The sequence below is a fragment of the Paenibacillus sp. SAF-068 genome (genome assembly GCF_051967555.1).
Taxonomy (GTDB): domain Bacteria; phylum Bacillota; class Bacilli; order Paenibacillales; family Paenibacillaceae; genus Paenibacillus.
Genome location: NZ_JBQCJX010000008.1, coordinates 1 through 115,343 on the forward strand (window position 1 = coordinate 1; position 115,343 = coordinate 115,343).

The 115,343-nt window shown below is 48.3% G+C and carries 92 protein-coding genes, 1 other RNA gene and 1 riboswitch (1 of these 94 running past the window's edge); of the genes, 21 read left to right on the forward strand and 72 right to left on the reverse strand.

What is annotated here, in order from left to right:
• Positions 1-523 precede the first annotated feature (523 nt).
• The 7 genes from ACTHPG_RS25775 to ACTHPG_RS25805 form a co-directional block, all read right to left on the reverse strand.
• Positions 524-1,072 (reverse strand): N-acetyltransferase family protein, encoded by a 549-nt coding sequence (locus tag ACTHPG_RS25775; RefSeq protein WP_440392230.1) that lies wholly within the window; start codon positions 1,070-1,072, stop codon positions 524-526.
• Between the two features lie 52 nt (positions 1,073-1,124).
• Positions 1,125-2,729 carry a response regulator gene (locus tag ACTHPG_RS25780; RefSeq protein ID WP_440392231.1) on the reverse strand — a complete coding sequence of 535 codons (1,605 nt, stop codon included), beginning with the start codon at positions 2,727-2,729 and terminating at the stop codon, positions 1,125-1,127.
• Positions 2,726-4,636: a histidine kinase gene (locus ACTHPG_RS25785; RefSeq protein ID WP_440392232.1), complete on the reverse strand. Its 1,911-nt coding sequence runs from the start codon at positions 4,634-4,636 to the stop codon at positions 2,726-2,728. Before ACTHPG_RS25785 ends, ACTHPG_RS25780 begins: the two co-directional genes overlap by 4 nt.
• 28 nt (positions 4,637-4,664) lie before the next feature.
• Complete coding sequence (locus ACTHPG_RS25790; RefSeq protein WP_036616400.1) at positions 4,665-5,513, reverse strand: carbohydrate ABC transporter permease; 849 nt, start codon at positions 5,511-5,513, stop codon at positions 4,665-4,667.
• A complete protein-coding gene (locus ACTHPG_RS25795; RefSeq protein WP_440392233.1) occupies positions 5,510-6,460 on the reverse strand; it encodes a carbohydrate ABC transporter permease in 951 nt (316 codons plus the stop codon). The genes ACTHPG_RS25790 and ACTHPG_RS25795 overlap by 4 nt, the downstream gene beginning before the upstream one ends.
• 48 nt (positions 6,461-6,508) lie before the next feature.
• A complete protein-coding gene (locus ACTHPG_RS25800; protein ID WP_440392234.1) occupies positions 6,509-7,849 on the reverse strand; it encodes an ABC transporter substrate-binding protein in 1,341 nt (446 codons plus the stop codon).
• Positions 7,850-8,134: 285 nt separating this feature from the next.
• Positions 8,135-10,378 carry a glycoside hydrolase family 88/105 protein gene (locus tag ACTHPG_RS25805; protein WP_440392235.1) on the reverse strand — a complete coding sequence of 748 codons (2,244 nt, stop codon included), beginning with the start codon at positions 10,376-10,378 and terminating at the stop codon, positions 8,135-8,137.
• Positions 10,379-10,749: 371 nt separating this feature from the next.
• On the opposite strand from ACTHPG_RS25805, the gene ACTHPG_RS25810 reads away from it, so the two are divergent.
• Positions 10,750-11,577 (forward strand): methyl-accepting chemotaxis protein, encoded by an 828-nt coding sequence (locus ACTHPG_RS25810; protein WP_440392236.1) that lies wholly within the window; start codon positions 10,750-10,752, stop codon positions 11,575-11,577.
• Positions 11,578-11,732: 155 nt separating this feature from the next.
• Here the strand turns inward: ACTHPG_RS25810 and ACTHPG_RS25815 are convergent, their stop codons facing one another.
• Positions 11,733-12,551, reverse strand: a complete 819-nt coding sequence (locus tag ACTHPG_RS25815) for an endonuclease/exonuclease/phosphatase family protein (RefSeq protein ID WP_440392237.1) — start codon at positions 12,549-12,551, stop codon at positions 11,733-11,735.
• 269 nt (positions 12,552-12,820) lie between these two features.
• On the opposite strand from ACTHPG_RS25815, the gene ACTHPG_RS25820 reads away from it, so the two are divergent.
• Positions 12,821-14,602: an SWIM zinc finger family protein gene (locus tag ACTHPG_RS25820; protein ID WP_440392238.1), complete on the forward strand. Its 1,782-nt coding sequence runs from the start codon at positions 12,821-12,823 to the stop codon at positions 14,600-14,602.
• Between the two features lie 5 nt (positions 14,603-14,607).
• Complete coding sequence (locus tag ACTHPG_RS25825) at positions 14,608-17,628, forward strand: DEAD/DEAH box helicase (RefSeq protein WP_440392346.1); 3,021 nt, start codon at positions 14,608-14,610, stop codon at positions 17,626-17,628.
• A gap of 141 nt (positions 17,629-17,769) precedes the next feature.
• Here ACTHPG_RS25825 and ACTHPG_RS25830 read toward each other — a convergent pair whose 3' ends face one another.
• A complete protein-coding gene (locus ACTHPG_RS25830) occupies positions 17,770-18,228 on the reverse strand; it encodes a hypothetical protein (RefSeq protein WP_440392239.1) in 459 nt (152 codons plus the stop codon).
• Positions 18,229-18,537: 309 nt separating this feature from the next.
• On the opposite strand from ACTHPG_RS25830, the gene ACTHPG_RS25835 reads away from it, so the two are divergent.
• Positions 18,538-19,221, forward strand: coding sequence for a type 1 glutamine amidotransferase domain-containing protein (locus tag ACTHPG_RS25835; protein ID WP_440392240.1), 684 nt, complete (start codon positions 18,538-18,540; stop codon positions 19,219-19,221).
• A gap of 67 nt (positions 19,222-19,288) precedes the next feature.
• Here the strand turns inward: ACTHPG_RS25835 and ACTHPG_RS25840 are convergent, their stop codons facing one another.
• From ACTHPG_RS25840 to ACTHPG_RS25855, 4 genes are all read right to left on the reverse strand, one after another.
• Complete coding sequence (locus tag ACTHPG_RS25840; RefSeq protein WP_440392241.1) at positions 19,289-20,248, reverse strand: 2-keto-3-deoxygluconate permease; 960 nt, start codon at positions 20,246-20,248, stop codon at positions 19,289-19,291.
• Positions 20,249-20,254: 6 nt separating this feature from the next.
• Entirely contained in the window at positions 20,255-21,712 is a 1,458-nt protein-coding gene (locus tag ACTHPG_RS25845) for a glycoside hydrolase family 1 protein (protein WP_440392242.1), read from the reverse strand.
• Positions 21,713-21,807: 95 nt separating this feature from the next.
• Positions 21,808-23,739 (reverse strand): beta-glucoside-specific PTS transporter subunit IIABC, encoded by a 1,932-nt coding sequence (locus ACTHPG_RS25850; RefSeq protein WP_440392243.1) that lies wholly within the window; start codon positions 23,737-23,739, stop codon positions 21,808-21,810.
• Between the two features lie 139 nt (positions 23,740-23,878).
• Complete coding sequence (locus tag ACTHPG_RS25855) at positions 23,879-24,715, reverse strand: PRD domain-containing protein (RefSeq protein ID WP_440392244.1); 837 nt, start codon at positions 24,713-24,715, stop codon at positions 23,879-23,881.
• A 339-nt stretch (positions 24,716-25,054) separates the two neighbouring features.
• Here ACTHPG_RS25855 and ACTHPG_RS25860 point away from each other — a divergent pair, with 339 nt between their 5' ends.
• The 5 genes from ACTHPG_RS25860 to csaA all read left to right on the forward strand — a co-directional run bounded on the left by ACTHPG_RS25860 (position 25,055) and on the right by csaA (position 28,588).
• A complete protein-coding gene (locus ACTHPG_RS25860; protein ID WP_440392245.1) occupies positions 25,055-25,591 on the forward strand; it encodes a sigma-70 family RNA polymerase sigma factor in 537 nt (178 codons plus the stop codon).
• Complete coding sequence (locus tag ACTHPG_RS25865; RefSeq protein ID WP_440392246.1) at positions 25,575-26,699, forward strand: DUF4179 domain-containing protein; 1,125 nt, start codon at positions 25,575-25,577, stop codon at positions 26,697-26,699. Before ACTHPG_RS25860 ends, ACTHPG_RS25865 begins: the two co-directional genes overlap by 17 nt.
• A 33-nt stretch (positions 26,700-26,732) precedes the next feature.
• The gene (locus ACTHPG_RS25870; protein ID WP_440392247.1) at positions 26,733-27,314 is read left to right on the forward strand and encodes a VanZ family protein; all 582 of its coding nucleotides are present in this window, start codon (positions 26,733-26,735) and stop codon (positions 27,312-27,314) included.
• A 199-nt stretch (positions 27,315-27,513) separates the two neighbouring features.
• Entirely contained in the window at positions 27,514-28,146 is a 633-nt protein-coding gene (udk, locus tag ACTHPG_RS25875; RefSeq protein WP_017691162.1) for a uridine kinase, read from the forward strand.
• Positions 28,147-28,258: 112 nt separating this feature from the next.
• The gene (gene csaA / locus ACTHPG_RS25880) at positions 28,259-28,588 is read left to right on the forward strand and encodes a chaperone CsaA (RefSeq protein WP_440392248.1); all 330 of its coding nucleotides are present in this window, start codon (positions 28,259-28,261) and stop codon (positions 28,586-28,588) included.
• 36 nt (positions 28,589-28,624) lie between these two features.
• On the opposite strand, the gene ACTHPG_RS25885 is transcribed toward csaA, so the two are convergent.
• The 6 genes from ACTHPG_RS25885 to ACTHPG_RS25910 all read right to left on the reverse strand — a co-directional run bounded on the left by ACTHPG_RS25885 (position 28,625) and on the right by ACTHPG_RS25910 (position 34,938).
• The gene (locus tag ACTHPG_RS25885) at positions 28,625-29,482 is read right to left on the reverse strand and encodes an ABC transporter ATP-binding protein (RefSeq protein ID WP_440392249.1); all 858 of its coding nucleotides are present in this window, start codon (positions 29,480-29,482) and stop codon (positions 28,625-28,627) included.
• Entirely contained in the window at positions 29,472-30,269 is a 798-nt protein-coding gene (locus tag ACTHPG_RS25890; protein ID WP_440392250.1) for an ABC transporter ATP-binding protein, read from the reverse strand. Before ACTHPG_RS25890 ends, ACTHPG_RS25885 begins: the two co-directional genes overlap by 11 nt.
• Positions 30,269-31,858, reverse strand: a complete 1,590-nt coding sequence (locus tag ACTHPG_RS25895; RefSeq protein WP_440392251.1) for an ABC transporter substrate-binding protein — start codon at positions 31,856-31,858, stop codon at positions 30,269-30,271. Before ACTHPG_RS25895 ends, ACTHPG_RS25890 begins: the two co-directional genes overlap by 1 nt.
• A 14-nt stretch (positions 31,859-31,872) precedes the next feature.
• Positions 31,873-32,706, reverse strand: a complete 834-nt coding sequence (gene nikC, locus ACTHPG_RS25900) for a nickel transporter permease (protein ID WP_440392252.1) — start codon at positions 32,704-32,706, stop codon at positions 31,873-31,875.
• The gene (nikB, locus tag ACTHPG_RS25905) at positions 32,707-33,645 is read right to left on the reverse strand and encodes a nickel ABC transporter permease (protein ID WP_440392254.1); all 939 of its coding nucleotides are present in this window, start codon (positions 33,643-33,645) and stop codon (positions 32,707-32,709) included.
• Positions 33,646-33,812: 167 nt separating this feature from the next.
• A riboswitch (cobalamin riboswitch) is annotated at positions 33,813-34,005 on the reverse strand.
• Between the two features lie 96 nt (positions 34,006-34,101).
• The gene (locus ACTHPG_RS25910; RefSeq protein ID WP_440392256.1) at positions 34,102-34,938 is read right to left on the reverse strand and encodes an AraC family transcriptional regulator; all 837 of its coding nucleotides are present in this window, start codon (positions 34,936-34,938) and stop codon (positions 34,102-34,104) included.
• Positions 34,939-35,140: 202 nt separating this feature from the next.
• Between ACTHPG_RS25910 and ACTHPG_RS25915 the strand changes: the two genes are divergently transcribed.
• Positions 35,141-36,442, forward strand: coding sequence for an alpha-glucosidase/alpha-galactosidase (locus ACTHPG_RS25915; RefSeq protein WP_440392257.1), 1,302 nt, complete (start codon positions 35,141-35,143; stop codon positions 36,440-36,442).
• Positions 36,443-36,565: 123 nt separating this feature from the next.
• On the opposite strand, the gene ACTHPG_RS25920 is transcribed toward ACTHPG_RS25915, so the two are convergent.
• The 9 genes from ACTHPG_RS25920 to ytxJ form a co-directional block, all read right to left on the reverse strand.
• The gene (locus tag ACTHPG_RS25920) at positions 36,566-37,267 is read right to left on the reverse strand and encodes a response regulator (RefSeq protein WP_440392258.1); all 702 of its coding nucleotides are present in this window, start codon (positions 37,265-37,267) and stop codon (positions 36,566-36,568) included.
• Position 37,268: 1 nt separating this feature from the next.
• Complete coding sequence (locus tag ACTHPG_RS25925) at positions 37,269-38,864, reverse strand: ATP-binding protein (protein WP_440392259.1); 1,596 nt, start codon at positions 38,862-38,864, stop codon at positions 37,269-37,271.
• A 4-nt stretch (positions 38,865-38,868) separates the two neighbouring features.
• A complete protein-coding gene (locus ACTHPG_RS25930; protein WP_440392347.1) occupies positions 38,869-41,208 on the reverse strand; it encodes a histidine kinase in 2,340 nt (779 codons plus the stop codon).
• Between the two features lie 91 nt (positions 41,209-41,299).
• Positions 41,300-41,860 (reverse strand): potassium-transporting ATPase subunit KdpC, encoded by a 561-nt coding sequence (kdpC, locus tag ACTHPG_RS25935; RefSeq protein WP_440392260.1) that lies wholly within the window; start codon positions 41,858-41,860, stop codon positions 41,300-41,302.
• Positions 41,861-41,959: 99 nt separating this feature from the next.
• A complete protein-coding gene (gene kdpB / locus ACTHPG_RS25940; protein WP_440392348.1) occupies positions 41,960-43,960 on the reverse strand; it encodes a potassium-transporting ATPase subunit KdpB in 2,001 nt (666 codons plus the stop codon).
• Positions 43,961-44,167: 207 nt separating this feature from the next.
• Positions 44,168-45,841 carry a potassium-transporting ATPase subunit KdpA gene (gene kdpA / locus ACTHPG_RS25945; RefSeq protein WP_440392349.1) on the reverse strand — a complete coding sequence of 558 codons (1,674 nt, stop codon included), beginning with the start codon at positions 45,839-45,841 and terminating at the stop codon, positions 44,168-44,170.
• Positions 45,842-45,906: 65 nt separating this feature from the next.
• Positions 45,907-45,984 (reverse strand): potassium-transporting ATPase subunit F, encoded by a 78-nt coding sequence (locus ACTHPG_RS25950; RefSeq protein WP_440392350.1) that lies wholly within the window; start codon positions 45,982-45,984, stop codon positions 45,907-45,909.
• Between the two features lie 21 nt (positions 45,985-46,005).
• Positions 46,006-46,290: a hypothetical protein gene (locus tag ACTHPG_RS25955; RefSeq protein WP_440392261.1), complete on the reverse strand. Its 285-nt coding sequence runs from the start codon at positions 46,288-46,290 to the stop codon at positions 46,006-46,008.
• Positions 46,266-46,805 carry a bacillithiol system redox-active protein YtxJ gene (gene ytxJ / locus ACTHPG_RS25960; protein WP_440392262.1) on the reverse strand — a complete coding sequence of 180 codons (540 nt, stop codon included), beginning with the start codon at positions 46,803-46,805 and terminating at the stop codon, positions 46,266-46,268. The genes ACTHPG_RS25955 and ytxJ overlap by 25 nt, the downstream gene beginning before the upstream one ends.
• A 222-nt stretch (positions 46,806-47,027) precedes the next feature.
• Here ytxJ and ACTHPG_RS25965 point away from each other — a divergent pair, with 222 nt between their 5' ends.
• The gene (locus ACTHPG_RS25965) at positions 47,028-47,885 is read left to right on the forward strand and encodes a hypothetical protein (RefSeq protein WP_440392263.1); all 858 of its coding nucleotides are present in this window, start codon (positions 47,028-47,030) and stop codon (positions 47,883-47,885) included.
• Positions 47,886-48,004: 119 nt separating this feature from the next.
• Here the strand turns inward: ACTHPG_RS25965 and ACTHPG_RS25970 are convergent, their stop codons facing one another.
• From ACTHPG_RS25970 to ACTHPG_RS25980, 3 genes are all read right to left on the reverse strand, one after another.
• Complete coding sequence (locus ACTHPG_RS25970) at positions 48,005-48,433, reverse strand: VOC family protein (RefSeq protein WP_440392264.1); 429 nt, start codon at positions 48,431-48,433, stop codon at positions 48,005-48,007.
• 167 nt (positions 48,434-48,600) lie between these two features.
• The gene (locus tag ACTHPG_RS25975) at positions 48,601-49,161 is read right to left on the reverse strand and encodes a hypothetical protein (protein ID WP_440392265.1); all 561 of its coding nucleotides are present in this window, start codon (positions 49,159-49,161) and stop codon (positions 48,601-48,603) included.
• Positions 49,162-49,239: 78 nt separating this feature from the next.
• Positions 49,240-49,467: a hypothetical protein gene (locus ACTHPG_RS25980; protein WP_062837704.1), complete on the reverse strand. Its 228-nt coding sequence runs from the start codon at positions 49,465-49,467 to the stop codon at positions 49,240-49,242.
• A 177-nt stretch (positions 49,468-49,644) separates the two neighbouring features.
• On the opposite strand from ACTHPG_RS25980, the gene ACTHPG_RS25985 reads away from it, so the two are divergent.
• On the forward strand, positions 49,645-50,520 hold the full coding sequence (locus tag ACTHPG_RS25985; protein WP_440392267.1) for a CPBP family glutamic-type intramembrane protease: 876 nt from the start codon (positions 49,645-49,647) through the stop codon (positions 50,518-50,520).
• Positions 50,521-50,536: 16 nt separating this feature from the next.
• Positions 50,537-51,298, forward strand: coding sequence for a MerR family transcriptional regulator (locus ACTHPG_RS25990; RefSeq protein ID WP_440392268.1), 762 nt, complete (start codon positions 50,537-50,539; stop codon positions 51,296-51,298).
• Between the two features lie 57 nt (positions 51,299-51,355).
• On the opposite strand, the gene ACTHPG_RS25995 is transcribed toward ACTHPG_RS25990, so the two are convergent.
• From ACTHPG_RS25995 to ACTHPG_RS26115, 25 genes are all read right to left on the reverse strand, one after another.
• Positions 51,356-52,228: a sugar phosphate isomerase/epimerase family protein gene (locus tag ACTHPG_RS25995; RefSeq protein WP_440392269.1), complete on the reverse strand. Its 873-nt coding sequence runs from the start codon at positions 52,226-52,228 to the stop codon at positions 51,356-51,358.
• Positions 52,229-52,240: 12 nt separating this feature from the next.
• Positions 52,241-53,116 carry a sugar phosphate isomerase/epimerase family protein gene (locus tag ACTHPG_RS26000; protein ID WP_440392270.1) on the reverse strand — a complete coding sequence of 292 codons (876 nt, stop codon included), beginning with the start codon at positions 53,114-53,116 and terminating at the stop codon, positions 52,241-52,243.
• Positions 53,117-53,211: 95 nt separating this feature from the next.
• On the reverse strand, positions 53,212-56,331 hold the full coding sequence (locus tag ACTHPG_RS26005) for an alpha-mannosidase (protein WP_440392271.1): 3,120 nt from the start codon (positions 56,329-56,331) through the stop codon (positions 53,212-53,214).
• A complete protein-coding gene (locus ACTHPG_RS26010) occupies positions 56,328-58,640 on the reverse strand; it encodes a glycoside hydrolase family 3 N-terminal domain-containing protein (RefSeq protein WP_440392272.1) in 2,313 nt (770 codons plus the stop codon). The genes ACTHPG_RS26005 and ACTHPG_RS26010 overlap by 4 nt, the downstream gene beginning before the upstream one ends.
• 50 nt (positions 58,641-58,690) lie before the next feature.
• Positions 58,691-60,910, reverse strand: a complete 2,220-nt coding sequence (locus ACTHPG_RS26015) for a helix-turn-helix domain-containing protein (protein ID WP_440392273.1) — start codon at positions 60,908-60,910, stop codon at positions 58,691-58,693.
• Between the two features lie 175 nt (positions 60,911-61,085).
• Complete coding sequence (locus ACTHPG_RS26020; RefSeq protein ID WP_083679689.1) at positions 61,086-62,723, reverse strand: extracellular solute-binding protein; 1,638 nt, start codon at positions 62,721-62,723, stop codon at positions 61,086-61,088.
• Positions 62,724-62,851: 128 nt separating this feature from the next.
• Positions 62,852-63,760 (reverse strand): carbohydrate ABC transporter permease, encoded by a 909-nt coding sequence (locus ACTHPG_RS26025; protein ID WP_440392274.1) that lies wholly within the window; start codon positions 63,758-63,760, stop codon positions 62,852-62,854.
• Between the two features lie 15 nt (positions 63,761-63,775).
• Entirely contained in the window at positions 63,776-64,753 is a 978-nt protein-coding gene (locus ACTHPG_RS26030) for an ABC transporter permease (RefSeq protein WP_074093076.1), read from the reverse strand.
• Positions 64,754-65,067: 314 nt separating this feature from the next.
• Positions 65,068-66,480, reverse strand: a complete 1,413-nt coding sequence (locus ACTHPG_RS26035) for an alpha-L-fucosidase (protein ID WP_440392275.1) — start codon at positions 66,478-66,480, stop codon at positions 65,068-65,070.
• 577 nt (positions 66,481-67,057) lie between these two features.
• Entirely contained in the window at positions 67,058-68,116 is a 1,059-nt protein-coding gene (locus ACTHPG_RS26040) for a Gfo/Idh/MocA family protein (protein ID WP_440392276.1), read from the reverse strand.
• Between the two features lie 251 nt (positions 68,117-68,367).
• Positions 68,368-69,234, reverse strand: a complete 867-nt coding sequence (locus ACTHPG_RS26045; protein ID WP_440392277.1) for a sugar phosphate isomerase/epimerase family protein — start codon at positions 69,232-69,234, stop codon at positions 68,368-68,370.
• A 105-nt stretch (positions 69,235-69,339) separates the two neighbouring features.
• On the reverse strand, positions 69,340-71,121 hold the full coding sequence (locus ACTHPG_RS26050; RefSeq protein WP_440392278.1) for a beta-galactosidase: 1,782 nt from the start codon (positions 71,119-71,121) through the stop codon (positions 69,340-69,342).
• Entirely contained in the window at positions 71,102-72,583 is a 1,482-nt protein-coding gene (locus tag ACTHPG_RS26055) for an alpha-L-fucosidase (RefSeq protein WP_440392279.1), read from the reverse strand. Before ACTHPG_RS26055 ends, ACTHPG_RS26050 begins: the two co-directional genes overlap by 20 nt.
• 74 nt (positions 72,584-72,657) lie before the next feature.
• Positions 72,658-73,380 carry a copper homeostasis protein CutC gene (locus tag ACTHPG_RS26060; protein WP_440392280.1) on the reverse strand — a complete coding sequence of 241 codons (723 nt, stop codon included), beginning with the start codon at positions 73,378-73,380 and terminating at the stop codon, positions 72,658-72,660.
• Between the two features lie 456 nt (positions 73,381-73,836).
• Positions 73,837-74,028, reverse strand: a complete 192-nt coding sequence (locus ACTHPG_RS26065; RefSeq protein WP_278297351.1) for a hypothetical protein — start codon at positions 74,026-74,028, stop codon at positions 73,837-73,839.
• Positions 74,029-74,216: 188 nt separating this feature from the next.
• Positions 74,217-77,000 (reverse strand): glycoside hydrolase family 3 C-terminal domain-containing protein, encoded by a 2,784-nt coding sequence (locus tag ACTHPG_RS26070; protein ID WP_440392282.1) that lies wholly within the window; start codon positions 76,998-77,000, stop codon positions 74,217-74,219.
• Positions 77,001-77,224: 224 nt separating this feature from the next.
• Positions 77,225-78,313, reverse strand: a complete 1,089-nt coding sequence (locus tag ACTHPG_RS26075; protein ID WP_440392283.1) for a low temperature requirement protein A — start codon at positions 78,311-78,313, stop codon at positions 77,225-77,227.
• Between the two features lie 40 nt (positions 78,314-78,353).
• Entirely contained in the window at positions 78,354-79,310 is a 957-nt protein-coding gene (locus tag ACTHPG_RS26080; protein ID WP_440392284.1) for a ring-cleaving dioxygenase, read from the reverse strand.
• Between the two features lie 144 nt (positions 79,311-79,454).
• Positions 79,455-79,682 (reverse strand): DUF896 domain-containing protein, encoded by a 228-nt coding sequence (locus ACTHPG_RS26085; protein ID WP_440392351.1) that lies wholly within the window; start codon positions 79,680-79,682, stop codon positions 79,455-79,457.
• A 249-nt stretch (positions 79,683-79,931) separates the two neighbouring features.
• The gene (locus tag ACTHPG_RS26090; protein WP_440392285.1) at positions 79,932-80,954 is read right to left on the reverse strand and encodes an SPFH domain-containing protein; all 1,023 of its coding nucleotides are present in this window, start codon (positions 80,952-80,954) and stop codon (positions 79,932-79,934) included.
• A gap of 46 nt (positions 80,955-81,000) precedes the next feature.
• Positions 81,001-81,801 carry a TPM domain-containing protein gene (locus ACTHPG_RS26095; protein ID WP_440392286.1) on the reverse strand — a complete coding sequence of 267 codons (801 nt, stop codon included), beginning with the start codon at positions 81,799-81,801 and terminating at the stop codon, positions 81,001-81,003.
• Positions 81,798-82,829 carry a hypothetical protein gene (locus ACTHPG_RS26100; protein WP_047841485.1) on the reverse strand — a complete coding sequence of 344 codons (1,032 nt, stop codon included), beginning with the start codon at positions 82,827-82,829 and terminating at the stop codon, positions 81,798-81,800. Before ACTHPG_RS26100 ends, ACTHPG_RS26095 begins: the two co-directional genes overlap by 4 nt.
• Positions 82,830-82,897: 68 nt before the next feature.
• Positions 82,898-83,599, reverse strand: coding sequence for a PspA/IM30 family protein (locus ACTHPG_RS26105; protein WP_440392288.1), 702 nt, complete (start codon positions 83,597-83,599; stop codon positions 82,898-82,900).
• A gap of 206 nt (positions 83,600-83,805) precedes the next feature.
• The gene (locus ACTHPG_RS26110) at positions 83,806-84,762 is read right to left on the reverse strand and encodes an alpha/beta fold hydrolase (RefSeq protein WP_440392289.1); all 957 of its coding nucleotides are present in this window, start codon (positions 84,760-84,762) and stop codon (positions 83,806-83,808) included.
• A gap of 69 nt (positions 84,763-84,831) precedes the next feature.
• Positions 84,832-85,050 (reverse strand): hypothetical protein, encoded by a 219-nt coding sequence (locus ACTHPG_RS26115; RefSeq protein WP_440392291.1) that lies wholly within the window; start codon positions 85,048-85,050, stop codon positions 84,832-84,834.
• Between the two features lie 227 nt (positions 85,051-85,277).
• Here ACTHPG_RS26115 and ACTHPG_RS26120 point away from each other — a divergent pair, with 227 nt between their 5' ends.
• The 7 genes from ACTHPG_RS26120 to ACTHPG_RS26150 all read left to right on the forward strand — a co-directional run bounded on the left by ACTHPG_RS26120 (position 85,278) and on the right by ACTHPG_RS26150 (position 93,242).
• Positions 85,278-86,960, forward strand: coding sequence for a PrpR N-terminal domain-containing protein (locus ACTHPG_RS26120; protein ID WP_440392292.1), 1,683 nt, complete (start codon positions 85,278-85,280; stop codon positions 86,958-86,960).
• A 166-nt stretch (positions 86,961-87,126) separates the two neighbouring features.
• The gene (locus ACTHPG_RS26125) at positions 87,127-88,113 is read left to right on the forward strand and encodes a 2-keto-3-deoxygluconate permease (protein ID WP_124118293.1); all 987 of its coding nucleotides are present in this window, start codon (positions 87,127-87,129) and stop codon (positions 88,111-88,113) included.
• Between the two features lie 93 nt (positions 88,114-88,206).
• Positions 88,207-89,502, forward strand: a complete 1,296-nt coding sequence (locus tag ACTHPG_RS26130; RefSeq protein WP_440392293.1) for a four-carbon acid sugar kinase family protein — start codon at positions 88,207-88,209, stop codon at positions 89,500-89,502.
• Complete coding sequence (gene pdxA, locus ACTHPG_RS26135) at positions 89,499-90,500, forward strand: 4-hydroxythreonine-4-phosphate dehydrogenase PdxA (RefSeq protein WP_310341989.1); 1,002 nt, start codon at positions 89,499-89,501, stop codon at positions 90,498-90,500. Before ACTHPG_RS26130 ends, pdxA begins: the two co-directional genes overlap by 4 nt.
• A gap of 249 nt (positions 90,501-90,749) precedes the next feature.
• Positions 90,750-91,316: a TetR/AcrR family transcriptional regulator gene (locus ACTHPG_RS26140; RefSeq protein ID WP_440392295.1), complete on the forward strand. Its 567-nt coding sequence runs from the start codon at positions 90,750-90,752 to the stop codon at positions 91,314-91,316.
• A gap of 121 nt (positions 91,317-91,437) precedes the next feature.
• Positions 91,438-92,559 (forward strand): ABC transporter permease, encoded by a 1,122-nt coding sequence (locus tag ACTHPG_RS26145; RefSeq protein ID WP_440392296.1) that lies wholly within the window; start codon positions 91,438-91,440, stop codon positions 92,557-92,559.
• Positions 92,559-93,242: an ABC transporter ATP-binding protein gene (locus ACTHPG_RS26150; RefSeq protein WP_091012064.1), complete on the forward strand. Its 684-nt coding sequence runs from the start codon at positions 92,559-92,561 to the stop codon at positions 93,240-93,242. The genes ACTHPG_RS26145 and ACTHPG_RS26150 overlap by 1 nt, the downstream gene beginning before the upstream one ends.
• A 135-nt stretch (positions 93,243-93,377) precedes the next feature.
• On the opposite strand, the gene ACTHPG_RS26155 is transcribed toward ACTHPG_RS26150, so the two are convergent.
• On the reverse strand, positions 93,378-94,301 hold the full coding sequence (locus tag ACTHPG_RS26155; RefSeq protein WP_440392298.1) for an AraC family transcriptional regulator: 924 nt from the start codon (positions 94,299-94,301) through the stop codon (positions 93,378-93,380).
• Positions 94,302-94,500: 199 nt separating this feature from the next.
• Between ACTHPG_RS26155 and ACTHPG_RS26160 the strand changes: the two genes are divergently transcribed.
• The gene (locus ACTHPG_RS26160; RefSeq protein WP_440392300.1) at positions 94,501-97,674 is read left to right on the forward strand and encodes an alpha-mannosidase; all 3,174 of its coding nucleotides are present in this window, start codon (positions 94,501-94,503) and stop codon (positions 97,672-97,674) included.
• Positions 97,675-97,783: 109 nt separating this feature from the next.
• Here ACTHPG_RS26160 and ACTHPG_RS26165 read toward each other — a convergent pair whose 3' ends face one another.
• The 15 genes from ACTHPG_RS26165 to rnr all read right to left on the reverse strand — a co-directional run.
• The gene (locus ACTHPG_RS26165) at positions 97,784-98,635 is read right to left on the reverse strand and encodes an aldo/keto reductase (protein ID WP_440392301.1); all 852 of its coding nucleotides are present in this window, start codon (positions 98,633-98,635) and stop codon (positions 97,784-97,786) included.
• A 234-nt stretch (positions 98,636-98,869) separates the two neighbouring features.
• The gene (locus ACTHPG_RS26170) at positions 98,870-100,123 is read right to left on the reverse strand and encodes a mechanosensitive ion channel family protein (protein WP_440392303.1); all 1,254 of its coding nucleotides are present in this window, start codon (positions 100,121-100,123) and stop codon (positions 98,870-98,872) included.
• Between the two features lie 147 nt (positions 100,124-100,270).
• The gene (locus tag ACTHPG_RS26175) at positions 100,271-100,912 is read right to left on the reverse strand and encodes a polysaccharide deacetylase family protein (protein ID WP_440392304.1); all 642 of its coding nucleotides are present in this window, start codon (positions 100,910-100,912) and stop codon (positions 100,271-100,273) included.
• 186 nt (positions 100,913-101,098) lie between these two features.
• A complete protein-coding gene (locus ACTHPG_RS26180; RefSeq protein WP_440392306.1) occupies positions 101,099-101,974 on the reverse strand; it encodes a carbohydrate ABC transporter permease in 876 nt (291 codons plus the stop codon).
• A 15-nt stretch (positions 101,975-101,989) separates the two neighbouring features.
• Complete coding sequence (locus ACTHPG_RS26185) at positions 101,990-102,859, reverse strand: carbohydrate ABC transporter permease (protein WP_440392308.1); 870 nt, start codon at positions 102,857-102,859, stop codon at positions 101,990-101,992.
• 144 nt (positions 102,860-103,003) lie between these two features.
• A complete protein-coding gene (locus ACTHPG_RS26190) occupies positions 103,004-104,317 on the reverse strand; it encodes an extracellular solute-binding protein (RefSeq protein WP_440392310.1) in 1,314 nt (437 codons plus the stop codon).
• A gap of 196 nt (positions 104,318-104,513) precedes the next feature.
• The gene (locus ACTHPG_RS26195) at positions 104,514-106,301 is read right to left on the reverse strand and encodes a response regulator transcription factor (RefSeq protein ID WP_440392312.1); all 1,788 of its coding nucleotides are present in this window, start codon (positions 106,299-106,301) and stop codon (positions 104,514-104,516) included.
• A complete protein-coding gene (locus tag ACTHPG_RS26200) occupies positions 106,292-108,448 on the reverse strand; it encodes a cache domain-containing sensor histidine kinase (RefSeq protein WP_440392314.1) in 2,157 nt (718 codons plus the stop codon). Before ACTHPG_RS26200 ends, ACTHPG_RS26195 begins: the two co-directional genes overlap by 10 nt.
• A 375-nt stretch (positions 108,449-108,823) precedes the next feature.
• Positions 108,824-109,186, reverse strand: coding sequence for a hypothetical protein (locus ACTHPG_RS26205; protein ID WP_440392315.1), 363 nt, complete (start codon positions 109,184-109,186; stop codon positions 108,824-108,826).
• A 108-nt stretch (positions 109,187-109,294) separates the two neighbouring features.
• The gene (locus ACTHPG_RS26210; protein WP_440392316.1) at positions 109,295-110,002 is read right to left on the reverse strand and encodes a uracil-DNA glycosylase; all 708 of its coding nucleotides are present in this window, start codon (positions 110,000-110,002) and stop codon (positions 109,295-109,297) included.
• A 518-nt stretch (positions 110,003-110,520) separates the two neighbouring features.
• Positions 110,521-110,721, reverse strand: a complete 201-nt coding sequence (locus tag ACTHPG_RS26215) for a hypothetical protein (protein ID WP_440392317.1) — start codon at positions 110,719-110,721, stop codon at positions 110,521-110,523.
• Positions 110,714-110,911, reverse strand: a complete 198-nt coding sequence (locus ACTHPG_RS26220) for a hypothetical protein (protein ID WP_440392318.1) — start codon at positions 110,909-110,911, stop codon at positions 110,714-110,716. The genes ACTHPG_RS26215 and ACTHPG_RS26220 overlap by 8 nt, the downstream gene beginning before the upstream one ends.
• An 87-nt stretch (positions 110,912-110,998) precedes the next feature.
• Positions 110,999-111,363: a transfer-messenger RNA gene (gene ssrA / locus ACTHPG_RS26225) on the reverse strand.
• Between the two features lie 518 nt (positions 111,364-111,881).
• A complete protein-coding gene (smpB, locus tag ACTHPG_RS26230) occupies positions 111,882-112,364 on the reverse strand; it encodes an SsrA-binding protein SmpB (RefSeq protein ID WP_062837738.1) in 483 nt (160 codons plus the stop codon).
• Positions 112,365-112,621: 257 nt separating this feature from the next.
• Positions 112,622-115,343, reverse strand: partial view of a ribonuclease R gene (gene rnr / locus ACTHPG_RS26235; RefSeq protein ID WP_440392319.1) — the 3' portion only. 77 nt of this gene lie beyond the right edge of the window; 2,722 of the gene's 2,799 nt are visible here — the last part of the coding sequence; the start codon falls outside the window, past its right edge; it ends in the stop codon at positions 112,622-112,624.

Consider the following 115,343-nt stretch of genomic DNA (forward strand, 5'->3'; position numbering starts at 1 on the left):
GTTCATTCTGCAAGCAGAATGTTTACTCACTCGTTGTTCAGTTTTCAAAGATCAAACTTGTTTTGTTACCGAATGTTGTTCTCTTCAGCAACTTTTATATCATAACACGTCCGAACCAACTTAGCAAGCTCTTTTTTCAAGTTTCTTTCGAAGCTCATTTTCTTTGCTTGCAACACTTTGTTTTCCGTGTTTTTTTGGCCGGAAATAGAATATACCATATACACAATACAATTACTACTTGTAAAATATACCATTAAAAAAGTAATTATATATTTGATTCAATCTCTTCAAAATCTCTTTTTTCAATGACAATCTTACTATATCCTATATACACTTACCGGTCTAATCTGTTTCAATACAGGTTATGAACAGACTTCATCAGCATCCCTACATTCGTTCTATAAGATATGAAACACAATACCTCTATTCAATAAACATTGCTATCTATGATGTATTTACCGAATCTAATAATCAAACTACAGAGAACTTTAAGCATGATAAGACTGTGTTCTTCATTTTTTTACTATCCGTCTATGAACCTCCCCATGACTATCGTGTCATGATACTGTCCGTCTGCATATCGCCGATCCTTTTTCAGGATACCTTCGATCTCGAAGCCACTCTTTTGGTATAACTCGATTGCTTTTTCATTGGATGCCAGTACGTTCAACGTCATCTTCTCTATACCAGTCTGATCTGCCCATTCTATTGACCGCGCTAACAAGTTCTTGCCAATCCCATGCCCCCAGAACTCTCTGGCTACACACACGCCGAACTCAACCTTATGGCAAAAGCGCTTCAACTCTCTGCCTTCGCATCGGGAATACCCCACAATCTCGCCAGCTACTACAGCAACAAGGAACAGATGCCGCAACTTCTCGGTGTCCACAAGGATAATCTGTCTAAACCCGGCTGCGTCGATATACGCCTCGCCCTCTTCACGATCCATATTCTCGGTTTCCCCGTCCAATTGAACACGAAGTGAAGACAAGGCCACAGCATCTTTTTCCTCTGCCGATCTTATTGAGTAAGATAAGCCTCTAATGTGATATTCCTGCTGTTCGATAATCATAAGAACCATTCCGCCTCTGCCGCTTTATTTAAAACACTTCACCTGAATCGCTCTATCCCACCTCAGAAGGACTCTTGCCCGTAAGCATTTTGAACACCTGGCTGAAATATGTCGCATTACGGAACCCCGTCATCTCACTCACTTCATATACCATGTAATGTCCCGACTGCAACAATTCCAACGCTTTCTGAATTCGGTAACCGTTCAAATAACTCACGAAATTCTCACCGGTCACCCTTTTGAACAGCTGACTCAGATACTTGGGATGTACGAATAATCCCTTGGCTATTGCTTCAAAACTAATCTCATCGGCGTAATGCAGCTCCACATACTGTTTCACCTGCTCGATCAGTTTATTGCTTTTCTTCTCGCCCATCTCTTTGCGTATCTGTTCCAGCCAATCGCAGATAATACGATCCATCCAGCTTACCAGATCATGCAAAGCATATTTCGACTGAATTTCACGCAAAAAATCACTCATCGCCAGCGGCGGCGTTAACATGGGATGAAGTCGGTTCCAACTATGAATCAACGTGTCAAACAGACTGACGGCCACAACCTGTACATCTTGTATTCCAACACAGTTCCCCTCTTTCAGCAAAAGGCAAATATGTTGCCATACCTCTTCCGCCTGATCAGGCCGTATATCCGCCCAAGCCTCATTCCATTGACGAAGCAATAAGGAATAATCCGTCACGCTTGGCTCTGTATCCTTTAATGCTTCATAGTGGTAGATACGACTCCCACCTTGAAACTCTGCTGTTTCCAGCGCTTCCCTGCTCTCAAGATACGAATCTATCACCTCACATGGGTGACTCTTGGATCTCCCGATTCCAGCACTTACTTCAATCTTCAGATACGTAAAGATCTGATCAATCATCCGCTCTACGAGTGGCAGGCATTCCTCCAGATCATCCATATCTCCTAATAGAAGCAACACAAATACCTGATCCGAATAATCAACAATCTCTACCTGACCATTCATGCGCGCTGTTTGCTCTTTCACCGTCTCCTGAATAATATCGGCCGCCCCATAGCGGAGAAGCTGCCAATCCCGTTCTTTCATCCGTGTCAGAAATACGGGGCGATTCAGTTGCAGACTAATGGCGCGTGTCTGTGAGGACATATGAATGCCTATATAGTCCATGCGTTCTTTAGGCAGTTCGTCTGCCCGATATCGCGTAGTCAACAGCTCGTGAAGAAATTGTTTGCGCAAATACGGAAGTACCCGTCCAACCTCCTGCTTGTACGTCCGCTCCAGCCGCTCATGCCGCTCTCGCACATCTTGTTCCAGTAGCACCTCCCGCAGCACAGACTCAATCTCCTCAACCTCTGCCGGCTTCAGCAAAAAGTGATTCACCCCCCAGCGCATGGCTGCCCGGGCGTTCTCGAATTCGTCATATCCGCTAAGAATGATGATCGGCAGGTGGGGATGATCACGTCGCAACGTCTGTGTGATCTCAAGCCCGGTCATCCCGGGTAGATAGACGTCAGTCATAACGACATCTGGATGCATGCGGTGAAACAGGTCCAGCGCATCCAAGCCATTGGAAGCAGTGCCTGCAATGCTGAGGCCCAGAGAGGGCCAATCGATATGATCTGTTAGTGCCTTTACAATATGAGGATCGTCATCAACAAACATAATGGTCTTCATCATTTTTCACCGTCCAACCATAGATTTAATTGCTCGTCGGTCTCAATACGCGGCAGCGTAATGGTCACTTCCACGCCACCTGACTCTCTATTGCTGAGTTGAACGCCATACCTCTTCCCACAATATAGCTGAATGCGCTGATGTACATTCCGTACGCCGATACCATACGTCTCTTCGAGTGTCCACCCCTCCGGCAACCCCCGCCCATTATCCGTGATACGAATAACGATATCCTCATGCGGACCAATCTCTTCGTTCATATGGACCTGAATTCGAAGTGTACCCTCTTCAGGGTGCCCGTGCATAACAGCATTTTCGATAAAGGGCTGCAAAATGATCTTCGGAATGTAACAACCGCGAATACGTGGATCGATCATCTCCTGATAATGAATGGAGAACGGCAGCCGCTCTGACTGTATGTTAACGTAACAACGGGCATGTTCTAACTCATCTCGAACCCGAATAAACAACCTACCTCCACTCAGTCCAATCCGTAACAGCTTACTGAGTTGTACAATCATGCGGCTGATATCCTTGGCTTCGTAATCGAGTGCGCGCCAGTGGATCATATCGAGAGTGTTGTAGAGAAAATGGGGTTTGATCTGGGCCTCAAGCAAGCCCGTCTGGGCTTCACGCTTGGCCTGGCTCTCCTCCTTTACCTGTTCCATCAGCGTTGTGAGCTGTGAAGCCATGTGATTAAAGCCATAAGCCAAGTGGGCATATTCCTCTGTGAACGAAAGTTGCACCCGGGTATCGAAGTCCCCTTTCTCCAGTTGCCTCATTCGCTTGATCAACTGTCGCAGAGGACGGATGATCTGCCTTACAAACAGGTACGCAAGCACAGCGGAACATAACAGTCCCAGTATGGCGATGCCGAGAATCTGCCAGCCCGCCTGTCTGACCGGAGATAGCAGTGTGTACACCGGAATAGTCTGTACGAGGCGCCACTGAAGCATGGCTGGTCTGGAGTAGAGCACCAATTGGGCACCTCCGGATTGGCCGGAAACGACTTCATATCCGTCTGCGCCAGGCTGCACATGTTCCTGAATCCATGCACTATCTATAATAGAAGAAGATGCGTTTACGGAATCATCCGTTTCTGGAGCTGTACTCACTTCATTACTTCTATTCGATCGTTCCTGTTCGTCCAATTCATCACCTTCAGCATGACCGGATTGTACATTCTCCCCTGCTGGATCAGCTTTCCCCATCTCCATAACGACATTACCAGCCGTATCTACCAACAGCACTTTTCCATCAAGCACCATGGGCACATCAGCAAACCTGCGTACGATGTCCGATCTGCTCAGTCGAATAAGTACATAGGCAACCGTTCCGCCTCGACTATCAAAAATTCGTTGGGCGTATCCAACCAGGGATTGGCCCGATTCGTTCTCACGCAGGGGAACCCAAGCCGCATCAGCCTTTTCCAGCGTTGCAAACCAAGATTCGTGTGCGATGGTGTCCACCGGGAATATGCGATCAGCCATAGTCACTGTCACTTCATTAAAGACATCCGTATACAGTTCAATGGAAGTAATGCCGTCACTCACAACCATGGTATGATCCAGGATTCGAGAGACCTCTCTCCGTTGGTGAATCTGTGCAAGCCTGCCCATATCGGCCGTTTCGAGCAGAGTGGACAGTTCCCGATTGCTTGCCAAACCGTAGGCAGTTCCGGTTACCCCTGTGATGAAATCAAATCCCCGACGTGTGCTTTCGTTCAGAAGAGCCAGACGTGCCTTGCTAATTTCGGCAAAAGTGACCGCGGAGAAAGACTGATATGCCAGCCAGACGACAACCGAGACGAGTAACAGGTTAAACGCAATAAAGCAAGTCACCATCAATGTGGAGAGCTTGCTTTGTTGCAGCTTTTGATTAATGAATGAAGACCATCTTCCTTTCCCCATGGAAAAATCAACTCGTTTCGTCTTGGAATTACCCTTTGAGCCCGGAGGTCGCGATTCCTTCCACGAAGTACTTTTGACACACGATAAATACAATGAAACATGGCACCAACGACAACACCGACATGGCAAACATCGGACCCCAATCGGATTGAGAACTGGAATCAAGGAACAGACGCAGACCCAGCGGTACCGTGTATTTGCTCACGTCACTCAAGTAGATCAACTGACTGAAGAAGTCGTCCCATGTCCACAAGAACGTAAAGATCATCGTGGTAACCAGTGCTGGGAAAGCCAGTGGAATAATGATTTTAGTGTATATTTTCACAGGACCGCATCCATCAATAGTTGCCGCCTCATCCAGCTCTTTGGGCAATCCCCGGAAGAACTGTACCATGAGGAAAATGAAGAAGGCATCGGTCGCGAGCCATTTGGGCACCACAAGCGGCAGATACGTATTCACCCACTCCAGGTGGTTGAAGAGGATATACTGCGGGATCAGCGTCACATGATGTGGCAGCATGATCGTCATAAGCATCAGGCCGAAGCAGATGGCTTTGAAACGAAAATTCAATCGGGCGAACGCATACGCTGCCATGGAGCAGGAGATGACATTACCCAGCACAGCTCCAAGCGATAGGATGACAGAGTTGGTCAGGAAACGGGAGAACGGATTGCCCTGAATACCCGACCAGCCATTCATGTAATTTTGCCAATTCCATTCCTGTGGCCAAAACCAGGTCTCTGTAAAGATCATATGTCCCGGTTTGAATGAGCTGCCCAGCATCCAGAGAATCGGATAGAGCATGACAAAGGCGATACCTGAAATCAATACATGTTTGCTGACGACCCATGCTGTAGAGTTCCGTTGTCCGATCATGATTTCCCACCATCCTCATAGTGCACCCACAGCTTGCTGCTGCGGAATACGAGCAATGTAAATACGCCAATCAGGATGACCAGCACCCAAGCCATCGCGGAAGCATAGCCCATCTGAAAGAATGAGAATCCCTTTTTGTATAGATACAGAGAGTACATTAAGGTTGAGTTCACCGGTCCTCCGCTACCATTACTGATAACAAAAGCCTGTGTGAATGATTGAAAGGACGTAATCAGCTGCATCACGAGATTGAAAAAGATGACGGGTGACAGAATCGGCAACGTTATATAGAAGAATCTCCGCAGCGGACCTGCCCCATCAACCGCTGAGGCTTCATCATATTCAGGTGGAATCTGCTTCAAGCCTGCCAGGAAAATAATCATGGATGATCCAAACTGCCATACGGATAACAGCACGATGGAATACAGGGCATACTTCGGATTGGCAACCCAATCCGGTGCCTTAATACCTACCATGGCAAGCACACTATTGAGCAGCCCGTCCCCACCCAGCATCTTACGCCACAACATCGCAATTGCCACGCTACCCCCAAGCAATGTTGGGATGTAATACACTGTCCGGTAAATACCGAGCCCTCGAATTCCTTTATTGAGCAACATGGCTACCAGCAGCGCAAAGATCAACTTGACGGGTACCGATACAGCGACATACGTGAAAGTGACTTTGAGCGACTGGGTAAACAGTTTATCCGATGTAAACATCGTGGTGTAGTTATCCAGACCGACCCAGGTAGGGGCGGCCAGGATACTGTAATCGGTGAATGAGATATATAACGATACCAACATTGGACCCAAGGTGAGAAATAACAATCCGACAAGCCATGGGGCGAGGAACAGAAGCGCGGCTCCATTATGCGCATATCTCCGTTTGACCCGGCGGCTAGCTACACTTTCGATTCGGGCTTGACTGACCTGTGATGTCGTCATCTTCGCAACCTCCCCGCAGAATTAGTAGTCTGGAACGGTTTCAATGATTTACTGACTCGATCCAAGCGTAGCCTTCGCTCCTTCAATAAACTGGGCAATCACATCAGGAGTATCGCCTTGTCCGAAGGCGATCTGCTCGCTTGCGCTCTTGAAACTTGTGTCCACTTCAGCAAATCCTTGCGGGTATGGTGGGTCAATCTCACTGGAATGCTTCGATACGGTGTCGATAAATTGGAAAATGACTTGCTCCGCTTCCGGCAGCGTTGGCTGCATCTGCTCACGAATGCTTGAGTTAACCGGCACACCACGCTCAGAACCAAGGATAGCGGTTGCTTCTGGATCATTGACCATGAAGTCAATGAACATGGCGACTTCCTTCGGATGTTTTGTTTTGCCATAACCGGAGAGGAACTGACCTGGTTTCAGGTACTCGCCAATCTGCTGCTCGTTAACACCATGCGGGAGTACTTGTATCCCAAGCTTATGATCCTGGTTTTTGTTCACCTGCTGGAATGTCAGCAATTGATTGGACCATGCAAAATCCATGGCAGCTGTACCCAGTGAGATCGGGCGTGTCTCCAGCGCATTGGTTGTGGATGCCGTTATTTCCGCTGTGGTCACTCCACCATTCTCGCGCAATGCACCCCACATATCGAACCACTGCTGAAGCTCCTCGCTGGTAGCGGTCATTGTGCCACCCTCGAACAATCCTTTCCCGGATTGCCGGATAAACACTTCAAACATGTTCGTTGTACCGGAGATGTCTGCTGATCCATAGAATCCCTCACCCTTTGCTGTGGCAATCTTGGTCGCAATATCCCCAAAATCCTCCCATGTCCAGCTCTCTTGCGGTTCTTCAATACCTAATTCCTGAAATACGGTGGCATCATAAATGACACCAGGTGCGTTTACTCCGAGGGTAATCGCATATAATTTATCGTCAATTGAACCGGCTGTAATCATGCTCTGATCGTGGTCCTCTGTCCGCAGCTCTTTGCTCTCTGCAAACGGAGTCAGGTCAAGCAAGGCGCCACGCCGGGCAAAGTCAGTCAGAAATGCGTAATCCATCTGGATGATATCCGGTGCATTCGAACCAGCCACTTGTGTAGTTAACTTGTCAAAGTAACCGTCCCAACCGGAATATTCAGGCTTAATGGTGATCCCCGGATGTTTCTCTTCGAACAATTGGATGACTTTGGTCGTCAGATCATGTCTGGTCTGTGATCCCCACCAGGTCATGCGCAGTTCAATCTTGCCTGAAGAGTCTCCTTCACTTTCACTTGTCTCACCGGAAGAAGCTGGCTTATCGGCAGCACCTCCTGAACAGGCTGTAGCGAACAATAACAGGGACAGGCAGAACAGGGTTACCCACTTTTTCGTGATCATCATAAATGAATTTCCTCCCCTTTTTACTACTATGGAATCGCTTACAAAATATATTGTATCGGTCCGTCGCTGTACATGACATAAACAAAAGTAAGCTTTCCTGTCAAAAAAGTAAGGAGTTGAAGGAATCAAAAACCACCGGGAATACCATTCCCGGCGGTGATGTTCCCGTCTCAGATATGATTACGGGTATACAACCGTATTACGTGGAGCAGAAGATAAGTTGTTGTACAGGAACGATGGTATGAAAAATCAGGTATTCCGTATAGATATGGTCTGTCAGGTCTGTCAGGAATGTGAGACTGCAGGTGAAGACACTCTATGCTCAGACAGATGTTTCTTCATTTTTGCCACTTCGGTTCCTGCCAGCATCATAATGCCTATACCATGATTGTCATTGGTGACGGTACGCAAGTCCTGATCGTAATACTCTGCCGTAAACGCATATCTTGATCCACTGCACACGCCATGGACATTCCCTTGACGATCAATGGCTTTGCAGATGAGTCCCTTCCAGGCCCGTTCGGCGGCCGTGACGTAAACTTCAGGGTCTTTGAACCAGCCAAAGCGTACACCTCTCGCAAAACCATAGGCAAACATCGCCGTGCAGGAGGCTTCTTCATACGTTTGTGGTTCGTTCAACACCTGATGCCACAACCCACTTTCCCCTTGAAGCGCCGCATATCCTTCACACAATTCGTTGAAGAAATTAATTAGAGCCGGGCGCTCGGGATGCTCTACCGGTAAAGCTTCCAGTACTTCCGTCAAGGAAAACAGTGTCCAGCCATTCCCCCTTCCCCACGGAATCTGCGTTGCCTGTCCGTATTTGAAATCATACACATGAGACATGATCTTGAAGTCAGGCATGAAGAGATACTTCCGATACAGTGAAAATTGTCTGGCGGCTTCATCCAATGCGGCGGAGTTGCCTGTCACCCGTGCATAACGAACGAGAAACGGCGTGCTCATATAAAGATCATCTGCCCACATGGTATTCTCGGCATACTCCCCTACACATGTGCGATAAAATGCCCCATCCTCCTGCCGTTCCAAGCGGGAAAGCATGAAATCTGCAATCCGTTCAGCAATCGGAAGAAACGTTGGTTCATGACACTCTGAATATGCTTCCAGCATGGCCGAGCCAAAAGAACCGCAGTTATCCAGCATTTTCAGCATGACCAATTGTTGGTTGACTGCCGGGAAACCATACTGCTGCCGATCCCATAATGAGTACTCATACATTTGGGTACATGCTTGCACATGCTCAGCCGCATAACGTGTAATGTCCGTTCTCTGCAAATAACGCCCCGTCCGTAACAGACCATATACAGTGACACCCAATGGATAATCCCAGCGACCATAATTGGTCACACTGCCCACGGTCCATTTGTTGCTTAACATAGCGTTTTCATAATATGGTCTAATCCAGGCATCCGGTCGATCCAAGCGCCAATATGTCTGTTCTTGCCCTGTTTGGTACACTCGGTCTGTTCGGGTAAGATCCTGCATGTCCGGTTCAACCTCCGAATCAAAAGGTCCGACATACAACCAGGACTCTCCGGAAGCACCGTGCACACGCTGAGGAAGTTCAAGTAGAAGTGGCTTACCCGAAACGGTTGCGTTCAAATTAAAGTGCCATGGTCTCACCTTAGTGTTGCATTCACTTCGGACAAGCAGGTCACTCCGTCCAAAAGAGGCTGGTACATCGACCTCGAACGGGCCCGCCTCCTTTATTTGCGCCACAGGCTTGCCGCTGATCCATATATTTAGAGAACCGGAGGATTGACCTGACAACTTAACCTTTCCTCCGGTTGGATCGGTATTGTTCAGATGAGTCCAAGCATACACATGCCGTCCAGGAAGATGCCCGTACATTCGATCAAGAGCTGACTTGGTAATATCTTCATCAGACCAGCCTGTCTCAGGCAGCCACTTCAAACTGTATTCTGCTTCTTTTCCAAGCAGGTCTGGTTGCTTACTCGCGATTGGGTTCGGTTGAGAGAACACCCACCCCGCTTGTCCCTGTCTCTCCTGAAACGGTGCAAATACGTTCAGAATACGAACTTTACCTTCATCAGAACCAAACTGGCAGCCAAATCCGGCAGGGGTATTCTTCATTTCCAGCCAAATGGTGTTCCAACCCGGCTTGATGTCGATGCTGAGTTTCACCGTTGCATCAGGACTAATCTCATCCATTACGGTAGAGCGATAGACCAACTGCTCATTGAAATAGAAGCGAACAGGTCCATAACAGCGAACCAGCACATCCAGATTCCGTTCCTCATCCCCCCAGACCAGCGCAGCTGCATAAGACATATGGTCTTTGGGTGCATCAGGAAAGCGTTTACCTAAATTCAGATCATAAAGGCCTTTTTCATTTTGCAAAATACCAGACTTCTGGAATACCCGATATACAAAATCAGCCTGCGCATTGGCCCCAATATACCTCTCGGCCAGCACCTTCAGAACCTGATTCTGATCCTCTCCAAATCGGTAATACATGCTCTGCGGTTCACTGAAATAGGTCGTCATCGATGACACACATCCCTCTCACGTTGAAATACAATCTTATCCGAAATAAAACGTTCGCTTGGGCAGACAAGCCCCGTATTCGCTGTCACAGCTCTTGGAGATATAGCGCTTAACCTACGTAGGAAACTCCCTTGCCCTGAACGATAATATCCTCTGGTTTACTCAAAGGCCAATTAATAATCCCAGTATACCTGACATGTTCTATGGTGGCTACAGATTTTTGTTTACGCTTACAAATAATCTCGCAGTCCCTCTTTAGGTCTCGCCCGTTGAATATATATTTGAACATTGTTTAAAAAAACAGAAACCGTTACCGATATAGATAGTAGGCTAAAAATTCCACTTTTTGTATCGGGAAGGAAAGATGAACATTGAATACTCTTGAATCTCTGGTAAATGCTATGCCTTTTGTTAGCCAAATGTTCCGTGACGACATATCCATATCCATTAATGATCATGAGAAAGTTTTGTATTTTTCCGAAGCAAAAAGTCTGGAGATTGGCGTGAAGGTTGGAGATGAGCTGCATGACGATTACAAAGATTTCAAAATGCTCACCAACAAGGATACGCGTACCGTGGCACGCATGCCTGGTGATCTGCAAGGCAGACCTTTCGACGCCATCCTTATTCCCATTAAGGAGAATAATCAGGTCGTGGGTATATTGGGTGTGAACTACGCACTGGATAGTCACATGACACTGGAGACGCTGATCCGTGAAAATGAAACAACCATTCATGCACTCGTCGGCGGCATTCAGCAGATTGCGGCACATTCGGAAGAACTCTCTGCGACCTCGGAAGAGATTCTGCGCAACTCCAAAAAAGCTTCAGAGAACTCTGTCAGTGTGTCTAAAGTAACAAACGTCATTCGTGAAGTATCGGAACAAACCAATCTGCTTGGACTGAACGCCATGATCGAAGCAGCCCGTGTGGGCGATCAGGGAGCCGGATTCGGTGTGGTTGCCAGTGAAGTACGCAAACTGTCCGATCATACGAAACAAGCAGCGGCAGATATCGAAACATCCCTCGGTAGTGTACAGGATTCCATGAAACATATGGAGCAGGAGATCGGTCAAATTACAACCGCAACAGTCGATCAGGCCAAACTCGTCAGTGAGTTCATGGAAAGTATCGAACAACTTAGCGAGACAAGTGCGAATCTGAAAAAGTTCGTACATCAGATGCTGGCACTCGAATAACAGTTTGTTTCCTAAACAGAAAGAACGAACGAGATGAAATGTACATAGAACGTGATATAGCATGTGAAAAGCCTCCAGCTACACTTCCTTAACAGGAAGTCAGCGGAGGCTTTGTTTCGTAATTGAGTGGATATCCATTTATAGTCGTATGGCTGTTAGATCTCTACAGCGACACCAAAATGGTCGGACACAACCGGCCCGTTTGTACCGTTCAGGACTACGTTGGAAGACTTGGCCTGAATGGGACGATTGGAGAAAATATAGTCGATCCGCAGATCGCGTTTGTTATCTGCCCAGCCGGCAATGGCCTTCACCACGGTTGCTCCTTCATCCTTTTGCAATGCGGTCGTGTACAGGTCATTCCAGCCTTTGCTCATCATATAATCATAGCCTTCTCCACGCACTTCCGCGACATTGTTGAAATCACCCATTATATATAACGGCTGATCCATGTAGGGGGCAAGCTTGCTCTCCGTCAACTCCCACTGTCCCTTAAACGGTTCCTGCGCATCATCCCACCAGTTGTAGTGACCGTTCACAAACCAGGTTGCTTCACCTTGGACGACCGTCTGAATTCCCACAATCTTGCGTGTACGGTAATTGTTATAATCCCGCATGTGCGACACATACTCTCCAAAAGCCTGTGTAATCGGCGTTCGGCTAAGGATCGCCAGTCCTTCATCGTATTTCTGAAACCCGACATGCGCGGGAATCCACGTCCAGTAATATTGCTCTGTCAGCTGCTGAAGCAGGACATGGGCATAGTTGTCCTTTTTAATCACAGCATCGGATTCAGTTGCAACATAAGTCCCCAGTTCTTCTTCAGAAAGCGCAGCTTCCTGCATGGACTGGTTAACCTCCTGCATGGAGATTACATCAAATTGATGTGTATTAATAAAATCAGCCAGCTGACTGATCTTGTTCAGTTGATCCTCTTCCGCCCAAGCGTGTGTGTTTAACGTGAGTATTTTCATATGCTCTCTCCTGTTGTTTGTAATATGACCCCTGTATCGTTCCTGAAAGGAATACATACGATAAGCATACACAATATGGGGCGATCATGCATTCCACTCGTTCAAGGCCTGGCGTATTCATCTTGATTCATGTTGATCCAAAAAGAATTTCATATTCTTATAACCCATGCACGGATCGACTCATAACTGATATGATGGATACAACGAATTTACAACATCACGTCATAGACATGGTGATTACTGAACCTATGTTTACCCCAGGAGATGGAATGATGAACATACCGAATAACATGAGGATGGATGATGCGCAGTGGCAACAGTTGATCAGACAGGTTGCGGAGCATTTTAATAACCTGACGATCATGCGCGGATTCCAATATTATAAACAGAAACGTGTCGGACCATTAGCCTATTCCGAACAACAAGGGATCTCGGCCGTCGTACAAGGATCGGAAGAATATGAGGTCACCCTGAGCATGCAATCCCTGTCTACAAGTCATTGTACCTGCCCGGTGAGTTCCGTATGCAAACATATGACAGCTGTCTTAATGAGTTATGCCGAACAACTGGAGCGACCTGTACATGCGATTGTAAACGCACACTCCAGCACTGCGCTCAAACAAACGACCAAACCCCTCGGGGCCATGTCCGCAGGACGATCCAACTACGCGGATGCCGATGAACAACAGGATATGGATATTCCGGGCAACCACTACAGCCAGATCAAGGAGCGCGCAACAGAGCTTGCCGAACTCGAAATCTCGGAATGGCATGAGCTATTCCACTCTTGTCTGAGACGCCTGGGTACCGGCACAGCAAGTACATCCTACGTGCAGGAAGCAACGGACGAGCTATATGCAATTAAGCCAAGGCTGACCGCGGCGATGGACCGACTTTTTGAACTGCATGTGCAGCTGCACCTCATGCGATTCTGCGTGCCCCCGGCTCGTAACTCAATTACGCATACCCCCGTGTACTTGAGCTACCCTGCCCAGCTCGCGGTGGATGCACTTCTGAAAGACATTGAACGGATCTTTAACCATCCGCTAGACTTGTCCGGTCAAAAGGGAAACCAGCTTGAACAACATTGGAACAGGCTGACCGAAACCTCTGCTTATTTGCGTAAACAGATGATGCCTGAGACAGCCAGCATGATGTTCTTCACTCCGATCTATCGACAACTGTGGATGAACTGGATCGTGCCTGAGCTTCAAGGGTCTCAGGACAGGCTAAACTCGGAACAGGCCATATTAAATGATATAGAGCGCGGTATAATTGCCGCTTCTGCACCATCCCAATCAGGTGAAAGTGTCTTGGGTGGTGGTGCTCCAGGCAATGGAGGTAGTAACGATAGACCAAGCAGAGCCGTAACACTGCCCCTACCTTTGGTGCTCGCACAGAGTTGGATGCACTTCCATTTGAGGCAGGATGATGAGGCGTGGCAACGACTCGTCCATGGAGGTTCAGCTTATGGCTTCCCGCCAGAACATCTGTTGCATTTTCTCCATGTACTCGCAGATTCGGCTGAATGGAAAAGGCTTGGGGATTGGTTGGTACAACTCGGCCCCCTTCTGTCGAATCGGCGCAACACACCTTTGAATGATTACATGCATCTATGGGATACGGCCATTCAACATCTGCCCGATGCAGAGAACCGAATGTGGGACACTTTGGTCAGCATGCTTCCCCACTCCCGTCCAGCCTATGAAGATGCCATGCATTCTCGTAGTCAATGGCGCAGGTGGATTGATTTTCAACTAAGTACGGGGACAGAGCCTCTCGAATTCCGCGTAGCGGTGCTGCAACCGATTGAAAAAGATGCACCTGAACTGCTGCTGCCCTTCTATCATCAGGCGGTGGAGCGTTATATCGGACATAAGAACAGGGACGGATACAAGGCCGCGGTGAAGCTGCTGAAACGCCTGTCCAAAATCTATAAAAAGTTGAAGCAAGAAGCGCACTGGGAGCAATTCATCACCACACTCGCCGTTCGTAACAGTCGGCTGCGCGCCCTGCAGGAAGAGCTTCGGAAAGGTAAACTGATCTCATGAGCTTAATTCATCCATACACTGAAACGATTGAGGTTCACGTCGCTTTAACCGGATATGGCGATGCTTTGTTTTACGGAGCACTCAACACACACCACTTTGTCTCAGGACAGTCGCTTAAGCAGCGATTGTTCGCTTGGCATGCACCTTCCTTCTACGGCACCGAACTGGAAGTTCGGCAGATCGAAGAGATTGAGCTGGTTGTTCTGCCTGCAGAAGAAGTCATTCCCTTCTTTGCCGAGATGCACACGCTGCTTCATATTGAATGGAAGTGGGATGAGCAAGCGGAACATCTGATTCGACTGGCTCCGGCATTCGCAGCATCTGTCGAGAAACGCAAATACGTACCCAGCTTCGAGGCCTACCGCGCAGGGCAACTTCAGTGGATCTGGGACCCGGACAGCTTGAAAAAGCAGGAGCGGGCATCGCTTACCAAAGCGATTCAACAGACGGACGAGAGCTACGCGGAAGGGCTCGGGGCGGCCTACTCCGCCTTCGTATTCCAGCGCTGGTATAGTTCGGAGGAAGCTGCGACCGATCTGCGGCGTGAATTCCCGCAGTTGTTCCCCGAGCGCGGCACTCTGCCCAAGACAGCTGGGATGGACGCTCAGTCCTGGCTCGTATCCATTGGTTGGAAAGCGGATGCCGCTCCATTCAGACCCATGCTGCAATTGCAGGAGCCCGAGGAGGATGAGCCATCTTGGCGGCTGCGACTGGTGTTGCAGAACAAGCTGGATGCCGCCATCTTGGTGCCTGTCATGCTGGATTCACGCGGCAGACTTGAAGGCGAATGGCCAGAGGTATGGACACCATTCATTCTGGATCGCTCCGCCGGATGGCTGGATCAGCTTCGCGCACATTTGCCGCGCCTTGGAAGCTCCATTAGCGGCAGACGTGATGTGCTGAGCGACCCTTTGGGAGATCAGGAAGCCTGGCATTTCCTGACGCAGGACAGCGGCAGGTTGCTCGCAGCGGGTTGGCAAGTCCTGCTCCCGGGTTGGTGGGAAGCAGCCCGCAAGAAAAAACCGAAACTGCGTGCAAAGGTGAAGCCGGAGGAAGGCAGTGAGCGGGGACAATCGTTCTTCGGACTGGACTCAATTATTCATTTTGACTGGCGAATTGCAATTGGTGACACGGATCTCAGCGAAGATGAATTCGCCGACCTTGTGGCCCGTAATGAACGATTGGTTCGCTTCCGCGGAGAATGGGTGCCTCTTGACCCCGACCTGCTCGAACAGATACGCCGGGCCATGGGCGGTGTAGATAGGGAACAGGGACTCTCATTCCAGGATATTCTGCACCTGCATCTGCTGCACAATGAACAGCGGGAATATCGCAACCAGAAATGGAAGGAAGGACAACAAGCCGAGGAGGAAGAGCAACCGCAGGCTAATGAGAACATTCGACTGGAGGTTGAGCTTAACGAACACCTGAACCGAGTCATTGCACAACTGGGAGGTGGGCAAGGTGGTGCGCCCTCCCTGCCCATCCCTTCAGGGCTCCATGCCGAGCTGCGATCGTATCAGAAGGAAGGTTTTGCATGGCTTGGTTTCCTGCGCAGATTCGGGCTTGGAGCCTGTCTTGCTGATGATATGGGTCTCGGGAAAACCATACAGTTCATTACGTATCTGTTGCACATCAAAGAACATGAACCACGTAAACCGGGACAGGCTCCGGCACTTCTGATCTGTCCAACTTCCGTATTGGGCAACTGGCAAAAGGAGATTAGCCGCTTCGCGCCCTCCATTCATGTCAGCCTGCATTATGGAGCACGCCGATTAAGCGGGGAAGCATTCCGGGAGCAGACAGAGCAAGTGGACATTATCATCACGTCCTTTGCTACGGCTACACTCGATCAGGAGATGTTGCAGACTTATACGTGGTCATGCATCTGTCTTGATGAAGCGCAGAATATCAAGAATGCCCAGACCAAACAGTCCCTTGCTGTTCGAAGTTTCCCGGCGAAACACCGCATTGCCATGACGGGCACACCAATCGAGAATCGGTTGTCCGAGCTGTGGTCAATCTATGATTTTACCAATCCAGGATATCTGGGCAGTGCACGGGCATTTCAGACTCGCTTTATCAGTGCCATCGAGAAAGATAAGGATGAGCAGCGGATGCAAGATCTTCAGCAGCTCGTGAAACCATTCATGCTGCGCCGTAAGAAAAAAGATCCGAATATCCAGCTTGATCTGCCGGACAAAAACGAAATGAAAACTTACATTCACCTTACGGGCGAACAAAGTGCATTATATGACCAGTCCGTGCAGGCCCTGATGGACAAAATGAAAGAGCTGGAAGGTATCAAACGCAAAGGTGCAATCCTGTCAGCCCTAACTCAGCTGAAACAATTGTGTGACCACCCTCTGTTGCTGACAAAAGAAGCTTTGCCGGAGGAGTTGCCAGAGGACGGCACATTAACATCTTCTTATGACGTGTACAGCCCGCAGGATATGGCGATGCTGATCAGCCGTTCCGCGAAGCTGGAACGACTGATGGAGCTTGTTCGTGAATTGCGGGACGAGGGCGAACGATGCCTGATTTTCACCCAATACATCGGTATGGGTCAGATGCTGCAACAGGTGCTGCGTCAGGAGTTGCAGGAACCTGTGCTGTATCTGCACGGGGGCACTTCCAAAACGGCCCGGGATCGCATGATTGAAGAATTCCAATCCCGTACGTTACCTGAAGACAAACAACCGTCCGTCTTCATTCTGTCTATCAAAGCAGGCGGTGTGGGGTTGAATCTCACCGCTGCCAACCATGTCTTCCACTTTGACCGTTGGTGGAACCCGGCTGTTGAGAATCAGGCCACCGACCGGGCTTACCGGATGGGTCAGACCAAGGATGTTCAGGTGCATAAGTTCATCTCTCTCGGTACATTGGAGGAGCGGATCGACGAGATGTTGGAGAGTAAACAGCAGCTCAGCGATAACATCATCACAAGCTCCGAGAACTGGATAACGGAACTGTCGACGGACGAGCTGAAGGATCTGTTCACTCGGCGTCGTGACTGGTCGGGGTAACTCGGCAGAAGATTTACAGTACAGGCCAAACCCGGATTACAGAGAAATAAAATGAATAAGCATTACAAAAAAAAGAGCGAAGTATCGGAATTTCAATTCCGGCTTCGCTCTCTTTGTATTGTTGCAGTTAATCATCCGTTCTTAACGCATGTTACCGATGATGGATGATCTTGAATCCTGCATTTTTTTGATGAAATTCGTCATGACATCAAATGCTTCATTGCGCTTGTTGGACATGGACTGTAGACGAAGCATGTCCATCTGTTGGGAGTTGTTCGCAGCATCAATTTGGCCTTTCAGCTTTTGAATAGCTGCTTCATCCCCGTTTTGCTGGGCGATCTGCAATTGAGAGTTCAATTCCGCGACCTGTTGATTACGGTTCTGAACCTCCTGAATTTGCGTTTGCAGTTGAGCATCCAATAATTTGGTACGTTCGCTTTGCACCATCATCAATGCCGTTTCAATATCCATACCGCTAATGTTGATTGGTGTTACGCCAGAGATGTTGGAGATTGGGCTTGCTGAGGCTGAAGAGACGATGGAGACTGCAGCGACAGCAGCAACTGCTGTTGAAGCGAAAAATTTACCTGAACGTTTCATTTGTGTTCCTCCGAGTCCCTATGTAATATGTACCAGTTTTTTGTTGGTATCTTCCGACATTCTAAATCAAAAGAACTAGTTGTTCAATCAAATTAATTTCAAATTTGAATTAATTTCGATATCCCTTATACATGCCTACTTCCGCTTACAATTTGAGTAAAAAAGTTAGGTATACAATGTTGAAATTGACGTTATGTATGTGATTTTACTTTAGAATTTGGTTATGTTATATTACATAGTATATTTTACACAATATAATTTTGTAAAATTTATTATAGATGGATACTATACTTTATGGGAGGTTTTTATATGAAAAAGATACTGGTTGTTCTAACAAATGTAGATAAATACGCAACGAAGGACGAGCCAACCGGCTTGTGGTTGAGCGAAGCAACTCACTTTATTGAAGAGTTTGAACATAATGATAATGTTCAGATCGATCTGGTTAGCCCTAAAGGTGGCAACGTACCTCTTGATCCGAAAAGTCTCGGCGATTCACTGGATGAGAGCACCAAAGCCTATTTCGAGAACGAAACGTTCATGAATCAATTAAAAAACACGTTGAAACCTGGCGAAGTAAACGCGAGTGAATACGATGCAATCTACTTCACAGGCGGTCACGGTACGATGTGGGATTTCCCGGACAATGCGGAACTACAAGAACTTTCTCGTGAAATCTATGAAAAAGGTGGCGTTGTATCCGGCGTATGCCACGGGGTTACAGCCCTGCTGAACGTGAAACTGTCCAACGGCCTGCTTTTGATCAACGACAAAACGGTTTCCGGCTTCACGAATGAAGAAGAAGCATTGGCTCAACAAACCGAGTATGTTCCGTTCCTGCTGGAAGATGCTTTGAGAGAACGCGCTGCACAATACAATAAATCTGCTGCATTCAGCTCTTATGTCACAACAGATGGCCGCGTGGTCACAGGACAGAATCCGCAATCCAGCAAAGCTGTAGCTGAAAGTGTTAAACAGTTGCTTGGTCTGTAAAATATAGATGTACAAAAGCAAAACAGCACGTGATCCGTCATGACCTGACAGAACACGTGCTGTTTTTTTAATGATTTGCTTGTGTCGTAGCTTCCCTCGCTGTTGTTCCAGCCAAACGCTTCACGATATAAGGCACGGTCACCGACGTCAGGATCACGGCAAACGCAATCTGAGCGATGGCGGTGTCCACATAGGGCGCATATGCCGGATTAAACCCAGCGGCCATCGAAGGTACGACCATGGAGAGTCCAGCGACCGAACATGTCGCAGCCGCTGCATAACCGGGCCGCCTTAATATCGTGCGATCGATTCCAATGAGCGGCAGCATGCAGATTAGCAAAAATATTACCGTGACCAGCAAGCCGGACAGACTGGACTGAAATGCGATACGCAGATCAATATTGGACCCAAAACTTGTACCCAGGAAAGGCAGTAGAATCAGTGTTCCCGGAGCGAACATCTTCTGTATATTGCTGTCCAGATTGCCAAGCAGTATGCCGATGAAGAAAGGCACTAGCGTAGCAAGTACACTGAGGTAATCGATACCGACGCCACTTGCCGAATTCAATATCATGACCGGAATAACAGGCACGGCAATCAGGTTCAGAATGCCAAACGCGGCACGGTCCACATCATCTCCGTACGTATTCATCAAGGCCAGATATAATCCCGGATTACAACTGGTCAGTACGGCAATGAAAGCTACCGCCGAAACTCCCCCGACCCCACTAATGCCAAAAAAGTGTACAAATGCCCAGCCAAACAGGCAGCTGATGAGGATACGTGAAATACAGAGTACTCCTGCTCTCTTCAAGGTCACCAGAAGCTGTGATAGATTGAGCTGTGTACCGGACACGAGCAAAATCATGCCAATCAGAACCATGGTACCTTTCGATGTGAATAGCGCTGTCGTCGGATCTCCGATCTGAAAAAACGATGGAAACACTGTGTTGATGACAGCGGCAAGCAACATGGGAACAATCAGCAAGCCGCCAGGGATTTTTTTGATACGGCCCAGAATATTCATGACCTGTTACAGTTCTGCTCCGTTGGTACGGATCACATTCTGATACCAGAAGAACGAATCCTTCCGATATCTTTTGAGTGTACCATTGCCGTAGTCATCCTGATCCACGTAGATAAATCCGTAACGTTTGCTCATCTCGGAAGTCCCTGAACTGATCATGTCGATGGGTCCCCACATCGTGTATCCCAACACCTCGACCCCATCGGCAATCGCGAGTCCCATCTGTTCAATATGTTTGCTCAGGAAATCAATCCGGTAAGGATCGTTGATCGTTCCGTCCTCATTCAGCTTGTCGTAGAAGCCTGAGCTGTTCTCCAGAATGAAGACCGGTTTTTGATACCGATCATAGACGAGATTCAGCGTATACCGCAGGCCAATGGGATCAATCTGCCAGCCCCACTCGTTTGCAGGCAAATGCGGGTTTTTGTAGACACTGTGTACGTTCCCGGCTGTTAATTCAAGTTGTTCGGTATCACTACTGGAAATCATGGAGTTGTAATACGACATCCCCACGAAGTCAGCCGTATGTGCGCGAATGTTATCCAGATCGCCGTCCTCGATGTTCAACTGGATCTCCTTGTTTTTGAAATACGTTTTACTATAGTAAGGGTACTCGCCTTTATTGAGCACATCCAGATAGAATTGATTTTTCATCTGATCATCCTGTTGCATCTGAAGTGCATCTTCTGGCTTGCATGTGTAAGGATACGTTGTGAAATAAGCGACCATACTTCCGATCTGGTTATTCGGGTCAATCTCATGGGCCATCTTGGTTGCTCTGGACGCAGCTACAAATTGATGATGCAGCCCCTGGAACAGCATTTCCTCATAATTCGGAGCATCATAATCAATGATTCCCAGCGTCTTGGCTGATGCTTTCACGCTCATATTAATTTCGTTGAACGTCACCCAATACTTCACTTTGCCCTTGTAGCGATTGAACAGCACATCACAATAGTTCACATACAGATCGATCAATTTGCGGTTATACCATCCCCCGAATTTGTCCATCAGTACAATCGGTGTATCGAAGTGACTGATGGTGATCAGGGGCTCCATACCCCGTTTCAGACATTCATCAATAACCTGATCATAGAACTCCAGTGCCTTTTCGTTCGGAGCGGCATCATCGCCACCTGGAAATACTCTGGCCCATGAAATGGAATATCGGAATACTTTGAAGCCCATCTCGGCGAATAAAGCGATATCCTCACGGAAGTTATGATAGAAATCGATCCCTCGACGCTTCGGATATTTCACGGTATCCGGGTCATTCCGGGCCTCTTCAATCATCTCCCAATTCACTCTGATCTGCTTGGTCACCTTGCGGTCGTTCTTCTCGTTAAACTTCATCACTTCAGGAATGGTCAGGCTCTTGCCATCCACATTATAAGCTCCCTCTGCCTGACAGGCGGATAGCGCACCGCCCCATAAAAATTCCTTTGGAAAATGGGTATTCGTCATTTTAATTTCCTCCTGTTATTACCTGTTATTAAGTTCTTTATGAAGTCGAAATAGCTTGTCATTCGTAGCTTAATCAATGAAAAGATGAGCAGTTCTTACGGAATTAACTTGATCATTGCTTCGCTCTCCCGAATTGGGCCGTTGGTCGCTGTGGTCAGTACGTCTCCGAACTGTTGCATGTTGGTGACGACAATGGATGTAATGGTGTTATATCCTGCTGACGTAATGCCTTCTGGATCAAATTCCACTAATAAATCGCCAGCCTTGATGGTCTGTCCCTGTTCGATGTGGGCGTTAAAATATTTCCCTTTCAAACTAACGGTATCCACACCGATATGAATCAGAATCTCAACACCGTTCGCGGCTTTTAATCCGATAGCGTGTTTAGTACGGTAAAGGGCCTCAACTACCCCGTCAAATGGAGCATATACCTTGCCCTCTGTTGGAAGAATCGCAATACCTTTACCCATTAACTCTTGAGCAAATGCCTGATCTTCCACTTCAGAGATCGGTCTGATCTCCCCTGTCATCGGACTAACGATAAGCATGTCAGCAGATGTGGATGTCAGTGATGCTACTGAATCTGAAGTTACCTCTGTGGCAACGGATGCTGGATTCTCATTAACTTTATCAGTAGCTTGCTGCTTCGATTTGCTTCCATCTGTATCTTCCTTGATGCCTGCCAACAGTGTGAAGACAAAACCAAGTACAACGGCGGCAATACAACCAATAACAACATACATGTAACGATCAGATGAATACGTACCAATCGCCAATAAACCTGGAAGTGAAATTGCATTCGCTGTTGTGTGCACCAAGCTGTAGAATCCACCGACGAATCCGCCTGCAAGACAACCTGCGAAAAAGGGACGTTTATATTTGAGTGTTACACCATAGATCGCCGGCTCGGTAATTCCGAACAACGCAGTGAATCCACTCGAAGCAGCAGCTGATTTCATCGTTTTACTCTTCGTCAGTACAAACACACCGAAAGCTGCTCCAGCCTGAGCCAAATTCGCCGCTAACGCCGTTGGTAACAACACGGTTGCACCAAGCGTAGCCACTTGTTGAACCTGAATCGGCATGATGGCATAGTGCATGCCGAACATGACCATGATCGGTTTGAAAAATCCAAGAATCGCACCAGCAAGAACACCGGCAGTGGAGAACAATGAGTTAATCCCATTAGTCAACCAGTCACCGATATATGATCCAACTGGACCAAGCACAATGAGTTCTACTGGAATCATAATAAACAAAACAATCATTGGGGTAAGCAGGACCTGCAGAAACCTGGGAATCACTCGATTGACGACCGGATACACATAGCTCATAATCCATACCGCCAAGATGATTGGAATGACGGAAGAGGAATATTTCATTAACAGAATCGGCAAGCCGAGAAAATCAATACTGTTTACACCCGTCTCGGCAATCTGAGCCGCAGCGTTTAAAATGGTTGGATGCATTAATCCCGCAGCCAGAGCTACTGCCAAATAGGGATTGGTTTTGAAACGGTTTGCTGCACTAACAGCCAGGAAGAACGGCATGAAATAGAAAATACAGTCCCCGATCATGTTAATGATCGTTAGGAATCCGGAGCCTTCCAAGTAACCCATTGCAGTTATAACGGTAGCCAAACATTTAATCATCCCGCAACCAACGAGTGCTGGCAGAACAGGCGTGAATATACCTGCAATGGTTTCAAGCACGACATTGACGGGGTTGCGTCTCTTTTTCGGTGCACTGCTCTCAGGGGATTCGTCTAATCCGCCGATCCGGTCTGAAGTTAAATTTTTCACTTCGCTGTAAACTGCATCTACCTTAGCACCGATGACAATCTGAATCTGTCCCCCGGAATTTTGTGCCTTAAGTACGCCTTCAAGCTGATCCAGCGCTTTGAGATCTGCTTTGTTATCATCCTTCAGTACGAATCTCAAACGGGTTGCACAGTGTGTCAGACCCGATATATTTTGCTCGCCACCAACAAGATCAAGTACGTTTTTAGCCAAGTCTTTGTTGTTCATGACCCTTCTCCTCTACATGAATAAATTGGATATATAAAAAATGACCAAGCCGGGGAATCGTCATTCCCTACGCTTGGTCATGCCTGATCGAGTCAGTAACAGTCCAATATGGATTATTCGGTTAGTTCCTTCATTAAGTTTATTCCGTTGGTTCGTTCGAGATTAATCGCTGGATATGCAGAATCAGATACAACTTTTCATCATCGGAACAGGTCCAGCGGTAATTATTTTTCAGGAAATCAGCAATCTTCTCCACACAAGCCAGTTCCTTCGGAAACTTCTCCTTCACCATTAGAAACAGCGATTCATTCTCGTCTTTGAGTGATTTACCGCTCATCTGCCTCAGAATGAAGTACCGGATATGTGTGGCAAAGCGCATGAAATGGATGGAATCCTCCTGAAAGTCAATTTTGAGCGCATACTTGATCACCGACAGGATTTCGCCCGTCACGGTCGTTACCTTTGTCGTATCACTCATCTCTCCAGAGCCCACCTGTGCATTGACAAAATGCAGAGCAATCAGTGTTGTTTCGGCTGTCGGCAAAGCGATATCCGTTTTTTCCTGAATCAGCTTCAGCGCAGCCTCCCCCACCCGAGTCTCGTCCGGATAGAGTGTCCGCACTTCCCATTCCAGTGGGTTTTTGATACGGATGCCTTCTTTGGTTCGGGTTAATGCAAAACTGATATGGTCAGACAGGGTGAGAAGCAGATTCGGGTTAAATGTTTTATTCAGGATCTGACTGCCCAGCTTGATGACTTCCTCCGCGAGATAAATATCCTCAATCGGAATACTGTTCAGCAGGTCATACATCCGAATGTTCTTTGGAGCTACGAATATTTTCTCCACCAAGTCCGTCTCCGTCAGCTCATAGGGCGTTTTCAGAAATCCTACACCCTTGCCCACGACAAAAACCTCTTCATTATGTTCATTGATAGCAATGGCCACGTTGTTGTTTACTTTCTTGATAACCTTCAATGTTCTCACCCCCCAACAAAAATAAAAAAAGACCGAAAGCGATTACAGTAAAGCAATCGAATTCGGTCATGCCTGGTTTCCCCAGTAACAGTCCGTGTTATGAATATAAGTTTATTATAGTGCTGTTTTAGAAAAAGTCAATGATCCAATCTTAGGGAAAAATCAGCCTATCTTATCATTGAAGGGAATGTAGAGACCCGATACGTCAGATATAACAACGTCCTTTTTTTAAAACTGCAAAAAGAAAATGTGACCATATGTCCTGCCCGCCAGTCTAATTCATATAAAAACCAGCCAAATGCTGGCTTAATCCCTCCAATACGAAAGGAGCTGTTATCCATGGGTTCAACCGATCTCGTTAACCAGGCCATCCGAGGAGATCGTGAAGCCTTTATCCGGCTTATTCGAGACATTGAAAACTCTTTGTACAATACGGCAAAATCCATGCTGCGAAAAGAGGAGGACGTGGCCGATGCCATTCAGGAGACAATCCTGAACGCATACAAATCGGTGCATACACTCCGGGAACCCCGGTATTTCAAAACCTGGCTGTTTCGCATTCTCATCAATGAATGTAACACGATGCTGTCCCGCCGCTCTCTCTCCACCGCTTATGCGGAGGTACCTTCAGAAAAGCGGGAGCATTCTAGTCCCTATGATGAGGTCGATATGCGAGAAGCGGTAGACCGTCTGGAGGAATCGAAACGAATTGTAGTCGTTTTGCATTATTTTGAAGACCTGTCTCTGCGTCAAGTCGCCGATGCGCTGAATATTTCCGAAAGTGCAGTGAAAATGAGACTTACTCGGGCAAGGCAGGAGTTATATCAGAAATTCAAAAATGTTCGGGAGGTAAACTTACATGTCAAACCCGTTTAATATCGATCAGGAATTAAAGAACCAAGCGAAGGAGCGTCCTCTGATGTCTGAACTTGTGCGTAACCGGATTGATGCCACACTGGATTCTCTGCCGGCGTCCCCAAACACATTGAAAACCGAACAAACTTTGCGCTCCAGTCGCCGGAACAAGCGATGGCACAAGGCTGCAGCTGCGACGATCGCAGCCGGAGTATTGGGCGTGACCGTATTTGCATCCGGCTTTGTATCACCGGCCATGGCCGCCTCCTTGCGCAACATCCCACTTGTAGGAAGCCTCTTCAGCTCGATAGAAGCCGATATGGGTCTGCGAACGGCGGGCAACGACGGCTTGACAACCCCTGTTAACAGCAAGGTCGCTTACCAGGATGTGAAGCTGGAAGTCCTTGAAACAGTTTATGATGGTACCCGTGCTGCGTTTCTGGTTCACTTCACTGCGCCTAATCTGAATCAAGGCGAATATGACAATGGCAAGGACATCGTGAAACTGAGCAGCGGAATTGAGAATGTCTTTTTCAAAGTCGACGGGTCCCTGCTGAATAGCGGACTGTTCTATAGTTCGGTAGGAGAAACGCAGCCAAATACACTGCTCTTTGAGCAGGTCATTTCTTCCGATCAGGGAACGGCACAATTGCCGGATCAGTTCGAGGCCAAGGTTCAATTGACGTTGCAGGGCATCGATCATGAGTTCGAGTTGACGGTTCCTTTTGCCAAATCAACAGAAAACGTTCATCAGGTTCTGCCTAGCACAGACATGACCAACGATCTGTATACGGCCGCTGTTACGGAAGCGGAGGTTACCCCTGTCACCACCCGCTTAACTACCGTGATTGGATTGAACGATAAGGGTACACTTACAGCAAAAGAGGAAGAACAGCTGCGTCACATCGGATTCGCCGTCTATGATGATCAGGGGCGGCAGCTAACCGCTCTCAGCGGCGATGGCATCTATGAGGGAAACCAATTAACATCTGAACGCATGTATGCTACGACTTCCAAAGATGTGAAATACCTGATAGTGAAACCTTTCAAGATCAAGGATGATTTTACGGAAGAGGTTAAAGACACTCAATTCATCAAGGGAATGGAAATGCAGATTCAGCTTCAATAGCCTGATCTCATTTCCTTGTGAAGGAGCCATCCCATGTCCATCCAATATTCAATCTCATCTCCCATCGTACTTGGCCCATTATTCGTTCTGGTCCTGCTCGCCCTGATGCTTCATGCCAGGGTGAGCAAAACCAGGTATACGGTCAGACATTATGTGTCGATGCTCGCATTTGCCATATATATGTTGGGCGTTATGCACTTTATATTTTTTCCTATAGACGTGAACATCGGAATCTATGCCAATCAAACTCCATGGTATCAAAGCATTCAATGGATTCCGCTTCTGACTGCAGATGCACCAAGCTTTCTCCTCAACATTGTGCTGTTTATGCCACTGGGGTTCATGCTTCCTTTCATCAAGCCTTGGATTCATTCAATACGAACAGCAGCATTGGCAGGATTGAGCGTAAGTTTCCTCATCGAAATAACACAGTTGCTGCTCCGAGTAACCTTAGGCAACGGTCGCAGCACTGATCTGAACGATCTGATAGCCAATACAACAGGATGTGTCCTTGGTTATGTCATCCTGAATATGTTCACAAAAAGCTCCATCGGACAACGCCTGCTGTCCCTATGGCAGTCACCACGGGGAGTGTCATCCAAAGATATGCAGTAAAATGAATATGAACAAGCATAAAGCCCCTGAAGGCAAAACATGGTCCATACACCAAGATGAAAAAAGCCGTCTGCTATGGTACAATGAAGGAATTGTGTATTCAGAGACAGACTTGTGGGTAAAGGTGCTGAATCGATTCTGAATCAGTGCTCTTTGCCCATGATTATGCTGCCATTCTAGGGAGGCTTATGGAACAACCATGCTCATTATTGGTATCGCCGGAGGAACCGGCTCCGGTAAAACGACGGTAGCTCGCTCCGTCATAGACCGTCTGGGATCAGGTAAAGTCACGTTTATATCCCAAGACAATTATTACAAAGACCAGTCGCAGCTCACACCTGAGCAACGCCGACTCACGAATTATGATCACCCGTTTGCATTCGATAATGATCTGTTGATTGAGCATCTCACCTTGTTGAAAAAAGGCCAAGCGGCGTATGCTCCTGTATATGACTTCACCATAGATAACCGTGCTGCCAATGAGACGGTTGAACTGGCACCGAACCATATTGTCATTGTAGAAGGATTGCATGTGTTGATTGACGAACATCTTCGCAGTCTAATGGATATCAAAGTATTCGTGGATACCGACTCCGATGTGCGAATTCTGCGGAGAGTGCTGCGGGACATTGAGGAACGCGGACGCACAATCCAATCCGTGTACAAACAATATCTCGAAACGGTAAAACCGATGCATGATGCTTTTATCGAGCCATCCAAAAAGTATGCTGATATCATTATTCCAGAAGGCGGACATAATGAAGTAGGTATACAGATGTTATCCATCCTCACCGAGAAATATCTCACCGGGGAAAATTGGAACGGCGCATAATTTACTGAAAAGCAACACAACAAAGAATCCAGGTTACGATACAGCGTAATCTGGATTCTTTGTTGATTGTTCATGTATAATAATCCCCATAATTGAAAGGAGATCTCCCTCTATGGCTACTTTTGAAGAGTTCATGCAGCATGACCTTCGGGTTGGTACAGTGGTGGAAGCCGAACCCTTCTCCAAGGCTCGCATACCCGCTATTAAAATGACGATTGACTTCGGGCCGCTTGGCCTCAAACGATCCAGCGCTCAGATCACCCACAGATACACGCCTGACATGATCATTGGCAAACAGGTCATTGCTGTAGTTAATTTTCCACCTAGGCGAATTGCCGGTTTTGTCTCCGAAGTACTCGTGCTGGGCGGCGTGCCTGGTGAAGGAGATGTGGTCTTGCTTACACCGGATAACCCATTGCCTAATGGAACACCGATAGCCTAACTTTATTTGGAGTGTAACGAAACCACAGCATCAGTATTATCCTGAAAGGATCTTCTGAAGAAACTGCACCTGTTCTTGTTCCTCGTTTTTCTTCTGCATTTTATACTTCATTTCTCTCACGGACAAGACTGAAGTCATCAGGCTCCGGGTATAGGGATGATTCGCTGAGTTGGCCAGCTGCGAACTCTCCACGACTTCGACCACCTCACCCTGGTACATGACGGCAATTCGGTCGCTCACCTGCTGGACCACTGCAAGATCATGCGATATGAAAATAGATGAGATACCTGTTTCTTTTCTCAACTCCACCAACAGATCCAGGATCTGCTGTTGAATGGAAACATCCAGAGCAGAAGTGGCCTCATCGAACAGAATGATGTCTGGCTCTACTCCAATCGCGCGAGCAATGACTGCTCTTTGCTGTTCTCCTCCGCTCAGTTCATGCGGATATTTATCTGCCGTAGCGGCAGACAATCCTACTCGTTCCAACAACCTGAGCACTTCCTGCTCCGTTTGTTGGCTCTTCATTATTTTATAATTGATGAGTGGCTCCCGAATAAATGCTCCAATCTTCACTCGCGGATTAAAGATAGCCGAAGGCTCCTGAAAGACCATCTGAATCTGCTTTCGTTGCTGGCGTAACGCATTTCCGTTCAATCGGGTAATATCCTGCTGACGATATTGAATCTGCCCTGAAGTCACTCGCTCCAAATGGGTTACACATCTGGCCAGTGTGCTCTTCCCGCTACCACTCTCCCCGACAATCCCCAGACACTCCCCGGGATACAGTTCCAAATGAACCGCTCTCAGTGCATCAACTGCCCTATGTCCCTTTAACTCATAGGTTTTGCACAGATTTTTCAGTTCCAGAATCGGTAACCGCTCATACGCCATGAACATTCCCCTCCAATTCAGGTACAGCACTCAGCAGCTTGCGAGTGTATTCATGCTGAGGATCGGATATTACGCGGAAAGTATCTCCCATCTCGACCAATATACCATCCTGCATCACACCAATTCGGTCTGCCATATGAGCCGCAACAGCAATATTGTGCGTTACCATAATCATGCCTGTCCCCTGACGGGAACGAAGCTCGCTCAATCGGTTCATCACTTCATTCTGTGTCGTCACATCCAGCGAACTCGTCGGCTCATCTGCCAGCAGAAGCTCTGGTTCCATCGTAACCGCCATAGCAATCGCTGTTCGCTGTTTCATTCCCCCACTGAGCTGCGAAGGGTAGGAACGCATAATTCGTTCGGGATCCTGCAATCCCATGTCCGAGAGCATATTCACAGCCATGACTTGAGCAGCCTTTCTGGACACGCTGAAATGAGTTCGAATCGCTTCAATATACTGACTGCCGATACTGCGAATCGGATTAAGATAGGTACCGCTGTCCTGAAACACCATGGCAATTCGCTTCCCACGCACGTCAGCCCAATCCAAACGCGAATCACGTAACAGCACTTTATCCTGAAAAGAGATCTCTCCCCCAACGTATCGCCCACCTCCTGGAAGCAGGCCAAGCAACGCCCGAAGCAGGGTTGATTTCCCGCTGCCACTTTCACCTACAATCCCGATAATCTCCCCCTTATTCATGGAGAAGGATAAGTTTCGTAGACCCAGAGAATCTCCTTTGTAAGTTACGGACAGATGATGGACACGCAGCAAGGGATTCATTACTCCACCTTGATATGGCGATCCAGCAGATAGAAGTCGATAGGATACATCGTTGCACCCTGCACGTTACTTTTACTCACAATATTAATGGGGGTATAGGTCAAAAACATATATGCTGCATCATCCAAAATCATCTGTTGGGCCTCTGCCGCGAGAGCATACCTTTTCTCCACATCAAACTCGGAGTGAAGACGATTGATGACCTCATCCAACTTCGGATTGCTATATCCGCCCACATTCCATTCCGCGCCCGTCATGAAGTAGAAATCCAGAATATACTGCGGGTCACCCGTGATGCCTGTATTAATACTTGTTAAAGCGAGATCGTAATTTCCGCTCTTCTGATGATCGGTCAGATCCTCGTAAGAGGTCATCTCCACTTGAACGCCGATTTCTTTCAGTTGGGACTGCATTGCAGCAGCCACAATTGAATCAGACTCATAAGCGGAGTTGAGTATCAGTTGTAGCGATAGCTTCTTGCCATCTTTTTCACGAATGCCATCTCCATCTGTATCCTTGAAACCAGCCCCATCCAGTAACTGTTCGGCTTTCTCCGGTTCGTAGTCATATCCCTTGATGTTGTCATAACCGAAAGGCAGCGCTGAGGTAAATGGACCTTTGGCCGCCTGACCTCCCACCAGCGTATTCGCATACATCTCGCGGTCAATACCATAAGAGATTGCCCGGCGAACCTCCGGGTTACTCAGCAGTGGGTTGGTCGTGTTAAACCACACGAACTGGGTACGCAGGCTGGGAATTTCATCAATGTTGTATTGACTCTTGTCCTGGAATAACGCCAAACTGCTGCGACCCACGTTACTGGCTACATCAATCTCTCCAGACTGAAGGGCAAGGGCACGTGTGCTATCGTCCTTGATATATTTCAACGTCAATGTGTCCACATCTGCCGCGCCGCCCCAATACCCGTCATACTTCTTCACCTGGATCTCCTGATCTGGCGTATACCCTGTCACCATAAATGGCCCGGTAGCAATGGGCTCGCTCTTGAATTTTGATGTATCTGCGCTCGTATCCACAATGATAAACAGTGGCTCGGCGATATTGCCAAGCAGCGACGCATAAGGCTCTGTCGTTTTAATCGTCAGATCTTGTCCTTCAGCAGTCATCGAGGCCACGGGTACAGTCGCTTGTCCTCTCTCGTTTAACTCAATGGAGCGTTCAATCGATTTTTTCACCGCGTCTGCAGTTACTCTGTTTCCGTTATGGAAAGTTACACCCTCCCGAATATGAAAATGCCAAGTCGTGTCATCAACACGTTCCCACGTGTCTGCAATTTTAGGGACCAGCTTCATATTCTCGTCAAACTGAATCAGTGTCTCACCAATCGCTGCACGCGTAAGTGTCCAGCCGTTCCATTCTTCTGCCGGGTCCAGGTTGCTGCCAAGCCAGAACAAGGCCACATTCAGATGTGTTGGTGCACTTGTCGTATCCTTGTCCGTAGCTGCTGGCTTCTCCATTGCACCCGACGCGGTCGAAGGATTATCGGCGTTGCCACAAGCTGCAAGCAAGAACACAACGAACATGGATACGATGGTGAGCAACATTGATTTTTGAAAATTCCTCTTCATTCCGGTTCCTCCAGTTAAGCAGTATTTTTCTTGGGATCAAGCACATCTCGCAGACTGTCTCCCAGTAAATTAAAAATAATTACGGTGCTGAATATCGCCAGACCCGGGTAAATTAACAACCAAGGTGCAGTCTGGAGATATCTTCTTCCTTCATTTAACATGGCCCCCCACTCGGGGTTCGGTGGCTGCGCGCCGAGCCCGAGAAAGGACAAACCCGAGATGGACAGCATCATACCGCCCACATCCATCATCGCCATGACGATGAGTGGAGGCATCATGTTGGGCAGGATCGTCCTGCCAATGATCTGTATCTTACGTGCTCCGCTGAAAGCAGCGGCAGCAACATATTCCTTTTGCTGAAGTGAAATCACTAGGCTTCTCGCCACCCGTGCATACTTCGCCCACCAGACGACCGACAGTGCCAGCACCGTATTGAACAATCCCGGCCCAAGCATCCCCACCACAGCGATCGCAAAAATCAGGCCCGGGAATGCCATTAAGGTATCCGACAGGCGCATGAGCACCATATCCGTTACACCCCGAGCAAAACCGGCGATGACCCCAATCGCCACACCCAGTACGAACACAATGCCAATCATCATAAAGGTGAGCAGCAGCGATGTTCGTGCACCGTACAGAAGACGAGATAATACACATCGGCCCAACTGATCGGTTCCAAGGGGATATTCCATGTTGGATGGCTGCAATACTTTGGCAAAGTTTGTTGCAAGTGGATCGTGTGGTGCAAGCAGCGGTGCAACCATGGCAAGAATAATCCAGAAGGCGGTCAAAGACAGCAGGAATGCGAACCAGCGATTTTGCACTAATACAAGTCTGAAGGCTCTCATCTATACGTCCACATCCAGTCGGATACGGGGATCACGAAGATGAGTCCATACATCAACCAGCAGGTTCAGGGTGACATATATGATCGCCATCCAGATGACATACCCCTGAATCAGCGGATAATCCCTTGTGAAAATCGCATCTACAGCCATCTGTCCAACACCCGGCCATACAAACAAACTCTCTACTATCGCTGCACCGCCCAGCAATGCACCTGTCGTCATACCCATAAGCGTAACGATCGGCAGCAGGGCATTGGGGAGAATATGACGCAAAATAATGATCGACTCCTTCACACCTCTGGATCTTGCTCCGATCACATAGTTCTGGCTTGTCTCCTCAAGCAGGACCGCACGAATCTGTCTGCTGTACTGGGCAACAAGTGGAATCGCGAGTGTACATGCAGGCAAAATCAGGCTGTACCATCCGGAGTTGCCCATTACTGGCAGCAGCTTCAGCTGTACACCGAAGACCAACATGAGTAACATACCTAACCAGAAGCTGGGCATGGATAATCCGGCAAAAGAGAACAGACGAATGACGTGATCAAGCCATTTGTTACGATAGACAGCCGACAGCATCCCCAATGGAAAGGAGACCAGTATAACCAGAAACATGGCGCTTCCTGTTAGCCAAAGCGTTGCCGGGAGCCGTGCCATCAGCACGTCCAGTACTGGACGATTGTATTTATATGATGTACCGAAGTCTCCAGTTACCACCTGCCCCAGCCATGTCCCATATCGGTAAAGAAAGGGCTCATCCAATCCAAGCTCCGACCTCACCTGCCTGACCAGCTCATCAGATGGCGTTACCCCCGTAGACATAAGCATAAGCCTGGCGGGATCTCCCGGAGACAGGTAGGTTAGCAGGAACGTCAGGAACGTGATGCCGAACAATACGACTACCAGTTGTATTAATCGTTTAACGATATATCTGCTCAAGTGCTCTAACGTCCTTCCCCAAAACTCTATGTATGTGTCATGATGTTCTTCGTCCATAACAAAAAAAGCGTCCCTCTCCGTGTTACTGGATGAGGACGCCTTAAATAAACAGATTTTCAGAAAAAATCATGCTCTCTAAACACCTTCCTATCTCCCGTAGGGTACTACTGTGTTTGTTAAACCTGGCAGGTCTCCTGGCTCCAGAATCATCGTCACTTGCAGCTCCTTCCCGGTCTAAACCAGTGGATTAACGCTACCTGACTCCTCTGTTACAGTGGCGGGACCGCACCGGTATCACACCGGACTTCCCTATTAAGCTTTCACCCTGTCGGGCGAAGCACCAAGTTCCACATATTCAATTGAACTTACTGCATTTCATCTCACTTCTGTATCAGTATAGCGGGACGACAGATAATGATCAAAACTTTTCTTTTCAAATTGCAGTCATCAATACATCTAATCTCGCATTCGCGACCCCTTTGGTGACACACCCGTTACCCGTTTGAACATCTTGGAAAATAATAGCGGGTCCGTATAACCTACGGAATGGGCTACTTCGCTCACGGAAAGTGTGGGATTACGAAGCAGCTCTGCAGCCCGGTTCATGCGATATTCCAGAAAAAAGGATTGCAACGACTTGCCATATCGCTCCTTGAACAGTCCAGACAGATACGTTCGATCCAGCCCAACAGCACGGGCAATATCAAGGATGGACGTTCGCTGGCTGTACCGATTTTCCATGAACTGAACCGCTTGCCGAATGTATGCCTCTTTGCCAGACAGGAGCTGGCTCTCTTCTTCCAGTTCAGACGAAGATGAGATTAATTCAGCGATTAAACGGTACAGCAGGCTTTGATAGAGTACATCGCCTCCCGGACGCAAGCGCGTTGCAGCCTGTACCATATCATCATATAAGTGGGCCATCCTTTCTGGATCATGGGCATGAAATACCGGGTGTTCTGCGCTTAGTTGTGCGCGCTGCAGAAAAGCCTTTGCCTGAACACCTTTGAAACCAAACCATGAATAGGTCCAGGGGTCCTGCGAATCAGCTTCATAATGAATAACCGTGTCCGGTAAAATCAAGAACCCTTGCCCTTGAGTCAGGTGATATTCCCGACCTTCCATGTACACGGTGCCCCGGCCTTTATGAATGTAATGCACAATGTAGGAATCCCGGACACCAGGCCCCCAATAATGCGCGGGATCACACGCCTCCCAGCCAAAGAACAACAGGACCAGCTCCATCTGTGTCCATCCAACAGGAACAACGTTCATCTCCACTTTTCGGCTCATGTTCTGCCTCCTTCCGTACCATCCACCGTTTGCTCTCTCATGTGTATATCATAAATTATAACAGCTGAAGTACAGAATTTTGAATAGAAAGCGGAAACAAAAATGGGATTATGCCATGTTTGAGAGGGGTTGAGCCATAGTTATATGTGCCGAATCGGCCTATAGTTGGGGTACAACATTTTTCAGGGAGGCTTAACTTAAGATGAACAAAATTACATTTCTCGGTGCGGGAAGCACCGTCTTTGTCAAAAATGTATTGGGTGATGTCATGATGACCGAAGCACTGCAGGATTTTGAATTGGCATTGTTTGATATCGATGCTGAACGCTTGAGCGATTCCGAGCGTTTGCTGACCAGTCTTGCCCGTTCAATCGGAAGTCGTTGCGTCGTGAACGTATATCATGACCGCAAAGAAGCGCTACGCGGGGCCAAATATGTCATCAATGCCATTCAGGTCGGTGGGTATGATCCATGTACCATTACGGACTTCGAAATTCCGAAGAAATACGGATTGCGCCAAACGATTGCAGACACACTCGGAATAGGCGGGATTTTCCGTAACTTGCGGACAATTCCGGTCATGCTGGATTTTGCCCGGGATATGCAGGAAGTCTGTCCGGATGCATGGTTCCTGAATTACACCAATCCGATGGCCGTGCTTACTAACGTCATGAATGTGCATGGTGGGATCAAAACCGTAGGTTTGTGTCACAGTGTGCAGGTATGTGTACCCCATCTGTTTGATGCACTGGGTATCGATCAGACAGGTGTTGTGGCTAAAATCGCAGGGATCAACCACATGGCGTGGTTGCTCGAAGTTACAAAAGACGGGCAGGACCTGTACCCCGAGATTAAACGTCTGGCGAAGGAAAAACAGAAAGAACAGCATGACGACATGGTTCGTTATGAACTGATGCAGCGTTTTGGGTATTATGTAACGGAATCCTCCGAACACAATGCCGAATACCATCCTTATTTCATCAAGCGGAATTACCCGGAACTGATTGAACGCTTCAACATTCCACTGGATGAGTATCCACGCCGCTGTGTGAACCAGATTGAAGGCTGGAAAGAAATGCGTACCAAGCTGTTTGCCAGCGAAAATATAGAACATACCCGCAGCCGTGAATACGCATCGCATATTATCGAAGCGATGGAGACGAATAACCCGTACAAGATTGGCGGCAACGTCATGAACAACGGATTGATTACGAATCTGCCGCGCGAGGCATGTGTCGAAGTACCTTGTCTGGTCGATGGATCAGGAATCAGCCCTACGTACATTGGTGACCTGCCTCCACAACTCGCGGCTTTGAATCGGACAAACATCAACACGCAACTGCTGACCATTGAAGCAGCCATCACGGGCAAAAAAGAACATATCTATCACGCCGCCATGCTTGATCCACACACGGCTGCCGAACTGTCTATCGACGACATCGTAGCGATGTGCGATGAGTTGATTGAGGCTCACGGCGACTGGTTGCCGAAATATACCTCATAATTATAAAAGCGCCGTTTCCTTTGCAGCTAAAGGGGACGGTGCTTTGTTCGTTCCATAGCGACTACCCGCTGAAACGTGCATCATATTACATCATTGTTAAGAAATGTCTCGCTTCCTTAAACCTTATTCGACAGGAAGCAAAAAACGATAACCAATACCAGGCTCCGTCTGAATATATCGAGGATTCGTTGGATCTTCATTTAATTTCTTGCGCAGATGTCCCACATATACCCGAAGATAATGGCTGTCGGACTCATGATGATGCCCTCCCCATACTTGCTGCAAAAGCTGACGCTGGGTGATGATCTTCCCTGCATTCGAGGCGAGCGCCTTCAGCATCTCATATTCCGTTGGGGTTAATTTGACCAAATTCCCCTCCAGTTCGACCTGCCTTTGGGCCAGATCAACCGTCAGTGCTCCGAAGCGCAGTATTGGCTCATCCGTCGTTTTGGCTACATGACGTAACGCCACCCGAATACGGGCGACCAACTCACCCATCCCGAATGGTTTGGTCACATAATCATCTGCACCACCATCCAACGCAGCAATTTTGTCTCCCTCCTGGTCCTTCGCTGTCAGCACAATGATGGGCACTTGTGACCATTCGCGAATCCGGCGAAGGACCTCCATGCCAGACATGCCTGGCAAGCCAAGATCAAGGATGATCAGATCCGGATGTACAATACTCGCCTGAATAACGCCCTCTTCGCCCTCCCCACACTCGTAAAGTTCGAATTGATGTGCCTGAAGAGTGACCTTGAGCAATTTGCGAATCTGCGGCTCATCATCGATCACCAGTATACGAGCTCCTAGTGGTGCGTTCATATTATTCTTCAACCTCTCCTTGTTCTGAATAGGGAAACTGCGATCCGTGAGCCTCCATGGGGATATCCATGCGGATTCTCGTTCCCCCGCCCGGATTCGGCTCTGCCATAATGGTCCCTCCGTGGACTTCCACAATGCCTTTGCAGATCGCCAAACCAAGCCCCGTTCCTGTGACATGCTGAGTAGAAGCTGAGCGATAGAACTTATCAAATATACGTGTCCTTTCCACTGCGGGAATACCAATACCTTGATCAGCAACCATGATTGTCAATTGACTCGAACTCTTATCACTTACCACAGTGATGACAATCTGGCTCTCATCAGGCGAATATTTGATGGCGTTACTGACGATATTGACCAGCACCTGCTCCAGCAATACTTCATCTCCGTAGATGAAGGCCGGATCATCAGGCAGTTCAACTTGAATGTTGTGATGCGGACTGAATTCCCGAACTTGTGTCAGTACAACGCTAATTATGTCTCCCACGTCACACCATTTTCGGTTCAGTTGCAACATGCCGCTCTCCAGCCGAACCATACCCAATAGATTCGTGACGAGACGATTCATGCGCAAGGCCCCATCCCGAATGTTGCCTGTTAATTCTCTCCGATCCTCGGGTGTAAAAAGAGTATCATTCTCCAACAATCCCGTAGCCGAGCCGATAATGGCCGTTAGGGGCGTCCGTAATTCATGGGAGACCGAGTCCAGCAGCGCTGTGCGTATGCGCTCCGATTCAGCAGTGATCTGCGCCAACCGGGCCTCTTCCGCCAGCTTCACTCGAGCAATGGCACCTGCGGCCAGTCCACCGCATGCCTCCAACAGAAGAAGCTGTTCTTGCTGCTCATGAACCTCACCAGCTTCCATACTCACGGCGAGCACGCCATGAATCTGCTCCTCTGTGCGTAGCGGCACATATAGCCCGGGAGATTCCCGCAAAGTGGATGATCCCTTACCTGCGATCTGTCCGTGAAGATACACCCATTTGGCGATGGCAATCTCCGACTCCCCATCCCCCCATCCATCCTTCTCCCCTTCTGATGCAGATACGGAAGAGCTTGTAACTAGCAGATCCCCATGTTCATCCGGAAGATACACAGCCGCCGGCTTACCCAGAGTAAGCGATACTTGGGTTGCAATGTTAACCTGCAACGTATTCAGATCCGTGATGGCTGTCATCTGACGACTCAATGCATATAGAGAGTTAGTCGTGGATTCGCGTGCTTTTACCATCTCCAGTTGTTGTCGCAATCGACCTGCAAGACTCGCAGTTAAAATGGCCACCGCAAGATAGACGACAAAGGAGATAAGATATCTCAAGTCCTCAACCGTGAAGCTCAGATATGGCGGTACAAAAAAGAAGTCAAACATAATAACGCTAAAACTCGCGGCATATACAGCTGGCCCCATTCCCCAATACACGGCACTCACCAGTACCGGAAACAGGTATATAAGTGCTACATTAACCAGATCACCGCTCATGCCAATAGCATGAAGCAGCATGGTTAGCAGTGTCACCCCGAGGGTTACCCACACATATGCCGGAACCCGTTTCCCATGGGATGCCCGCACTTCTCTTTTTATTCGTTCAGACAACATCTATTCACATCCCGCTCCGTTCCTCATCGTAATCTGCAACGATCAATACATCCAGATGCCGCGACAAGCGTACAAGTCGGTTGACTACCGAACCCGGGCCGCGGTAGCCATTCAGCCGCCACACTCGCCTTGCCTGCCCGACCACCAATTGGGTTGCTCTCGCCTCCGATGCCTTTCTTGCCAAAATCTCAGGCACATCACGCAGCCTTGAACTATGATGAATATGAAATTGACCACCAAGCCGAATCGTCAACTGCTCCAACGCTTCCAGATGGAACTTCACTTCGTCACTCATGGATTCACCGATGTGGAGATGATGTACGTGCCAGATGGCTTTTAGACGATAAGCCATTCGAAATCCACGCCGGATCAGCCGCTCGGCATGACGATCACTGCTTACACATACAAAGACCACTTCCTGTCTGCGCCAAGGTCCTCGAAGTGTGATTTTGGACTGTTGTGCTTCAAGCCGTTCATCCACGTCGTCCGCGAGTTCGCGCAGGGCAAGTTCACGCAAGGCAATCAAATTACCGATTTTGAAGAAATTCGCAAGGGCTTGCTCGACCTTGGCAGTTGCATAGATTTTACCCTCCCTCATGCGCTGCCGCAAGGCCTGGGGCGCCACATCAATCAGCTGTACCTCATCCGCCATCTGAATGATCCGATCGGGCACGGTCTCGCGGACACGAACACCGGTAATATGTTCAACGGCATCATTCAGACTTTCGAGATGCTGTACATTCATGGTGGTAATGACCGAGATGCCTGCATTCAGCAGGAGCAGAACATCTTCATAACGCTTTTGTCGGACACTTCCGGGCACATTCGTATGCGCCAGTTCATCCACAAGCACCACTTCCGGACAAAGACGCAGAATACCCTCCGTGTCCATCTCTTCCAGCCGAGCCTCCTGATAAACACGCTGTACACGAGGGATTACAGATAAATGACCTATCTGGTCCACGGTTTCCGTCCGCCCATGTGTCTCCAGCAAGCCAATCTGTACATCAATGCCCTTACGGAGCAAATCATTGCCTTCCCGCAGCATCATGTAGGTTTTGCCTACACCTGGTGCGGCTCCGATATATATTTTGAATGTGCCGCGCTGGATCTCGCCAATCTGTTGCTTCATTTCCTGCTCACTTAGTCTGCGGTATGTCAGCGACTCCACTTCGTTTACCTTAGCCGGAACCACACGTTCACCCTCCCGGTCCGCTCGATCAGCAACCAGAAAGAGGTCCACACCACGTAATCTGCGTAGCAGCGAGTTAACAACAGACCCTTGCCACAGTTCCTGCCAGCGCGTACGCCGGGAATGTCCCATCACAATCCGGGTAATCTGATGCTCCATGGCGTAACGCGCAAGCGTAGACGGGATGTTGCGACGGTGTAATATAGACAGCTCCTCCATATCGCCGCCGAATTTCTCCACCAGCTTGATCATATTCCGCCGAAATACGGTTGCCTCTTTGGTTAACGGCTGCTTCTTATTTCGAAAAACCACGGCGCACAGATCACCATTCAAACGTTTGGCAATCTGTTGTCCACGCCGGATATAGATCGAGCCGTTCCAATGATATTGCGTGGAAACCAGAATCCGTTCCGCGATGCCTGTTGTCACGGTAATTCCCATCTCCTCCCGATGCTCACGCAGGGATTCATTCACCCCTTCTGCAACCAGTCTTAGGGCCAGTTCGCGCAGAATACCCAGATTGCCTTGACGAAATAAAGCTTCTCCCTCACGCCCCTTCAGGTGACCTTCTGCCAAACGGCTCAGTATGGTTTCCGGCGTGACATCAATCAACTTGACCTCATCCGCAAGTTCCAGTGTATCGGCAGGTACGGCATGTTCTGCCGCGATACCGGTGAGCTGCCGCGCCAGCTCGGTGTAACCTTCCAGTTCATACACATTCACCGTTGTCATGACACTGATGTTGTGTCGGAGCAAAAACTGAATGTCCTCCAGCCGGGTAGCATGCCGGGCGCCTTCCCGGTTGTGATGTGCCAAACCATCTACCAGCACAACCTCAGGATTACGCACCAACAGTGCATCCAAGTTCAGATCCTTCATTTCTGCATCATCACTTTGGCGCAACCAGTGAATGCTTGGAATCCGTTCGAGTGCGCCAAGCTGCTCTACTGTTTCCGGTCTGCGCATCGTCGATACGGCACAGATGACCACATCAACGCCCTGCTCGCGCAACGCATTTCCTTCACGTAGCATGTGATACGTCTTACCCGATCCGCTGACGGGGCCGATGTATATTTTGAGCGTACCCTGCTGCAGCTTCGTAATCATCTTCAGCATCTCTTCCGGTGACTTGCGCTTGAAGCTGTCTTCCATACGTCCCACTCCCCCCTTCCCTTCAAAATTGGATGAAAAAATGGAGAAAGCCCCTCCCGATATATCGTGAGAAGGCTGATACGTTCTTTCGTTAGTTCAGTTCTGCAGTCAGCGCCAGATTCAGAGCCGTTACATTCACACGCGGTTCCCCGAATATACCCATCTGACGACCTTCCGTATGTTCATTTACAAGTTGCACAAGCTGCTGTTCACTAACTCCCTTAGCTTCACTAATGCGTGGGATCTGCGCCTCAGCAGCTTCGGGAGAGAGATCCGGGTCAAGTCCAGAGCCTGAACCTGTCACGAGATCAGCAGGGATCTGCTTCAATCCCGGGTTTGCCTGCCGGAGCTGAGCCATCTTCTCCTTCATCTCGCTGATGTACTCCTCCGAAGCCACAGCGCGATTCGAACCGGCTGAAGCCGTTGGGTCATAATCGGCATTCGATGCCCGGGGCTGGAAGAGCCCCGGCGATTGGATTTCCTGCGCCAGCAGTGACGAGCCGATGATTTTCTCATCTTGCGTAATGAGACTGCCATTCGCCTGCGCAGGGAAGAGAAGTTGGGCTACGCCAGTCGTGACAAGCGGGTAGATTAGACCGCAGATCAACATAAGCACGACGGATAGCCGTACGGCAGGTAAGAACATGTTCATACAGATCACTTCCTGAATTCATTAGGATAAAAGAATAATGTTGATAAGCGTTGCGATGTATCACTCCATAGTTCAGGATTTCGAGATCACATCGTTTTCTCAAAGAATCCCCGATAGAACCATATCAATCAGTTTAATTCCGATAAAAGGTACAATCACACCACCTACGCCATAGATGAATACATTGCGACCAAGCAGTCTCTCGGCTGACATCGCCCGATACTTGACACCTTTCATCGCGATGGGAATAAGCAGCGGAATAATAATCGCGTTGAAGATCAGCGCCGACAGAATTGCAGACTGCGGTGAAGCCAGATTCATAATATTTAGCGCCTGGAGCTGCGGCATGGCGAGAATGAACATGGCTGGAATGATGGCAAAATACTTCGCGATATCATTGGATATCGAAAAGGTTGTAAGTGCACCGCGTGTAATCAGCAGCTGCTTGCCGATGGAGACGACCGACAATAGCTTGGTCGGGTCAGAGTCCAGGTCAATCATGTTGGCCGCTTCCTTGGCCGCCATGGTGCCCGAATTCATCGCCAGGCCGACATCGGCCTGCGCCAGAGCAGGGGCATCGTTGGTACCGTCGCCGGTCATGGCGACGAGTTTGCCCTCCTGCTGCTCTTTTTTGATCGCCGCAATCTTGTCCTCGGGCTTTGCTTCGGCAATGAAATCATCCACGCCCGCTTCCAGCGCGATGGTCGCTGCGGTCAGCGGATTGTCGCCTGTACACATAATGGTCTTGATGCCCATGGCGCGCATCTCGGCAAATTTCTCTTTCAACCCTGGCTTCACAGTGTCTTTCAGATAGATCACACCGTAGATGCGTTCATCGATGGCTACCGCAAGGGGTGTACCTCCGGCCTTCGCAATACGATTAGCGATCTCATCCAGATCACCAGGGATGCGACCTCCTTCGGAAACAATATATCTTTTGATCGCATCTACCGCGCCTTTGCGGATCTTCATTCCGCTACTCAGATTGAGACCGGACATCCGGGTCTCTGCCGTGAATTCCACACTTTCTGCATTTGCATACTCCGTCTCCGGCCAGTTCTGGCCTTTTTTGCCTGCCAGTTCCACAACAGAACGCCCTTCCGGGGTCTCATCTCGCACAGAAGCCTGTAAAGCAGCTTGTGTCATCTCTGAAGAAGTAATGCCTTGAACGGGAATAAACTCAGATGCCATGCGGTTTCCGTATGTGATCGTTCCTGTTTTGTCCAGAATCAACGTGTCAATATCTCCGGCTGCTTCCACCGCTTTACCCGACATGGCGAGCACATTGAACTGCGTAACTCGGTCCATCCCGGCAATACCAATGGCGGATAGCAACCCACCAATTGTGGTTGGGATCAAGCAGACGAGCAATGCGATCAGGGTCGCCAGATCCAGTCGAATACCCAGGTAATTCGCCATCGGAACCATCGTCAGAATGACGATCAGGAAGATCAGAGTTAATACGGCGAGCAGGGTTGTCAGCGCGATTTCATTGGGAGTTTTCTGGCGCTGAGCACCCTCGACCAAAGAGATCATGCGGTCAAGGAATGACTCCCCCGGATCGGTCTGAACACGCATGACAATGTAGTCGGATACGACCCGGGTACCTCCGGTAACCGAGGAGAAATCGCCACCTGCCTCCTTGATAACCGGAGCGGATTCCCCCGTAATGGCCGATTCATCAATGGAGGCCAAGCCCTCCATAATCTCACCGTCCGTCGGGATCAGTTCACCGACTTCCACGCGGACCATATCACCTTTTTTCAACTGGGTCGAAGACACTTGCCGGATTGTTCCATCCTTCTGCACCAGATTGGCCATGGTGTCCGACTTCGTCTTGCGTAGCGTATCCGCCTGCGCCTTACCTCTTCCTTCGGCAAGTGCCTCCGCGAAGTTGGCAAATAGCAGGGTGAACAGCAATATGAAAAATACGGCGATATTGTACCCGCGCCCGGCTTCGGATGCGGTGAACAGATCGGGATTAATGCATAACAAGAGCGTAATGAATGTACCCACCTCGACAATAAACATGACCGGGTTTTTGATCATGACCACTGGATTAAGCTTCTTGAACGCATCCAGTGAAGCCTGAAGTATCATATCTTTGCTTAACGACCGTTTCGGTCCGGGATCATGTTGAATATGACCGCGATTGTTATCCGGCTCATTGCCCTTCGTTCTAAACATTTCTGTATCCATGTGTTGCATCGTCTGTTCCTTCTTTCGTTCGACTGCATTCATCGTGCATTGCCACCTCCATACGTTACGTCCTTACACCAATTCGGCTGTAGTCCCCTGTCACATCCCTCATTGAATCATCGCCAGATGCTCTGCAATCGGTCCAAGAGCAAGCGAAGGGAAGAACGTAAGTGCGCCGACAACAACAATCATCATAACCAGAATGCCAGCAAAGAGAGGTGTGTGGGTCCGCAAGGTACCTGTGGTTACAGGTACAACCCGTTTCACAGCAAGTGAACCTGCGATAGCGAGCATGGCGATCATGGAAACGTACCTTCCGAGCAGCATAACGATACCAATCGCAATGTTGTAAAAGTCTGTATTGGCATTCAGTCCGGCAAAGGCCGATCCATTATTGGCTGCACCCGAGGCAAAGGCATAGAGAACTTCGGTCAGGCCATGCATGCCCCCGTTCGAGATGGACGCAATGGCTTCAGGCCGCATAAGTGCGAGTGCCGTTGGCGCAAGAATAATCAAAGGATGAATGAGCAAGGCGATGGATGCGAGCTTCACTTCTTTGCCCTCAATTTTTTTGCCCAGAAACTCAGGTGTTCGTCCCACCATCAATCCACAGATAAATACAGCCAGAATCACATACAACAGTCCGTTGATTAGCCCTACCCCTTTACCGCCAAACACGTTATTGAGCATCATCTGGGCCAGCGATACCATGCCTCCAAGTGGAGTGAGCGACTCGTGCATATTGTTGACTGAACCTGTTGTGGCCGCCGTCGTGACCGCTGTGAATAAAGCAGACTCGGGTATGCCGAACCTGACCTCTTTGCCTTCCATATTGCCCTGCAGACCCGCTGCATCCAGCGCAGGTACACCGCGATATTCGGAGACAAATACGGTGGTTAACATTACAAGGAAAAGAAAACTCATCGCTGCGAACAAGGCCCAACCCTGCTTCCGGTTATTGACCATCAAGCCAAAGGCGTATACCAGTGCCGTTGGCAGCAGCATCATACAGACGATATGCACCAGATTGCTCAGGGCAGTTGGATTCTCGAATGGATGTGCAGCATTGGTTCCAAACCAGCCACCACCGTTGGTGCCAATATGTTTGATTGACTCCAGTGAGGCGACCAGTCCACGTGATATGGTCTGCTGCGCACCTTCCAGCGTGGTTGCGTTAACCGCTCCAGCGAGCGTCTGTGGCACCCCCTGGAACACGAGGAACAAGGCCACGATAAAGCTCAGCGGTAAAAAAATACGTGTAATCGACCGTACAAGGTCGACGTAAAAGTTCCCCAGTTCATCCCGGCGGCCTACCAGCCCGCGAATGAACGCAATGGCTACCGCGAATCCCGTTGCTGCCGACGTGAACATCGGGAATGTCACGGCCAGCATCTGTGACAGGTACGACAGGGCGTTCTCGCCCGTATAAGACTGCCAGTTCGTATTGGTCATGAACGAAACGGCCGTATTAAATGCCTGCGCCGCTGGCATATTGCCAATCCCATCCGGGTTGAGCGGTAAATATTTTTGCAGTCGCAGCACCAGAAACATCAATATCAACATTACGAAGTTGGAGAGGAGAACCGCCGTGAGATACTTTTTCCACCCCATGGACTCGTTCTCCCGTACGCCCATCACGCGATAGAGCAGTCGCTCCGGTCCGCCAAAAATCCGATCCAGCCCCGTTCGCTGTCCATCGAAGACGTTCACTATATATTTTCCCACCGGTTTCACCAGCAGCAGGATGATCAGCAGCGTCACCGCTACTTGCACTACACCGATACCCATATCCGCATTTCCTCCCTATTCGACGTTCCCTTGTTCCCGCATTACGCACATCGTCAGCATCAGAATTTCTCCGGCTTCACCAGCACATAACCGAGATACACCACCAGTGCGAGCACAATCATGCCGATGACGATCATCTGGCTTCCTCCTCCCGATCCTCAAGCCTTTTCGCAGAATTTCACAAATCCCCAAAACACCGCAAACAGCAGCACAACCAATCCAATCATCGTGGCATCATTCACCATGCGCCCTTCCTCCCTCTCTCTACCGTTCTCTGCACCTGCTACATGTAAAATCGTAATATGAAACGCTGTAAAAAAGGGGTAAAGAAATGCCTCAACAGGTGTAAAAAAAGCGTAAAAAAGACCCGCTCTCCTCAGCAATAGGCTGAAAAGAACGGGTTTATAGGGTTTACCATTTATCCATACGGATTCTGAACCCACTGCAATAATCTCTTTTTCGTGATTTTGCCATGGGAAGTATGTTTGACAACTTGTCCCTGATCGAGCAGAAGTACCTGTGGTGACTCATGGTGAACCTCTGTCTCTTCCGCAATATGACGGGACAATGAGCGATTTTCTATCACCTTAACGATGCGGTAATCCATGGTTTGTTTGGGATCTGATGCATTGGTGCCCACAAACGCCATAAATTCTCTGTACGCTCGCGCACTGATCGGGCATGTCGTGCTGTGCTTCAGGATAAGCACCGGATGATCCTGCGAGCGATGAAGCGCGTCATCCCAGTCATCGGGTTTGTGCAATTCCCGGACATGCTCGCTGAGCATATGTTCCGAATCCGAACCTGCACGTTTGCTAACCACCGAACCAATCACAATGCCGAGTGCCAAGCCAAAAGCAATCCCGAGTCCAAGCTGCTGCGTAGCCGTACCAATACTAACTCCCATGGCAAGACCGATAGCCAGCCATACGGCTTGATGATTCACCTTTTTGTCCATACAGATCTTCCCTTCTCAAATATGTATATCCAAGCTATACTTTCCCACGAAATTATTCTGAACAAATTATAGCATAGGCCTCTGTAAGCAAGCTTCAATAATCTTCATCTCGGGATACAGATTTCAGCGTTTCGATTTAAGCAAAATGCTCATTTGTGATACACTGGTTGTAATTTGGAAACGATGAACATGAAGAATGGATTGGAAGGGCGGAAATTCCATATGACATACGCGTTTATGATTGAACCGCAGGATTTTATTGCGCTGGATAACGAAGACGAGCTAATTGAGAAATGTCAGGAGTGGGGCCTGCTTTCCGGTAAAGCAACCAAACTCAAAACGTTCTATTATAAAGGAAACGGTCTGAACATGCCGTGTACCATCATTGGATATGTCGATCACATGGCAGCCGTTATTCAACTGGATAATGGACAAAAACATTGCATTCACCCGTCGTATCTGAAGGAAATGCAAGCGTCCAGTTACAGCGCCAGAAGCATAAGTAATGCCGGATCAGATCGAAGCACAGAATCGACAGTTTCGGATACAGTCGTACCAGTTACCCCTGTTGATGTTACGCCAACTCCCGATGCACTGGCTAATCCGGATGAAATTCCGGCGGATCTGGAGGATGCGGACGACACAGACACAGATGAGTTCTCCTCTGGAATGAAGGGCGATCCGGATGGACTGGTGGAAGAGTATGTTGGACCTCAAACTGGGGCAGACAGTGAAACCAAACCCAAAGCCAAAACAGCAAGTAAGGCAAAGGCGGTCAAGATTGATCTGCCCGAAGGTAAAGTGAAGATGAGTGCCGTTGTCAAAGAATTCACCACCGTACCGAATCACTTCTCGGACAATGACGATGAAGTCATCATCTATGAAGCTGTTACCATCTTGGAACCAGACGTCATCGATGTTGGAGAAGCCTGGTCGAGCCACAGTGCCACCATGAAAAAACACGAGCTTGAAGTCGGGGACATTCTTACCTTTGAGGCGAAAATGATTAAGAAAAAGCTGACACGTAACCCGGTTCCTTATAAAATCAACAACCCTTCCAAGATTCAGAAGGAAGGCTGATCAAGGAAGAACCATCTCGGGTCATTCCAAAAATCAGCATAAAAAACCTCCAAGACTGCCGGAAGCAGTTCGCGGAGGTTTTTGCTATTTTGTTGGCTATATTAGCGAAGAGCACGCACTTAAGCTTGTCCCGGTGTAGCACTGATCTGAAACTGTACGCCAAATTTGTCGACAACCGAACCGTAGGCCGGACTCCAAAACGTCTCTTGTATCGGCATTTTCACTTCGCCGCCATCTTGCAGTTGGTTGAAAATCGCTTTGGCTTCATCCGCCGTATCCGTGTTCACCGTAACCGTAACATGATTACCCACGGTGTGCGGCATCCCTGGAAACGTATCAGACAACATCAATACGGAGCTCCCAATCTGCAAAGATGCATGCATAATACGGTCTTTCGCTTCAGGCGGGATTGGATGATTAGGGTCAGATGGACCGTCACCAAACGTTTGAAGTGCGAGCACTTCCGCTCCAAATGCCTTTTGATAAAATTCTACCGCCTCGCGTCCATTGCCGTCTGTTACCAGATACACATTCAAGCTGATTGACATGCGTTCTTCATCTCCTTGGGCTCATGTAATTATACGATTCACGCCACTTGCGACATGAGTATATAGGAACTGGTTGTTCTTTGACAAGCTTATATTTCTGCACTCATCTCTGTGGATCTCTACCCGATTAGGGTTACCAACATATTCATAACCCATCCCTCTCTACACTACTTCTTGCGCTTGCGTATATAGTAGAGCAACGTGATTAGAACACCCGGAACCAGTGCTGCAAAACTGGCATAGATCAGACACCATTTCAAGAGGGTAAAGATCGGAGTGAGTTCTGCAAGTACAGGCGTGCGCTCAGGATAACGATACATGATCAGGGATGCACCTATGTTTTCAAACATGTCCATAGCCCAACCTGCTACTGGAATCAGATTCACCCCGCGCCAGCGACTCTTTACCGGAAGCACGCGATAGAGTACTGATAACAGAACAACCAATAACAACAGGTAGGCCACGGGCCATATAAGGTCAAATGTGAATCTTGCCTGAATATAGGCGCTTCGTCCTGCTTCTCCATATTGCTCAGCCATCTGATAAAGATCATTTGCCGTGTACAAAAAAGAGGAATCCGGGGACTGCCCGCCACCTGTGGCCTCCTCCGACTTTACTGCCTGCCAGGGCAGAATGAATGCAATAAAACAGACAAATACAATCATTGCAGCTACAACCCATTTCCAATTCACTCGTTGATAGAACCCATTGGACGCTTTAATCAGCACATTCTGTCCCCTTTCCGATAAAAAAAAGACCACTCTCCCGAATCTGTCGGTCAAATGGTTGTGTTCAATCCTATGAAGTTATCGTGCTTGAACGATGTTATCTATTTCACTTTTCAATAAGAGGTATCGGTGAACACTTCTCATGATCGGGACCTTCGTTAGTTTGTTCTTGTCCACGTACAGTTTCATCTGGTCTTTGGTCAAACCAAGCAAACTTCCAGCTTCCGATACCGTTAATACTACCTCTGGATTCGTAGCATTAAACGTCTTCTTTACTTTCTGATTCCAGTCCTCGAATACCTGCATAGATCAGTGACCTCTCCTATCCATAGCCAGTTATTATCAGGCTGAATATATCCAGTATACCACACTTGTGATGCTCGTAACTTAATCCTTGCGCAGAACCATATTCTGATAGACTTATTTCCTTCTTGACCCTGACGTTAACTCGAGGGTTTATACTGGCTCCAGGAGGGGATTAGTATGAGTATGTCACCTGAACATATAAACAGGAAACAACGCAGCAGTGGCATGGCCATTGTTGGAATGAGTTGGTTAACGATGACATTGGGTCTGTTTTTTGCTACACTCGCAGGGAAACTCGTTAGCACGATGAGTACTGAAGAATGGATGATCCATCTCACCCAGGCTGTTGCCATTGCAAGTATCGTCTTACCCTTGCTACTCCTCATTCGAGGACACTTCCATATGAAGTCCGTTTTTCTTCCTCTGACAGGCAAAGGCATAGTTCACTTGCTATCCGGGGCAATATTTGCCGCCTCTCTGGCCTTCACCGGGTTGGTAATCGCCAGTATGAACAACTGGATTACGATTACGGAGTGGCACTTCTCAGCCGAGCTCTTGCTTGCTGTTGTACTTAATAGTTGTATTGCCTTCTTGTATGAAGCTTTGCCAGAGGAACTATCCATGCGAGGCATGGTATATGACGGATTACGCTACAGATTGCGACTTCCTGTGTTTTTCGCTTATGTAACTCAAGTGATACTCTTTCTGCTGGTTCCGATAAGTGTGAGCCTATTGCAAGAGCTCGTCGGTATGAATGCCGGAAACCGGATAACCCTGGATTACATGATTCTGCTCTTGACCTATGGTATTACGTTACAGCTTCTGCGGAGTTTGACCCGTTCTTTATGGGCCTCCATCGGATTTCATATCGCTTACCTGGAAGTAGCCCGATTCGTTGTTGTGCCAGGTGATAGACCAGCATTGTTCAGTTATACCGCGCAAGATAACGGGTTGGTCGAAATATTTATTCTGTATATGATGATAATCCTCGTCGGCGCGATCATTCTTACGGTGCTTAATGCATGGCGCGGGTGGACAAAAGATAAATCATGAGGGAGGGCTCTGCCTGTTGTACACCGTTGGACAACTATCCAAACATACCGGAGTATCCATCCGAACACTGCATTATTATGAGAAGCTGGGTTTACTTCGCCCGGCCCGTAATGAGAACAATCAGTATCGCTTATACGGTGAAAAGGACATTTTGCGGCTTCAGCAGATTACCATTCTGAAGAGAATGCATTTTAAATTAAATGAAATTGGAGAATTCCTCGATCAGGATGCTGCTCGCTCCGAGCCAGATAGCACCCTTACTTTATGGAATCATACGTTGGAACGACAACTGGCAGTCGTCAAGGAACAGCAGGAGAGATTAAGCAAGGTGGAGCATCTTCTTTTCTCAACCCTATATGCCATCAGAGCCTCAGGTACAATCAGCCTGGATGAGATGTTGGGTTTCATCCGTGAACTGGATCAGCCTCCGGGCAGGTTCCGTCAGGATGTTTTCACACCTGAAGAAATGGAAACGTTACCCCTGAATAATCAGAACCATTCATTATCCATGGAATGGGCTGATATTCTGAAAGATATTCATACATGCAAGACGGAACCTCCAGATTCCGAAGCCTCAAGGTTGCTGGCCATCCGGATCTATAATTATGCCGAAAGGACTTTTCAAGGAAATGTAGATTTGGCAGAAAAGTATTGGGAATATATCACCCCAGAGGATGATAAGCCAGCTCGTGTGTATGGTATGACAACGGAAACCATGCGTTACATCGAAACGATCCTGGACCGATGGACAGTCCTGAATCCTGATGATCAACAATAAGAGCCACTTCGCAAAGTGGCCCTTGATCCATTCCTTGTTATGCTTTATTACACTTCGTTAAGCTTCTTCCCAGAAGCGACGCAGGTTGTCCATGGCAATTTTGGATGCAGATTTGCATTCCTCCATGCCTTCAAACTCCACCGTAATGTGGCCATCATAGCCGGAATCTTTGATTAGCTTTACAATTTTGCGGATCGGAATATCCCCTTGCCCAACGATCGCCCCACGCAGGAAGTTGCCGTAAGCTGTCGTGAACCATTCACCTTCACCCGGATGCTCATCATAAGGACGGAAGTAGAAGTCTTTGAAGTGGACCAAGGAAGCGTACGGCAGATTTTTCATGACACCGATGATCGGGTTCTCATCCACACACATGAAGTTGCCAATATCGAGTGTTGTCTTGAAGTTGGGACGATCCACAGCATGAAGTACACGCTGCACCCGGTCACTCGCCTGCACACTGAAGCCATGATTCTCAATGGTTGTGGTGATTCCAAACTGCGCGGCATAGTCCGCAATGATCTGGCTTCCCCTCACCATCAGCGGCAGATGCTCCTCGAACCAGGCAATGGTCATCTTCTCCTTCGGCAGGGTAAATGCCGTGACGTCATGACGGAGATGTTTTACACCCATCCGGTGTACGACATCCACATGCCTTTTGACCCGGGCCATCTCTTCTTCAAATGCCTCTTCCGTCTCCTGCACGAAATTCGCTGGCATGGAGTAGTTGAACAGCTCAATATCCGCAGACGCTGCCCGTTCCCGAATCGCATCCGCCAGATCAGGATTATCCTCCACGGTATAACCATAAGGTACCATCTCCATATGCTCGCCGCCGTTCGCCGCAATCCAGTCGATCACATCCAGCACCGTCATCTCACCGGAATTCAAATCATTCAACAAACTATACGTGCTTAGGCCCACTTTCATCTGCTCAGCTCCCTATCGATATTGTTGGATGAATCGAACCGCCTTGCGAATATCCTCCTCCGGCTGATTGCCTACCTCGCGCTCAATCGTCAGATAACCGGTGTAACCAATCTCCTGAAGCGCTGCAAAGTATCCGTCAAAATCAACACCACCTTCGCCCAGTGGAACTTCACGGAAGAACGTCCCGGATGAGACCATCTCAGCGATCTTATCGTGATCCATAGGTGCATAACCGACTGCACCGTATACATCTCGTGGGTCCACTTCTTTCAGCCGCACCCCATCCTTCACATGGGTATGTACGATGTAATCCTTGAGCAGATGAACGCCCCGAGCAGGATCATCACCAGTCACCATCACCATATTCGCCGGGTCAAAATTCACCGATACTCCGTTGGTTGACAACGTATCCAGGAAACCTTTCAGTTCAGCGGCCGTTTCCGGCCCTGTCTCAATGGCAAAGTATGCGCCAGCGCTTTTGGCGTATTGGCCCAATTCTTCACAAGCAGCGTGCAGCGTAGCGTACACTTCCGATGAAGGGTCATGCGGAACAATGCCGATATGTGTTGTGACGATGTTGGTGCCCAGATCGAGAGCCAGATCCACGATCCGCTTCGACTTCTCTACTTTCCACGGATTATCTTCCTTGACCTGAAACCCATGTCCACCCAGATCGCCGACCAATGCTGAAATGTCGAGACCAAGAGAACCAATGTAACTCTTCAGCTCCTTGCGCGCCGCAGGCGACAAATTTTCAGGGTCCATCTCTCCCTTGACGGCGTATATCTGCACACCTTCTGCACCTACGTCCTTTGCCTTGTTCAAACCTTCCCGTACACCTACGCCAAAGCTATCCACAATGACACCGATCTTATTCGTTAATTTCATGTCATACCTCCCATGGTTGGATAAGTAACTCTACACATCTCTAGCCTAACTCTGATTGCTACGTTCTCGTGTACATGTACGGTTCAACTCATTATTTATATTTCAACAAGTCTCACCGACTTAATCTCATACGGTTTGAATGTCAGTTCGAATGCTCCATTCACACTGGCCAACGGATGAATCTCATCCTCCAACAGATTAATGATGGACGCCTTGATTTTTTTGTCAGCCCACTGGACATGCACCGTTTCCCGACCTCCTGATGATTCGTAGAAACGCAGCACCGTTCCCGAGCCATCTTCCGCAGCCTTAATGGCATCCAGAATGACATGCTCACTGTGAAACTGAACCCAAGTGTGTTCAGCTGGCAAGTGACCCGAAGATGGACTCGCTGCAACAACCTCCACCGGATGATTCAGTTCCATCGCCCTGCGAACGACTGCAGCTTGTCGCCAATCTCCCTGATGGGGCAGGATTGAATACGTGAACTCATGATGCCCCTGATCTGCATGTGCATCTGGCCATTTCGGAGCACGAAGCAGGGACAGGCGGATCGTCCGATCCTTGATGTCATATCCGTACTTGCAATCATTCAGCAAGCTCATGCCACTATTGCTCTCCGAAATATCCGCCCAGCGATGCCCGCAGACCTCGAACTGCGCCTGCTCCCAACTGGTGTTGTTATGGGTTGGACGCTCCAACGCCCCAAACGGGATTTCATAGGCTGCTTTGGCTGCCACCAGATCCACCGGAAATGCCACCTTGAGCAGCTTATGGCTCTCATTCCAATTCACTTTCGTATGGAAATCAACACGCCGCTGGTGGCGATGCAAAATGATATTCTGGCTGATCTCCGATTGATTCAGCTTCCAGACCAAACGTAGTACATCCCGCGTAGTCCCGTGCTGTACAGCCTCTCTGGAGATCAACTGCACCGCACCTGCCCGCTGGGATTCAAACCGTGGATCGATGTCCCAGGCATCCCAGTACGTCGGTTTGTCGTGGAAAAACTGCCACTCATTCGCCCGATCGCCGGGCTTCAGCCAGTCGCGTTCTGCCTTCTTGTCATACCATCGGGTGATCTCTCCCAAGTCATTGAACTCAAGGATGTAGAATTCAGTTTCCCACGTGGAAGGGAAGGGTTCTACTTCCCTTACTGGAAGGATAACATCCGATGCCTCGCGCAGCCATATGGTTGTATACCCAAAAGCAGGAATCGATGGAACATGCACGAGTAGCGTATACTTGTCTTCCTTTTGCTCCAGATCACAGGCCAGACGGTTTCCTTGACGATCGAATGCAGCCATCCCGGCGAGGTGAGCATCCCCTGTAATGGTGATGTTCTCTCCACGTTCCCAGCCGAGGCTGTTGAATATAACGTAGGGAAGACCACCGACTTCATCTGTCGCAATATTCTCCGTAAGAGTATTCAGCGTTTCCCGCAATGCGGATGTCCCTAAAGCAAAAACCTTCGTGTACTCCTCGGTGGACGTTACGTATACTTCAGGAATCGACGTTCCCGGAATAATGTCATGGAACTGGTTGAGCATGATCAGCTTCCAGCCTTCATCCAGATCATTCTTCGTGTGTGCAGCGCAAGCTCCGGCAAACTGCCGCCAGATCTCTGCTTCCCGATACAATACCTCTGCCTTACGGTTGCTGCGTTTGTTCCTTGCATGGGTCGTATAGGTTCCCCGATGCAGTTCCAGGTACAAGTCTCCGTGCCACTTTGGCAACGTTGGATTATTGGACGATATGTCTTCAAAAAAAGCGCCTGCCGTGCTGAATTTGCTGATTGGCTGCCCCACCATCAAGTGGGATCGCTCTGCAAACTCCACCATCTCATTCGTCACACCGCCGCCACCATCGCCATGTCCGTAGAGCAACATCTGCTCGGGATGCACATCCTTCTGTTTGTACGATTGCCAATGTTCATCCACATCTTTGGGCCGCGTATGCTCATTCACCCCATGATTCAGATAAGCGAGTACCGAAGTACCATCAATGCCTACCCAGTCGAAGAGGTCATAAGGAAACGCATTGGTGTCATTCCAATTCAGTTTGGTCGTCATAAAATAAGGAATATTCGCAAGCTTCAGCATCTGCGGCAAGGAAGCACAGTAGCCAAAGGTATCGGGCAGCCACTCGATGTTGGAGCGTTTGCCAAACTCTGCCTGGTAGAAGTTCTGTCCATACAGAATCTGCCGAACCAACGACTCCCCACTCGGAATATTCAGATCCGGCTCCACCCACATGCCCCCGACCAACTCCCAGCGGCCTTCAGCAATGAGGGTTTTAACTCGCTCGTACAGCTCTGGGTAATGCTCTTTTACGAAGGCATACAGCTGCGGCTGGCTCTGGGAATACACAAAATCCGGATACGTATCCATCAAGGTACACATGGTCGAGAACGTGCGACTGGACTTGCGAACCGTCTCTCGCACAGGCCACAGCCAGGCAATATCAATGTGGGATTGTCCAACCAGATGCATGAAGCCACTTCGATATTCCTCCGGGTCTTCCTGCTGCACTGACTGTACCAGTCCATGTTCAAAATTCTGTATCCATGCTGCATCCGTCCAGCGGTCCGGATCATTATACATCTCATCCATCACCTGGTGAATGGCCTGAACAAGCGCCATCCGCTTGGGCTCCTTCTCGTTATATGCCCGGAGTGACTCCGCGAGTACCGTCACGCTATACATCAGGCTCTGCAATGGCTGATTGATATGAACCAATGCTGTGCGAATGCCCTGAATAGGCGGCTGAATCACAGCTTGTCGATTGAGTGGATCATGTGGCTCCGGGATCGGATCGTAGAGTTCAATCTCCAACTGCGGTGTATTCCCTACTCGACTTCGCGGAAGAGGTACGAATCCGTGATTCCGATCCAGTCCGTGATAAGGCAAACCATTCACCTTCAGCAGCCCTTCTCCTCCAGCCTCGAAGATCAACCCAATGGCCCGATCTTGCCAACTGTCCGGAATCTCCACACGTTTACTCAGAAAATACGTCGTTCCGTGTACGCTGTTCAGCGGATTCAAGCTCCGCATAGCCTTGTCTGAACGCTCATCTTTAGGTTCATATTCCTGCTCATACTCGTATTCCCCTGGTCGAATGTACCGGGCCTTCTGCATATGCCATTCTGGAAACTCAATCGTATCCAGCCATTGCCGCTGCTTCAGATCTTCGATGAATCGTTGTATTCGAATCATACCTCCACCCCCACCTTTTGGATGTGCAGACTGCAAGCGATCCAGTCTGTGGAATTGCGACCAACCATAAGCTTGAATTCGCCTGGTTCCACGACAGACTGAAGACGAGAGTCGACCAGTGCGAGATGTTCTTTTTGCACAGGGAACGTAACGGTCTGGGTCTCTCCTGGCTCCAGATGGATTTTGCGGAACCCTTTTAGTGACATTTCAGCCCGCGTGACCGAAGCCGATACATCGGTGAAATACAACTGTACAACCTCACTTCCCGCAACTGCTCCGGTATTTGTGACTTCAACCATCACCTGTGCTTCATCTTCCGGACCGATCACTTCCGGCACTACCCTTACATTCTCGTATTTGAATTCGGTGTAGCTCAGTCCATATCCGAACGGATACTGCGGCGCAAGATCCATCTCCAGATACCGCTTGCCACGCGTGCGTTTGGCATGATAATAGACCGGAAGTTGCCCAACATGCTTGGGGATGGAAATGGTCAGACGGCCAGATGGATTCACATCGCCAAACAGAATATCTGCGATCGCGTTACCACCTTCCTGCCCTGGGTACCACGCCTCCACAATGGCCTGAACATGCTCATCAATCCAAGGTTCGGCAATGGGACGGCCATTAATATAGACCACGATAACCGGTTTACCCAGCTTATGTACCTCCTGCACCAGCTCCAATTGGACACCCATGAGATTCAGCGACGCCCGGTCAATACCTTCGCCACACTCCATATCGTTCCATGGATCATCCGTTACCACAGACGCTCCTGTCCGCAAGTCGATCGTGCCTTCACCAAAATCGCGGGCGCTGGAACCACCCATCACCATCACGATGACATCGGCCTGTTCCGCACAGGCGAGCGCTTGTGCAAAACCCTCTCTGGAATCGCCTTTAATCCGGCAACCCGGTGCGTACAATACCTGACCCGAATCCGAGCCAAGCTTGCGTGTAATGCCATCCAGTACGGTGACGATCTGTTCTCTCGGCTGTGGCGAGGTGTAGTCTCCAAGCTGGTTATAGATATGGTTCGCGTTCGGACCGATGACGGCCAGCTTGGTGCCTGTTTTGGAGAGTGGCAATGTACTCCCTTCATTTTTCAGTAAAACAATCCCCTCTTGCGCAACTTCCCTCGCCAACTGAATATGATCCTCGCATCCGATGACCTGCTCTGCAAAGTCAGGATCTACGAAAGGCTGTTCAAATAACCCAAGTCTGAATTTCATCTCCAACACCCGCCGCACAGCCAAGTCCAGATCCTTCTCTTCGATCAATCCCTGCTCAAGCGCCTGAGCGAGATGTTTGCGATACATGTACCCGGACATCTCCATGTCTACCCCTGCCTGAAGGGCCTGCGCTACCGCCTGCTCCCCGTTCTCCGCGGTGTTATGTCCGTGGACGAGCATCTGAATGGCACCAAAATCAGTAATGACGAATCCCGCAAACCCCCACTGCTCGCGCAGAAGGTCATTCAGCAGATACGTACTGGACGTGCAAGGCATGCCATCAATCTCGTTATACGCGGTCATCACGGAACAAGCCCCGGCTTCCACTGCTTTTTTGAACGGCAACAGATCTATTTCATGCAATTCACGTATTCCCATATGCACAGGTGCTGCATTACGCCCGCCCTCCGAGCTGCCATAAGCCGCAAAATGCTTGAGTGTCGCCACAATCGTCTGGTTGGAATCAAGACGGTTACCCTGTAATCCCTTCATGGCTTCTACAGCAAATTCACCGATCAGGTATGGATCTTCGGCGAAACATTCCTCCGTCCGTCCCCATCTCGGGTCACGCACCACATCAAGCACCGGGGAATACGTTGCCGCTCCTCCCTGGCTCCGGGTCTCCACAGCGATGGCTTCACACATCTTGCGGTATAACTCCATATTCCACGTGCTGCCCACCGTTAACGGTACGGGAAACACTGTCGCTCCAATTGCCATATGCCCGTGTGAACACTCTTCCCCGAACAAAATGGGAATGCCCAGCCGGGAATGCTCCATGGCATACTGTTGAATGACATTCGTGGCAACGGCTCCCTGCCGTGGTGTCAGACCTGTCTCCAGCGTCACTTCAGTCCACGGATCGGCCCGAAGCACGCCATACAAGGAACCGACACCGCCTTGTTCCATGTCCACTTCGAACTCTTCCGTGACCTGTACTGTGCCATCTGCTGCCTTCACATATGTCTTCCAGCCCATCGGCTGAATGAGTTGTCCAATCTTCTCTGCCGTTGTCATCCGTCCGATCAGATCCTGAACCCGCTCCTGAATGGGAAGCGAAGCATCTTTATAGTCCATATGCACATTCTCCTTATGCGTTCGGAATTAGTTAGGCGCGTGAACTTGCGTCACATGGCTTTCCGGTAGTCACTTGGTGCCATACCTACCACGTTCTTGAAAGCCCGGTTGAAGGAATTATAGTTGGTATATCCCACTTCCTCACTGATCTCCTGAATGGCCTTATCGGTCTCCTGCATGAGCAGTTTGGCTTTTTCAATGCGATGACTAATGAGCAGATCCACGAACTTCTCCCCAATCTCATCCTTGAAAAGCTTGCTCAGATACTTCGGATTAATATCGAATCGATCACTAAGGTAGTTCAGTGACAGATCGGGATTGTTGTAATGCTCTTCAATATATTTGCGAATCTCCAGAATATGTGATCTGTGTTTTCGGGAACAATGCAGCGTCTGCATCTGTAGCGCCAGTTCCCGGAACCCTTCCCAGCACAGCTCACGCAGATCATCTAACGTCTCCCAGCCCTCAAGCCTTGGGAGAAGCGGGGTGAATATAGCGGCCCACGACTCCTGATACTCCCGTGGAAGTTCGGCAAATTCCCGATTGTAATGTTGAAATAACAATTGGACCGTATTCATAATCTCCTGACGGGACAGGACAGACTCACTGATTTGTTCAAACAGTCTTTCAAAATGCTTTTCCCAGACATCGTCCGATAAACGCATCGCCTGTACCAGCAGTGAGATGGTCTTCAGGAACTCATACACATCATTGGTCGAATTCGGTACATCGCTACACGGAATGATGCGATTTATCCCCAGTACAGCCTTGTACTCCAGCGCGTGCACAGCTTCTTTCAATGAAGCTCTCAACCCCCGAATATCGACAGCAACCCGACCCACACCAATGGTCACGGTGAAGTTCAGATACTGATCAATCCTGTCCAGATAACCAGCCAGCAATCGATGCTCTGTCTCCTCGGCCTGTTCCATGTCCGGCATCCAGAGGATGGCGTACAGACGCTGATCGGAGATCCATTCAGCCCATACTTCCGTTCCTTCATGGCGTGCACTCTCCTGCAGAATACTGGACAACACGAATTTCAGGAGGGATTGGTCTTGATGATGATACTCCGTCACAAATGCATTATACCGATCCATTTCAATTACCATGACAGCCCAACGATGCTCCAGCTCAGGCAGCTTGAACTTCTTCATCTCTGCTGTTAGCTCCGTGCTCGTAAAGTCTCGTGTGCCTTCAAGCAACTCCTGAAAGAACATCCTTTTCTGCAAAATCAGATTCTCTTCATGCTCTTCCTGATACTGCCTCGTCTGATCAATCATTCGTTCCAGCGTGGTATGGATGAAACGGAACTCATTCTCTTTGCCATAGTTCAGTCCGGATTGTTTCTGCGAAGAGACGGTCTGAATTAACGTGACAATCTGCTGAATCGGCTTGTAGTTTCTGCGGGTCACATAGATCACCCACACCACGCCAATCAACACAACTACTACAGCAAAGACAAACCAGATATTATAAAATTGCAGAGCCCATTTGACGATTTTGCCGTTATTGAGACCTGTCTGCACCTTCCAACCGCTATAACTCGACGTAAATTCAGAGAAGACTTCTCCCGACGTGGTTTTAGCGGAAGCTGTAATCCCTTCTGGTATGCTGCTATCCCACAGATTGCCGCCTGAACGGTTGAAGATGTTCACAAACGTAAATTCCGGATCATACATCTGCATGATGGACTTCCTCAGAGTACTCAGGTCCACGTTGGTGACTACCAGTCCTTTGCCGTTCCCTACACTTCGCACAATTGTAATCACCTGCTCCGTCGCTTGTGAAGGGAAAGCCCGGAATGCTCGTGCCCCTGCCCACTTTTGTTCATCCCTCGTCCGGCTATCTGCAATAAAGTCTGCATCCGGGAACTCTTCAATCGGAACAGCCTTCCCGTTACTGAAGACCGTGCCATCTCCATATCGAACGAGATATATCGAATCGATCAGCGGATACTCTATTTTCAATTCATCAACCACCTGGACCGCCTGAATGCCGGCATACACATCATCGCTGCCAGATACCGAGAAATAATTCTTCAAGTTAGGGTTGGTCAAAATCTCACGCAGTACCTTGAAGTCGATGGAGCGCAGGGAGTTGTCCAGATATTGCGTGACCTGAGAGGCCAGAAATTCATTGGCCTTGAGCGCTTCTCTACGGTTCTGTTCATTGAATACTTGAAAGAAAATAAAGAATAGAATGGTCGTCACAATAAAAAAAACAGGCAGATACGATAACAGCAAACGTCTAAACCAATTGTTGTTCATCTCCGAGATCCCCCCACCATTACTGTTCATGCTGAATGACGACAAACATCTGTGCTGATCGCTAATTTTCCATAAATATTCAGTACATTATATCGGATGACGTGGGGTTGTCATAGGAGAAGACCATCCCGGTCACGGGTGACAGACGGGACAGCCTCTATATTCAATCCTTCAATTATTGATTCTTCTCAATGGCACGCTGGTAGATCTCAAGGTAATTACTCAGTCCGAGACCATCGAAGCCTTTGACATACGAATCCCATTCCTTATCAATGCTCTTGCTGCCAATAATGAACTGTGCCATATTCGTCTGCACATAATCCTTGATGGCCGTAGTCAGTTGTGCAGCTGATTCCGTATCCTCTGGACGAATAAATACGTTCGCTGGGTATACTTCTTTGGGTGCATAAGGTTCATACACATTGGTTGCTTGAGCCAAACGTGTACCATAACCCTCTGCTTCTAAAGGGTTCTGTCCTTCGGCAAACAGATTACGGAATGTGTTGGACAAGTCATGCGCTCCGATCTGTGACCAGCTCTCGTTCACAACAACGTTCGGATCACGCTCAGGCAGGTTGTAGTAGCTGTATTTGGCAGGCTCGCCATTGATGTTTTTCTCATCGGCATCTGCCTTCTTCCAGCCCTTGCCTTCAGTTGGTCCATACTCTGCGTACAGTGCCCCTTCTTCACTGAACATGTAGTCTACGATTTTGATGGCGGCAATCTGCTGTGCTTCTGTCGCTTTGTTCGTGATGGCAAACTCAAACTCACCTACGCTCTGTGTGGCGCCTGTTGTTTGCACTCCATCTGGTCCTTTCAATGGAGGCACGATCTCCCAGTGCTGGTGACGGGTGATGTCTTTGTCATAGGTATTCACGAGATAACTGACCAGCGCCGTTGTAATGGAACCTACGACTTCATCGCCTTCCTTGTTACCCAGCTGTCCAATCGCCTGATCATTTTGCGTGAAGGAAGCCGGATCAATCAGGCCATCTGCATAGAGCTTGTTCATGTACTCCAGCCCTTTCTTCCAGCCTTCCTGATTGGCGGCAAAACTCACCTTGCCATCGTTCACGATCAGGTACTTGTCGTTATCATTGTAGATAAAACTATTCATCAGGTAGGCATCAATGTTGCCATTCCATACATACTTGTTCGGTGCACCCGTAAGTGGAATCTCGTCCGCTTTCCCGTTACCGTTGGGATCCTGTGTCTTAAACGCCTTCAGAACGGTGTACAGTTCATCGGTTGTTGTTGGCATTTTCAGACCCAGATTATCGAGCCATTCTGTGTTGATCCAGTATTTCTGTGCATACGTACAGTGGTAACATTCATTGAAGATCGGCAGTGCATAGATGTTGCCATCCGGTGCCGTGATGGCTTCTTTGAAGTATGGCTTCTCTTCCATAATCTTGGTCAGGTTCGGACCATACTCCTTAATCAGATCCTGTAGCGGAAGGAACACGCCCTGTTTTCCATAGGTTTGAAGATCTGAGGTGGTGAACTTGCCGTGAAGAAACACTTCGGGATAATCACCACTGGCCAGCAGCAATTGTCTGCGATCCTGCAAGGCGTCCGTTGGGGCCAGATCCCATTTTAGGGTAACGTCAAACTTGTCTTCGATAAATTGGGTGAATTCATTCTCTTCCATGGACGCTTTGCCTTGCGGAGCAAAGAGGGTCATAGTTACAGGACCGCCGCTCTCCCCGCTACCGTCGCTACTTCCACCCGACTCCTCGGATGAACTGCATGCGGACAACAAAGCCATCGAAGCAAAGACCAGAAACAACATCGAAATCCAAGATTTTCTCAATCTGACTCCTCCTTTTTGTTCATAACGGCAAACCATTGGTTGTAGTACACACGTATCAAATCACTCCCGGAAGCCGGCGTGTTCCTTCCACCTCCTTTCAAGAGGCAACCGGGCTTAACTCACAAGGATTAACCTTTGAGGGAACCAACCATGACCCCTTTAACAAAATGCTTTTGTACAAATGGATACATGATCAGAATTGGAATACTTGCGACAACGATTAGTGCATATTTCAACACCTGCTCAAACCCTTGATCCCGCATCTGCTGGCTGGTATTGGCAAGCATTGCCGGATCAGCCGCGTTCAGGATGAGCAGATTGCGAAGCACGTATTGCAGAGGGAACAACTTCTCGGAACGCAGGTAGATCAGTGCATCAAAGTAAGCATTCCAGTGACCTACCGCATACATCAGTGTCATGACCGCCAGAATGGGCTTCGATAAAGGAAGAACCACGCTGATCAGATACCGGATATCCCGGCAACCATCCATTTCTGCGGCCTCTCCAAGCTCTTCCGGGATGGAAGACTGGAAGAACGTCCTTGCTACAATGACTTGGAACACCGCGAGCGCCCCAGGCAACCACATCGCCCAACGTGTATCAAGCAAGTGCAAGTCCTTCATCAGAAGGTAGGTGGGGATCAGTCCGCCATCAAAGAACATGGTGATCATCATGAAAATGATAATGGCTCCCCGTCCGTAGAACGATTTGCGTGACAAGGGATACGCCAGCATGACGGTCAACATGACGTTAATGAACGTGCCTACCACGGTGTAAATGATCGTGTTATAGAAACCGAGCATCAGCTGTTGGCTTTTGAAAATGGAGATGTACGCCTTAATGTTAAAGTCGACCGGGAACAGCCACACCTGGCCGGATGTCACGGCTCGTGAAGAGCTGAACGAAGAACTGATGATATACAAGAGCGGGTAAAACACCGTTAGAAGTATGGCGAACAGAAAGATATAGTTAAGTGTCATGAAAATGCGGTCACCAAGCGGGTCCTTGATCCGGTTACGATTAATCAGGTTGAACATGGATGAGCTCCTCCTTTACCACAAGCTGTTCTGGGATACTTTGCGGGATATGCCGTTGACGATAACCAGCAGGATCAGGTTGATGATGGAGTTGAAGAACCCTACTGCCGAGGAGAAGCTGAAATTCGCCCCGATCAGACCCACCTTGTACACATACGTGGAGATGACCTCCGAAGCACTTGTGTTGAGCGGATTCTGCATCAGGTATATTTTCTCGAAGCCCACGCCCATAATGCTGCCCAGACTCAGAATCAACATGATGACGGTGACTGGAACGAGGGATGGCAGGTCGATGTGCCAGATTTTCCGAAGCCTTGATGCACCGTCCATCTTCGCTGCTTCATAGAGCGATGGATCAACACCAGCAAGAGCGGCAATGTATATAATCGATGAATATCCCATGCCCTGCCAGACACCTGACCAGACATATATCGATTTGAAGTATTCGGGAATACCCATGAAGTTGGTCATCGGAAAGCCGAGTAGTGTGAACAGCTTGTCTACCACGCCCACATGGGGGGAGAGCATCAGGATGATAATGGATACCATAACAACAGTGGAGATAAAATGCGGAGCGTAAGTAACCATCTGCACGGTCTTCTTGAAGTAACCTGTTCGAATCTCATTCAGCGCCAGCGCTAATAAAATCGGAATAGGGAAACCTGCAATTAAGGAATAGAAGCTGATGCCTATCGTGTTTTTGATTAACAGCCAGAAGTTTGGAGATTGGAAGAAGGCCTCAAAATGTTTGAAGCCAACCCACGGGCTTCCCCAGATTCCTTTGACCACACTGAAGTCCTTGAAGGCGATCTGGACACCTACCATCGGAATGTACTTGAAGATCAACAGATACAACACCGGGGGCAGCACGAGCAGGTAGAGCTCCCAGTGCTTCTTGAGGCTTTTGATGAATGGATGCTGCCGCTTGGGCTCCACATGTTTCCTCTGCTGGAGTTCCATCTTGGCGGGTATGCTTTCCGTAGCTCGACTCATTTGCGTCACTCCTTCTACACCTCAAGTGTAATAATACATTACATTTACATCCCTTAAACATCCTTTTTTCTGTTCTCGTTTCCTTGTTAAACATAAATGATGTAAACATTCATACCAGGTAGCGCTTTCTTGATTTGATAGTACATCGCCCGGTAAACTTTTATCAATTTGCAATTTTCTCCGACTTCTCTTTATTCCACAAACCCTTGTGTAACAAGCAATTGCGAGCCTTTTCTATTGGGAATCGTGTCCCTTATGTATGAATAAAAAAATCCCGGAGGTGGTTATATCTCCCCCGGATTTGACATGGCATTCTATGCGCTTGTAACCAGCCTGAACGTATGTGTGATCGGCGCTTCATTGGTTGTAGCGGATTGTGGCAGTTCCACGAGAAGTCCGTCTTCCGTCTGCTGATACGAAAGTACGTCATCGCTACCGACGAGTTCGATACGCTCTACCTTTTCCAGATAAGGAATGTTTACCTGTGGTTGCACGGTCTCATTCTCGTTTCGGTATAAACGGAAGGCATATACGGTGTTGATCTCTTCTTTCTGCGTGAAGGCCCAGTCTTTCGTAAAATAAGGCCCGCATATACGGGTTCCATAGACACCTTCTCCGTGTGTACCCAACCATTCACCGAGTCCCTTGATACCTCGAATGGCCCCTTTGGGCAGACGACCATCGGGTTGTGGTCCTACATTCAGCGCCAGATTACCACCCTTGGACACGACTTCGAGCAGAATATGTGCCAGCTGTCTTCCCGATTTATACTGATCATCGAATCCGAAGGCAAAAGAGTTCCCTACGGTAATACAGCTCTCCCACGGAATGTTCATCGGATGTTCCGGGATGGTCTGCTCAGGGGTAACGATATTCTCATACGGTCCACCTACAGTGCGATCTGCAGACAGGAGCCAAGGTTGTGTGGTCTGACGTGCACGTTCCACGACTTCTCCGAGCCTGATATCCTGACCATGGCGACCTTCGCGAACCCAGCCAGCGTCCAGCCACAGACACTCGATCCGTCCGTAATTCGACAGCAGCTCCATGATCTGTTCATGTGTAAACTCTACGAATTGCTCCCACAGCCACGGATACTTATGGGGATCGTACGAGGGCCCGCGCCACATATGACGTCCACGCTCCATGCCTGGTGCCCAGTAATACGGGGTATGCCAGTCCGCTTTGGAGAAATACGCTGAGATGCCGAGTCCTTTAGCCCGGAAAGCGTCAAATAGTGCTCGACAGATGTCTGCATACTTATGAGTATGAAAGGGCGTGTCCTTGCCCGTGATCCGGTAATCCGTCGTTTTGGTATCCCACATGCAAAATCCGTCATGATGCTTGGTGGTGAACAGGAAGTATTTGAACCCGTTATCTGCCGCCATCTGTGCCCATTCCTCGGGCTGGAAGCGAATCGGATTGAAGGTTTTGTTCAAGTCGAAATATTCCCGTTTGAAGTCTTCCATGTCATCCGTCCAGTCGATGTCATCGCGCGACCAATCGCCATCCTCGTCGCTCAGCGCCCAGGACTCCACGAGGCCAAGCTGGGAGTACGGCCCCCAGTGCATCATCAGCCCCAGCTTCTGGTCCTTGAACCACTCCAGCCGTTCATTCAGCAGCGGATCTTCCGGTTTGATCCATTCGTCCTCTCTGCTAAAATTGTGCACACCAGCTTCGACGATCTGCTCTTCCTGCTCCAGTACGGTTTCTTTGGTTTCGCTCATCCTGATTCATCTCCTTTGGATTAGATAAAAGATAAACCTTGCATGTTACGCCTGGTCACTCCGAGTGCAGTACCATCTTTCGATCGCTGTTATCCCCGGATTTCTTTTATTTCACTTTATAATTGTTGGAAATCCGGTGATAAAGGCGAGCGCTTCGCTTCTTCAGATTGGTTCTGCACTCTCCGTTTTGGCGTAAACGCTAGTTTTACTATTAAGGGGCGTAGTAACTTTGTTTTTTCGATTGCGGTGCCCTCTTCAATCACTATGGCCCCTTTATTTCCCTTGATTCTATAGGGAATTCAAGGGTAGAGAGTGCGCGCTTCGCTGCTTCGGATTGGTTTTTTTTATTCTCCGTTTTGGCTTAAATGGTAAGTTTAAAAGTTCAACACATAAAGGGCGTAGTTGCTTCATCGATCGGATTGTGGTGCCTTCCCAATTACTATGCCCCCCAGATTCTCCTCTTGCCTCTAAGGGAATGTAAACTGGCTGATCTTGGCGAATGAAGTGCTCATAACTTTTAATGCCACGGCAGTCGTAAAATATCAACGTAGCGTAACAACGCCATACCATTCTACCTTTACAGTGTGATTTCGCAGCCTTGGCGTGCCGATTCGTAGATGGCACAGAGCATTTTCATTACTTCGACGCCGTCTTCTACTGGGCTAAGCGTTTCTTTGCGGCCCTGCGTACTATCGATGAAATGGTTAATTTCATTGCGGAATGAGCCCATAAAATCGAATGATTTGAAATCCACCTGTGGAGTCATGTTCAAAATGGTATTAAATTTCTCGCCAATGATCGAAATTTCCGGCTCCAGCTCGGCACCGCCTTTGTCGCCATATAGCTTGACTGAAGTCTCATCCGCTTTGGCATGAAGCGTGAAGCTGACGTCCACGAGCAGACTCGCACCGTTCTCGAAACGAATCAGGGCATTCGCCATATCCTCCACGGTGTTCTGCTGTGCGTCATAATCGGCTGCTTTGTAGAACGACAGATTGTTAATGTTCGAGCGGTTCCCCAATCGGTTGGACACGTTGGCAGAGACGGATTTCACCTTCGGTCTGCCCATCAGATACCAGCAAATGTCGATTACATGCACCCCGATATCAATTAGTGGCCCCCCGCCAGAGCGGTTGATATCCGAGAACCAGCCACCCGGATTGCCCAGACGACGCAGACTGGAGGCTTTGGCATAATAGATCTCGCCCAGCTCACCCTCGTCGATGAATCTCTTCAGAATCTGTGCATTGTCGCTATAGCGGCGAACAAAACCAACTTGAAGCAGCTTACCGCTGCGATGAACGGCCTTCTCTACCTCGAGCGCGTCCTCCACTGTTTGGCAGAGCGGTTTCTCACATAACACGTTTTTACCTGCGTCCAGCGCAGCAATGCTAATCTCGGCATGGGAGTCGTTCCATGTACAGATGCTGACGGAATGAATCTCGGGCATTGCGAGCAGTTCCTTATAATCGGTAAACACATGAGGTGCATTATATTGCTTCGCGACTTCTGCGGCACGTTCTGCATTCAGGTCGCAGATGGCATATATTTCAACGTCCGGATTACTGGCGTAGGCCTGCAAGTGACAATCGGATATGGATCCGGCGCCGATGACGGCAACTTTCAATTTGGACATAGAGCTGATTCCCTCCATCGTTTTCATATGAATTGACTCAAGAAATTATACTCGGCTTAGCGTAACGACGGTGAATGCTTGGACTTTCGGCCGCTGTTGTCTGCAAATTTCTTTTATTGACCGCTCTAGCGGTTGAAATCCGCAGACAAAGGCGGTCGCTAACGCTCCTACAATTCCAATCTTCCCCTCTGTTACTCAGGCCTTCTTTAGAATTTGATTCAATTTTATTCATTTAAAACAAGGACTCAGTCCTATGCCTCTTCCCATAGGCGGCGCACGTTATCCATGGCAATGCGTGAGGCGGTTTTGCAATCCTCCATACCTTCAAATTCAATCGAGATATATCCGTCATACCCGGATTGTTTTAACACACGGAAGACCTCAGGCATGTCGATATCGCCATGGCCCACAATGGCACCGCGCAGGTAATTACCGTGCGATGTTTGGAACCAGCCTTCACCGGGGTTCCGGTAAGAAGGTCTCCAGTAGAAGTCTTTGGCGTGCACGATCGACGCGTACGGAATGTTATTTTTCACAGCGCTCACCGGATCTTCATCCACACAGAGAAAATTGCCGACATCCAGCGTCGTTCTAAAGTTCTCCCGCGCCGTTTCGTGTAACAAACGCTGAATTCGCTCACTCGACTGCACATAGTACCCATGGTTTTCCACACTTGTTGTAATCCCAAAACCAGCTGCATAATCGGCTATCCGCTGACAGGCTTTCACCAGTACCGGCAGATCAATCTCGAACTGGGCTACAGTTCCCTCTGGGGCAGGGCGGAAAGCCACGTCATGACGCATCAGCTTCACACCGAGCGCTGCAGCCACATCCACATGTCGCATCACATTCTGAATCTCTTGCTCCAACGCGTCGGCATCTTCTTGCACAGCAAAGTTAGCACCGATAGCATAATTGGAAATATCGATCCCGACCTCGTTTGCCACAGCTTTAATCTCATCAATCAACTCCGGATGTTCGATCAGACTGAATCCCATCGGTACAATCTCCACATGTTCCCCGCCCTGATCGGCGATCCAGCGAATGGCATCTGGCACCGTTAATTTTTTGCGATCCAATGCTTGTTGCAGACTGTAGGTACTGAGTCCAACTTTCATTTTTCCTCATCCTCTCCTGTAGTCGATGTCCATACCCAACGTATACCTTTTTCCGGCGGACACGACAATTGCCAATAATCGTTTGGCTCACCTATTTTCCTTTTCCTAGCCCAAATCCGGTGTATCCACGAACGTTACGGCCCGATCAGCCGTCTGGTGGAGTTCAAATACAATGATCTCATTCTCACCTTCGCAAAGGAGCGGGGCAGGTACATACAACGTTTTTTGCGGGCCTTTATTCCAGTAGCGTCCCAGATTGAATCCGTTTACAAATACAACACCTTTTGTCCAGCTGTCCAGACGCAGAAAAGTATCTCTTACACCCGTGAGTTGAAAACTTCCCCGGTAAAAGGCTGGCCCTTCCCCTGATCTCTCTCTTTCTTTACCTTCTGCCGAAGATTGCTCACTAAATTGTAGAACCGACAGATCGGTTAGTGGCAGACAATGAATCGTCCAGTCATATAAAAACTGAAAGCCATGTCGCACTCCCTCCGTAATCCCCTTTGGATCTCTCAGGTACGGACCATAGTTGATTCGCCCCATATTTTCAACAAGGATCAATAGAACTGCGCCCTCCGGCGGTACTTCAAAGAAAATCGAAAATGCTGTATTTCCGCGTTCCAACACGCCCTGAAACTGCCCATTAACAAACACAAGCGCACGATCACGCACCTCCTGAACCACCAGTTCCTGTCGCTCTCTGGGGCCGGATATCCGGGTTTGATAACAAATAAAACCATAATCCTGACCGAGTTTCTCCATCGGTTCCGGATTCGTACGCTGCAACGGGACGGATAACCTGTCCAACTGTGCCAGTAATGACGCCTGCTGGTTCAACTCCACGCGCCCATAGGCGAATGTCCCCTTCGATTCTGGCAACACGAGCTCATCCAGACTGCTGTCGCTATACCGCGCAATAAGATCACGCACCGCATGGAACTTCGCTGTCGGCTCCCCGGATTCACTGAGCAGTGAATCGTAATCGTAACTTGTAATGGTGGATTCATATTGATCCTTCTGCTGACAGTTCGCTCCGTTGTAAAATCCAAAGTTCGTTCCCCCATGGAACATATAAAAGTTGACCGAAGCTCCTGCCCGAAGCATCTCCTCAAACACTCCAGCCACATCTGCGGCTTCACGGGTATGATGCGACTCACCCCAGTGGTCGAACCAGCCGTTCCAATATTCCATGCACATCAAGGGTTCTTCCGCCTGATATTCAAGCAGCTTGGCGAACGCTCCCTCCGTTCCTGATCCAAAATTGACCGTAGCCAGATGCCCTGACACCGATCCCGCTTGCAACATAGGGTCTGTCGGTCCGTCGGAGGTAAATAACAACACATCCATTCCGCGCTCCACCATGCCATCACGTAAATATCGCAGGTAACTCGCGTCATTCCCGAAGCTGCCGTACTCATTTTCAATCTGCATCGCGATAATCGGCCCGCCATGGGTGCTAAGAAGGGGTTTCAGTTTGGGTAAAAGCACATCATAATATCGATCCACATTCGCCAGAAATTTCACATCATTACACCGCAGACGAATCTCATCATCAGCCAGCAACCAGGAAGGCAACCCGCCAAATTCCCACTCGGCACATATATAAGGACTTGGACGAACAATTACATGTAAGCCCACATCTCCCGCAATGCGAATAAACCGTTCCAGATCAGCCATGCCTTCAAAACAATATTGCCCAGGCTGTGGCTCATGAACATTCCATGGCACATACGTTTCCACTGTATTGAAACCGCAGGCTTTCAACTTGAATAACCGATCCTCCCAATATTCGGGGACCACTCTGAAATAATGGATGGCACCTGACAAAATACGAATGGGTTCGCCATCATACATGAATTGTGAACCCTTATACGTTAGCAATGCCATTGGACAATCCTCCTTGCTCACTCAGATATATGCCTAACCCGGACAACGTAGGGTACCATCTGGATTCATGAATGGTTACTCGCATGCTTCTCAATGTAACCTGTGGAAAACAGCAAATGCGTTTATACCCAACCACCGTCCCTGTGTAGAACGCCTCCCAACCGCCGTCTTCCCTCTGTGACTCCAGTGTAAAACGCTCAATCCGTTGACCTGTCTGAATATGTTCCATCAGAACTACCCGGTCAAATGAACGTTCCTCCTGCAAATCCAGCTCGATCCATGCCCGCTCGGTTCCTTCGTGCGGACACCAATACGTATCCCGTCGTTCCGTCAGCACCTCTGATGCGGCATGTTGTTCGTCCATCGTCTCCGATGCTTTTACCAGCGCCTGCAAGGCCAAATTTTCCTCAAAAATGCTACGAAGCGAATCTCCCAATTCATGTAGTCGCTCCATATCCCGTTCGTGAATGAGACCACGCGTATCCGGTGGCAGATTGAGTAAAAAGGTGGCATTGCCCCCCACTGCGCCGTAATAGACGGCCAGCAGTTGCTTCAATGTTTTGACCTGATCATCTTCACTTGCATGATAGAACCATCCCGGGCGAATCGAGGTATTCACCTCGGCAGGATACCAGATCAGTTGCTTACCTTGGGAACGAATGACCTCACGGCTTCCCAAATCACGGTCCTGCGTATTGATCCTTATGGCAAACTGACCATCATCCACCTGCTGCGATTGCTCCTGAATCTTCTCATTATCCTGCATATGCGCTGGTACAACGCTCCATTCCGATTCCCGCGTATGCCCCGCTTCATTACCGCACCAACGAACATCCGGTCCACATACCGAGATGACAGCTTCCGGCTGGAGTTCACGAATAAGCGCATAGTAGGCGTCCCAGTCATAGACCTGCCTTTTGCCATTCGGCCCTTCTCCACACGCACCGTCAAACCACACACAGAAGATGTCCCCGTAATTCGTGAGCAGCTCTCGTAACTGATGCAGGAAAAACCGGTTATACCTCTCGGAATCGCCATAAGTGGCTTCATGACGATCCCAAGGAGACAAATACACGCCAAACTTCAATCCACCCTCACGGCAGGCATCGGCGACCTCCCGAACCAAATCCCCCGCACCATTCCTCCACGGACTGGCTGCGACCGTGTGCGCTGTAAACCGACTTGGCCACAAACAAAATCCATCATGATGTTTGCATGTCAAGATCAACCCCTTCATCCCCGCAGCCTTGCACGCCTGTACCCATTGCGTTGTGCTCAATTCAGAAGGATTGAAGATAGCCGGGTCTTCCTGCCCAGTGCCCCACTCCCGATCCGTGAAGGTATTAACCGTAAAATGAATAAACGCATAGAACTCCATCTCCTGCCACCTCAATTGGCGTTCGGATGGGCTGACCTGTGCTGCGGACTTCATCCATTCGGCTGCTTGCAGTTCATGATTCATGGCGTATCACTCCTTTTATTTCGTGCATTCCTACATCACTGGACCATCATTCCTTGGGACGGCTACTCATTGCACTACTGTCCATGAATTGCTGTTGATGCAAACCATAGCTGCTGCTTGGCTTCTTCGACCAAATGTGGATCAATGGGATATTTAAAGCTGCCTTCATTCCGCACACCTGATCCCATATGTATCTCTGTGATCCCTGTTTGTTGGACGAGGTTCTGAATTCCATTAACAGTTATCCCCGACCCTGCCATGATAACAATATTCAAGGTTCGGCCCAGCTCCTGAAGCTGTTTCAGTTCTAATAAGGCTTCAGGTGCCGTCCGTCCCCCTCCCGATGTAAGCACACGCTCCACGCTGCCCCATGTGTTAATGGCCTTGAGCGCCTCAGTCAGGCTTACGCTCACATCAATCGCACGATGAAATGTAACGCCCAATCCCTGAGCTTCGGCCATACATGATTGCAAGGATAGAAGGTCCACCTCACCCTCTCCTGTGAGAGCACCAATCACGATGCCAGCGGCTCCAAGTTCCTTCGCCACGCGGATATCCCGGGTCATGGCCTGGATGTCATCTGTACTATAGCGAAACGAACGGCTATGGGGACGAATCATGACATATACCGGGATGGAGACTTGGGATACTACTTGCTCCATAACGCCATAACTTGGAGTAAGCCCCCTTTCAGACATCGCAGACACCAGCTCAATCCGATCTGCCCCTCCCTCCTCAGCTGCCTTGGCATCTTCCACATCCACAGCAATGACTTCCAATACAGGTTGTCTTTTCATAAGGACGCTCCCTTCACTTCATCGTAGATTATTCCAGCACCGTTAAATCGTATGGATACCCATCATTCGAACTGCATCCAACCTGATCCATGACATAAAGGACCGACTGAACGCTTCATCAGCGCTCCTGCGGTCCTTCTTCATTATTATGGGCGACGGTCAACTTCCAGAACGCAATCCGAACAGGATGACCTTCCTGAAAGATAGATTGTTTGTCGGCAATGATCTTCATGAATGGATTCTCCTTTGGGGACCGGAATGGGTTAACAAATAAAGCGCGCAACGGATTGTATGTGCTTTTTTAATTTATTTTGCTTTTCGTTATTTTTGTTATTATTAATGTTATTATTTATAAGCAATAGTCTAAAACGTTAGGATCAGAACGTCAATACAAAAAAAAGACACCCCGAGGGTGTCTTCATGTCTTGGATAACCTTCTGGTTATCCGAGCTTTTTCTATTTTCTACGCCGAGCCTTCGTCATTCGATTAAACATGATTAGTGCAGCAATAATCATGGCAATCATGGCCACATTACTCGCCACTTCTTGTGATAAGCCGAACAGAACGCCCAGGTTAGTCACCAGACCTCTCACAATCAGCGCCACTACAATCAGCAGGATTGGACTCAAAAAATTATAATTTCTCATTCTTCGCAACACCCCTGACCCCATTGTTCAGAACTTCGAATTTCCTAACACTATCATAACAGTAGCCATTCCGTGTTACAACAAAGGACACCGCGAGCAGTGTCCTTTGTCATATACCAACGTATTCTGCTTTTAATGGCAGAACAACCTTTCGATTGCTCTTATCACCTGATATTTCTGACTATCTTCTATACCTGTTTGAATTCGATCCAATCAATCTGAAGACCTGGTTTCGTGAAGTCCAGTTTCAATTCATACAGTCCTGCTTCAAGGTCAACTTTGACAAGCTTCTGTCTGATCCATTTACCTTCCGTACCATTCGTTTGAATGGTGGTTACCAATTGGTCATTCAGGAGCAGGTTACATGCACTTTGCGCCAGTTCCGGCTCAGGGGACATGATCTGTACGATAATCCGGTAATGACCTGCCTCGTCCACTTTCATGAGGACAGGTTCAGCTACCGCAGGTTTCACCTGTGCGTTCTCAACCAACGCCTGGGCTTGTGCAGCAGATAGAGATGCATTCGCTTGGAATGAAGCGACATTCTCCACGATCTCGTGTTTTCTGCCGGACACCGGTGCATTCATGATGAACTTGCAGATGTTAATCGCCGAGCGTTGCAATTCTCCGCGCGTCAGTGTTCCATTTTCCAAAGATTCAATCGTGTTATCGTCCCAGCCATTGATCTCTGCGCCGTAGTTCGGCACAACCATATAGAGATCGTTCTGCGCACGGATCATCCAGTTCGTGTACTTGCGATCCGCCTCGCCACCTTCGGTTACATCGTTCATAATGGCCCACCAGTCCGTCATTACGATACCTTCAAAATTCCATTCGCCGCGCAGAATCGTCGTATTCAGGTCGTAATTGGATGCTGCCCAATGTCCGTTAATGGGGTTGTAGGAGGTCATGATGGAGTTCGCTCCGCCTTCTTTTACAGCGATTTCGAACCCTTTCAGATAAATTTCACGCAGTGCACGCTCCGAGACAACGGCATCTACTTTGCTACGGTGTTTCTCCTGGTTGTTGCAGGCAAAGTGTTTCAGTGTGGCGTTCGAACCACCCTTCATAATACCTTTCGTACATGCTGCGGCAAATACACCCGAGATCAGTGGATCTTCGGAGAAGTACTCAAAGTTCCGACCATTAAGCGGGCTCCGGCGGATATTCAGTCCAGGTCCGAGCAGGGTATCCACCTGATTTCTCAGCAGTTCCTGTCCTTCCATCACATACAGCTCTTCAACGAGATCTTGGTTCCATGTCGCCGCAAGCAACGTACCAATGGATACCTGTGTTGCTTTCTCTCCACTATCCATACGAATACCGGACGGGCCATCTGCCGTACATGCTACCGGAATACCGTAGTTGAACAGGCTGTCGCTGACACCACCAAATGCAGATGCCGTTCCCGAAGTAACGAGCGGGCTGCTCATGCCTTCGCCACGGATAATTGCCGCCAGATCCTGATCGCTCAGTTGAGCAATGAAGGCTTCCAGACTCACTTTCCCAGCTTTAACGTCACTCAGCTTATAGCCTTGGTTGCCCGTCTGCTCCAGCGTTTGCGGGAGATTCTCTTCAATTCGTTTCGCCATGGATACTTTACGCTTCGGTACTTCGGCATACGTCAGTTCATATGATCCATCTTCCTTGCGCGCACCTGGTTTCATCCGTGTAAAATCTTCGGTTGGTGCCATCGCTTCTTGCAGCTGCTCCACCAATTGAAGGGATTCAATCACATATCCATCCTGACCATCGATGCTAACGTGCTGCACTTGTTTCACACTGGTTCCTACATGCAGTCGATATGTGCCTTCTTCCAGAACGTAAGCGGAAGCATGACCTGTAACACCCGCATCATCGTAGGATGCCATGTCATGGATCGGGAAGCTGATCGTCAGAAGTTCAGACTCGCCCGGCTGCAACAATCCTGTTTTGCCGAAAGCCACCAATGCCTTCACCGGTTGTCCCAGTTTGCCTTGTGGTGCTTCATAATAGACCTGCACAACTTCTTTGCCTGCATAGGTTGTACCCGAGTTGGTCACATTGACACGGACTTCAATGTAGGTTTTGCCATCTTTAGACACTGATTTTGCTTCCTCATGCTGGGTCAAGAACGTCGTATAAGACAGGCCGTAACCGAATTCAAACTGAACGCGCTCAGGTCGAAACGTTTCGAAATATCGATAACCTACATAAATATCTTCCTGATACAGGTTCTTGAATTCATTACCGTAGTTACTGGTTGAAGGATAATCTTCAATGGAATATGCAATCGTATCTGTCAGTTTACCGCTTGGTGTAACGTCGCCCGCCAAAACATCAGCAATTGCGTTTCCGCCCTCCATACCGCCATGCCAGGAGTATATTACACCTTGAATCGGATGTAGATACGTTTCGTTTAACCAGCTCATATCGATGATGTTCGAGACATTCAGCACAACAATGGTGTGTTCAAACTGCGAAGTAACTTGCTTCAACATCGCTTTCTCATCTTCGGTCAGTTGGTAACTTCCTGGCGCATCCGCATTATCCTGATCTTCCCCTGCTGTACGTCCGATTACGATAATGGCTTTGCTCGATTTGCTTCTGGCCTGTGCAACCAGTTCATCCGTCAAAGGCATTTCTTTCTGGTTCCACGGCTCGGCCGCCCATACTTTTCCGCCATCATCAAATGGGTTTTCCTCAATCCACTTCTCATAGACAGCTGCCAGCTCTTCATTCACGGTAATATTCTTTTTGCTGCGCAGGCCATCTAGCAGATTCGTTGTGTAAGCCACATGAACACTACCGCCTGAACCTGTACCACTGCGATAATAATTGACTTGAATTCGACCAAAAACTGAAACGTTTTCGTTTTCGCGAAGCGGAAGTACTTGCCCTTCATTTCTGAGTAAAACGGCTCCTTCTGCGGCAACCGTACGACTAAACTCTGCAAACCCTTCCAATGGAACTCCGATTTGATGTGTGCTCAATGATTTCCCTCCTGATTGTCATCCCCATATCTACGAATGATAGACTGTTCCATATGATCTGGTAGATTCACTTGTACATAGTCTCATATTAACAGATTCTATAGAAGAAATTAAATTAGATTTGTGCATTATTTATATTATTAAGTCTTGGCCGGAATTTGCTGCATCACAAAAAGCCACGGACGCCTGCTGTCCGTGACTTTTCTTCATTTTAGATCACTATATCAAGTCGTAAGTTTCGCATACACCAGGAAGAACAACATGTCTTCACCCATGATGACATAACCCGGAACCCGGTAGACCAGATCCACAAGGACAAATACCAACAGCAACCCTACCATGACCGCCAGATGAAGTGGCCGTAGTCGCAGATGTGCATGTCTGTAACGATGGAACACAAGGGAGGTCGACAGGAAATACAGCAGCACAGATCCAAACACAAACCCGATCATAAACACATAGTTTAACTGATTCTGATATAACAGCTGAATGGACGCAGCGATCATACTCATGGAGATGTAGATGAACAAGTGGCCGTATATGATCGCTTGCCCGGCAGTCTGAATCTCTTTGCTGACTTTTTTCTCCACGTTGTCAAAGTACTGCCACCACATCGCAATGACAAAGATGGCTGTAAAGGCGGCAAACAGGATAGATTTCATATCCCAATGATCGGCTTGCAGCACGGCGATAATGCTTACCACCGATTCACCCAGCAGGATGAGTGTGAAGAGTGCGAAACGTTCCAACAAATGATGAGTCTGAACCGGTACTTTCACCAGATTTTTGCGTCCAATCAACGGAAGCACGATGTCCACGGCAATTCCCGCATACAGAATTACGTAGCGCAACCATGAATCGAAAAACAACGAGCCGGATGAGATCAATATCCCAATGAGGAAACAGAGGCCCAGGTACCGGGCGGCCTTCTGCTGATGCTCGCTTTTCGACTTGTGAACCGTCAGATACTGAATGGCCGTAAACGCCCGTGAACCGATATATCCTACGAAGAAGGACAGGTAATATTGGTCAAAATGGGTAGAGAGACTCGCCGTCATGACCATAACGGACAGGAGCTGAAGGATGAGAAATATTCTATGGATCAGGATGTCTTGACCATAGCGGTTAATAAACAAGGTCTGACCAACCCATGCCCACCAAACAGGGATGAAAATAAGCACAAACTTCATTAAATATTCAAACGTAATTACTCCGTGTTCGGCATGTAACAAGACATGACCCGCTTTGGAGACCGCTGCTACAAAGAGCAGATCGTAGAACAGCTCCAGCCAGGTAACCTTTTTCTCCATCATCCTTCGTTGCTCCTTAGATTTTATAGTAATAGAACTCTTATTATTTCACAGTTGTAGCAGGTACGAGCGTTCTTACCTCGATCGGTTGCAGATTGTCCTCGATTTGAGGACGGTATTTCTCAAACCACTCTGGCAGCATCAATTTTTGTCCGAGCGAATCAGCAGGTTCATCTTTGGCAAAGCCCGGAGGATCAGTAGCAATCTCGAACAGAATGCCGCCAGCTTCTCTGAAGTAGATCGCGTTAAAGTACTGACGATCCCGAACTGGCGTCGGTTGATACCCGTAATCACGTACAGCTTCACTCCACTGTGCATGTTCCACGTCATCTGTGGCGCGCCATGCAATATGATGCACCGTTCCAGCTCCACCCATGCCCAGAGGTATACGGGTTACCGGAACATCCACAACATTACCGATGTCTCCACTCGACCGGAAACGGGCATACTCTTCATTTTCACCCACTTTGACAAATCCCAAAATTTTCTCAAGCGCATCCATCGTTCTCTGCGGGTTTACACTGAACAGGACAGCACCGCCAAAGCCTTTGATGGCTTTATCTGTTGGAATTCCTTCGTGAGCCCAAGTGCTGGTTGCTCCCTCTTCCCGTTCCACAAGCTCAAGCCGCAAGCCTTCGCTATCTTCGAATTGAAGCAGCTCTTCATTGAAGCGACTTGTGTGAGTTACATCAATATTATACTGCTCCAGACGATTCTGCCAGAAGCCAATCGACCCAGGAGGAATGACATAGGAAGTGATGCCGACCTGACCTCCGCCAATTTTGCCCCGTGGTGATCCAGCGGATGGGAAGAAGGTAATGATGGTACCTGGGCTTCCGTGTTCGTCTCCAAAATACAGATGATATACATCCGGTGCATCGAAGTTAATTGTTTTTTTCACGAGACGAAGTCCCAGAACTCCGGCATAAAAATCAACGTTGGCCTGTGGATCGCCTGCGAAAGCTGTAATATGGTGAATACCTGCTGTTTGAATAGTCATGATTAATTCCTCCTTGGTTTGGTAAGCATGTTTTGAATTGGGTAGGTGTTAGAGATCGTTTGATAAATGAGATAGTTTAGATCGTTGATTCATTTATAGTATGTTTGTATTATCTTTAAATTAAGATATATGAGCATTTGAAGCCTATTTATTATTTTTAGAAGCCTGTTCTTGTTTCAATTTATCAGGAGTCACGTCATCGCCGTTCGGATCATAGATGGTAGCATTCAGCAGAATGTCGTTGACCGAACCACGAAAAGTTTGCAGATATTCCTGGCGCAGACGAACCTGTTCCTCTTTCTCCATCTCCGTCAATCCGCCCGCTTTGGCTTTTCTGGAAAGTTCGTTTATTCTGGTCAATGTTGGGATCATCATCTTGATCGCTCCTCATGTAATGGATTAAAGATATTTGTTTTGGTTGCCGTTTATATTTAAATTAAATATCTTAAGTTAAAGATAAATGATTTGTGATTAGTTGTCAACTGTTTTATTTAAACTAAAATAAATGAACTAGCTTGGCACTCCTCATCCTGTTGCACTAACTATGATTCCCAACAGAAAAGGGCTAGCTCCGCAGTAATTTCACTTTTTGCGAACCTAACCCTACCTGTATTCAATTCACTAGCCCAGCTTTTGACCACAGTTTGGACAGAAGTTGGCTCCTTCATTCTTGGCTCCACAGTTCGGACAGAAGTTAGGCTTCTTGTTGCCCTCTGTAGATGGAGAGTTACCTGAATCACCGTTGCTATTTCCCGCTGGCTTCTGGTCGTTCTGATTCTGAGACGAATTGGCGTTATTGTTCTGGTTCATGTTCTTCATCATTTCATTGGCCATGTTCATACCCATCATCATGCCTGCCATATCCGAGGCCGCGCCGCCGCCCTGTACTTTACCGGATGAGATACCGTCTGTCATGCTGACCTGCTGATACTTTTGCAGATTACCAATCATCTCATGCGAAGCGGTCTTCGTAATCATATCCTGAATTTCTTTTGGATAATTGAAGCTCATCACCTGGAAACCGGTAATCCCAATGCCGATGTCCATCATCTGCATATCCAGATCTTCCTGAATACCCTTGGCGATATCCGATGCATTGGCCTGCAGGTTGAACATATCCTTCCCTTCACGGCTAATCCACTTCATTAGAAGCTGATCCAGCACGGAAGTAATTCGGATTTTGACATCCTCCACCAGATAACTCTGCTTGATGCCTGCAATCTTATCGATCAGGGTCACATAGTCACTCACTTTGAAGTTAAACGTACCGTTGGCCCGAATCGGCATTCCACCCGGGAGTTGTGGTGTCGGAATCAATACCGGGCTTTGCGTGCCCCAGCGCACGGTGAACTCTTTGGTATTTACAAACAATACTTCGACTCGCATGCCGCTGTTGAATCCGAACTTGAACCCTTTTAAGGTAGAAAGAAACGGAATAATCTCGGAATCGATATTAAATGATCCTTCGTCCTCGAAAATCCCTTCCACTTTACCGTTATTCAGGAAAATGGCGTCCTGACCAGAACGGATGATAAGTTTACTCCCCTTCTTGATCTCCCGGTTGCTCCACTTCCAAAATATCATGTCATCTCTGAACTCTTCCCATTCCACCACATTTGAAAACTGATTTTTGAAAAATCCCATACTCGTTCCCATCCCTTCTATTTAACTTGCTCCGATTACTCCGTTACTAAAACGACCCTCTACTTCCACTGTGTGAATGACCGCCTCGCGATGTACCTCCACCGCCGCCTCCGCCACCATTGTTATTGTTCTTCTCAATTTTGCGCTTGGTTACGGTCGTACGGATATAACGATCCTGACGATCGATTACACTAGAATTATTTGAATCCTCATATGTTCCACGATTGACCGTGACTCGCCCCCCGGAACGATAGGTCATCATGCCAACAACAATACCGCCCAGCACTACGGATACTCCCAACTGAAACCAGCCGTTGAACAAAATGTTGTTCGGATTCACACCCGGTTCGTACCCCATATATTTGTAAGAGAGCTCTATATATTTCTCAAATGCGAGTTTATAATCCCCACTGGACAACTCGGAGGTAATCCGGTTACGGATAGAATCCAGCCGCTGATCACTCAAATATTCTTTTGCCTTATAAAATCCTGCCAGATACACTTCGCGATTATTCATATCCATCGTCAAAATGACAGCATTACCAAATTTCTTATCGTACCCTAGCCCCTGTTTATCATAAAAATCTTCAGTTAAGAGCATGACATCCTGATTCTCAACATTATTTGTTGTCAAAATAACAAAGTCCGTCTGCCGTTCCGCGCCATACTGATTCGCAAGTGCATTCAGCTCAACCTTATCCTGCTCACTCAGCAGATTGGCTTCATCGTAGATGAGATTTTTACTCTCCGCAGCGGATGCCGAAGAGATGGGAATCAACGGAGCAACTAGCGTGATCATAAGTAAAATGAGCGCAGACATCACGGCCAGAGGGGTTCTTTTTCTCATAAGAATCCACCTCCCATCATCCAGGAAACCAGCTTCAGTGACAGCAATGAGACCGCGGATACCCCTGCGAACCATCCGGCCACTTTGGCTTTGCTGATCGGCGGTTTGCCGACAACCTTACCTGTCTGACCATTCATGGCAAACGTATACTGCGCACGATTGTAGTCATAATTGACCATCCACACCGGGAGCAGCACATAGTCTGCATTTTTGAGCGTAGTGTCAATCTGCTTGTCGGTGTAGCTCACGCTGCTATAACCGGATACGGTTGAAGCAATATAAGAATCAATGTATGATCTCGTCTTATCTTTGGCACGTGGGAAAAGTTCCTCGTCCGTATAGCTATATTTTTCCGCAATATACCCCGCCAGATACGGGGTCTTGAACAATTTCAGCTGATTATATGGAAAAGGCTCCAGTTTATCCATCAGTTCATCCTTCATTTTCTCCGATGCATCAATGGGCAGGTTCACGTAATTCAGCCGAATTCGGCGGTATATATCGAAATGCTGTGTTTCCGTGTAATGGTAGTCGCCCTGGGTGTAGGATCTGACCTTGGTGCCACGACCATGCACTTCGATTTTGTTATGTAACTCGTACAACCAGAACGGCACGTACATGCCCGTTATGCTCTGAATCCGATCGGCGGACATGAAGCCACTTGGCGTTAAGAGGCCGTTTTTGCACCACTTTTTGAAGGCCTGCTTGGCTTGATCCTTATTGATCGAAAAGGGAATCACCATGGCAGGGGCCAGATTGCCCGTCAGCCGATCACTGAGTACAACGGCTGCACCGCAGAAACTGCATGTCGTCGCACTGGTCTCCGGCTCGGTCACAATGTCAGCTCCGCAGCTGTTACAGTGGTATTCCTTGACCTCATTTTCCGTGAACACTTGTCTCTTCAAAGGATCGGGGATCTGCTCTATGTTGTCCTGGCGGCCACAGCTGGGACAGGATAATGCACCTGACACACTGTCAAAAATCATGCCACTGCCGCAGTTCGGACATTTATATTCAATAACCGGCATCTGCTCACCTCAATATGAACGAAATATGATTCTTTTCTATCCTCTACGTTGTAGTGTACACGTTAAACTCAATTCTTCAGCTTCTTCTGGATTGCAGCGAGTTCTTCCTCCGCGCTTGGTGACGCATGTTCATTATTACCCGCATCCGCGTTCATGTCCCTCTCCAATTGGGCAATTAATTCGTCCAGATCATCTTCCTGTGCTCCAGCGCGAAGTTCTGCCAAAGCCTCTGCTTCGTTCAACGCCTGATTCGCCTTGTCTTCCATGGCCTTCAATGCAGCTTCAGCTCTGCCCGTGGATGCATTGCGTTCATTGGCCAGTTGCTGCGCCTTCGCATCTGCCATGCGACCTTTCAGTTCTGCATGCCGTGCTTCCAGTTGTCCTAGATCGGCAACGAGCTTATCATTCATATGCTTCATCATCTTGGCTTTGGCGGAAGCCCGTTCATAGGCAGCCTGTAATTCGTTCAATTTGTCAACCAGCTTCACTTTCTTCTCCAGAAAACCACGTGCCTTGTCTTCGTCTCCCGACTCTGCCGATTTCTCCGCATACCGCTGTAACTTCTTAACCTCGGCACTGCACTCATCCAGCGCTCGCTTCGCCCGGCTCTCATCTGACAACACCGCGGTCGTCTCTGCTTTTACCTGACCCAGATCACTTCTCAGGCTGCGCATATATTCATTCACACTCTTCTCCGGGTCTTCCGTCCGAGATAACATGTGGTTCACATTGGCCTTCATCACGTCTCTAAACCTCGATAAGATTCCCATTACGTGTTCCTCCTCCGAAAAGTTCATATGTATACTATAATACATGAATAAGGCGACATACGTTTCACATTTCACGATTACACATGGAGTCCATATGATCAAAATCCTCATGATAATAGCGCAGTATAAGAAAAAACGAGCACCTGTAGTGTCGTCTCTCGCCTCATGATCTGAAAACCCTCTCCTACTCTCAATATCGTTCTTAGCTATTCACAGTTGTTAATAAATTGCACACTTTCTTCTGTAATCTGTTCTGGATTTGTATTATGTATGTAATGACCGCCATCTAAAATCTGATATTGTCCCTTCTTCACAGACTCGATATAACTTATTAAGTAGTTTTGCCAATTCTCAACGGGTAACTCTTCTCCACTAGATATGAAGAAAAACATCGGCACATCCGGAATTCCTTGTTTTGCAACCTTCGCTGCATTCTGTTTAATCATGTTGACTTCATCATTCATGTTCGATGTCTGCGTGTTTTTGTAGAACAATGCCCGATATATTCTCTCTTCCTGAGGGGACAAATGTTTCTCCATAATCGCAGCCGATGAATCCACAATTCCAGGGAAAAACCGTGTAATCCCCATTCGTGCTCCCAAACTTGTAAAACTCATCATACCTCCCGAGGGCAAGGGATATGCTTCATATACCTCTGGAATAGCCGGGTCCAATCCAATGATCGCCTTCACTTCGTTTGGATACTGTTGTGCCCAATATAATGCTTCTATACCTGACATGGAATGCGGAAATAACACATACGGTGGATTCTGGCCTGCTAAGGACAGCGCTGTTCTGGTTTCTTCCAATATCGTATCAATATCGCGGGACACCTTAACCGTTTCACTGAAACCGTAGCCCGCCTTCTCCACCACAGCAATTTTGTATTGTTCGGACAGTCTGGAGTAGAGCGCCTTGAAATCCAATACAGGGGCTGATGTACCTCCACCTGACAAAAAGACCAGCGTCTGTGACCCAGCACCTTCTGTATAGACATGCATTTGATGATTATTCACCTTAACTATGGCTCCTGGCGGCGACAGAATACTCAATTCGCTCTTGAGCTTAAAGGTATGATTCATGAAACTAATTACAACGAACAATAGTATGACACCTAAAATTGCTAAGGCACCATACCCCAATCTCTTCAATACATTTCTCATGGTTTCCCCTCCAACATGCAGTACTTTTTCACTTATTTTACCATGTTCTTTGGAAGGTCCCTACCTAATCTATGGTTCAATCGGAAGGCTCTCCACCGCTGTGAAGAACACATCCAACAGCTCAACGTTATACGTCGTGCGGACGTATTCTTCGATCCCGGCTAACTCTTCTTCCCGCTGATACTCCAGACATGGACGGCCTTCACTCCACAGGACCCTGCACGGGAACTTTCCGACAACATCCTTAATGATGTGATCCGGCTCAGCTACTTTATGAATGTCTCCCATATAAAACTCCTCATTTCTCTATACTTATCGTGTGCAATGATCCATTAATTTTGAAATAGTTAGGAATTCGATTCAGTGCACTTCATCACATTCCACGCGGAGAGTTATACCGACATACCACACAGATATTTTGTACACATAACAGTGACCAGTCCATCCAGGGTGCCATTCCTTCGCAAGTTGGCTATAATAAGGGGATCAAAGTTTTCTATAAAGGCAGGAAAAATATGCGTACACGAGTTCACTTTATTGCTCCCTACGAATCGATGATTCCTATTATACAAGAGTGTATTCCCCGCTTCCCCCAGTTAGCCATTCAGACGGACGTGGGCGACTTGGCTAACGGCGTGGAATTGGCAACTCAAGCTGAGAAAAACGGTGCAGAGATTATCATCAGCCGCGGCGGAACCGCCCAATTGATTAAAAAAGCAGTGACTATTCCCGTCATTGATGTGCAGTTATCGGGTTATGATATGATTCGCTCCCTTACCCTGGCAAGCCAGTTTAACGGCCAAACGGCCATCGTTGGCTTCTCCAACATCACCTCTGGTGCACAATCGATTATTGACCTGATGGATCTGCCCCTCAAAGTCTATACCATACATAGCTCGGAAGATGTGGCACGATTGCTCTTGGAGTTGAAAGCTTCCGGGTACCGCCAGATTGTCGGAGATGTGATCACCGTCAACACTGCGAAGACTTATGGTCTGGAGGGATTGTTAATCCAATCCGGTCAGGAATCCATCCTTAGAGCGATGGAAGATGCGCAGTTGGTCTACCGTTATTTGAGCAAAAACCATGCGATATCGATCATACTGAATGACCTGGTTACACGGGAACATCCGAATTTGCTTATTTTAAATGAACAGAATGAAGTTGTATTTGAGAACCTGACCGACTTTGAGAAAAATCCGCTGACCGATAATCACATGTATCTGACCAATACCAGTCTGGAATTCCATCAATCCCAGATCCAAAATGTGTTCATGGTGGATGACTATCAGCTTACGGTCAACGCCTATGAAACGACCCTGGATAACAAGAACTACAAGGTATATATGCTGGAAAAAGGACAACCCTATGCCTTTGCACAATTCGGCATAACAACGTTCACGGACGCATCAATGGAGCCCATCGTTGCCGAATCTCCTGCCATGCAAATGGTATTGAAGAACATTCGAGCACTCTATGAGAATCATGAACCGATCTATCTGCTCGGTGAAGCGGATTCCGGTAAATCTTTTCTGGTCAAACATATTCACCAGATGTACTCTGGTGGTGGAATTTTATTACAGATTGATCTCTCGCAAGTGCCTCCCGGTCATTTGCACAAGATACCACTCGCCAAAGTTAGAAATGTAGAAATTAACCACGTGGAAACACGTATGGAAGATCCGGAGTTGCTCTCCTTTATCCAGAGCTGCCTTCAAAGCCGAATTGGGGTGTTTATCCTCGGGGAACAGGTAATAAATCCCCATTGGTCACTCGATTTGAAGCTTAATACGATCATGATGCCTAATCTTGCAGATAGGCCAGAGGATCTGGCTCCACTGATGCAGCATTTCCTTACGGGGTACTACCACAAATACGGAACTACTGCGGTGAGAATAAAAGAAGATGCGCTACAGCTGATTCAAGAACAGATTACACATATGAATGTCAACCAGCTGAAACATCTGATCAAGCAGGCTGCACTTAATGAACAGGAATATGTCATCACCACGGCTACCTTATCCCGCTTGCTCGGTCAGCAACCTTCTTCAAGCCCAATGAAGTTGAACGGTACGCTGAAGGAGATCGAGAAAGAAGTTATTCAGATCGTGCTTCAGGAGGAAAATAACAATCAATCGAAGGCGGCAGAGCGTCTGGGGATTAACCGGGCCACATTATGGCGTAAACTTAAAGATTAACTTTAAGTTTGCGTCTTTTTTATCGCCTTAAAGTGTTGCATTTTTAAACAATTTAGCGAGTATTTAAAATTTACAATAATTAATTGTTGCTATATTAAACGATATGGGATAACATAATCCCTGCAAGCGCTTCATAAAAACGATTACTTCATAAGGAGCTACTACTATGAACATTAAAGCAACTTTAGATCGCATCCCTGGCGGTATGATGGTCGTTCCCCTGTTAATTGGTGCAACCATTAATACATTCTTCCCGAATGCTCTGCGCATTGGCGGATTCACGGAAGCTCTCTTCGTTAACAGTGCCAGTACGTTGATTGCGCTGTTCCTGTTAATTGCGGGTACACAGATTACGTTCAAAACGGCAGGTTCATCTGTCGGCAAAGGTTTAACCTTGCTTACGTTCAAATGGGTGATTGGTGCAGGCCTTGGTTTTATCGCTATTTTGTTTGCGGATTCAAGCGGTTTATTCCTGGGTCTGGCCCCACTTGCCATTATCGCTGCGATGACCAACTCTAACGGTGGCCTGTACATCGCACTCGCTGGTCAATACGGTAAAGAAGATGACAAGGCAGCTTACCCGTTCCTCGCGCTTAGCGATGGTCCGTTCCTGACCATGGTAGCGCTCTCGATCTTTGGTGCAATGGGCTTTGCGAACGGCATGTTCTCCCCGATGGCATTCGTTGCTGTATTGCTTCCACTCATCGTTGGTGTCATTATTGGTAATCTGGACCGTAATCTGGGGGATTGGCTGTACAAAGGCAGTGACAAACTCGTTCCGTTCTTTGCATTCTCCCTGGGTATGGGAATCAATTTCTCATCCATCATTCAAGGCGGACTAGGTGGCATTCTGCTTGGTGTTCTGACCGTGCTTCTCACAGGCGGAATCGGATATCTGGTGTTCAAAGCCATTGGCTGGAACCCGATCGTTGGTGCTTCCGAAGGTTCAACAGCCGGGAATGCGGTAGGTACACCTGCTGCCATCGTGGCTGCCAATGCTTCATTTGGCCCGATTGCGGAGATTGCCACTGTGCAAATTGCGGCGAGCGTTGTAACGACAGCTATCCTGTTACCCATCTTCATCGGGTTCCTCTCCAAACGACTGGAGAAATCAGGTGGCGTCGAGAAATACAATCAACGACCAACCACATAAATGGTTATCACCTGATCCGATATGTTTAATCGGTGCCAATTGATGATCTGACGGACTTATTATGAAATTTTGCTTACAAGGAGGGATGACTGCATGAAATTAGCTATTATTGCAGATGATTTGACCGGTGCCAATGACAGCGGGGTGCAGCTTGCCCGTCATGGCTTGAAGACCAGTGTTCTTTTTAATATGAATGAAGAACCTCTTACACACTACGATGCTGTCGTCTTTGATACAGATAGTCGTTCCATATCGCCGCAGGAAGCATATGACCGTGTATATCGAGCTGCTCAACTGCTGACGAACAACGGATTTGAGACGATTTTCAAAAAAATGGACTCCACCATGCGCGGCAATATCGGCATCGAGATTGATGCTGTATATGATGTAGTTAAGCCGGACTTTATGATGATTGCTCCGGGTTATCCCAAAAATAACCGGACGATACTGGAAGGAATTCATTACCTGAACGGCGTTCCGCTGGCAGATACTGAAATTGCTCATGACCCGAAGACACCTGTTACGGTTTCCTACCTTCCGGACTTGTTGAAACAACAGACCAAGTACGAAGTTGGCGAGATCACCGTCGCAGATCTGGAAGCCGGGCAGAATCATATTCGCACCAAGCTGGAGCAGTTGAAAACAGATAACATTCCGTATGTGATGGTGGACTCCACCGAAGAACGCCATCTGGAACTGATTCTGCAGATGACCCGCGAGTTGGATTATACCTTTACTTGGGCAGGTTCGGCGGGCATTGCCGATTACCTCCCCGCACATTACGAGTTGGAATCCAGGGCTGCTGCACTTGATATCCCGGAGAATTCCGGTCCCATCCTCACGGTGGTAGGCAGCGTGAACAAAAACTCCCGTGAGCAGCTGCATCGCTTGATGCGCAAATCCCGTGTAGCTTCCGTCTCCTTCCATTCCTTCAAAGCGGTATCCGCAACCGCAGACCGCGCGGAAGAGATGGAACGTGTCTATAACGAGGTCCGAGACAAAGCGCTGGAAGGACAAGATGTTGTCCTCTACTCCACCGCTGATCAAGTGGATATTGAACTGGCACGGGCAACGGGCGAAATTCGCGGTCTCAATCACACGGAAGTCAGCAATGAAATTGTACTCGCGATGGGTGAGATCTGTGCCAGACTGCTGGAAGAGGGACTTTTCAAAGGGGTATCCATGACTGGTGGCGATACGGCAAAACAGATCTGTCTGAAATGGAACATTAGCGGTTTCGAGCTGCTGGATGAGCTTGAAATCGGTGTGCCGATCTCCAAGTTTATAGGCATTGATGATCTGCATGTGATTACCAAAGCAGGCGGATTCGGTCAACCCGATGTCTTTATCCATGCGATTCAAAAATTAAAAGGGGGTATTCTCGTATGAAACCTACAATCGGAATTACGATGGGCGACGCAGCAGGTATAGGACCGGAGATTATTATGAAAGCACTGGGTCATCAGGAGATGTATGATCAGTGTAATCCACTCGTGATTGGTGATGCGAAGATTCTGGAGCGCGTGCTGCCGGTTATCGGATCAACGCTGAACGTCCATGCTATTCAGGAGCCTTCTGAAGCCAAGTATGAATTCGGTACTGTGGATGTGATTGATCTGAATTTGGTTCCAGCCGATCTGGAATACGGTAAAGTATCTGCCGTGGCTGGGGATGCAGCATTCCAGTTTCTCGCCAAAGCCATTGATCTGGCCAAAAAACACCAGATTCACTCCATCTGCACAGCACCTTTGAACAAAGAAGCTCTGCACCAAGGCGGACACCTGTATCCGGGGCATACTGAGATTCTGGCAGACCTGACGGATACGCAGGACTTCTCGATGATGCTGACGACACCTAATCTGAGAGTCATTCACCTGACGACACACATGGGTCTGATCGATGCCATCGCGAGTATCAACCCGGAAAGAACCTACACCGTTGTGAAGCTTGCTCATGATACGTTGAAAAAAGCAGGCTTTGAGAATCCGCGCGTAGCCGTATGCGGAATCAATCCTCATGCCGGAGAGAACGGACTGTTCGGCAACGGGGAAGAAGAAGAAAAATTGCAGCCCGGCATAGAGCGTGCGCAGCAGGAAGGCATTAACGTCGTTGGTCCACTCCCGGCGGACACACTCTTCTTCCGCGCTGGCCGCGGCGACTTCGATATCGTTGTAGCTTGCTACCACGACCAAGGCCATGCACCAATTAAGGTAATGGGCATCGAGGAAGGCGTGAACATCACCGTTGGTCTGAAGGGCGGCATCATTCGTACGTCTGTCGATCATGGTACAGCCTTCGATATCGCTGGCAAGAACATCGCCGATGATAAAAGTATGCTGGCAGCCATCCGCTCCGCCATTGAGCTGGCACCGAAGGATCAGGGATAACACCAAGATTCATCCGGTACATGCGTGAGTCTGATCGTAAGATCAATTGTAGACGTATCGGTATATCGTAGGTATTCGATATATAGAAAGAAAAAGGCAAATCCTTGTAAGTTCAAGGATTTGCCTTTTTGTATATCGTCCACCCATTTATTCAGACCAATCGTCTTGGTTGGTATTATGGCCATCAAACATATGCTAAACTGATCATAATAAACAAGAGACTTTAAATGAGAAAAAGGAAGAGATTCAATGGGAAGAAAACAATCTTTTACTGAAACAGAGCTGCTGGATACGACAAAAAAATTAATTCTCGAGCATGGCTACGACGGTTTTCATCTCAAGCTGCTCTCACAGCATCTCTCCGGAGCCCGAAGCACGATATATCAATATTACGCCAATAAAGAAGAGATTGTTGCTGCTTGTATGAAGCGTGTAATAGCAACCGTGTTGGAGAATTCATTAGCCGTTGATGAGACTGATCCCATGGATGCTCTTGAGCAACTGCTTCTGATCTACGCAGAAGAGTCGACGCTCCATCAACTTCTGGGAGATGCCAGCAAAATTAATACGACTAATTCTGCTGCGGCAGCGAGAGATCTTGAATTTATTGAGGAAGCACATAAGACCCTCAAAATTCAATTATCACGTTTATTTGAACGCGCACAGCAGGATCAGGCTCTCCGGCAAGATATCCCTCTACCTGTACTTATTGGTGTTTTCTTCAACTTGATTAATACGCCGAACATGATGAATATCCCTACGCCTGATTGGGGAAAGCTGCTGTTCCAAATGTGGATCGGAGGAGCCAAGAGCTAACTTTGTTCTTGGATTGAATTTGACACAAGTGTCATTTATGTCGTTTAATAATGAAGACCGCGTGGCCGCGCATCTAATTTGACACAAGTGTCAAAAAAAGAGAGAAGGAGTTGAACAGATCATGTTTTTAGCGATGAAGGAGTTACTGCATAGTAAAATGAAGTTTTTGATGATTATCATTATCTTCGTACTGATGGCTTGGCTGGTATTTATTTTATCCGGTCTGGGGAATGGATTGTCCACGCTAGCCGCATCAACATTCAAGACCATGAAGGCTGATTATGTCATCTTTGAAGAAGAGGCTCAGTCTTCCATGAGCAAGTCACTGCTGTCAGATCAACTGGTGGCGAAGGCGGAACAACTTCCTAATGTGGATGCCGCATCCCCTATGGGAAGTACGATGGCAACAGCAATGAAAGAGACGAGTACCAAGAATGAAGATAAAGTCGATATAGCGATTATAGGAATTAACCCAGGAAGTTTCCTGGAACCAGCTATTGTAGAAGGTGACAGCCTGTCTTCCGAGAATCCCACCGGTGTGGTAGTGAATTCGACCCTAAAAAACGAGGGCTATAATATCGGGGACACCTTTCAACTGGATGGCACGACGGAATCATTGACCATTATCGGATTTGTGGAGAATCAGACGTATAACCACGTTGCATCCGTATTTACACCAATGGCTGAATGGCGGAAGATCGCTTTTGCTGCTCCAGGTTCAGATAAAGGTATTGAAGGACCGGTTAATGCGATCATGTTACAAGGCCAAAATATTGATCCTGAAGCGATAAACAAAGAATTATCCAGTACGGATACCGTTACCCGGTCGGAAGCTGTGCAAGGCATGCCAGGATACAAAGAAGAGAACGGAACGATTCTGATGATGCTTGCATTTCTGCTCGCGATCTCTGCATTTGTGCTTGGGGTATTCTTTTATGTCATCACGATGCAAAAGACCAATCAGTTTGGCATTATGAAAGCGATCGGTGCCAGCAACCGTTTCTTGGGAAAAGCCATTATCTCGCAAGTGTTTGTCCTTTCGCTGACTAGCATTGTTGTTGGAATCTTACTGACTTATGGAACAGCAGCAATTATGCCAAAAGGAATGCCATTTAAGCTGGAAACCAGTCTTGTCTTCAATTATTCTATTATCTTGCTGGTTATCGCTATGTTAAGTTCACTGGTATCTGTTCGCAAAATTACGAAGATTGATCCGCTTAAAGCACTCGGGAGGGTTGAATAATGAGTAAGGGATTGCACATGCGGGAAGTCACCATGTATTATGCCGAAGGAAACAATCGGATCACCGCGCTCGATCATGTATCCATATCCGTGGAACCGGGGGAATTTGTTGCTGTCGTTGGACCTTCTGGTTCTGGTAAAAGTACATTCTTGTCTATTGCTGGGGCTATGCTGAAAGCCTCCGAAGGAGATATTCAACTAAACGGAAATCATATTTCGAAGCTTACGGAGAAAGAGCTATCTACTATACGGCTGCAAGAAGTTGGATTTATTATGCAATCTTCAAATCTAGTTCCCTATCTAAATGTTCTCGATCAACTGTTAGTTGTAAAAAGAATGGCGGGAACGGTCAAAAAAGAGGATAAGGCATTTGCCACCAAGCTGCTGGAAGAACTGGGGCTGGGTTCGAAGTTAAAAAGTTTTCCCGAAGAGTTATCCGGTGGTGAGAAACAACGGACAGCCATTGCGCGTTCTTTAATGAATAATCCCAACATCATCTTAGCCGATGAACCAACCGCCAGTTTGGACACCAAACGAGCCCATGAAGTGGTTAGTCTAATCGCGCAAGAAGTGAAATCACGCCAAAAAGCGGCCATTATGGTTACCCATGATGAGCGCATGCTTGAATATTGTGACAAGGTATATCGGATGTATGATGGCGGGATGTCCCTAGCTAAATCATAAATAGATGGACCCAATCCTATACCATGTCCTTAACTATTATTTTCATGAAAATCTCCTGTCCGGAAAAATAGCCCGTTAACTAGCAATTTAAGCCTGTCCATCACTCCGCTTATTATCTCACGCTAGGCGCTAACGTCACTCGGGTCTTTCGCCCACAAGCATCATTTCATGTTTGCTCTGTGATGGTCTGCTCCGTCGATAGGCACTTGGTGACATACCGCTCTGTTTGTTGAAGATGCGATTGAACTGGGAGAAGCTGGCGAAACCACAATGTGCAGCAATGTCCGTAATTTTTTCACTCGAATTCAGCAGCAATTGCTGGGCATTTCGAATACGGGTCATCTGCACATACTCCGTGAAGGTAAAACCAGTGACCTTGTTGAATTGGCGGGACAAGTGGTGGGCACTTACATAAAACCGCCTGGACACCTCGTCCAAAGATAAATCCTGCTGATAGTGGCTGTGAATATAGGATGCAATGGCATACATACGCCGGGACATCGATGATCCTGTCTCTTCTCGCACATACCCGTTCTCTGCCGTGTAACGATGAATGGCACACAGAAATTCTACAAATTTATGATGGATCACAACCGGTTGAAGCGTAGAGCGCTGCTGGGATATGGCGAAAATATCATTGATGGGCGCGAGGATTTCTTTGCGCATTTCTTCTGGAAAGCGAAAAATCGGAACCTCTTCATCAAAAATGGAGAATAGTTCATTGTAACCGCTCTCAAGTCCTGGCATATGGCGAGGCATCGCAAAATTAATCATCAACCGTTTTGGCGGTGTACCTTTCGGATACTGCGTCTTATGCAGCAAAGAAGGTCGCAGCAGCACGATATCCAATGGCTGAATCTCATATAAACTGCCTTCAATAATATGCGCAGCCGTACGATCCAGAAGAATACAGACTTCATAGAAATCATGAAAGTGCTGAAACTCCATATTCAAGTCATGGGAGCGTTCGTCGTAGTCCAAATGATAAAAGAGTTCGTCTCCAGGCTGATTGACATGGATTACATATCCCTGCTCGTATGTCAAAATGGGTGTTGTCATGGACATGCCTCCTATCCCGATACTATTGATTTTATTTTAGCATGAAATGCAATAAAAATACGTCTTTTTCAGCATACATTACGTAGTTTGCTCCCTTTCCACTTTGTTATGATAGAGCTGATATGTTAGCGTTTACATTATTCATGCTTCAACGACGACTACAGCTTGTACTTACTACAAACCAAGGTGGGAAACCAACATGAAAATGAATTCCTTGTATACTCGAATCCATACCATTGTTAAACACTTGGAACGTGCACGACTGACCTCAAAGACATATATCCCTGAGCTTTATCATAAAGAAAGTGGTTACCACTCCTGGAAACTGGTGCATGAAGACCCTTCCTCCTGGAACGTATTTCGTAAAGGTGATGGCTGGGGCGGCAAAGATGTACACAGCTGCTTCAAAACCCGGATTCGCATCCCGGATCATATGGAAGGAAAAAAAGTCGTATGTACCATCGTCACCGGTGCGGATGATATCTGGAACTATGATAATCCGCAATTTCTGGCATTCCTCAATGGGGAACTGATCTGTGGTCTGGATGTGAACCATACGGAAATTGACCTAACACCTGCTGCGGCAAAAGGGGAAGAATTCGAACTGGCGCTCTATGCGTACTGTAGTACTTCGGCAGCGGATGTCTTTCTCCATGTATATATTGCTGAGCATCATCAGCCAGTCACGGATTTATATTACGATCTTAAAGCTGCGCTCGATGCTGCGGATCTGCTGCGTGAGGATGATCTGGAACGGCTGAAGTTGGTCGAACATCTGAATAAAGCCGTGAACCTGCTGGATTTACGACAGGAGAACAGCGCAGAATTCCATGCTTCGGTACCGGAAGCGCGCCAATATCTGCAAGATCATGTCTATGGTGATGTCCGCCCTGCTGGTGATCACATCCCTACCGTGCATTGTATTGGACACACGCATATTGATGTGGCATGGCTATGGACATTGGATCAGACCCGGGAGAAGGTCATTCGCAGCTTCGCGAGTGTACTGTATCTCATGGACAAGTTTCCAGAATACACGTTCATGTCCTCTCAGCCCCAGCTGTATGCGTATCTGAAAGCAGACTACCCTTCCCTCTATGAGAAAATCAAGGAAAAGGTGGCCGAAGGCCGCTGGGAAGCAGAAGGTTCCATGTGGCTGGAAGCCGATTGTAACCTGATTTCAGGTGAATCCATGATCCGTCAGATTATCTACGGCAAACGTTTCTTCAAGGAAGAATTCGGTGTGGAGAACCGTGTGCTCTGGTTGCCGGATGTATTTGGTTATAGTGCTGCGATGCCGCAGATCATGCGCAAGAGCGGTATTGATTATTTTATGACAACCAAAATTGCCTGGAACGATACGAACCAGATTCCGAACGACACGATGTACTGGAGAGGTATTGACGGATCAGAGGTCTTAACGCATTTCATCACAGCAACAGACTATGATAAACATCCAGATTTCAGGCAGCGTCGATTCGAAACGACGTATAATGGACGATTCAACGCCTCTCAAGTCAAAGGCACGTGGCAGCGATACCAGAACAAAAACATCAATGCAGATGTCCTGCAATGTTTCGGATTCGGAGATGGCGGCGGCGGACCAACCGAAGAGATGCTGGAGCATGGCAGACGACTTGATGTTGGATTGCCGGGTGTACCCGCGGTGAAACGTACGTTTGTACGAGAATTCTTCGAGAAGCTGGAACAGAATCTGGACGATGTCCCTTCTGTTCCCCGCTGGTCGGGTGAGCTGTATCTGGAGTATCACCGCGGTACCTACACTTCCATGGCCCGCAACAAACGGTACAACCGTCATAGCGAATTTGCGTTGGCTGATGCCGAGCTGTATGCCAACATTCATCGTCAGGCGAATGCACAGGCGGCCTATCCAACCGATGCACTGGAGCATGCATGGAAGCTGACGATGCTGAATCAGTTCCATGATATTCTGCCGGGCAGCTCCATTGAGCAGGTATATGTGGATTCCAAAGAGCAATATGAAGAAGTTCTGCGTGTCACGGATGAGCTGAAAGACAGCGCACTGAACGGCATTGCCAGCCGAATTACATCTGATGGCGAAGCCATTGTCGTATTCAACACCACCGGATTCGTACGGACGGACGTGGTTGAACTGCCTGCTTTTGCGAGAAAAGTGACCGTCTACGATGGAGATCGCCCTGTACCAAGCCAGCATACTCCCGGAGGTGGACTCGTGTTCCTTGCTGAAAATGTACCGGCATCTGGATATAAATCTTTCCGGATCACACCAGATCTGACAGACGAACTTGTCGCGGGCGTATCGGTTGCACAGTGGGAAGCCAATCAGCGCCACATCCATACACCTTGGTACGATATTCACCTGAATGAAAGTGCCGAATTCACGTCTGTATGGGACAAGCTGGAGGGCCGTGAGCTGCTTCAGTCTGGCAAGCGCGGCAACGTGCTGCAAGTGTTCGAGGATCGACCTGCGGAATACGAGGCTTGGAACATTGACGATTATTATGAACAGCATATGTGGGAGATTAGCGACCTGCAGTCACTGGAGTGGGTTGAAAGCGGGCCAGTGCGTTCCGTGCTTCAAGTGAAGCGACAGTTCCTGGACTCTGTCATTGAGCAAACGATCATCTTCTACGCGCATACACGCCGGATTGATTTCCGTACGTTTGTGGACTGGAAGCAGGAGCATTTGCTGCTGAAAGCTGCCTTCCCGCTGGATATCTGGAGTGAGAAAGCAGTCTACGAAATACAGTACGGCAACGTGGAGCGTGCTACTCACCGGAATACCAGCTGGGATCAAGCCCGGTTTGAAGTATGCGGACAGAAGTGGGCCGATCTGGCGGAGAACGGATACGGTGCTGCTCTGCTGAACGATTGCAAATACGGATATGATATTCATAACTCGGTGATGCGGCTGTCACTGATCAAGAGCGCAACGTACCCGAATGAAAATGCTGACAAAGAGCAGCACGTATTCACCTACGCACTATATCCACATCAGGGCGACTTCCGTGAAGGACGTGTCATCCAAGCTGCTTATGATCTCAACCGCCCTTTGGTAGCTCGTGAGATTGCATCGCAAACCGGTACGTTGCCGGGAACATGGTCGCTCGCATCGGTTGATCAGGAGAATGTCGTGCTGGAGGTTATCAAAAAAGCTGAGAACAACGATGATATGATCATCCGGGTCTACGAAGCACACGGCCGCCGCAGCTGTGCTTCCCTGCAATTGCCTGAGGGAGCAGGTGCTACGGCGTATGTGTGTGATTTGCTCGAGAACAACGAAGCAGAATGCGCCGTGGAAAATGGTCGAATTACTTTTGATATCAAACCGTATGAGATTCTGACCTTCCGTATCCCTGCCGGACACTAAACAGAACTTACGTAACATGGAAAACTGCAACAATGCTTAATATGCTTCAACAATAAAGGGCTGCCTCCTGTCATATCTGACATGGGAGCAGCCCTTTATTTGTCGTTCTTTAAAATTCTTCGTACTCGCTTGGGTCCTGATCCCACAACCGTCCATCTGGACGATTAAATGCAGAGATCAGCTGCATCTCTTCTGTGCTCAACTCAAAATCGAATATATTAATATTTTCTTGCTGATGCTGCAAGGAGCCCGCTTTCGGAATTGGAATGGAACCCAGCTGAACATGCCACCGCAGAATGATCTGGGTTGGTGTTTTCCCATGCGTTTCCGCGATTCGAAGAATGTTCTCATCCTTCAGAATATCCTGTACCGCATCATTGCCACGTCCAATCGGACTCCAGGACTCGTTCACAATGCCATGCTTCGCGTCCTGTTCCCGCTGATCAGCTTGGTCAAAGAACGGATGCAGCTCAATCTGATTCAGACTCGGTGCTACCCCCGTCTCCTTAATCAGGCGTTCATTGTGCTCAGGCAGGAAGTTGCTGACGCCGATGGATCGGATATATCCACGCTTTTTGGCTTCGATCAGTGCTTGCCATGCCTCGACATACATGTCCTTCTTCGGATTGGGCCAGTGAATCAGATACAGGTCGTAATAATCCAGATCCGCTCTGTACAGGGATTCCTGGATCGCCACGAGTGCTTTATCCTGAGCGTGATAACGCCCCGGCAGCTTCGAGGAAATGAGCAGTTCTTCTCTGGCGATGGAGCTTTGCTTAATTGCTCTGCCCACGGTTGCCTCATTCTCATAGTTATACGCCGTATCAATTAATCGATAACCCGCATCCATGGCGGACGCAATCGATTTAACGCCTTCTTCACCTTTCAAACTATAGGTACCAAACCCAATTGCAGGTACTTTCAAGCCATCGTTCAACGTGTATTCCGGGATATGATTCATTCGAGAACTCTCCTTTGCCAAAAGGTTAGATTATCGTTCCGAGATTCGACTGTTAGAAATTGTTCTTCCTCTCGTTATTCTACCCCTCCCAATGGGCTTGAATCAATTTGGCATAAGAGAATCTACAGGGTGAATTGAAATAGTATTTTGGAAAAGGCAGAGTTATATGAGTTCATATCTATCATGATTAATCACTATGAAATAGTTTTATCGCATCACTTTTCTATGAAAATCCTAGTACTCTCGCACAAATTGCTTATCCTCTTTCAGTTGCACAATGTCATGTCCGGTTGGATTCTGGAAGGCACGCAGTCCGAATGTTGACGCCACCGCGAAGATATGGTCAAAAATATCCGCCTGAACGTTCTCATACACACCCCAGTTGATATCATTGCTGAATGCATAGATTTCCAGAGGCAGCCCGCGATCTTCCGGTGCTAATTGTCGCACAATCATCGTCATATCTTTATTGATCTTCGGATGATTTCTCAAATATTGATGGATATATTCCCGGAATACACCGACGTTGGTCAGCTGTCTGCCGTTCACGTTGCTTTCGGTATTCACCTGGTGCTCCGTGTTGTACGCTTGAATTTCCTTCAACTTTGCCGTGACATAATCCGTAAGATAGTGGATTTTCTCAAACTCGGCTACCATCTCTTCCGTACAGAAGCGGATACTGCTGATATCAATATAGATACTCCGCTTAATTCTTCTGCCACCGGACACCTGCATGCCTCTCCAGTTCCGGAACGAGTCCGAGATGAGGGCATAGCTTGGGATCATCGTAATGGTTTTATCAAAATTCATCACTTTCACTGTGTTCAGTGTAATGTCGATAACGTCACCGTCTGCATTATACTTTGGCATCTCGATCCAGTCACCGACGCGCACCATATCGTTCGACGATAGCTGTACACCAGCCACGAGCCCAAGGATCGAGTCTTTGAAGACGAGCATTAATACCGCCGATAACGCACCAAGTCCACTCAGGATGATCAATGGATTCTGTCCGATCATATTCGAGATGACGATAATACCACCTATAATAAACAGAAAGATCTTGGCGACCTGAATGTAACTTTTGATTGGACGAATCTTGGACACTTCATAGGAACGATAGATATCATCGAAGACATTAAGCAGAGCATTCAGAACCGTAATCATGATAACAATCATGTAGGTCATTGCTGCTTTTTCAATCAAAGCCTGATAGGGCGGGAAAATATAAGCAGAATAATAGATAATAATGGCCGGCACGAGATGCGACAGCTTCTGAAATAAATTTTTCTGAACCACAATGTGGCCCCACTTAAAACGGTTGTTACTTACGATACGATGAACCGTCTTCAGTACCACTCGCTTGGCAATCACATTCGCCAATATCGAGATCACTGCTATAAAAATAACCATAATCACATTCGAAAGGTATCCAATGGAAGGTCCACTCATGCCGAGTTCTTCTAGTTGGTTTCTGATAAAGTCCATTGTTTCCTCCTGACATAATCTAGTTTAGCCTATTATTATAAAGTAGTTTGAGAGGGCAAGCAAAGTATATACCTCTGCTCCGTTCTTCCTATACAAATTATATATAAAAAAGGACCCCGTCATTCAAAGAATGATGGGTCCACTTGATTATGTTATCTTTTCATCCTGCTCACGAGAAATGTCCAGCAGCTCACTCACCGTCACCAATCGATACCCTTCTGTGACCAGTTCTTCCACCAGCACACGAACGGCCTCCACCGTCTGGGAACGATCCCCGTACCCGTCATGGAATATCAGCACGCTGCCGGGTTGCACCGCAGATCGGGTATGCTCCAGAATGTGCTCAACGCCGGGATTGTCCCAATCCCTCGCATCACCGTTGACTGCACCAATCGTGCGATATCCGTGCTCCGCTGCCAGAGACAGTATATCATCGTTTACGCCAAAATACGGCGGTCGGAAGCTGCGGGCAGGTTGCCCCGTAACTTCTTGAACAAGACGTTCTGCGCGTTGCAACTCTTCCCCAGCTTCCTCCAGCGTCAGCTTGGTCAGGTCCGGATGCGTGTATGTATGGTTGGCGATTTCATGCCCTTCACGGTGCACCTCCGCCGTAATCTCCGGATGAGCCTCTATCTCTGTACCAATCATGAAAAATGTCGCCTTCCCACCAGCACGACGGAATATCTCAAGTATTTGAGGTGTATACACCGGATGCGGCCCATCATCAAACGTGAACGCCACAACCTTTTCCCGAACAGACTCCTGCTCTACCATTGCGATGTTGAACATACCATAATGACCCCTCTCTGCAACTACCTGCTTCATACTCCCTTATTATTCCATGTCGACAGGCTTCGGTCTAGTCCAGAGATCACACCTTGGAACTCCCAGCTCAAGTTGATATCTGCCAGAAAGAGAGTACAGTGAGCGAGCAGCAAGCGCTTCTACTGCCACGCCCTCCAGTCCAGCCTCCAACTAACCTTTGATCGCACCTGCAATCATGCTCTTCTGCACCTGTTTGTTGAGCAGCAGATAGATAACCACCGTTGGCACCGTCGTAATCATCAGTCCCGCACCAATGATGCCCCATTGCGTAATGTACGTTCCCACCATCGACATCATGCCCACCGTCAATGTCTGATAAGCCGTGTTATTGATAAACGTGACCGCAAACATCAGCTCATTCCAGCACGACAAAAACGTGAAGATGGCTACCGTTGATATAGCCGGGGTTACCAGAGGCATAATAATAGAGAAAAACGTCCGGTAAATGCCGCAGCCGTCGATAACCGCCGACTCTTCCATCTCTCGCGGGATACCTTTGAAAAAGCTGCCCAGAATGAATACCGCCATCGGAATGCCAAACGCCACATAGGGAATGATCAGTGACCAATAGCTGTTGAGCAGGCTCAGATTCTTCAAAATAATAAACAATGGCAGCAGTGCCGCATGTATCGGCACCATCATACCCAGCAAAATAATCGTCATCGTGAGCCCGCTGAGCTTCCAGTTCATTCTTGTGATTGCGTATCCCGTCATGGAGGACAGGATCAGTACCAAGACAATGGAGGCTACTGTGACCAACACGCTATTCATAAAATAGGTTAGCACATAGCCGTCGGACATGGCTTTGGTGTAATTGCTCCACAGAAACGCTTTGGGCAACCCGGCTACATCACCGCTAAAGATTTCACTGTTATCCTTCAAGGAAAACAGCGCCAGCCAGATGAGTGGGTATATCTGCACAATTGCGACGAGGATCAGAAACGCTTGCAGGAACACTTTCCCGATTGGTCCGGAGATGGACCTTGGCTTGGGCTTTTTTTGCAACATGACTTCTACGGTACTCATGCCTCATGCCTCCTTCTATTCCGTTTTGAACAATGAATTAATAAGAATCGTACATACCAGACACTCCACAATGATAAAGACCGAAATCGCACTGCCATATCCGTACCGGAACGTATCAAAAATGGTGGCGTACATCAGTGTGCTCGGCACTTCAGTGGTGTAGAACGGCCCGCCGCCCGTCAGCACATAGATCAGGTCAAACACCTTAAATGCGCCAATAACCGAAAATACAAGGCTTACCTTCAGGATGGGCTTCATTAAAGGGATCATAATGGACCACGCCGCGCGAAGACGTGAAGCACCATCCATTCTTGCAGCTTCCAGCACATCCTGTGAGACGGATTTCGCTCCTGCGTACATCAGCAGCATGTGATACCCCACGTACTGCCACAAGGTTGGTATAAACGATGCCGCCAGAGCGGTATCCTTCTGCCCCAGCCAATCCTGTGCCAGGCTGGATAAGCCGATACTTTGCAGCAACACGTTCAGCAGGCCATAATCGGCATTGTAGATTTTTGACCACAACTGGGCAATAACCACCGTTGAGATCAATACCGGGATGAAATACACGGTCCGGTAGAACCCTTCCCCCTTGACGTTGGACGCCAGAATCAGCGCGAGCACGAGCGAGATCGGCAGTTGAATGAACACCGAAGCTCCCGCGAATAACAGGGAGTTTTTGATGGAATTCAGTACACGCGTATCCTTAAACATCTCCACATAGTTGTCCAGGCCGATAAATGTTCCCCTGCCTACGCCGTTCCAGTCCAGCAGACTGTAATAACTGGAGACAAAGATTGGAATAAGTACAATTCCGCAGAACAGAATCAGTGTGGGCAGTACGAAGACAGCTATGGTGCCTTTATTGGAAAATACAGAGTTCATTGTTGTTCTCCTCTCAAAGGCGTGACCGGCATATACCGGACCACGCCTTGTTTGGGTTCATCTTCATTGTTAGCAGGCTTAAGCTTGGCAAGCTCAACACGAGCTTACACGTGTATGGATTATGCGCATATTAGCCTGCGCGATCTACAAGCTCAGCTCTGTTGGTTTGAGCTGTGCCATTTGTTTGCAGAACTCCTCCGGTGTTACATCGCCAGCCAGCAACTGGGCAATCAGGTTTTTGTGTGCTTCGGCAGACTCTGCTGGCAGAATGTTATCCCACCACGCGATGAATGAGGTCGCCGTTTTCATAATATCTGCCGCAGACAGATCAAGGGAGGACAGGCTGGACGTATCGAGTGCATCAGTTTTCCAGCTTGGCAGACCGGCTCCAGCCAGGAAACCTTGCGTACCCAGCTGCTCGCTCAGATACATGAGGAATTCCACGGCTTCCTTCGGATGCTTCGTATTCTGGTTGATGTAGAAACCATCCACGGCTCCGCCGAAAATTTCGGTATGGGTGCCTTTACCATCCTCAAACACCGGGAACGGAATCACTTTCACTTTGCCTTTGACTACGGAGGACGGGTCCTCAATTCCTGCATTCACCCAGTTGGCCTGGAACATCATCGCCCCGTTGCCTGCATTAAATGCCCCAAGCATCTCGTCATAACTCATGCTGAACATGCTGCTGTTGAACGCTCCTGCTTGCGCAAGCTGCTGCATCTTGGTCGCGGCGGCAACAAAGTCGGGCGAATCCCACTTTGATGGATCTTTAAAAGCTTCCATCACCGCAGTATTGCCTGCCTGACGCATCGCAATAATGTCGTACCAGTACATGCCCGGCCAGCGGTCCTTCTCCCCAATCACAGCCGGGGTAATGCCTGCCGCCTTCAGCTTCTCAATTGCATCCAGCAGTTCATTATAGGTGGTCGGGATCTTGGCACCCGCCTGCTCGAACAATTCCGTATTCACGTAAAGGTTGGCGATATGTGTGTACACGGGCAACGTGTAGATTTTGCCGTCCATATTGATCGCCTCAGCCATTCCCGGACCCATTCGTTCTTTAATATCGTCCGTCAGGTAACTTGAGATTTCCAGCACATTACCGGATTTGATGTACGGCTGCATGAAGCTGCCGCCACCCATGCCATAGAACAGGTCCGGTGCCTCACCAGCTGCAATCGATGTTTTGACTTTGGTTTTGTACTGTTCTCCTGTCGTGCCCGTACGTTCAACCTGAATGTCTGGATGCTCGCTGTTCCATTTCTCAACAATCTCGGGCAGCAGCTTAGCCGAAGGATCGGTATTTCCGACTGATTGATCCCACAGCGTCAGCTTGATCTTCCCATTACTTTCCCCCTGTGCACCGCCGGACGAGCCGGATGAACATGCTGCCAGACTGCTTACAATGCCCAGCGTCAGAATTAGACTTGCCGATTTTTTTAGTAGCGCTTTCATATTTATGGACCTCCCTATATGTTTTCGTTGGTTCTAGCCCATATTTTAGGAAAACTGTGCTTTGTTCTCCATTTAGAAAACAGGCATTGATTTGTAATATTCGAACATATGTGGAATTGGAACCGAAGCGGGTTTACACTCAGACCTTCGCCGCACTCCCCACACTCCCCAACAAGCCCGACTACATTCTCGTTTTTCAGGTTTTTACATTTCGATATTCATTCATGGATCGACCGATATGTTTTTTGAACAAGACGCTGAAATAGTGTGGGTCCGGGATGCCTACCTGCTCCCCAATCTCATATCCTTTTAAGTCCGTCTGTTTCAGCAGCATTTCAGCCTTCTTCATGCGGAGTTGAGTCAGATATTCCACAAATGTCTGCCCGGTTTCTTTTTTCATCAGCCGCCCCAGATGGCCCGAACTTACGTAAAAAGCAGCCGCGGTGCTGGAAAGCCCCACTTCCGCATTGCTCATGTTCTCTTCAAGATAAGCCATTACCCGGTCAATCAGATTGCCCTCCTTGGCCTGTCGCTTGGCTTGTATGACATCCGATACGGTGCGGACATGCTGCTCCAGCATGTTTTTTAGTTCGGGTAGATGATCTGCTGTAAAAATGGCCGCAACGGCCTCTTTGTTCAATGCGTGCTCTCCCTCAAGCTGCTGCTCTATGGCAGCACGCTGGCACTCCGTAACCACATCCATGGCTGCCATTCGAAATTGTGAAACGTCCGAGAATGGTACAGACAGCATGCGCTCCAGCAACAATACGGCTTCTTCTCCCGCACCAACACTGACGTAAAATTGCAGTTGTTGGAGCAGCTGTGCATCCGAGTGGTAGGGCCTTTTCCCGCCTTCGATGATCAGATCCTCGAAGCAAATGACCTGATTTTTCCCGACAAACGCCTGATAATCGAGTGCACGACAAGCTTCCCAGTATCCCACACAGGCCTTCCCCCATCCTGAGTGCCATTGCCCAATCCCTGCGGTCACATCCACTTGGCACCCTTCGAGCTTAAGCGTATGTTGAAGTTCTTCCTGAAGCCGCTGGACCTGGTTGGCAAATTCCGTATCCGCCCCAAGCGAGAGCACAACGATACGATTATGCGGGTCCATGACGATAATGGTTTGCGAATTCTGCGGATAAAAAGCCTGCACCTGCTTCATGCCTACCATTCGCAACAGAATATGTATTTCCTCAGCGGGTTGTGGATGGGCTTCTGTCTTATGCCAGCTTAAATGGGTTTGATCGTGTTGAGGCTCGGTTTGAACTTGGCTGAGTTGGTGGGGTTGACGAGCTTGATGAGCTCGTTGTGCTTGATGTGCTTGATGAGATGTCTCGGACAGATGCTGACTTGCCTCTGGTGCAGTTATCTTCGCTTGCGGGACAGCAACCTCCACCTCCATTACTGCGATACGTAATCCTGGTTCACCAGACGAGATAGGAATGCCGAAGAATCGGGCCTTTTCTTGGAGTTCATCCTCAGGGATCACATCACTCAACCATTGATTCACAAATCGCTCCCTGAGATATGGCAAGCTCTGCTCCATTTCCTCCCGCAGCTTCATCAGCTCGTACTCGCGCCCGACCTCCTGCTCGATTGCCGCTCGCAGCTTCGCCGTAACCTGTAATAACTCCGAAGCACGAATCGGTTTCAAAATAAAATCGGATATGCCCAGCTTCACACTCTGACGAGCATATTCAAATTCATCATGTCCCGTCACAACGACGATTTTTATGTTCGAATAACGCTCCATGAGAATGCCGCTCAGTTCAATGCCGTCCATCTTCGGCATGTATATGTCCGTGAACACGATGTCTGGACGCAACAGCTCCACTTGATCCAAAGCCTCTTCGGCATCGGAGGCCTCGCCAACGATGACCATGCCTTGCTGCTCCCAATCGATACGCATACGCAGCAGATTTCGGATAAGGTATTCATCGTCCACAATCAATACCTTTAAAGGTTCTAAAGTTAATTCCATGATTCATCGGCTCCCTTCGGGATCGTTATGATAATGGTGGTTCCTTTTCCAACCTCGCTCTCCAGCTTGAGTCCATCCTCTCTTTCGTAGAAAATACGAAGTCGCTCCATCGTTCCCCATAAGCCAAAGCTTGGATTGTGTATAGAATTATAGGTAGGATTAGAAGGATTAGATGAACTAGAGGAGATAGATGAGTTCGTTGAGTTAATTGAGTTCTGTGAGTTAATTGAGTTAGTTGAGTCAGAACGGTTAGAATGGTTTATTTCTTTGCGTTGAACCTGCTGCACTTTTTCCTCGGACATGCCGACTCCGTCGTCAGTGATCGTTAGAATTACCCCTTCCTCGGTTCGATGTGCTTGAATGCGTATCGTGCCTGGGCTGCCTTTGGGACGAATGCCATGATACAGTGAATTTTCCACCAGCGGCTGGAGTGCGAGCTTGGGAATCATCACCCGCTCACAATCTGGAGCAATATCATACCGCACCTCAAACACACCGGGGTAGCGCACCTGCTGGATCGTCAGATAATTGCGTACAATCTCTACCTCCTCGGGCAGTGTAACCAGTTCACGGCCTTTGCTGACACTCAGGCGATAGTAACTTCCAAGCGCTTCTAACAGCTCACATACCTTGTCGTTCATGCCCGACATTGCCAGGGAGGTGATGGAATCCAGTGTGTTGTATAGAAAATGGGGTTTGATCTGCGCCTGAAGTGTATTTAACTCTGCTCGGCGGATTGTCTGCTGCTCCTGAATGATGCGTTTCAGCATCTGGTCGATCTGCTCAATCATCTGGTTGTATCCTCCATATAACTGTGCGAACTCGTAGCTGTTCAGCTCAACCGTCACTTTGCGGAAGTTGCCGCTGGGTGCCTTTTGCATGGAACGAAGTAGTTTGTGTATCGGCTTAATGACACTGCGCGAGATGATGAACGAACTGACGAAAAAGACAGTCCCGTTCACTGCCAGTAATATTAATGCAAGGAGCACCATGGACTTATTACGGGTATCCGTAGCCCGGTATGGACTCATGCTGATGAATTTCCACTGATCATCACCAGCCGAACGATAGGTCACCGCATATTCCTGACCACCCGATTGCAAGGTGATGAAGCCGGAGGGCTGCTCGTGAAATGTTTGTTTTAACTTGGCCTGATTGGCCTCTAACATCTCGTGCATCCCTTCCTGTCCAGGAGCCGCAGACATGGATGCGTCGGATACCACAGGCACGCCCTTCTTCCCATCGGTTGCGTTGGTTGCGATCACCCGCTGATGCTCATCCAGAATGGCCACCTGAAATGAATCCGGTGCAGACAGGTTGGCGTAGGCTTGAGCGACGGATGCCCCCTTGATGTTCATGACCAGAAATCCAAGCGGAGACGTATCATCCAGATCCCGAATGAGGCGAATAAATGAGACCACCTCTTGCCCATCATTCTCCCCCATGGCCGAGACTCCGCTGTCGTTGTTGTCACCATTCAGCCTGAGCAGATATCTTCCGTTGTGCTTCAGTGCCTGTTCGTACCAAGGCGCTTCCTTCACATTCGCTTCCATAAACGTGGGCCATTCCTGAGTACCGACCGAGAATCGGTGACCCGAATTATCGTAAATATAGACTGAATCGATAATTGGAACCGCTTGCATGAGATTGGTCAAATACGCGCTGACCTTGGACTGTGTCTGTAAATTGGAGTACACATTGCCCTGCCGAAGCAGGTTCTGCAAGTTGGGATCGGAGAAAATCATTTTCGAATAATTGTTCACGTTCTCAATCATCAGATTAACATTGGTCTCAATGGATGTAATCGTCTGTAGCGATGCTTCATTGATCTTTCGCCGTGCGTCATTTTCCGAGATTCGATTCAGCACCAATGCACTGAACGCCACCGTTAGCAGAATAATGACAAAGTAGGCAAACGGGATTTTAAAAGCCAACGTCCTGGGCTTGCGTTGAATGAACTCTTTGAAACGGGGAGTCCACTTCTTCTTCATAGCGCTGGAGGTTGCTCTCGTGTTTGCTTTCATATTTTCGTTTGCTTCTGCATTGGTCTCGGCATCTGATTGGACTGTTGCTTTCGCTTCACTCGTTGCATCTTCTTCTGCTGCTTCTTCTGTCTTTGTTTTTGCATCCTTGGCTCTGTTTTTCATTGTGACCCTCCTTTGGTTCCGAGGTGTGATGGGTTTAACGGTTGGGATCGGACGACCAGTTGGGGTGTCCACCCACTCTCTCGGATTTTATACAATTGTATATTATAGGACGGTGTGCGGAAGAGGCTCAATTCTTTTTTATTGCTTGAGGATGGCTAGATTGAGTGAAGTAGAATGAGATTTGAGGATCTGATTATTGTGAATGAAACGAGTAGAGGCCCCGTAATTGGAGCCGCGGGGAGTACTGCTCTATAAAATTTTGGAGGTGCAGATAAAAAGTTGTGGTTTGTGCCGGATGGAGAGTGAAGCGGGACATGCGGAGGATCTTGCTACACAGGAGATGGGTTCGTTATGGTAAGAAACAGCAAATCGTGATCAAAGCGAGAATTCGGTAACGCCTTTTTTGGAGGCATATTTCAGCGTGTATCTTCCTTCTGTGCCATATGGCATCGTAGCGATTTGGATGCGGGTGTAATCCAGCCGACTCTCTCTCAGCACTTTTTTAATTAGCGCTATGCTCCGATCTTCGTCCGTTACCACACAGAAAATGTTCATTACATATTCCTTTGGATCAGCCACACGGCTACCCCGATCACATCCATCCACCTCTCCCAACTCCGCCTGGGTCAGAACAGTTTCCAGATATTCCATTACCTTTTCCTTCAACCAATGATCTCGTTTGCTACCCTGCGCACTCTTCATTGGATATTGCACCACAAGCCAGTATTTTTCACTCATTTAGCTTCACCAACCAATCTGTATATGATGGGGCACTACGTTATGTGTAGGACACTTGGACGATAAGGTGCATATGTTATGCCTTACATTCCTTCAGTTCCAAATGGGCTAGATTATTGACCTTACTGCTTTTTGGAATTGTACTGCTCTTCCGTTTGCAGGATGGGGAACATGATGATGTTTAATGAGATGGGAGCTTAACGTGTCTCCTGACTTTCTGCCAATAGCCACGATCTGAGCATCAGGATTCAGTTGCATAAGCTGTCTGGCGAATAACACACCATCCTCCAACTCTGCCAAAGTCGGCGTTCGATTCGTCATCCTGTTTTCAGAAGATTGATAGGGATGAAAGGGATAGATGTTCCAAAATATAAAGTCCGTTGGTTTCCACCTTGCACTGGATAACACTTCGCCCCATATGATGGATGCTGTCGGCTCTGCGAATCCATACAGCGCCTGACTGCGGTTAGGTTTGGCGATATTCGGCAGGCTTGTTCGGACACCCGGCTCTCCTGAAAAAACCAACTGGTGATTCACCAGCGAATGATTCCCGGTAACCATTCGTTCGGACGTCAAGGGTACGCCGGAGAACCTTGCCCCTTGATAGCCCACGGCTTCCGCAATAAATATGTACCGAGCCTTGCACATTCTTGGTTCGAAATACCTGACCAAATGTTCTGTACGAATATCCACCGCTTCGGGGCCGATATCATAGCCCGTCACATAATCTCTCCAAGGATTAATTACATTTACTGGCGACACATATGCTTGTATCCCTGCAACAAACTCGCGGATCTGTTGCTGCGTTTGGCGCATGCTTCTTTGCCTCCTTTGGGAGATTAAGGCGTAAATTGGGCTTGCATCAACTTATTTTACAAAGATTATAGCATAAACAGAAAGACCACCAACCAGAGCACTGGTTGGTGGTTTTTGACTCTAATGGAGGCGAGGGGAGTCGAACCCCTGTCGGAAGATAATGGCACATAAGCTTCTACGGGTGTAGTCAAAGTTTTGATGTCACTCGAGTATCAGTAACCAACAAGAACAGGATTAGCCCAAGCAGGTATGGACTCAACACAATAGATCAAATTACTTTGTATGATTTCTGCAACAATTAAAGGCTCGTATGTATTATCAATGATGATAACCTGATCTGCGATGGCTAGAGCCGGTTTAAGGTTCTTCAATGACTGGCCATATCGATAACGAATGTCTTCTTCTGCAATCCAATGTCCACCTTACAATTTCATAATTATTTTCTTTTGCTATTTCCATATGTTTTAAAACAAATGATCCGGACAATGTCGTTTCAATAGCGAAGTTTACACCACTTTTTATGAGTGATCGGATTTTTTTACGGCTTCCCTGCCAGCAGACAGGTCAGCACTGCGCGGATTCTCTGGCTTCAACTCTCTTGCAATTTGATCTGGATCAACCAGTTCACCAAGCCACTCTTTCATTTGCATGCTAAGTGTACTTTTCCCTGCTCCATTGGTACCCGCAAACACAGTCATGACTGGTCTGATTTCACTCATGATACTCAAACTCCTGGCGTTTCCCAGTAGCATCAAATATAATTTCGAATTTATTACCATCAGCATCCTCACGAACGCGTTTGTTATTCTTTATATAGTAAATAGAGGCACCTGATTCTTTAGCTTGTTTCCGTGCATGTTGATTGGCTTTTTTTAAAATTTCTTGGAGCTGTTCTCGATTTTCAAACATCTTGAGTCCCCCAATCTAAATTTATACTTATTATATCATAAACTAAAAAACCACCAACCAGATTACTGGTTGATGGTTTCTTGACTCTAATGGAGGCGAGGGGAGTCGAACCCCTGTCCGAAGATAACGACACATAAGCTTCTACGGGTGTAGTCACAGTTTTGATGTCACCCGAGTATCGCCCCGTAACCGGCTATACGTTGGGTCAGCCTGATTGTCTTCTTCAGCACACCCCAGGCGGAGATGTGACAGCGTATCCCACTACTTGTTAGCCCCTAATCCTGTCACATGGGCGATGCAGGTTAGAAGCACGCACACAGTTTCTTAGGCTGCGAAAGCGTAGTTTGTTTGTTGTTTGCCGTTTAATAGGCTTTAGCGTTGATGAAGCGGACGCGTCCCCACTACCCGCTACCCATGCTCGAACTATCCCCGTCGAATCCATAAACGCCCCCTCAATGAAGAAGGGCTCCAGGATTAATCCGTGAATACGGAGCAAAGGTGCTGCACATCTTTTTCCTCCAAGGTAAAAAGATGCTTATTCTTTCAAACTCGGCATTCCTGTCTGCTACATGAGTAATCATAACACAGGACACATCACCGATATAGTACAGATTGCTGGAAGACATTCCAGCAGGCTGAGCACGTGTACAAAGTTATCCAATACAACAGGCTCAATCGTCTACATATTATACCGCGTCACCCATCGGAAGTAAAGTTTACCCAGATCAGATGACGAACAACGGCACCTAAGTATTTTACCCACGATTCAGGGAAACTACGCAAGAGCTAATCATTTTGAGTCATCCCCGAGCCATATTCTGTGTTCCTACTTACTAAATAAAAAAGCCTCAATCTTGCCCATAACAGGACAAACACTGAGACTCTTTAACTCGTACATCAACTTTCCTAACTCCATCACGAGAAACTACCTTATGCATCTAAAGTAAAACTTTCACATTCACCGCTTCACTTAACGTGCAACCTTCTGCTTCTCGCGCATTGCGCGTTGAATATCACGTTGTGCATCCCGCTTGGCTGCAGTCTCACGCTTATCAAACTGCTTCTTACCTTTGCCCAGTCCAAGCAACAGCTTAGCGTAACCGTTGCGGATATAGATCTTCAGTGGCACAATGCTGTACCCATCCTGTTTCGACAGCCCGAGCAACTTGTGAATCTGTACTTTATGCATCAGCAACTTGCGCGTACGTGTCGGATCGAGCGGATTATTTCGGTTCCCTTGTTCAAAAGGACTAATATGCATATTGTGAATATGAATCTCACCGTTCCGAATCGTGGCAAATGCATCACCAATATTCGCACGGCCGTTACGAAGAGATTTGATCTCCGTTCCGGTAAGCACCATGCCCGCTTCATACGTATCTTCAATGAAGTAGTCATGGGAAGCCTTTTTATTCTGTGCGAGCACTTTACTCTGTCCATCATTCTTGCCCATGTCCTCACTCCTTCTCCGTAAAATAAGCCGGTACCATGCCGTATAGCAGCGCACCGTTGTTGCACCAAGGTACCACGTGCCAGACCTTAATTGTAGCAAGTACGACTGTTAAAATCAAGAAAGAGGCGGCCTCTGCCGCCCCTCCTCATTACACCACTTCCAGACTGTGCGAAACAACAACCGCGGAAAGTGACTATTTCTCCAACGCTTGACTTGGAGGAACGAATCGTAATCCATCTCTCCAGGTTACGTTAGTTTTATTTTTTCTTTTTCCGTACAAAAGCTGCCGTACCGTTACCAGCTGCACCTTTGCTCTTCTTCCGCTTGCGTCGTGGTGCTCCGCCTTCATGAGTGCCACCTGGTGTTGCAGCTTCTCCGATAAATACGCCGCTCGGCGAAGTGTTTTTACGTCCACTTCCGCCTTTGCCACCTTTACCGCTGCCCTTGCCGGATTTAAAGCTTCCTTCACCGCGACCGCTGCCGCTGCTTTGGCCACTTCCTTGTCCACCAGTCGAACTGCTATCCGAACCAACCGATGTAGAGCTATAACCGCCTTTACCTGAGCCAAAACCAAAGCTCACCGCGCCTTTGCCCCGACCCGTCGATCCGCCAGCATCACCAGCACGACGCTCACCTTTCGGTTTGCCGCCGCCTTTACCTCCGTATCCACCGGCTGAGCCTGCTCCCGCACCTGCACTCGCTGCTCCGCCGCGACCGCCACGTCCACCTTTGCCTTTGCTGCTCTCTTCCGGTGATCTGCCACCACGGTTGCCTCCAGCAGCGGTGCCGCCTTTGCCGCCACGCGATCCGCTGAATCCACCTGGCCCACCCTTGGCACCGCCGCGTCCGCCGCCGCTGCCTGGACGTCCACCTTTGCCGCCACGTCCGCCACCGAAGCCGCCAGGACGTTCAGCACGGGGTTTCATATCCACCATTTCAAAATCAATCGTATACTCTTCCATGCTGACACGCGCCACACGAATCTTCACTTCATCCCCGATACGGAAGACTTTTGAGGTACGTTCACCAATCAGAGCCATATGCTGATCGTCAAAATGGTAATAGTCGTCCGTGAGCGCGCTCAGGCGAATCAGACCTTCAACCGTGTTCTCCAGTTCAATGAACATACCGAAGCTGGTCACACTGCTGATCATGCCTTCGAACTCTTCTCCGACTTTATCAAGCATGTACTCGGCTTTTTTCATTTTCTCTGTATCCCGTTCAGCCTCTACCGCCACACGTTCACGCTCTGAAGACTGCTGCGCAATATCGGCCATTCGTGCTGCCAAATACTCCTGACGATTCTCCGGCAAAGCACCATTATTTTCAATCACTTCGCGAATCACCCGGTGAATGACGAGATCGGGGTAACGACGGATTGGAGATGTAAAGTGACTATAGAATTCTGCCGCGAGGCCAAAGTGACCTGACATTTCAGAATCATACTTCGCCTGTTTCATGGAACGAAGCATCATCGTACTGATCACGGTTTGTTCTTTCGTTTCTTTGATGTCCTCAAGCAACGATTGAAGCGCCCGTGGATGGATCGCATTGCCACGCCCTTTGACCTGGTGTCCAAAATTCGCCGCAAAGGCGAGGAAATTTTGCAATTTTTCCTGATCCGGGTCTTCGTGCACACGATAAATGAACGGAACCTTTAACCAGTGGAAATGCTCAGCCACGGTTTCGTTCGCTGCCAACATGAATTCCTCAATGATTTGCTCTGCAATTGAACGCTCCCGTTTCACAATATCGATCGGTTTGCATTCTGCATCCACAATGATTTTGGATTCTTCAAAATCAAAGTCAACCGCACCACGACGCATACGCATAGCACGCAGTTTCAAAGCAATCTCTTTCATCAGATGAAAATCATCCACCAGATCCTTATAACGCTCAAGCAATTCCGGCTCTTCACCTTCAAGGATTTTACGAACGTTGGAATACGTCATCCGCTCTTTGGTTTTGATTACACTCGTGAAAATGTCATGTTTCACAACCTTCATCTGGTCGTTGAACTCCATCTCACAAGACAGGGTCAACCGATCCACCTGCGGGTTCAAACTACAGATCCCGTTCGACAGACGCTGTGGCAGCATCGGAATAACCCGGTCCACGAGATAAACACTACATCCACGGTTGTATGCTTCCTGATCCAGCTTGGAATTCTCCTGTACATAATAGCCAACATCGGCAATATGAACACCCAGACGGTAATTACCATTAGGCAGTTTCTCTACATTTACAGCATCATCCAGATCCTTGGCATCTTCACCATCAATCGTGACAATGTTAAGTCCGCGCAGATCACGGCGACCCTGCTGTACAATCTCTTCATCCGTGATGGAATCGGGTGCTTTCTCCGCCTCTTCTACGACTTCATCCGGGAAAGCTTCAGGCAACTGGTGCTTGCGAATGACGGACAAAATATCAATACCCGGCTCATCCTTATGACCGAGAATCTCGATCACTTCACCCTCGGCTGCCGCACGGCCCTCCGGATAGCTGACGATTTTTGCTACGACCTTCTGTCCATCAACCGCCCCTGCAAAGTTGGTACGCGGGATGAAAATATCGCGATTAATCCGTTTATCATCCGGAATAACGAAGCCGTACACCTCATGGCTTTGGAACACACCGACAACTTGTGTCACCGCACGAGTAACGATACGGACGATCTCACCTTCCAGGCGACCGCCAGAAGGGCCTTGGGACGTGACTTTAACCAATACCGTGTCGCCATTCATCGCACTCTTCATGTCATTGGCGTGAATGTACACATCCGGGTGCTCCCGATCCTCAGGAATAAGGAAAGCAAAGCCTTTGGCATGAGCCTGTAGACGTCCGCGAACCAAGTCCATGCGCTCTGGCATGCCATAACGATTGTTGCGGGTCAGCAGAACTTTGCCGGATTCCTCCAGCGTATTCAACATAATCAAAAAGGCTTTGAAATCAGCTGCGTCTTCGATCGCGAAGTGC

Bases quoted from the DNA above. Each gene is read 5' to 3' on its own strand.
- ACTHPG_RS26185 (WP_440392308.1), bottom strand. From the start codon at position 102,859: ATGAACTCTGTATTTTCCAATAAAGGCACCATAGCTGTCTTCGTACTG.
- ACTHPG_RS26095 (WP_440392286.1), bottom strand. From the start codon at position 81,801: ATGAGAAAAAGAACCCCTCTGGCCGTGATGTCTGCGCTCATTTTACTT.
- ACTHPG_RS26180 (WP_440392306.1), bottom strand. From the start codon at position 101,974: ATGAGTACCGTAGAAGTCATGTTGCAAAAAAAGCCCAAGCCAAGGTCC.
- nikC (WP_440392252.1), bottom strand. From the start codon at position 32,706: ATGAGAGCCTTCAGACTTGTATTAGTGCAAAATCGCTGGTTCGCATTC.
- udk (WP_017691162.1), top strand. From the start codon at position 27,514: ATGCTCATTATTGGTATCGCCGGAGGAACCGGCTCCGGTAAAACGACG.
- ACTHPG_RS25885 (WP_440392249.1), bottom strand. From the start codon at position 29,482: ATGGCGTATGAGCGGTTACCGATTCTGGAACTGAAAAATCTGTGCAAA.
- ACTHPG_RS26120 (WP_440392292.1), top strand. From the start codon at position 85,278: ATGCGTACACGAGTTCACTTTATTGCTCCCTACGAATCGATGATTCCT.
- ACTHPG_RS26025 (WP_440392274.1), bottom strand. From the start codon at position 63,760: ATGTTCAACCTGATTAATCGTAACCGGATCAAGGACCCGCTTGGTGAC.
- ACTHPG_RS25895 (WP_440392251.1), bottom strand. From the start codon at position 31,858: ATGAAGAGGAATTTTCAAAAATCAATGTTGCTCACCATCGTATCCATG.
- pdxA (WP_310341989.1), top strand. From the start codon at position 89,499: ATGAAACCTACAATCGGAATTACGATGGGCGACGCAGCAGGTATAGGA.
- ACTHPG_RS25850 (WP_440392243.1), bottom strand. From the start codon at position 23,739: ATGAACAACAAAGACTTGGCTAAAAACGTACTTGATCTTGTTGGTGGC.
- csaA (WP_440392248.1), top strand. From the start codon at position 28,259: ATGGCTACTTTTGAAGAGTTCATGCAGCATGACCTTCGGGTTGGTACA.
- ACTHPG_RS26165 (WP_440392301.1), bottom strand. From the start codon at position 98,635: ATGAATCATATCCCGGAATACACGTTGAACGATGGCTTGAAAGTACCT.
- ACTHPG_RS26005 (WP_440392271.1), bottom strand. From the start codon at position 56,331: ATGATTCGAATACAACGATTCATCGAAGATCTGAAGCAGCGGCAATGG.
- ACTHPG_RS25835 (WP_440392240.1), top strand. From the start codon at position 18,538: ATGAAAAAGATACTGGTTGTTCTAACAAATGTAGATAAATACGCAACG.
- ACTHPG_RS25915 (WP_440392257.1), top strand. From the start codon at position 35,141: ATGAACAAAATTACATTTCTCGGTGCGGGAAGCACCGTCTTTGTCAAA.
- ACTHPG_RS25965 (WP_440392263.1), top strand. From the start codon at position 47,028: ATGACATACGCGTTTATGATTGAACCGCAGGATTTTATTGCGCTGGAT.
- ACTHPG_RS26130 (WP_440392293.1), top strand. From the start codon at position 88,207: ATGAAATTAGCTATTATTGCAGATGATTTGACCGGTGCCAATGACAGC.
- ACTHPG_RS25805 (WP_440392235.1), bottom strand. From the start codon at position 10,378: ATGACGACCTATTTCAGTGAACCGCAGAGCATGTATTACCGATTTGGA.
- ACTHPG_RS26055 (WP_440392279.1), bottom strand. From the start codon at position 72,583: ATGAATCATGAACTGCAAGCAGCCGAATGGATGAAGTCCGCAGCACAG.
- ACTHPG_RS26150 (WP_091012064.1), top strand. From the start codon at position 92,559: ATGAGTAAGGGATTGCACATGCGGGAAGTCACCATGTATTATGCCGAA.
- ACTHPG_RS25840 (WP_440392241.1), bottom strand. From the start codon at position 20,248: ATGAATATTCTGGGCCGTATCAAAAAAATCCCTGGCGGCTTGCTGATT.
- ACTHPG_RS25950 (WP_440392350.1), bottom strand. From the start codon at position 45,984: ATGATCGTCATCGGCATGATTGTGCTCGCACTGGTGGTGTATCTCGGT.
- ACTHPG_RS25820 (WP_440392238.1), top strand. From the start codon at position 12,821: ATGATGAACATACCGAATAACATGAGGATGGATGATGCGCAGTGGCAA.
- ACTHPG_RS26060 (WP_440392280.1), bottom strand. From the start codon at position 73,380: ATGAAAAGACAACCTGTATTGGAAGTCATTGCTGTGGATGTGGAAGAT.
- ACTHPG_RS26045 (WP_440392277.1), bottom strand. From the start codon at position 69,234: ATGAAAGTTGGACTCAGTACCTACAGTCTGCAACAAGCATTGGATCGC.
- ACTHPG_RS25925 (WP_440392259.1), bottom strand. From the start codon at position 38,864: ATGTTGTCTGAACGAATAAAAAGAGAAGTGCGGGCATCCCATGGGAAA.
- ACTHPG_RS26155 (WP_440392298.1), bottom strand. From the start codon at position 94,301: ATGACAACACCCATTTTGACATACGAGCAGGGATATGTAATCCATGTC.
- ACTHPG_RS26175 (WP_440392304.1), bottom strand. From the start codon at position 100,912: ATGTTCAACATCGCAATGGTAGAGCAGGAGTCTGTTCGGGAAAAGGTT.
- ACTHPG_RS26105 (WP_440392288.1), bottom strand. From the start codon at position 83,599: ATGGGAATCTTATCGAGGTTTAGAGACGTGATGAAGGCCAATGTGAAC.
- ACTHPG_RS26010 (WP_440392272.1), bottom strand. From the start codon at position 58,640: ATGGACTATAAAGATGCTTCGCTTCCCATTCAGGAGCGGGTTCAGGAT.
- ACTHPG_RS25995 (WP_440392269.1), bottom strand. From the start codon at position 52,228: ATGAAAGTGGGCCTAAGCACGTATAGTTTGTTGAATGATTTGAATTCC.
- ACTHPG_RS26215 (WP_440392317.1), bottom strand. From the start codon at position 110,721: ATGAGTGAAATCAGACCAGTCATGACTGTGTTTGCGGGTACCAATGGA.
- kdpB (WP_440392348.1), bottom strand. From the start codon at position 43,960: ATGATACTTCAGGCTTCACTGGATGCGTTCAAGAAGCTTAATCCAGTG.
- ACTHPG_RS25970 (WP_440392264.1), bottom strand. From the start codon at position 48,433: ATGTCAATCAGCTTGAATGTGTATCTGGTAACAGACGGCAATGGACGC.
- ACTHPG_RS25800 (WP_440392234.1), bottom strand. From the start codon at position 7,849: ATGATGATCACGAAAAAGTGGGTAACCCTGTTCTGCCTGTCCCTGTTA.
- ACTHPG_RS26100 (WP_047841485.1), bottom strand. From the start codon at position 82,829: ATGCCGGTTATTGAATATAAATGTCCGAACTGCGGCAGTGGCATGATT.
- ACTHPG_RS26145 (WP_440392296.1), top strand. From the start codon at position 91,438: ATGTTTTTAGCGATGAAGGAGTTACTGCATAGTAAAATGAAGTTTTTG.
- ACTHPG_RS26000 (WP_440392270.1), bottom strand. From the start codon at position 53,116: ATGAAATTAACGAATAAGATCGGTGTCATTGTGGATAGCTTTGGCGTA.
- ACTHPG_RS26160 (WP_440392300.1), top strand. From the start codon at position 94,501: ATGAAAATGAATTCCTTGTATACTCGAATCCATACCATTGTTAAACAC.
- ACTHPG_RS26035 (WP_440392275.1), bottom strand. From the start codon at position 66,480: ATGAGCGAAACCAAAGAAACCGTACTGGAGCAGGAAGAGCAGATCGTC.
- ACTHPG_RS25865 (WP_440392246.1), top strand. From the start codon at position 25,575: ATGTCAAACCCGTTTAATATCGATCAGGAATTAAAGAACCAAGCGAAG.
- ACTHPG_RS26030 (WP_074093076.1), bottom strand. From the start codon at position 64,753: ATGAGTCGAGCTACGGAAAGCATACCCGCCAAGATGGAACTCCAGCAG.
- ACTHPG_RS26015 (WP_440392273.1), bottom strand. From the start codon at position 60,910: ATGAACAACAATTGGTTTAGACGTTTGCTGTTATCGTATCTGCCTGTT.
- ACTHPG_RS25790 (WP_036616400.1), bottom strand. From the start codon at position 5,513: ATGATCGGACAACGGAACTCTACAGCATGGGTCGTCAGCAAACATGTA.
- ACTHPG_RS25815 (WP_440392237.1), bottom strand. From the start codon at position 12,551: ATGAAAATACTCACGTTAAACACACACGCTTGGGCGGAAGAGGATCAA.
- ACTHPG_RS25795 (WP_440392233.1), bottom strand. From the start codon at position 6,460: ATGACGACATCACAGGTCAGTCAAGCCCGAATCGAAAGTGTAGCTAGC.
- ACTHPG_RS26200 (WP_440392314.1), bottom strand. From the start codon at position 108,448: ATGAAAAACAGAGCCAAGGATGCAAAAACAAAGACAGAAGAAGCAGCA.
- ACTHPG_RS25890 (WP_440392250.1), bottom strand. From the start codon at position 30,269: ATGAATCCCTTGCTGCGTGTCCATCATCTGTCCGTAACTTACAAAGGA.
- ACTHPG_RS26065 (WP_278297351.1), bottom strand. From the start codon at position 74,028: ATGAGAAATTATAATTTTTTGAGTCCAATCCTGCTGATTGTAGTGGCG.
- ACTHPG_RS26195 (WP_440392312.1), bottom strand. From the start codon at position 106,301: ATGGAATTAACTTTAGAACCTTTAAAGGTATTGATTGTGGACGATGAA.
- ACTHPG_RS25920 (WP_440392258.1), bottom strand. From the start codon at position 37,267: ATGAACGCACCACTAGGAGCTCGTATACTGGTGATCGATGATGAGCCG.
- ACTHPG_RS26125 (WP_124118293.1), top strand. From the start codon at position 87,127: ATGAACATTAAAGCAACTTTAGATCGCATCCCTGGCGGTATGATGGTC.
- ACTHPG_RS25930 (WP_440392347.1), bottom strand. From the start codon at position 41,208: ATGGAAGACAGCTTCAAGCGCAAGTCACCGGAAGAGATGCTGAAGATG.
- ACTHPG_RS26115 (WP_440392291.1), bottom strand. From the start codon at position 85,050: ATGGGAGACATTCATAAAGTAGCTGAGCCGGATCACATCATTAAGGAT.
- ACTHPG_RS26170 (WP_440392303.1), bottom strand. From the start codon at position 100,123: ATGGACTTTATCAGAAACCAACTAGAAGAACTCGGCATGAGTGGACCT.
- ACTHPG_RS26080 (WP_440392284.1), bottom strand. From the start codon at position 79,310: ATGACTATTCAAACAGCAGGTATTCACCATATTACAGCTTTCGCAGGC.
- ACTHPG_RS25780 (WP_440392231.1), bottom strand. From the start codon at position 2,729: ATGATGAAGACCATTATGTTTGTTGATGACGATCCTCATATTGTAAAG.
- ACTHPG_RS25985 (WP_440392267.1), top strand. From the start codon at position 49,645: ATGAGTATGTCACCTGAACATATAAACAGGAAACAACGCAGCAGTGGC.
- ytxJ (WP_440392262.1), bottom strand. From the start codon at position 46,805: ATGGACAAAAAGGTGAATCATCAAGCCGTATGGCTGGCTATCGGTCTT.
- ACTHPG_RS26075 (WP_440392283.1), bottom strand. From the start codon at position 78,313: ATGATGGAGAAAAAGGTTACCTGGCTGGAGCTGTTCTACGATCTGCTC.
- ACTHPG_RS25785 (WP_440392232.1), bottom strand. From the start codon at position 4,636: ATGGGGAAAGGAAGATGGTCTTCATTCATTAATCAAAAGCTGCAACAA.
- ACTHPG_RS25775 (WP_440392230.1), bottom strand. From the start codon at position 1,072: ATGATTATCGAACAGCAGGAATATCACATTAGAGGCTTATCTTACTCA.
- ACTHPG_RS26040 (WP_440392276.1), bottom strand. From the start codon at position 68,116: ATGTCCAAATTGAAAGTTGCCGTCATCGGCGCCGGATCCATATCCGAT.
- ACTHPG_RS26050 (WP_440392278.1), bottom strand. From the start codon at position 71,121: ATGGCATTGCTAACGTATAAGGGTTCACAATTCATGTATGATGGCGAA.
- ACTHPG_RS26110 (WP_440392289.1), bottom strand. From the start codon at position 84,762: ATGAGAAATGTATTGAAGAGATTGGGGTATGGTGCCTTAGCAATTTTA.
- smpB (WP_062837738.1), bottom strand. From the start codon at position 112,364: ATGGGCAAGAATGATGGACAGAGTAAAGTGCTCGCACAGAATAAAAAG.
- ACTHPG_RS26085 (WP_440392351.1), bottom strand. From the start codon at position 79,682: ATGATCCCAACATTGACCAGAATAAACGAACTTTCCAGAAAAGCCAAA.
- ACTHPG_RS26220 (WP_440392318.1), bottom strand. From the start codon at position 110,911: ATGTTTGAAAATCGAGAACAGCTCCAAGAAATTTTAAAAAAAGCCAAT.
- ACTHPG_RS25980 (WP_062837704.1), bottom strand. From the start codon at position 49,467: ATGCAGGTATTCGAGGACTGGAATCAGAAAGTAAAGAAGACGTTTAAT.
- ACTHPG_RS25830 (WP_440392239.1), bottom strand. From the start codon at position 18,228: ATGAAACGTTCAGGTAAATTTTTCGCTTCAACAGCAGTTGCTGCTGTC.
- ACTHPG_RS26140 (WP_440392295.1), top strand. From the start codon at position 90,750: ATGGGAAGAAAACAATCTTTTACTGAAACAGAGCTGCTGGATACGACA.
- kdpC (WP_440392260.1), bottom strand. From the start codon at position 41,860: ATGAACATGTTCTTACCTGCCGTACGGCTATCCGTCGTGCTTATGTTG.
- ACTHPG_RS26190 (WP_440392310.1), bottom strand. From the start codon at position 104,317: ATGAAAGCGCTACTAAAAAAATCGGCAAGTCTAATTCTGACGCTGGGC.
- ACTHPG_RS26090 (WP_440392285.1), bottom strand. From the start codon at position 80,954: ATGGGATTTTTCAAAAATCAGTTTTCAAATGTGGTGGAATGGGAAGAG.
- ACTHPG_RS25860 (WP_440392245.1), top strand. From the start codon at position 25,055: ATGGGTTCAACCGATCTCGTTAACCAGGCCATCCGAGGAGATCGTGAA.
- ACTHPG_RS26205 (WP_440392315.1), bottom strand. From the start codon at position 109,186: ATGAGTGAAAAATACTGGCTTGTGGTGCAATATCCAATGAAGAGTGCG.
- ACTHPG_RS25845 (WP_440392242.1), bottom strand. From the start codon at position 21,712: ATGACGAATACCCATTTTCCAAAGGAATTTTTATGGGGCGGTGCGCTA.
- ACTHPG_RS26210 (WP_440392316.1), bottom strand. From the start codon at position 110,002: ATGCGCCAAACGCAGCAACAGATCCGCGAGTTTGTTGCAGGGATACAA.
- ACTHPG_RS25910 (WP_440392256.1), bottom strand. From the start codon at position 34,938: ATGAGCCGAAAAGTGGAGATGAACGTTGTTCCTGTTGGATGGACACAG.
- ACTHPG_RS25870 (WP_440392247.1), top strand. From the start codon at position 26,733: ATGTCCATCCAATATTCAATCTCATCTCCCATCGTACTTGGCCCATTA.